Raw genomic sequence first — 104,707 nt, 5'->3', positions numbered from 1 at the left:
CCCAGAAGAAACTCGCCCCACCGGCCAAACCGCGTTCAAGGATGACGTGCTGTTCGTCGTAGCGATAAACCTCGCTTTCACCGACGGCATTGGTCACTGAAACCAGTCGTCCCAAGTCGTCATAGGCGTAGGAAACAACCGTCTGCTCCGTCACCCACACAAACGGACCGTCATCCACAACGCGATGAATCTGGTAATCCACCGCCACGATGCGGCCTGATGCATAGCGCAACCACAACGAGCGCCCGACACCGTTATCCACCCGCTCAACACGCCCCAGAAAATCCCGGGTAATGCGCAGCCGGTTGTCATACGCGTCGCTGATCGCTGTCAGCACACCGTCGCGGAAGTGGTAGAAACGTGACGCCTGGGCCAGCACCAGTTCATCAGGCAGCGAACCCAGATAGATCGCCGCTTCGGCCAGGCTGTTGGTGATTGCGGGGCGAAAAGTCGACGGCAAGGGCAGGGTGGTGGAGCGGTTTTCATGATCGGTCCACACCACCGCATCACCCACAACCACCAGCCGATGCGCCAGCGCGTGACTCCAGCCAAACCCCAGCCCCACATCCACTTCCACCGCACTGGTGCGATACAACCGCGTCCACTCAAACGGCAAGATCCCGTCCAGCGTCCCATCGGTGAGGGTCAGGAGTTCCTCGCCGGTGACCATCGACACCGGGCAGCCATTGGTCGCGGTCTTGTCCGAAGATGCCGCCGCATCCCCATTCGGGTTGCGAGCAGAAACCGGCACGTCATCCACGGTCTCCTGCCGCACCAACGCGGTTCGCTGGGACTTTCTGCGCACCACCGGCACCGCGTTGGAAACCACCTGATCCCCAGCCTTCAACGGCGCATCCGGAATCGTCTTGATCGTCGTCGCCTGGCTACTGAGCAATATCGGCTTGGCCACCTGCGTGTGATCCGCACGAAAATTCCCGAACTGCCCAGCCATGTGCTCAAGCCATTTGCGCGCACGTTGAGACTTGATGCTGCCCAGCACCTTCGTACTGATGCGTACCGCCATCCCCATACCTGCCGTGGCAAGGCACAGCAGCAAATTGATCAATACTTCAGCGCTGATTTCCCCCAGCAGCTCATTCATATAAGGCGGCGGCAACATCCGCGTCCAACTGACCATTGCCGACAGATAAATGAACAGCAACGGCTCATCACTCAGCACCAGCAGGCCCTTTGCGATGCTTTCGGTGCCGAGCTTCAACAGCTTTTCGAATTCTTCCTGGCTCAGGTAATGCAGCAGCTTTTCGGCATGCTTCAGCGGGTCCAGAAACCACTGAAGCATCTGCGTGATGTTGTCCCAGAGTGAATACAACGCCCCACTAAACCCGCGTGCATAGGCTTCGTGCAGCGAGAGGTAGCGCTTGAGAAAATTGGCTTCGGAATAATCCTTCCACAAGGCGGCGAAGGTGGTGGCCCATTCACGGCGCAGCCAGCCTTCCAGCGGTTCGATAACCGACTGATAAGAGGCGTACAGCGCCTTGAAGTGCGCCTTGGAAACGTTGGGATAGAAACTGACCCGGTACTGCTGGTTACGATCACATTCCTTGATTTCGAGAATGCCACTGGGTCCGATGGTTTTATGGATGGGCTCCCCGAGCGGGCCACCCTTCGGATCAATGCGCTGCACCATCACGGGCGTATCGCCAATCGGCACAAATCGAGAACTCTGGAACATATGCACCAGGGTCAGCGTGCCGTCTGCCTGGCAGGTTGCGGTGGTGGTGCTGGGAAACAGGGAGCGATTGATCGACGCGACCAGCGCCACTTCATCTCCAACCTTGAAGACCTGCTCGATATCCAGCGCCGAAAAGCTGAAAAAGCTCGAAGCCCAGGCGTCGTAGTGATTGAGGCAGCGCTTGAAGTCGCGGATAACGGATTCGACGTCTCGCGTCTTTGAATCCAGGGTGGCCAGTACCAAATAGCCAATGGTTTGGCTGGTCACTTCGATCATGAAACAGCCCCATCAACCGGAGCCAAAACCCATAACGCCATCTGCAATCCCTCGCACTGTGTAGTCACGCGAGGGACTTTGCGGACGTTTGCAGGGCAGGGGAGTAGAGCTTATCCGGCGGTTATGTGGGACGGTTCGACAGTGCTCGTGCGCTATCACGCGACTAGCGGCTATTGTCAGAAATTTCCCATAAGAGTACAAATGTACTCCATGACGACTCTAACCCCCCGCCGTACCGCCATCCTGACCTTTATCCGCGACCGCATCGCGCAACAAGGCCAGCCTCCCAGCCTCGCCGAGATCGCCGAGGCGTTCGGTTTTGCCTCGCGCAGCGTGGCGCGCAAGCATGTGCTGGCGCTGACCGAAGCCGGGTTTATCGAGGTCAACCCCAACCAGGCGCGTGGCATTCGTTTGCTCAACCAGCCGGCGCGCCCGGAATGGCTGGATGTGCCGGTGCTCGGTCGCGTGGCCGCAGGTTTGCCCATCGGCGCCGATGCCGAAGTGCACAGCCGCCTGCAACTGGACCCGTCGACCTTCGCGAAAACCCCGGACTACCTGTTGCGGGTGCAGGGCGATTCGATGATCGAGGACGGCATTCTCGACGGTGATCTGGTCGGCGTACGCCGCAGTGCCGAGGCCTTGAACGGGCAGATCGTGGTGGCGCGCCTGGACGGCGAAGTGACCATCAAGCGTTTCGAGCGCAGTGGCGACCACGTGCGTCTGCTGCCGCGCAATCCCGCGTATCAACCCATCGTGGTGGGGCCCGACCAGGACCTGGCCATCGAAGGGGTATTCTGCGGTTTGGTGAGGCAAGGCTGATGGGCGCCGTGGTTGCGCTGGACACGCTGTTCAATGGCGGGCGTGTCTGGAAGGGCCGGCCCGCCGCTCCGCCGTCCAGTGTGCATCCCACCGGGCTGGCGGCGCTGGACGCGGTGCTGCCCACGGGCGGCTGGCCGGAGGCGGCCTTGAGTGAAATCCTCATGGCCAAGGAAGGTGTGGGCGAATTGCAACTGGTGTTGCCGACCCTGGCGCGCTTGTCGAAGGCGGGGGAGCGCATTGTGTTGGTGGCGCCGCCGTATACGCCGTACCCCCATGCCTGGCAGAACGCCGGGGTGGACCTGCGCCTGCTCTCGGTGATCCAGGCCGAGGAACGCGATGCCCTGTGGGCGGTGGAGCAATGCCTGCGTTCCGGCAGTTGCGGGGCGGTGCTGTGCTGGCCGCGCAAGGCCGATGACCGGGCGCTGCGGCGCCTGCAAGTGGCGGCGGAAACCGGGCAGACCCTGGCGTTTGCCTGGCGCGCCTTGAGTGAGTCAGTCAACTCATCGCCCGCCGCGTTACGCCTGGCCGTGGAGGCCAAGCCCGCGCAGGTAAGGGTGCTTAAGTGCCGGGGCGGGCTGGCCCATCCGGCGCCGATTGCCCTGGCGGGGCACTGAGGTTGTCATGCGCTGGGTGTGTATTGTCTTCCCGCAATTGGCGCTGGACGGGGTGCAGCGTGTGCACCCCGAGCCGGACCAACCCTTGGCCCTGCTGGCCGGCACGCCACAGCGGCGCGTGCTGCAAACCGTCAATGACGCCGCCCGCGCCCTGGGCCTGCGCCCCGGTCAATCCCTGACGGCGGCGCATGCCCTGACCAAAACCTTTGCCAGCGTCGAATACGACCCCGCCGAGATCGAGCGCCATCAACAGTTCCTGGCTGCCTGGGCCTACCAGTTCAGTTCCCAGGTCAGCCTGTATTACCCGCGTGCCTTGTTGTTCGAGATTGAATCGAGCCTGGGCCTGTTCGGGCCGTGGCCGCGGTTCGAAGCACGCTTGCGCCAGGAATTGACCGAACTGGGTTTTCGTCACCGCATCGTCGCTGCGCCCAACCCGGCGGCGGCGCGGGTGCTGGCGAATTTCTACGATGGTTTGGCGGTGCAGGATCACGGCTTGCTACAGGCCCTGGCGCCGCTGCCCATCGATCGCGCCGGCCTCGACCCGCAGGCCGCCACGGCGTTGTCGCGCATGGGCCTGCGCCGTCTGGCCCAGGTGCAAGCGCTGCCTCGGCACACCTTGGCGCGACGCTTTGATGCCGACCTGCTCAAGCACCTGGACGCATTGACCGGGCAGCGCCCATTGGCCTTGGCGTTCTATCAGCCCCCGGACCGATTCGACGTGCGCATCGAGCTGAATTTCGACGTGCAGTCCCATCAGGCGCTGCTGTTTCCTTTGCGACGCTTGACGGTAGATCTGTCGGCCTTCCTGTGTGGCCGCGACAGTGGCGTGCAGCGCTTTGACTTGCACCTGGAACACGCCCAGGCGCCGGACACGGTGATCAAGGTCGGCCTGCTCAGCGCCGAGCGCGAACCGGCGATGCTGTTTGAATTGGCCCGGGGTCGCCTGGAGCAGGTACAGGTCACCTCACCGGTACGCGGTTTCCGCCTGGTCGCCCAGGATTTGCCGGTGTTCGTGCCGCAGCGCCAGGACCTGTTCGACGACCGCCCGCAACAGACCTTGCCATGGGAACAATTGCGCGAACGCCTGCGCGCCCGTCTCGGCGATGAGGCCGTGCAGGGCTTGCGCTTCCACGCCGACCATCGCCCCGAATGCGCCTGGCAAGCGGCGAGCGACAAAAACCTCTGCCCGACCTTGCACAAGGTGCAACGCCCCGGTTGGTTGCTGAGCGAACCTACGCTATTGGCCGAACACGGCGTGAATATCCTCATGGGGCCGGAACGCATCGAGTCGGGCTGGTGGGACGGCGCCGATGTCCGCCGCGACTACTACTTGATCCAGACCCGCGCCGGCCAGCAAGGCTGGGCCTTTCGTAACGTCGGGCAAAGCGATGGGTTGTGGCTGCAAGGCTGGTTTGCATGAATTACGCCGAGCTGCACTGCCTGTCCAACTTCAGCTTCCAGCGCGGTGCGTCGAGTGCGCTGGAGCTGTTCGAACGGGCCAAGCGCCAAGGCTACAGCGCCCTGGCGATGACTGACGAATGCACCCTGGCGGGCATCGTGCGGGCCTGGCAGGCGGCGAAGGCGGTGGAACTGCCGCTGATTATCGGCAGCGAGATGCGCATCGAAAACGGCCCGAAACTGGTGCTGCTGGTGGAAGACCTCAGCGGCTACCAGCACCTGTGCCGCTTGATCACGGTGGCCCGGCGGCGCGCGGAAAAAGGCAGCTATCGCCTGTTGCACGAGGACTTCGAGCAACCGCTGCCCGGCCTGCTGGCGCTGTGGGTCGCCGAGGACGGCGACACCCAGGCCTCGATCCAGTGGCTGCGCCGCACCTTCGCCGGGCGCCTGTGGCTGGCGGTGCACCTGCACTGCGGCCAGGACGATGCGCGCCACCTGGAGCAACGCCTGAACCTGGCCGCCAGCCTGCACATCCCGGCGGTGGCCTGTGGCGATGTGCACATGCATGCGCGTGGCCGCCGTGCCCTGCAAGACACCATGACCGCCATCCGTCATCACGTGCCGGTGGCCGAAGCCGGCACGCGCCTGCACCCCAATGGCGAGCGGCACCTGCGCAGCCTCGATGCCCTGGCCGCGCTGTACCCGCAAGCCCTGCTCGATGAAACCCAGGCGATTGCCCGGCGTTGCACCTTCGACCTCAGCCAGTTGCGCTATCACTACCCGCGTGAACTGGTGCCCAGCGGCCACGACGCCGAATCCTGGCTGCGTGCCGTGACCGAAGCGGGCATCGCCCAGCGCTGGCCGCAGGGGGTCGACGCCAAGACCTTGCAGCAGATCCATGACGAACTGACGCTCATCAGCGAGCTGGGCTACGAAAGCTATTTCCTCACGGTGCATGACATTGTGCAGTTCGCCCGCAGCCGTTCGATCCTGTGCCAGGGCCGCGGCTCGGCGGCCAACTCGGCGGTGTGTTTTGCCTTGGGCATCACCGAGATCGACCCGAGCCTGACGAGCCTGTTGTTCGAGCGCTTTCTGTCCAGGGAGCGCAACGAGCCGCCGGACATCGACGTGGACTTCGAACATGAGCGCCGCGAAGAAGTGCTGCAGTACGTGTTCCAGCGCTACGGCCGCACCCGCGCGGCGCTGACGGCGGTGGTCAGCAGTTACCACGCCGCCGGTGCGGTGCGCGATGTGGCCAAGGCCCTCGGGCTGCCGCCGGACCAGATCAACGCCCTGGCCGACTGCTGTGGGCGCTGGAGCGACGATGCCCCGCCGCTGGAGCGCCTGCGCGAAGGCGGCTTCGATCCCGACAGCCCGCTGCTGCGCCGGGTGCTCACGCTCACCCAGCAATTGATCGGCTTCCCTCGGCACCTGTCCCAGCACCCTGGCGGCTTCGTGATTTCCGAATACCCGCTGGACACCCTGGTGCCGGTGGAAAACGCCGCCATGGCCGAGCGCACCATCATCCAGTGGGACAAGGACGACCTCGACGCCGTGGGCTTGCTCAAGGTGGATATCCTGGCCTTGGGCATGCTCAGTGCGATCCGGCGTTGCTTCGACTTGCTGCGCCGTCACCGCAACCGCGACCTGGCCTTGGCGACGCTCCCCAAGGACGACCCGGCCACCTACGCGATGATCAGCAAGGCCGACACTATCGGCGTGTTCCAGATCGAGTCGCGGGCGCAGATGTCGATGTTGCCAAGGCTCAGGCCGCAGAAGTTCTATGACCTGGTGATCGAGGTGGCCATCGTGCGACCGGGGCCGATCCAGGGCGGCATGGTGCACCCGTACCTGCGGCGGCGGAACAAGGAAGAACCCGAAACCTATCCTTCGCCGGAGCTTAAAACCGTTCTGGAACGCACCCTGGGCATTCCGCTGTTCCAGGAGCAAGTGATGCAGATCGCCATGGTCGCCGCCGACTACAGCCCCGGCGAGGCCGACCAGTTGCGCCGCTCCATGGCCGCCTGGAAACGCCACGGCGGCCTGGAGCCGCACCAGCAGCGCCTACGCACCGGCATGCTGAAAAACGGTTACACCGAAGCCTTTGCCGCGCAGATCTTCGAGCAGATCAAAGGCTTTGGCAGCTATGGCTTTCCTGAATCCCACGCGGCCAGTTTCGCCTTGCTGACCTACGCCAGTTGCTGGCTCAAGTGCCATGAACCGGCGGCGTTTGCCTGTGCGCTGATCAACAGTTGGCCCATGGGCTTCTACAGCCCGGACCAGATCCTGCAGGACGCACGGCGCCATCGCTTGCAGATCCGGCCGGTGGATGTGCAGACCAGCGATTGGGATTGCAGCCTGGAGCCCATCGATGGTGCACAACCGGCGATTCGCATGGGCTTGCGCATGATCTCCGGGTTTCGCGAAGAAGATGGGCGGCGCATCGAAGCCGCGCGCCTGCGTCGAGCGTTCAGCGACATTGCCGACCTGGACGAGCGCGCCGGGCTGGATGCACGTGCCCAGGCCTTGTTGGCCGATGCCGGAGCCTTGCGCGCCCTGGCTGACAACCGGCACACGGCGCGCTGGGCGGTGGCCGGCGTGCACAAGCAACTGGGGCTGTTTGCCGGCCTGCCGAGCCCGGATGAGGCGGCGGTCGAGTTGCCGGCACCGACCGTGGGTGAAGACCTGCAGGCTGACTATGCCACTGTGGGCACGACCCTGGGGCCGCACCCTCTGGCGTTGCTGCGGGATGAATTGCGCAAACGCCGCTGCCGCAGCTCCCATGAACTGATGGCGGTGGAGCACGGCCGTAATGTCAGCGTTGCGGGGCTGGTGACCGGTCGACAGCGCCCGGGGACTGCCAGCGGTGTGACCTTTGTCACCCTGGAAGATGAATTCGGCAACCTCAATGTGGTGGTCTGGCGTGACTTGGCCGAGCGTCAACGCCAGGCGCTGGTGGGCTCGCGGCTGTTGAAGGTGGACGGGCGCTGGGAAGCGGTGGGCGAGGTGCGGCACTTGATCGCCGGGCGCCTGACCGACCTGACGCCCTTGTTGGAAGGGATCAATGTGCGCAGTCGGGATTTTCACTGAGTCCCGTGGTTTCTGCTGTAATCACTTCTGATGCAGATGAGGTGAAACCATCCGGGTTTGCAGCGCTCCAAAACTTGCCGATGTTCTCTTAGCGCACAGAGCCAACCGATGCAATTCTTATCCAACCCCCACGGCTGCGAAGGCTGGGCCGGTGAAATGGCCCAGCGGATCCGCGCATTCGATTGGTCGGGCACCGACCTGGGCCCCATTGACCGCTGGTCCACCAGCCTGGCGTGTACCGTACAGATGATGCTGGCTTCGCCCGTGCCGATGGTGATGTTGTGGGGACGCCTGGGACACATGATCTACAACGACAGCTACTCGGCCTTTGCCGGTGGCCGTCACCCCTATCTGCTGGGCACACCGGTGGAGCTCGGCTGGCCGGAAGTGGCCGACTTCAACCGGCATGTGATGGACACCTGCCTGGCCGGCGGCACCCTGTCATTCAACAACAAGGACCTGGTGCTGTTGCGCAACGGCCAGCCGGAAACCGTGTGGCTGGACCTCTACTACAGTCCGGTGGCCGGCGACGATCAACAACCGGCCGGCGTGCTGGCGATTGTGGTGGAGACCACCGAACTGGTGAAGTCCGAACAGGTACGCCGGGAACTCACGCACAACCTCGAACAACGGGTGGCCGCCGAAGTGCAGGCGCGCTCCGCGGCCGAGGACCAGTTGCGCCAGTCGCAGAAACTCGAAGCCATTGGCGGCCTCACCGGCGGCGTGGCCCACGACTTCAATAACCTGCTGCAAGTGATCGCCGGCAACCTGCACCTGCTGGCCCGCCAGGAACCGGACAACGCCCAGGTGCAGCGGCGTGTCACGGCCGCCATTGCGGCGGTGGAGCGTGGAGCCAAGCTGTCCTCGCAACTGCTGGCGTTCGCCCGGCGCCAACCGCTGTCGCCGGCGGTGTACAACCCGCAACGCATTTACGCGGGGCTTGGCGAGTTGCTGCAACGGGCGTTGGGCGAAACCATCCATATCGACGTGCAGATGCCCCAGGATGCCTGGTTTATCAATGTCGACCGCAACCAACTGGAGAACGCGCTGCTCAACCTGGCGATCAATGCCCGCGACGCCATGAAGGGCGAAGGCGTGATCCGCATCTCCGGCGAAAATATCATCCTCAATCCGGCCGATTGCGCGGGTAAAAGCATCAAGCCCGGCGAGTATGTGCGCCTGGAGGTGGCCGATACCGGCGTCGGCATGTCCGAGAGCACCCTCAAGCGTGCCTTTGAACCCTTTTTCACCACCAAGCGTGAAGGCCATGGCACTGGCCTGGGCCTGAGCATGGTGTTTGGCTTTGTGCGCCAGAGTGGCGGGCATGTGGAAATGTGGAGCGAGGAGGGCAAGGGCTCGGTGGTGCAGATGTATTTCCCCCACAGCCTGGAACCGGAAAGCCTCGATGTGCATATGGACCAGGTGCAGCACAGCGGCGGCCAGGAAACCATCCTGGTGGTCGAGGACAATGAAGGTGTGCGCCTGACCGTCGTGGAGTTGCTCGAACAGTCCGGCTACACCGTACTTACCGCCGAAGACGGTGACCAGGCCATGTCGAAACTGCAGGCAGGCTCGCCACCGGACCTGATCTTCACCGATGTGGTCATGCCCGGCCGCGTCAAAAGCACCGACCTGGCCGACTGGGCCCGCCAGCAGACGCCTGCGGTGCCGGTGCTGTTCACCTCCGGCCACACCCGTGACATTCTCTCCAGCAATCACTTGCTGAGCCCCGATATTCATCTGCTGAGCAAACCCTACAGCCCCGAAGCGCTGACGCAACGGGTGCGCAGCGTGCTCACCGCCCGACAAGGTTGTCCATGACTTCAACGCGCAATATTCCCTCTATCACTGCCCAACCCTCGGGCTTTGTCCGCGTGCGCGGCGCCCGCGAACACAACCTGCGCAACGTCGATGTGGATATCCCCCGCGATGCCCTGGTGGTGTTCACCGGGGTGTCGGGTTCCGGCAAATCGTCCCTGGCGTTTTCCACGGTGTATGCCGAGGCCCAGCGTCGCTATTTCGAGTCGGTGGCGCCCTATGCACGGCGGTTGATCGACCAGGTCGGCGTGCCGGACGTGGACAGCATCGAAGGCCTGCCGCCTGCCGTGGCCCTGCAACAGCAGCGCGGCACGCCGAGTGCGCGCTCGTCGGTGGGCAGCGTGACCACGTTGTCGAGTTTGATCCGCATGCTCTACTCCCGCGCCGGCAGTTATCCGAAGGGGCAAGCGATGCTGTACGCCGAAGACTTTTCGCCGAACCTGCCCCAGGGCGCGTGTCCGCAGTGCCATGGCCTGGGGCGTGTGTATGAAGTGACCGAGGCGCTGATGGTGCCCGATCCTTCCCTGACCATTCGCCAGCGTGCGGTGGCGTCCTGGCCGTTGGCGTGGCAGGGGCAGAACCAGCGGGACATCCTGGTGACCCTGGGCTATGACGTGGACATCCCCTGGCGCGACCTGCCGAAAAAGCAGCGCGACTGGATCCTGTTTACCGAAGAGACCCCCACCGTCCCGGTGTACGCCGGCTTCACCCCGGAACAGACCCGCGATGCGTTGAAGCGCAAACTGGAGCCGAGCTACCAGGGCACCTTCATCGGCGCACGGCGCTACATCCTGCACACGTTCACCCATACCCAGAGTGCGCTGATGAAAAAGCGCGTGTCGCAGTTCATGCAGGGCAGCGCCTGCCCGCTGTGCGATGGCAAGCGGCTGACCCAGGCGGCGCTGTCGGTGAAGTTTGCCGGGGTGGACATCGGTGAGTTGTCGCAACTGTCGTTGACGCAGTTGGCCGAGTTGCTGCGACCGGTGGCGGCGGGGCAGGACAAGATGAAGCTGTCGGTGGAGAAACGCCTGGCCGCGCAGCGCATCGCCCAGGACTTGCTGGAGCGGGTCAGTACCTTGACCGAACTGGGCCTGGGTTACCTGTCCCTGGAGCGCAGCACGCCGACCTTGTCGTCCGGCGAGTTGCAGCGACTGCGCCTGGCAACGCAATTGGGTTCGCAGTTGTTCGGCGTGATTTACGTGTTGGACGAACCTTCGGCGGGCCTGCACCCGGCGGACGGCGAGGCATTGTTCACCGCCCTTGACCGCTTGAAGGCGGCCGGCAATTCATTGTTTGTGGTGGAGCATGACCTGGAAACCATGCGCCGCGCCGACTGGCTGATCGACGTCGGCCCGGCGGCCGGTGAACAGGGCGGGCAGGTGCTGTACAGCGGCCCGCCGGCGGGGCTGGCGCAGGTGGCGGCGTCGCAGACCCGTGAGTACCTGTTCGCGGAAAAGCGCGTGTCGACTCAGGTGCGCCGTGAAGCCACCGGCTGGCTGCAACTGGAAGGTGTGACGCGCAATAATCTCAAGGGCCTTGACGTGGATTTCCCATTGGGCTGCTTCACGGCGGTCACCGGGATTTCCGGCTCGGGCAAGTCCAGCCTGGTCAGCCAGGCACTGCTGGAGCTGGTGGGCGCCGGCCTTGGGCGTGTGATGGAAAACGACGAAGAACCAAGCCTGGAAGACGACGCCCCGCAAACCAGCGGGGGCCACATCCGTGCCGGGCTGGAGCATATCCGCCGCCTGGTGCAGGTCGACCAGAAACCCATCGGCCGCACGCCACGCTCCAACCTGGCGACCTACACCGGGCTGTTCGACAACGTGCGCAAGCTGTTCGCGGCCACTCCGGCGGCGAAGAAGCGGCATTACGATGCCGGGCAGTTCTCCTTCAATGTCGCCAAGGGCCGTTGCCCGAACTGTGAAGGCGAGGGCTTTGTCAGCGTTGAACTGCTGTTCATGCCCAGCGTGTATGCGCCATGCCCGACCTGCCACGGCGCACGCTACAACCCCGAGACCCTGGCGATCAAATGGCAAGGCTTGAGCATCGCCGACGTGCTCGGGCTGACAGTGGAACAGGCGGTGGAGGTATTTGCCGAGCAGCCTGGGGTGTTGCGTTCGCTGCAGGTGCTGCGGGATATCGGCCTGGGTTACCTGCGCCTGGGGCAACCGGCGACCGAGCTGTCCGGTGGTGAAGCACAACGCATCAAACTGGCGACCGAGCTGCAACGCAATGCGCGGGGCGCCACCCTGTATGTGCTGGATGAACCCACCACCGGGTTGCATCCACGGGATGTGGACCGCCTGCTCAACCAGTTGAACCAGCTGGTGGACGCGGGGCATACAGTGGTCGTGGTGGAGCATGAAATGCGCGTGGTGGCGCAGAGTGACTGGGTGATCGATATCGGGCCGGGGGCGGGGGATATGGGCGGGAAGGTGGTGGCCAGTGGTACGCCGCAGAAGGTTGCCAAAAGCAAGGCCAGCCGGACTGCGCCATTCCTGACCAAAGAACTGAACTAAACGCGGATGAGAACTTGTGGGAGGGGGCTTGCCCCCGATGACAGTGTGTCAGTCAACTGATATGCGACTGACACACTGTCATCGGGGGCAAGCCGAACCGTCGCACCGCCCCTCCCACATTTCGATCACTGTTGAGTCAGTTGGATCTGCGCTTTCGCCTGCTTCACCACATTCTCCACGGTAAACCCGAACCTCTCCTGCAACTGTGCCAACGGCGCCGACGCACCAAAGCTGTTCATCACCACCTTGGCGCCGGTCTGCCCCACATACCGGTCCCAGCCGAGGGGGCCTGCCTGCTCCACCACGACCCGCGCTTTCACCGCCGGCGGCAACACGCTGTCGCGGTACGTCTGGTCCTGGTCCTCGAACAACTCCCAGCTGGGCATGGACACCACTTGCGCGGCAATCCCTTCGTCTTTCAACTGCTCATACGCCGCCACCGCCAGGCTGACTTCGCTGCCTGTGGCCAGCAGAATCACCTGGGGCGCATCTGCACCCGCCAGCACGTAAGCGCCCCTGGCTGCCCCGGATGCCGGCGCGTACCGCGTACGATCCAGCGTCGGCAGCGGTTGACGCGACAGCACCACGCAACTTGGCCGATGGGTCTGTGCCAGCGCCACCTTCCACAGCTCGCGGGTTTCATTCGCGTCACCGGGGCGCAAGGTCAGCAGCCCCGGCGTTGCGCGCAACTGGGTCAGATGCTCGATCGGCTGGTGCGTTGGCCCATCTTCACCCACGCCAATCGAATCATGGGTAAACACAAACACCACCGGCAGTTCCATGATTGCCGCCAGGCGGATCGGTGGCTTCATGTAGTCGCTGAACACCAGAAAGGTCGAGGTGTACGGCCGCAGGTAGGACAATGCCATGCCATTGGCGATGGCGCCCATGGCATGTTCACGAATGCCGAAGTGCAGGTTGCGCCCGCTGTAGTCCTCGGCGCTGAAACGCCCGGCGCCGTCGAAGGTGAGGTTGGTCTTGGTCGACGGTGACAGGTCGGCCGAGCCGCCCAGCAGCCAGGGGATCTGTTCGGCAAACGCATTCAGCACCTTGCCGCCGGCGGCACGACTGGCGATGCCCTTGGCGTCGGTATCGAAATCCGGTAGGTGTTTCTGCCAGTGCTCCGGCATTTCCCCGGCACGCATGCGCCTCAATTCATCGGCCAATTCCGGTTCGTACTGTTCCAGCTGGGACAGGTGCTCGCTCCACTTTTCATACAGCGGCTCGCTGCGCTCAAGCAAAACATCACGCAATTGCGTGCGCACTTCATCGGGAACCAGGAAGCTGGAATCCTCGGGCCAGCCATAGGCTGCCTTGGTCAGGCGAATTTCCTCTTCGCCCAGGGGCTCGCCATGGGCGGCGGCCGTGTTGTGTTTGTGCGGGGAGCCGTAGCCGATCACGCTGTCGACCACAATCAGGGTGGGCGCGCCGCGGTTGCAATGGAACGCCTCCAAGGCATTGCTCAGGGCTTGCAAGTCGTTGGCATCGGTCACATGCAGGGTGTGCCACCCATACGCCTGGAAGCGCTTGATCACACCTTCGCTGAACGCCAGCTCAGTGTGGCCTTCGATACTGATAGTGTTGTTGTCATAGATCCAGCACAGCTTGTCCAGTTTCAAATGCCCGGCCATGGACGCCGCTTCGCCGCTGATGCCCTCCATCATGTCGCCGTCGCCGCACAGGGTGTAGACGTTGTAGTCGAACAGGGTTTTTTCTTCGCGGTTGAAGCGCTTGGCCAGCCAACGCTCGGCCATCGCCATGCCGACGCTGTTGGCACAGCCCTGGCCGAGCGGGCCGGTAGTGGTCTCCACCCCAGTGGTCATGCGGTATTCGGGGTGGCCGGGGGTTTTGGAGCCTGCTTGGCGAAACTGCTTGATATCGTTCAGGCTGACAGCGGCCTGGCCGGTGCGCTTGCCGTCGGCATCCAGTTCCACCACACCGGCCAGGTGCAGCAGCGAATACAGCAACATCGAGGCATGGCCGACGGACAGCACAAACCGATCACGGCTGGGCCAGTCGGGATGTTGCGGGTGATAACGCAGGAAACGACTCCACAGCGTATAACCCACCGGCGCCAGGCCCATGGGCGTGCCCGGATGGCCGGAATTGGCCTTTTGCACGGCATCCATGGCCAGGGTGCGGAGGGTGTTGATGCATTGGGTATCGACAGCGGTGGCAGCGTGCGTCATGAAACCGTTCTCCCTCGGGTGGCTATCTAGAGTGGAGGGCAGGGCGCGGCAAAGGTTTGATCCAAACGCCCGCGCCGCGACGAACGGGGCTGTATTGACCCTGAACATGACAAGACCCCTCGCAATGGTCTAGCTTCTAGGGCGTAAGCCATTGATCAACATGCGGAGGTACGCCATGCCAGTGAAACACGACCTGTATCAGGACTTGGGGTTGAGCAAGGAAGTCGTTCACGAACGCAGGGCGAGCGACAAACGCCTGGACTCGCTGCTCACGCAGTACGACGACGCTGACAAAGAGGTGCTGAAGGCGGAGTCGGCAAGTGCCAGCGACGAGGATGTGGAGAAGCTGAAGAAGAAACGCTTGTTGATCAAAGATGAGATTGTGGTGAAGTTGGGCTGATCACGATCGAGCCTCCTTGTAGGAGCAAGCGTGCTCCTACAAGGTTATGGACGTATTTTATCTACCCGGCTTTAGGCCTGTCACGGCGCATCTCCAGTAAACCGGGTTGATTCAAGCTTTTTGCTCTTTTTACGACGTTGTTGCCCACCTAGCAGTAAGGTAGTAATTGCAAAAAAGAGACCCATAAAACAGACGCCTGCAACAACAATTAACGTCGACGAGAAACCATATCTATCCAGCAGCCCGCCGAAGACAGTGTAGGAGATACCGATGATGATCGAATTGACTAGATTGGCGACGGAGAGGCAGGAGGCTCGAATGCGTGACTCTATGTTTTCATTGATGTAGGTCTCGTAGGCAGTTTCATAGATAGCGGGGAGTGACATGATTAAAATAAATACTGCGACTGAAGAGAGTGTTCCGGTATTCAAAGATAGGGTGAAGAGTAGTGCGGTGACAATGAGAGTGGTGGTGACGGCTATCACCCCAAGCGTGAATCTGGAGCAAATATATCCTGCAACCATAAACATGGCAGCCGATATGATTTCAACTGCGGCATAAATGCCGGCAATAACAGGTATTTCTAGACCCTGCTGGGAGAAGAATGGCTGGCCGTAGATGAAAAGAGGAATGGTTGAGAGTTCAAATAGAGCATATCCAACAAAGAGAGGTATCAGAAAAGCACCTCTGTGGGAGCTGAAAAATTTGATGAGTGAAGTAAAGCTACCCCCTGTGGTTTTCGTATTTAATTCATTTACGTTGTTGGCGTTTAGTGAAATAGGCGGAAGCTTGATTTCGGAATTGAATACTACAATGATAGCGCCGATAAGTTTTGATGCCGCAAAAAAAATATAGACTCCATTCCAAGAGAAAGTGTCTTGTATGACGCCGCCAAGAAGCATGGATAAGCTCAGTGATATCGCACCAATAGCACGGGCGCGTGACAATATTTTTGGATACTCATCAGCGCGATGTTCAGCCAGTAAGTTGTCATACAGCAATGCTCTGTCTGAACCAGACCCCATGGCAATGCTGGCACCGAATAGGCAGAATATGATTGCGAAGGGAATAAAAGACGAAAATAGCAAAAAGCCAATCCCACTGACACACAAGCCTAAAAAGCTGAAGATAAGCGTGCACTTGCGACTATATCGATCTGCGAGTAAACCAGAGGGGATTTCCAGCGCGACTGAAGAAAAAAACAAGAATGATTGTAGGATACCTATCTCTCCCTGGGTGATACCGAGTTGCAGTAGGTAAAGTACAAATAAGCTTCTCTGGACGTCCAGGTTCATGAAGACAGACAAAACGTAATATAAGTTGTCGTTCTTGTTTTTGATAGGTTTAAGCATGCTTGTTGAGTGTCTGTTTTGGGGGCGGGAAGGAGGCTGATCATTCCTGAATGGCACTCAGTAGAAGCCATGTTGCCAGCATTGTGCAAATGTAGGACTTCCTAAATGCGTGTAGTATTTTTCTGTTGGGTTTAATGTGAGTTGTTCTTTGTGGTGTATTTTTGCATTGCACGCATGATAAGCGCAGTGGGGCTTATGTCTGGAGTTTGGGAGCACATACGCGTCACCTTGCAATTACTATTTTTTTTGAGTCGCCAGTTCATAGATTATGAGCACTATCAGCACGCCTACCGTGAATGAGTACAGCAGCAACGCATTTATCGAGATCGGTTGCTTGTACACATACACAGCGATCACAAGCTGCGTGATGGGCAATACGAATTGAAATAAGGCTGCCTGGGAAAGTGGGATTCTGCCGATGGCGTAGGCAAACATTATCAAGGGCACGACCGATATTACGCCTGCCAGGGGAATCAGCCACTGAGCCTGAGTTGACATGGGATCTGGCCAGGCAAGGCTCCATCCAAGCAGCGCAACAGCGAGCACGATGGCGAGTGTTAAAAACAGAGTCTCGACGAACAAGCCCTCTACCGCATTCAACGGCGTGGCTTTTTTGATGCAGGTGTAACTCCCCCAAGTGACGGCGATCAGCACGTAAATCCAGTGGTTGAGCTCGCTGCTGGTTAGCGCCAGCAGCAAGGCTGCGGCCATGATAGTCAGCATTGAAACAGTCTGTGCAGGCTTGAGCTTCTCGCGGTAGAAAAAGACGCCCATCGTTATCGATAAAAACGGGGCAAGCAAATAGCCGAAGCCACTTTCAAGCACATGGCCGTGCAGGGATGCCCATATGAAGGATCCCCAGTTAACGGCTACCAAAAAAGAAGCAGTGCAGTGCAGGCCTAAGGTGCGGATATTGAGCTTTACGAGGTGACGAAAGCCTTGGCCAAACCCAATGATCACAGCCAGTGCGAGCAGGGATAACAGGACCCTGTAGGCAACCAGAACCTGGGGCGTGAGTTCGTTCAGCTCTCGCCAGTACAGCGACGATACCCCAAGGAGAATATTGGCAGCTAAGCCGCTGGAGGCCGCCAATAGATAGGTAAATGAAGGCTTGGTCATATCGGCCGCACGCAGGGGAATCTGCTGCAGCATCGTTGTTTTATTGCGCAGTGAACAGGGACGTTCGCCCCGTTCACATTTTTTCAGAATTGACTGAAAGACATCATCCCACTCACTGCCTATCATGCCCATCGCCCACCCGGCTCTGGGGACTGTTGCAGCGCAAGGATTGCGCTGGTGAGCCGGGTGGGTACTTCAGTTCATGCCAGCAGCGCCTGGGTGCATTCATCGATGGAGCGCTGCTGCGTCTCGCCATACAGTTTCAATTCATCAATCGTTCGCTGGCCCAGTGCCTGTTCGAACTCGGCCTGGTTCGAGTTGGCTGCGTAGTGACTCTGCGCCGCATCCCCCAGGTTCGACTGGAAAATCCCCGCCGCGCTCACCGGCAGAAAATCTTCATACACCAACGGTTCCACGTCGATGTGGCCAGCGGCGATCAGTGCCTCCAGGGTGCGTGGTTGATCGGCGCTGCCGCGTGCCGCCAGGCCTTGCTCGGTGGGGAAGTAGCGGTAGTAGGCCAGGCCCTGCTCGCGCATCTGGGCATGGTTGTCCGGAAAGGCCTGGAAGTGTTGCTCCATCAATTCGACATAGCGCGCAGCGTTGCCTTCGTTGGGGAAGGCGCCCAGTGCGTCGCGGGCGGCGTTCAGCAGTTGGTCGTAGAGCGCGCGGCCTTTGGGCGTCAACGCCACGCCGCGTTGTTCGATTTCGCCGAAGCGTGCGCTGTGGCTGCCTTGGGCGTCGGTGAAGGCGATGGGTTCGTCCAGGGCCTTGAAGCTGGTCTGGCGCAGCAGGATCGGGCAGTGGCGGCGCGGCGGGCCTTCGATCACGGCCTTGGGCGTGATGCCTTTGCCGGGCATGGCGGCCTGGACCTGGTCGATGTCCAGGGTGCGTGGGGTCAGGTGGTTGATGTGCGGGCCCTTGAAGGCGACCACGTCGGCGATCAGGCGGTGCTGGTCGCTCAGTTGCTGGTACTGCGCGCCGGTGACGGTGGCGGTGTGATGCCAGCGGAAGGTTTCCAGGGCCTGGCGGATGAATTCGTCGGCATCCTGGGCGTTGAGTCCGCCCTGGTTTTCGGCTTGTTCAATCAGCGCCAGGGCGCCGGGGGTGAAGATCGAACGCTTGGCCAGGGCGGTTTCGGCGAAGGCGCGCAGGTCGGGGTTTTCGATCAGTTCCAGGCGCAGCAATGAGGTGAACACGCGAAACGGGCTGGTCTGCAACGCCTGTTCATGCACGGCGCGAAACGCGGTGGAGTGTACGGGCACGCCAGCCGGGGTCAGGTCGTAGTAGCCCACCGGCTGCATGCCCATCACCGCGAACAGGCGGCGGATGGTGGCCAGCTCGGTGGCGGTGCCCAGGCGGATCGCGCCGTGGCGTTCCATGTCCAGGCGCTGGATTTCGCCGGTGCGTTGCAGCTGTTGCGCCAGCAGCGGTTGGGTGTCGAGCACGTGCGCATTGGTCTCGGCCACCAGCTCCATCAGCGCGCCATACAACGGAACTTCATCTCGGTACATGTCGGACATGGCCTTGGAAAAGCCCTTGCGGATCTCGTCGGGGCTGACCTGTGCGGTGCTGGGCATAGAAAAATTCCTGATGGCGGGGGCGAGGATAGTGGCCTTTTGCTGGATTTTGTTGAGCGCAACGCCGCCTTGCAAACGAAGATTCTTCAGGACTTCATTCTGCAAATGAATGAGATGACGTGAAGATGACAAAAAACGGCCCGTGTGAAATTTCATTTTCGGGCGTTTTTCCTAACTAATTCTTCACGAAGTCCGCCCCGGCCGGCGTGAAAGAATCGTCACGTTTGCAAGGATGAAAACGCCGTTATGCACACCAGACACATAAAAAAATGTTTAGGGGCTGTCGTTAATGAAAATTTCTACACTGGCGTTGTCGATCACCGCCGCCGTTCTTGCACAACAGGCTTACGCCGATGACTTCGGGCTCGGCTCGCTGGGCACCGGCAACGGTCACAGCGGCTTCCTTGAAGACAGCCATGCGTCTGTCAGCTCACGGACCATGTACTACAGCGCGGATAACCGCTCGGGCACCAACAACGATCTGCGCGAAGCCGCCACAGCGCTGCGTTTTGACTACAAGTCCGGCTTCACCCAAGGCACCGTTGGCCTGGGTTTCGATGTCATGGCCTTCGGCGCCCTGCGCCTGGACGGTGGCGACGGCCACACCGCGGGTCCGGGCCTGGCGGGTAACGGCAACAGCTTCTTCCCGACCAGGAACAATGGCACTGAACCGGCCGACTCCTTCGGGCGCGCCGCCGGCAATGTGAAGTTCCGTATTTCCCAGACCGAGTTGCACGTCGGTGGTGGCCTGGCGCCGGTGCTGCCGATCCTGGTGTCCAACGACAGTCGCGTGGCACCGCAGACCTTTGATGGCGGTATCCTGACCTCCAACGACATTCCCAATGTCACCTTCACCGGTGGTGAGCTGAACCGCGCCGAAGGCCGTGCTTCCAGCAACTCCACAGGCCTGAGCGTGGCCGGTGGTACTCGCGACAGCGACAGCTTCAAGTTCGGTGGGGTGGACTACAAGCCGTTTGGTTCTTCCGACAACGTGATCGCGAAAAACCTGACGTTGCAGTACTACTACGCCCAACTGCAAGACTTCTACAAACAGAACTACGTTGGCCTGGTCCATACCCTGCCGCTGGGCAATGACCAGTCGTTCAAGACCGACCTGCGCTACTTCGACAGCCGCAGCGACGGCAAGAACGGCGAAAGCGGCTACCAATTCAACAACAACGGTGGCTACGCCAAACACGCCGGCGAAGTCGACAACAAAACCTACAGTGCGGCCTTCACCTACCAACTGGGCGGCAGCAGCTTGATGCTCGGCCACATTGGCGTAGGTGACGACGGCGGTTTCGTCTGGGTCAACCAGGGCAGCCTCGCCGACCCGCATGCCCAAGGCGCCGGCGGCAGCGACTTCTACCTGTTCACCGACGCCGTGGTCGGCCAGTTCTCCCGCGCGGGCGAGCAGGTCAACTTTGGCCAATACACCTATGACTTCAAGGCGTACGTACCTGGGCTGAAGGCGTCCGTGGCCTACCTGGACGGTTCGGACATCAAGGCCAAGGTCGCCGGCGGCCCTGACCAGAAGGAAAACGAAGCCGACTTCCGCCTGGACTACGTGGTGCAGGCAGGTCCCCTGAAAGGCTTCGGTACCACCTTCCGTACCGGCACCTACCACGGCAAGAACACCGGCACCGCCGACCAGGACCAGACCCGTCTGATCTTCAACTACACCTACGCCATCTTCTAAGTCTTCATGTGCACCCGGGCGTCATTGGGCTCTACACTGCCTCTCACCTGATAGGCGCTGGAGGACCCGATGACGGCCACACCCGACACTCGAATGCTTGAGACAACCGAAGGTCAGCGCCTGGCGCAGCAGGATGCCGAGCGCTGGCGCGAGTGGGGTCCCTATCTGAGCGAACGCCAATGGGGCACGGTGCGCGAAGACTACAGCGCCGACGGCGACGCCTGGGCCTACTTCCCCCATGAACATGCACGCAGCCGCGCCTACCGCTGGGGCGAGGATGGCCTGGCCGGTTTCAGTGACAAGGCGCAACGCTGGTGCCTGGGCCTGGCCCTGTGGAACGAGCGCGACGCGATCCTCAAGGAACGCCTGTTCGGTCTCGACAACGCCGAGGGCAACCACGGTGAAGACGTCAAGGAACTGTACTTTTTCGTCGACGGAGTACCGAGTCATGCCTACATGCGCATGCTCTACAAATACCCCCATGCCGCCTTTCCCTACGCCGACCTGATCAGCGAAAACGCCCGCCGTGGGCTGGCTGATGCCGAGTACGAGATCCTCGACACCGGCGTGTTCGAAGACAACTGCTACTGCGATGTCAGCGTCGAGTACGCCAAGCACCAGCCCGACGATATCTTCATGCGCGTCACCGTGCACAATCGCTCGGACCAGCCGACGCGGCTGCAGGTGCTGCCGCAACTGTGGGCGCGCAATGACTGGAGCTGGACCTTTGACGCGCCCAAGCCGCAGTTGATGTTGGACGGGGAGCAGGTGCTGGCACGTCATCCGGAACTGCCGGACCGTCATCTCGGCGCCTGGGGCCAGGACGGGCTGGAGTGGCTGTTCTGCGAGAACGAAACCAACTACCCCAGGCTGGATGGGCAGCCGGCGCCGGGGCCGTTCAAGGATGGGATCAACGATTACGTGGTCGAGGGTGTTCACTCGGCAATTCGGCGTGACAGCGGTACCAAAGTCGCGGCGCGTTTCGTTGTCGAACTGGCCGGGATGGAAAGTAAAACGCTCTACCTGCGCTTTGCCCCTGTCGACGCGCCACAGGTCAACGCGCGCAAGCTGTTCGAACAACGCCGCCAGGAAGCGGATGACTTCTACGCCGCCCTGCAACGTGGCATGGCCGACGACGATGCGCGCAATGTGCAGCGTCAGGCACTGGCCGGGTTGCTGTGGTCCAAGCAGCTGTACTATTTCGACGTCAACCAATGGCTCGACGGCGACCCCGCACAACCCGCGCCGCCGCCCGAGCGCCTGCATATCCGCAATACTCATTGGCGCCACCTGTCCAACTTCGACATCCTCTCCATGCCCGACACCTGGGAATACCCGTGGTATGCCTCGTGGGACCAGGGCTTTCAGGCAGTGGCCATGGCGCTGATCGATCCGGCGTACGCCAAGCAGCAGTTGTTGCTGCTGGTGAAGGACCGCTTCATGCACCCCAACGGCCAGTTGCCGGCCTACGAATGGCGGTTCGACGACGCCAACCCGCCGGTGCATGCCTGGGCCAGCTGGCGGGTGTACCAGCAGGACAAGGCGCTCAACGGCGTAGGCGATATGGATTTCCTTGAGCGGATCTTCCACAAGCTGCTGCTGAATTTTTCCTGGTGGGTCAACCGCAAGGACGCCGAAGGCCGCAACCTGTTCCAGGGCGGTTTCCTGGGGCTGGACAATATCGCCTTGTTCGACCGCTCCGCCGCACTGCCGCCGGGGTATCAACTGGATCAGGCCGACGGTACGGCGTGGGTCGCGGCCTATGCACTGGACCTGATGCGCATCGGCCTGGAGCTGGCCAAGCGCAATGCGGTATACGTTGACATCGCGGTGAAATTTTTCGAGCACTTCCTGTATATCGCCGGCGCCATCAACCGTGTCGACGACAGCGCCGAAGGCCTGTGGGATGAGCAGGACCTGTTCTTCTACGACGTGCTGCACCGCCCCGATGGCCAGAACGAACCGGTGCGCCTGCGTTCGATGGTTGGCCTGATGCCGCTGTTTGCCGTACTGGTGCTGGAGCAGCGTGAACATGAAGGCCTGGAGGGGTTGCGCGAGCGGCTGCTGGGGTTCATGAAACATCGGCCGGACCTGGCCAGGCTGGTTTCACGCTGGAACGAACCGGGGCAGGGTAATCGCCTGTTGCTGGCGCTGCTGCGCGGCGAGCGGACCAAAGACCTGCTGCGGCGCATGCTCGATGAACAGGAGTTCTTGTCGACGTTCGGCGTGCGCTCCTTGTCCAAGGCGTTCGCCGAGCAACCGCTGGCGTTGAAGATGAATGGCAACACCCTCAGTGCGAGCTACCAGCCGGGTGAATCCGACTCGCGGCTGTACGGTGGCAATTCCAACTGGCGCGGGCCGTTATGGATGCCGGTGAACTACATGCTGATCGAGTCGCTGCGCGAATTTCACCGTTATTACGCGGACAACTTCTCGGTGGAGTACCCGGCGGGCAGTGGTTATCTGGCGTCCCTGGAGGACGTGGCCGACAGTCTGAGCCAGCGGCTGACGCGGTTGTTCCTGAGGGATGAAAACGGCTCCCGGCCGTCGATGGTGGGATATGCGCCGTTGGAGGCGGATCCGGCAAGTCGCGATCTGGTGCTGTTCCATGAGTACTTTCATGGCGAAACCGGGCGTGGGCTGGGGGCTTCGCATCAAACCGGGTGGAGTGCGTTGGTGGCGTTGTTGCTGCAACCCAAATAAAAATCCCGCCTGTAAAGGCGGGATCGGGATTCAGGGTTGCCCGTGAATCAGGAAGGGAACAGCTCGCTCAGCTTCATGGCCAGCATCATGTCGCCTTCGGTGCGCAGCTTGCCGCCCATGAAGGCCTGCATGCCGTCGGTCTCGCCGCTGACGATGCCTTTCATGGTTTCTGCGTCCATCACCAGGGTGACCTGGGCGTCCGGGTTTTCACCTTCCAGCAATTCACAGGTGTTGTTTTTCACTACCAGCGAGAAGTTCTGGGTGTCGTCGATGCGGAAACCGAACACCAGGTCCAGGCCGTCAGCGGCGGCTGGGTTGAATTTGGCTTTCATTGCTTCTACAGCTTTGGCTACGTCAGTCATGGTTTCGATCCTTTAGGGTAGAGTCCAGTGACCTTGGGGTCACGGTTGGCCGCAGTTCATCGGAACGTGATGAGCTGCGGCGCCTTCAACAGTTGCAAGTGGGTATGGCTGTTGAAGGAAGCCAGTGCCACCTCGCGACCGCGGAATTTCAGCTGGTTGAGCGAGGTGTTAACAATTTGCCAGTTCAGTTCGAAGGCTTGCGCGGCAGGCATTCGGGTGATCAGGTGGAGCAGGGCGGTGATGGTGCCGCCGGAGGTGAACACCGCGATCTTCTGCGTGTTGTCCGCCGCCTCAAGGATGCGTTGCAGGCCACCTTGCACGCGTTCCACGAAGCCCAGCCAGCTTTCCAGTCCCGGTGGATCATAAGTGCCGGCCAGCCAGCGCTCGATGATCAGCGCGAAGATGCGCTGGAATTCGCTGCGGTTCTGCGCGGCATTGCGCAGGATCTCCAGGGCTTCGGGTTCGGTGGTGAGCAGGTCGGGAAGCAGGGCGCGGATGATTGCGTCGGCATCGAATTCGTTGAACGCGCTGTCGACTTCCAGCGCCGGCACCGGCAGGCCGAGGGCGTGGTACTGATCGAAGGCGGCGCTGGCGGTGTGCTGCTGGCGGCGCAGGTCGCCGGCCACGCAGCGGTCGAACACCAGGCCCATGTCCGCCAGGTGGCGACCGAGCACTTGCGCCTGCTCCACGCCGACGGGCGACAGGACGTCATAGTCGTCTGCACCGAAGGAGGCCTGGCCATGTCGAATCAGATAGATGCTGCCCACGTCCGTTTTCCCGGTACGTTGAAAGTCTGGCGAGGTTATGAGGATGCCTGCGAGCTGTCAATGAAAAAACATACGCTTGTTTTAAAAGCTCGTTGGAGCCTGTAGTTGCTGGCGGTTTGATCACTGGCCCGAACGCGGTGCCGCCGGTATGCTGGGGCAATCCGCGCCCGGCGCACTGCACTTGTAAGGAGCAACATGGATTTTTTGGCCGAATATGCGAGCTTTCTGGCGAAGACCGTCACCCTGGTGGTCGCTATTCTGGTGGTATTGATCAGCTTCGCGGCGCTGCGCAGTAAAGGGCGCCGCAAATCCGCCGGCCAGTTGCAGGTCAGCAAGCTCAATGATTTCTATAAAGGCCTGCGTGAGCGCCTGGAGTCGAGCCTGCTCGACAAGGACCAGCTCAAGGCCTTGCGCAAGTCCGAAGGCAAGGCCGAAAAGAAGAAGGGCAAGCAGAAGGCCGAGGCCAAGCCACGGGTGTTCGTGCTGGACTTCGACGGTGACATCAAGGCCTCGGCCACCGAAAGCCTGCGCCACGAAATCACCGCCTTGTTGAGCCTGGCCACCCCGAAAGACGAAGTGGTGCTGCGCCTGGAAAGCGGAGGCGGCATGGTCCACAGCTACGGCCTGGCCTCGTCGCAACTGGCGCGTATCCGCCAGGCGGGTGTGCCGTTGACCGTGTGCATCGACAAGGTCGCGGCCAGCGGCGGCTACATGATGGCGTGCATCGGCGAGAAGATCATCAGCGCGCCGTTTGCCATCCTCGGCTCCATTGGCGTGGTGGCGCAGTTGCCGAACGTCAACCGCCTGCTGAAGAAGCACGACATCGACTTCGAAGTACTCACCGCCGGCGAGTACAAGCGCACGCTCACCGTGTTTGGCGAAAACACCGAGAAGGGCCGCGAGAAGTTCCAGGAAGACCTGGACATCACTCACCAGTTGTTCAAGAACTTCGTGTCGCGTTATCGCCCGCAGTTGGCAATCGATGAAGTCGCCACCGGAGAAGTGTGGCTGGGTGTTGCAGCCCTCGACAAGCAACTGGTCGATGAACTGCAAACCAGTGACGAATACCTGGCCACCAAGGCCAAGAGCGCCGAGGTGTTCCACCTGCACTATGCCGAGCGCAAGAGCCTGCAGGAGCGTGTGGGCCTGGCGGCCAGCGGTTCGGTGGACCGGGTACTGTTGACCTGGTGGAACCGGTTGACCCAGCAGCGGTTCTGGTAAGGCTGATCAGCGGTGCGCAGGTTTTATTGAAGCCTGTTGCACCGCTGGGATTGGTTTGCTCATCAACATCCCCACCACCAACGCTCCGAGCAACCCCAACAACCCCGCCACCCACAACACCCCGCTGAAGCCACCCACAAAGGCCTGCCGTGCCAGCGGCTGTACCACCGCCCGTGCCGATTCCGGCAACAAGCCCATCGCCGCCGGCATATCCCCGGCCACCACGCGTGACGCAATCGCGTTTACCTGTGCCTGCCATTGCGCGCCAATGCTTGCACTCAACAGCTGTTCGCTATGACCGCTCAACAACGCCCCATACACCCCAATCGCCAACATGATCGCGCTGAAGCGCATGGTCGTGCTCATGCCCGACGCCATTCCCGCGCGGTCCCGTGGTACGCAGGCCATGATGTTTTTTTGCGTATCGCCATTGAGCAAGCCGGCACCGGCGCCCGTAACGGCAATCGCCAGGGCGAAGGGCAGGTAGCCGCCGACGTTCACTGCCCAGGCACTCAAGAGGTTGCCGCTGCCCACCAGGGTCAACCCGGCGGCCATCATCGTCGCCGGGGCAAAGCGTGCGGCCAGGCGTGCGCCGATGCGCGGACAGATCAGCATGGTCAGCGCAAACGGCAGCATGCCCAGGCCCGAGGCGATCGCGGAAAATCCCAGGCCGTTCTGCAGGTAGAACGGTAGCAGCGTCATCATCACCTGGGCACAACCGGCATAGGCGAACATCCCCAGCAGCGCACCGATAAAGCGTGGGTGGCGGAACAGTTGCAGGTCGACCATGGGCCGCCGTTGCACCCGTTCGACGAGTACAAACACGCCCAGCAAGACTGCGCCACCGATCAGGCGGGCGTAGGTCAACGGATTGTCCCAACCGATGCGGTTGGCTTCGATCAGCCCCCAGATCAGGCACAGCAGGCTGGCGCTGAACGCCAGGCTGCCCCACGGATCGAGCCGCGCGGATTGGGTGTCGCGGGATTCCGGGATGGCGCGCAGAACCAGACTCATCAACATCAGCCCCACCGGCAGGTTGAGGTAGAAGATCCAGCGCCAGCCCAGGTACTGGGTGATCAGGCCGCCCAAGGTCGGTGCGGCAGTCATCGCCACGCCCATGCACGCGCCCCAGAAGGCCCAGGCCTTGGCGCGCTCCACCTCGTCGTGGAAGGTATGGCCGATGGAGGCGAGGGCGGATGTGAGCAACAGCGCCGCGCCCACGCCTTTGACCGCGCGGGCGCTATCGAGGAGCAGCGCGGTGGGTGCTGCCCCGCAACCCAATGACGCCAGGATGAAAATACTCAGGCCCCAGACCAGGGTTTTCTTTCGCCCGAACCGGTCGGCAATGCTCCCGGCCGGAAGCAATAGCGCGGCGAACGCCAGCATGTAGGCGCTGACCACCCATTCGATGTCGGCGAAGTTCGCCCCCAGGTCGCGGGCGATACTCGGCAGGGTCACGGCGACGATATTGGTGTCGAGCACGATCAGCGAGCAGACGCCGGACGCAGTCAGCAAGGTCAGGCGTGGGCTGACCCGGCTCATGGTTGAATTACCTCAAAGGCAATAGGGGGGATACGGTTGACGGACATCGCAAGGGCTCTCTAGTGTTGTGGTTTGTCTCAGCATATCCGCGCTGCCCATTGGCTTTATTAGCCAGGCCGACTCGTTTCATTACCTTTGAGCTAATCCAGAGATGGACATCCGTCATTTTCGCTATTTCCTGGCCGTTGCCCGTCAGCGCAATTTCACCCGCGCCGCCGAGCAGCTGGGGATCGCACCCCCGACCTTGAGTCGGCAGATCCAGGATATGGAAACCAGCCTGGGCACACGTCTGTTTGTTCGTCAGCAGCGGGAAGTCAGCCTGACCGAGGCCGGTGCCGCGCTGCTGATCGAAGCGGAGGCGACGGTGCGTCAGTTCGAGTTTGCCCAGCGCAATGCCCAGCGTGCCGGGCGTGGCGAGATCGGCCATCTGGAGTTGGGCTACGTGGCTTCCGCCGTGTATTCCGGCGTGTTGCAGCGGCAGATGCAGGGGTTCTGCCAGGCGTTTCCCGATGTCAGCGTGAACGTGCGTGAATGTGCCATGGCCATACTGCCGGGTGCCGTTGCGGACGGGCGCTGCGATATCGGCTATGTCCGTTCGCCGATGACCTTGCCGGACGGTGTGGAAGCAGTGCGCCTGGACAGTGAAGGTTTTGTGCTGGCGTTGCCGCAGGATTCATGGCTGTTGGGTTTGAAAGTCATCCACTGCGAGCATCTGCAAAACGAGACCTTCATCCTGCCGGAGCAGATCAGCGGCACGCTGCACGTCGCGGCCCAAGGTGGTTTTGCGCCGCGCCTGGGGCCGCAGCCGGGTGGGTTGGTGGCGGTCGTCGCGCTGGTGTCATTGGGGCAGGGCGTGGCGGTGGTGCCGGCGTCGGTGGTGGGGCATGTGAGCTTGCCGGGAGTGGTGTATCGCCCGATTCAGGGCAGCGAGGCGGCGTCCTGGTTGTCGTTGATCCACCGGCGCTTCGAGAAAGCGCCGGCAGTGGTGCGGTACATACAGTTGGTCAAGGCTCAAGCACTACCTTGAGGGACTTGTCGCCGCGCTCCATCACTGCGAACGCTTCCTTGAAGTCCGCCAGGGCGAACTTGTGGGTGACCACGTCGCGCATGTCGATCTTGCGGTTGCCGATAAAGTCGATGGCGCGCGGGTACATGTAAGGCCCCAGGTGCGAGCCGAGCACATCCAGTTCCTTGCGGTCGCCGATGATCGACCAATCCACCGTAGCCTCGTCATTGAACACGCTGAACTCGACGAACCGCCCCAGCTTGCGCAGCATCGCCAGGCCCTGGTTCACGGCCTTGTGATGACCGGTGGCTTCGATGTAGATGTCGCAGCCGTAGCCATCGGTGATGTCGCGGATCTTCGCCAGTGCATCGACTTCGGCCGGGTTCCACACTTCGTCGGCGCCCATGCGCAGGGCGAGGGCGGCGCGTTCCGGTTTCATGTCCAGCACGATGAGTTTCTTCGGATTGCGCATGCGCACCGCACCAATGATGCCCAGGCCCAGGGTGCCGGCGCCGGCGACCACCACGACATCGTCGAAATCCACATTGGCGCGCTCGGCAGCGTGCAGTGAGCAGGCCAGGGGTTCGATCAGGATCGCTTCATCCGGGGCGATGGAGTCCGGGACCTTATGGATGATGCCTTCCTTGGTGAAGATCATGTACTGGGCCATGGCGCCCTGCACGTTGTTCTGGAAGCCATACAGGTCGTGTTTCTGGCACATCCAGTACTGGCCGTGGTTGCAGAAGCGGCAGCCCCAGCACGGCACGATCTGCTCGGAAATGACCCGGTCGCCGATCTTCACGCCGCGCTTGTCCGCGCCGGGGCCCAGGGCGACCACGCGGCACACGAATTCATGGCCGGGGATCATCGGCGGTTTCACATAGCGTGGTTGCTCGGCGTCGCCCCAGAACGACGGCGCGCCGCGATAGGTCTTGATGTCGCCCATGCAGATCCCGCACAACTCGACCTTGGTGAGGATTTCCTCGGGGCCGGGGGTGGGCACGTCGACGGTTTCCAGCCGGTAGTCTTCCGGGCCATGGCAGACCACGGCCTGCATGGTTTTCGGGATGACGGGGTGCAGGTGTTCTTGCGGGCGTTCGGTGACGGTGGACATGGCAGGCCTCACAACAAAGATGAACGGATCGCTCCCATGCGGGGAGCGATCAACCGGCTACGGCTTACTTGGCGCCGCTGACTTGCTTGTACAGCGCATCGGCGTTGGCGTTGGTTACTGGCACCCAGGGCAGGATGTAGTTCTTCGCGGTGCCGTCAGCCCATTGCACATCCTTGGCATAGCGTTCCCAGATCACCGACCGGGGCTTGTAGTCGCTGCCGGCCAGGGCGCGCAGGGCCACGTCCAGCGCACCCTGGGACTGGGCCTGGGCATCCTGCAGGAAGGTGGTGACTTCGTCTTTTTTCGCGGCCTGGATGGCATCCGGCATGCCGTCGATGGAGGTAACCGGTACATCCTTGGACGTCAGGCCGTGGGATTTCAGGGCCTGTACCGCGCCTAGGGCCATGTCGTCGTTCTGCGCGATGACGCCGTTGATGCCTTTGGGGTGGGCGTTCAGCCAGTCCTCCGTCAGCGCCATGGCCTGGGCGCGGTCCCAGTTGGCGGTTTTTTTCTCGATGATCTTGATGTCCGGGTGCTTGCCCAGCACTTCCAGCTCGCCTTTTTCCCGGTCGATCTGTGCCGACTGGCCAATGGGGCCCTGGATGATCACTACATTGCCCTTGCCGTTGAGTTTGTCGACCATGGCCTGGGCCTGCAGGCGGCCGCCCTCTACATCGTCGTTACCCACGTAGGGGACGGCGGCATCGGCAACTTTCGTATTGGAGGCGATGACCACCACGTCGTTACTCATGGCCTGCTTCACGGTGCCGACGCCAGCCTTGGTGTCGATGGGCACGAAGAGGATGGCGTCGTAGTGCTGGGTCACCATGTTTTCGATCTGGTTGTTCTGAGTCAGTGCGTCGTAGTTGCCGTCGAATACGGTCAATTGCACGGTGCCGTCTTTCACGGCGGGGTGCTCCTTGAGTTCGCGTACCCAGTTCTGCATGAATTGGCCCTTGAGGCCGTAGACCGCGGCGCCGACCTTGTAGGTCTTGCCGTCGGCGGCCAGGGCGATGCTGCTGGCGAGGAGGGAGAGGGCCGCAGCGGCGGCGAAGGTCGTAGCAAGTTTCATGATGAGCACCCCGTTTATTGTTGTAGTCAGTCGTTCATTCATTGCCTTGTGTTGATCATATGTTTATCAAATGAAAATCTGATCAGTCAAATGCTTTCGTATAAAACGCAGAAATAGGCTGATTTATTGGTTTTTAGGGCTTTGTACCAACGATTAGTAGGTATTTATGCTGATAATAATTTCATGTAATGATCAAATGATCGTACTGGCTTCGAAGGTTTTACAGATCTTGTAATAGTTTTGGGTTGTGGGGATTTTCCCTTTCGACTGTACGATTCAAGTCCTTTTGTCATTGCAGGATTTGCATGAACACCCTCTCGGAGCCTCCCAGTCGTCTTTCCCCAAGACATCCTCTGTCGTTGTTCCCGCTGAAGCACCCCGTATTCCGACTGCTAACCTTTTACCGGTCCACTGACCGCACTCTGCCGTGCCCGGCATTCTGAAAATCGATGACTGAAGAGACTCAATAAATGGAATGGTTAGCGGATCCAACGGCCTGGCTCGGCCTGTTGACCTTGATTGTGCTGGAACTGGTACTGGGCATCGACAACCTGGTGTTTATCGCGATCCTGGCGGACAAGCTGCCGCCGGAGCAGCGTGACCGTGCGCGCTTGATCGGCCTGTCCCTGGCGTTGCTGATGCGCCTGGGCCTGTTGGCGAGTATTTCCTGGTTGGTGACCCTCACCCAGCCGTTGTTCGAGATGTTCGACAAGAGCTTCTCCGGCCGCGACCTGATCATGCTGTTTGGTGGTGTGTTCCTGCTGTTCAAGGCCACCATGGAATTGCATGAACGCCTCGAGGGGCATGTGGCCCAGCGCACAGGCAATGTGGCCTACGCGATGTTCTGGCCGATCGTGGCACAGATCGTGGTGCTCGACGCGGTGTTCTCCCTGGATGCGGTGATTACCGCCGTGGGCATGGTGGACGAACTGGCGGTGATGATGATCGCGGTGATCGTGTCCATCGGCCTGATGATCGTGGCGAGCAAGCCGCTGACACGCTTCGTCAACGCGCACCCGACGGTGATCATGCTGTGCCTGGGCTTCCTGATGATGATCGGTTTCGCCCTGACCGCCGAAGGCCTGGGGTTCCATATTCCCAAGGGTTACCTGTACGCCGCCATCGGCTTCTCGATCCTGATCGAAGTGTTCAACCAGATCGCCCGTTCACGCCGCAAGAAGTCGGCGCAAGGCGTGTTGCCGGTGCGCGAGCGTACCGCCCATGCTGTGATGCGCCTGCTCGGCGGTCGCAGCCTGGCGGTGGAAGAGGTGGGTGAAGAGGTGGCCGACCTGCTCGGCGAGCCGGATGCCACCCAGGGCCCGCTGTTTGATCGACGTGAGCGCGTGATGATCAGCGGCGTGCTGCAACTGGCCGAGCGACCGATCCGCACGCTGATGACGCCGAGAGCCAAGGTCGACTGCATTGATCTGGCGGACGACCCCGACAGTATCCGCCTGAAACTGATGCACTCGTCCTATTCGCGACTGCCGTTGATCCGCAATGGCGCCGTCGATGAGCCGCTGGGCTTCGTGCACAAGAAGGAGTTGCTCAAGGAGTACCTGGCCGGCAACGAGCCGAACCTGGAGCACCTGGCGCGTCGGGCGATCAACTTGCTCGACAGCTTTTCGGTCCTCAATGCGCTGGAGCAGATGCGCCAGGAATCCACGCACATTGCGTTCGTCATCAACGAATTCGGTGACTTTATGGGCGTGTTGAGCATGACCGACATTCTCGAGTCCATTGCCGGTGAGTTGCCGGATGCCAGTGAAATCGAGGGGCCGGATATCGTCGAGGAAGGCGATGGCTTTCGCGCCAATGGTGCCTTGAACCTCAACCTGGTCCGCCAGCGTACCGGTTTCAAGGCGACGGCGACCGAGGACTACCAGACCCTGGCCGGTCTGGTCATGAGCCTGCTCGACCGCCTGCCAGTGGTGGGCGATAGCCTGGAACATGAGGGCTGGCGCATGACGGTGGCGGCGGTGGAAGAGCGGCGGGTGACGCAGGTTTGCCTGGTGCCTATACACCAGGCGTAACGGCGGGTAGTTGGCTGTATTGCTCGAAGGCGCTTCGCAGCGCTTGCTCGCCAAGGCCGGGAAGGGCTTCGAGCAGTACCTGATTGCGGTAGATCAACAGCATCGGGATACGGTCGACCCTTGGGTGTGGAGGCGTGTCCATACAATCAAGAATCAAGATTTTGACCTGCTCCTTGTAGTGCTCGCTGATGCGCATGAAACGCGGCATCGCATCAGTGCAAGCCGTGCATTCATGTGACATGAAAACCACAAATACGGGTTGTGGGGTGTTCAGTTCGCGCTCAAACGCAGCTTTGTCTGCAATCACGGCATTCACATAGCTCATCGATATTTCCCTCCAGGCCTGGCTCACGCTAAGCCGGGGGGGCGTCAGTCGTCTACTGTCAACCTTCACAGGTCCCGGTCACGCTCCAAGCGTTCGCGGGCTTTGCGCGCCTGGCTTGCGCATTTCTTGTATTCCAGATTGTCCCTTGAGGCCTTCGCCTGACGGTAGCCGTGGTGGTTCTGGCTTGTGTAATTGGTGCTCAGGGCTTCGTTGAGCTTGCGCAGTTCGGCCTTGCATTCGCGTCGGTCGTTGCTGGCCGAAGCGCTGCCGGCCACCAGAAAGGACAGCAAAACCAGGGTGAGGCGGAAGTTCATCGGGGTGGAGTCCTTGTCGGAATGAATGTGCCAAGGCTAGCCCAGCGCGGGGATTTTTCCACGCGACAGCCGCACCGCAACGGTGCGTGGTAATACTGCTGTAGCGCACGCAAGTGTGGCGTGTCACCGCCGTGTGGGGCCTTGGGTAGCAAAGAGATTTCAAGTGCTGGCTTAACGCCTGGTTACGGATCTTCATTTATCTATCTGATCTAAAACAGATTTATTCATGCCGTGTTTTTCTGTTAGCGCGTGTGGCACACTTTCTGCTGTCTGTTCCGTTGTTACATACTAAGTTCCGGTATAGCGGAATACACAACTCCTGGAGTGCTTGTCATGCATCACCGACCTTCTGTATTCAAAGCGTGTGTTTTTCTCTTCGCCGCATCGGCTTCCCTCGCAAGCCAAGCGCAAGCGGCGGACAGCAAGCTCGATGATGTGCTCAAACGTGGGCATCTGATCGTGGGTACAGGCAGTACCAATGCGCCGTGGCACTTCCAGGGAGCGGATGGCAAGTTGCAGGGTTTTGATATCGACATCGGCCGCATCGTGGCCAAGGGCTTGTTCAATGACCCGAGCAAGGTCGAGTTCGTGGTGCAATCCTCTGATGCGCGGATTCCCAACCTGCTGACCGACAAGGTCGACATGAGTTGCCAGTTCATCACCGTCACCGCCAGCCGCGCGCAGCAGGTGGCCTTCACCCTGCCGTACTACCGCGAAGGCGTGGGCCTGCTGCTGCCCAACAACAGCAAGTACAAAGAGATCGAAGACCTGCAGGCCGCCGGCGACAGCGTCACCGTGGCCGTGCTGCAAAACGTGTATGCCGAAGAGCTGGTGCACCAGGCCCTGCCCAAAGCCAAGGTCGACCAGTACGACAGCGTCGACCTGATGTACCAGGCGGTGAACTCCGGTCGCGCCGATGCCGCGGCCACCGACCAGTCCTCGGTCAAGTACCTGATGGTGCAAAACCCAGGTCGTTACCGCAGCCCGGCCTACGCCTGGAGCCCGCAAACCTATGCGTGCGCCGTCAAGCGTGGCGATCAGGACTGGCTGAACTTCGTCAACACCGCGCTGCATGAAGCCATGACCGGCGTGGAGTTCCCCACCTACAAGGCCTCGTTCAAGCAATGGTTCGGCGTGGATCTGCCGGAACCTGCGATCGGCTTCCCGGTTGAGTTCAAGTAAATCGAAAACCTGGGGCGTCGCTGACGGCGCCCCAATCAGGTACTGCTGACCATGAACTATCAGTTGAACTTTGCCGCCGTGTGGCGCGACTTCCCCAGCTTGCTGGCGGGGCTCGGCCTGGGCCTCGAGCTGGCGCTGCTGTCGATCGCGATCGGCTGCGTGATCGGCCTGATGATGGCATTTGCCATGCTGTCGAAACACAAGGCACTGCGCGTGCTGGCCTCGGTGTATGTGACGGTGATCCGCAATACGCCGATCCTCGTGCTGATCCTGCTGATCTACTTCGCCTTGCCCAGCCTGGGCATCCGCCTGGACAAGATCCCGTCGTTCATCATCACCTTGTCGTTGTACGCCGGGGCTTATCTGACCGAAGTATTTCGCGCCGGGCTGCTGAATATTCCCAAGGGCTTGCGTGAAGCCGGGCTGGCCATCGGTCTGGGCGAGTGGCGTATCCGTGCCTACATCACCGTGCCGGTGATGCTGCGCAATGTGTTGCCCGCGCTGTCGAACAACTTCATTTCGCTGTTCAAGGACACCTCGCTCGCCGCCGCCATCGCGGTGCCGGAGCTGACCTATTACGCCCGCAAGATCAACGTCGAGAGCTACCGGGTGATTGAAACCTGGCTGGTCACGACCGCGCTCTACGTGGCCGCCTGTTACCTCATTGCCATGCTGCTCCGTTACCTGGAACAGCGCCTGGCGATCCGTCGTTAAGAGAGGTTTCCATGTACGAATCCCCCAGCTGGCTGCATGAGTTGTGGATCGCCCGGGATACCCTCTGGGCGGGCTTTCAGGCCAGTGTTTATGTGTCCGCATTGGCGATTATCTTTGGCACCCTGATCGGCATAGTCGCCGGGTTGATCCTGACCTACGGCAAATTCTGGATGCGTGCGCCGTTCCGGCTGTACGTCGACCTGATCCGGGGCACGCCGGTGTTTGTGCTGGTATTGGCGTGCTTCTACATGCTGCCGGCGCTCGGTTGGCAGATCACCGCGTTCCAGGCCGGTGCGGTCGGGTTGACGCTGTTCTGCGGTTCCCACGTCTCGGAAATCGTGCGCGGTGCGCTGCAAGCCATTCCCCGTGGGCAACTGGAAGCGGGCAAGGCGATTGGCCTGACGTTCTATCAGTCCCTGGGTTATGTGTTGCTGCCCCAGGCGCTGCGCCAGATCCTGCCGACCTGGGTCAACTCCTCCACGGAAATCGTCAAGGCCTCGACCCTGCTCTCGGTGATCGGCGTGGCCGAGTTGCTGTTGAGCACTCAGCAAGTGATCGCACGCACCTTCATGACCCTGGAGTTTTACCTGTTCGCAGGCTTTATGTTCTTTGTCATCAACTACGCCATCGAGTTATTCGGGCGCTACATTGAAAAGCGGGTGGCCTTGCCATGAACCAACCTCAAACCAACCCACCACTGCTGAACATTAGCGGCCTGCGCAAGCAGTACGGCCAGGTGGAAGTGCTCAAGGGCGTCGACCTGTCGATGCAGCGCGGTAACGTGGTGACACTGATCGGCTCCAGCGGCTCGGGCAAGACCACTCTGTTGCGTTGCGTCAACCTGCTGGAAGAGTTCCAGGGCGGGCAGATCACCCTGGATGGCGAGTCCATCGGCTACAGCGAAGTTGCCGGCAAGCGGGTGCGTCACCCCGAGCGCGTGATTGCCCAGCATCGTGCCATGACCGGCATGGCATTCCAGCAGTTCAACCTGTTCCCGCATTTGACGGCGTTGCAAAACGTCACCCTGGGCTTATTGAAAGTTAAGAAAATGCCTAAGGACGAGGCGGTGGCGCTCGCGGAAAAATGGTTGGATCGTGTAGGACTTCTGGAGCGTCGTAACCACTTTCCCGGCCAGTTGTCGGGCGGCCAGCAACAACGTGTGGCGATTGCCCGCGCGATTGCCATGAACCCCAGCCTGATGCTGTTCGACGAAGTCACCTCGGCCCTCGACCCGGAGCTGGTGGGCGAAGTCCTCAGCGTGATCAAGGGCCTGGCGGAAGAGGGCATGACCATGTTGCTGGTCACCCACGAAATGCGCTTTGCCTATGAAGTCTCGGACAAGATCGTGTTTATGAACCAGGGCCGCATTGAAGAGCAGGGCACCTCGAAGGACATCTTCGAGCGCCCGCAATCGCCGCGCCTGGCGGAATTTCTCAAGAACATTCGTTTTTAATCAGGAGCCTGTTGTTATGAGCATTACTCGTTATGGTGCCGGCAGTACTGCCGGCGGCGGCCAACCCCGTCCTTTCGCCCGCGCCGTGGAAGCGGACGGTTGGTTGTACGTCTCGGGCCAGGTGCCTGCGGTGGATGGCGAAATCATCACTGGCGGCATCATTGAGCAAACCCGGCAGACCATGCGCAACGTGGTGGCGATCCTCGAAGAGGCTGGCTACGAATTGAAAGATGTGGTGCGCGTGGGGGTATGGCTGGAGGACCCGCGGGACTTCTGGAGTTTCAACAAAGTCTTCGGCGAATACTTCACCCCGGAACACGCCCCGGCGCGGGCCTGTGTGCAGGCGAACATGATGGTCGACTGCAAGGTGGAGATCGATTGCGTGGCCTACAAGAAAAAGGGCTAAATGCCCCATTCTTGAAACCACGGAAAATCCAATGTGGGAGAGGGCAAGCCCCCTCCCACAAGGATCTGCGCAGATCACAGCATTTTTACAGGAATCGAAGGCTGCCATGACCGAAGACACCATCAAACGCCGCGCCAAAGGCCTGGACCGGGCATTCGATATCCTCGATTTTCTCAAGGAAATCGGCCAGCCCCTGCGCCCGAATGATATTGCCAGCGGCATCGGCAGCCCCAAATCCACCGTCTACGAATTGGTCGCGTCACTGCTGGAGCGACGCATCCTGGAAACGGTGGGCAAGGACGGTCACGTCTACCTCGGCCGCCAGCTGTATTTCCTGGGCCAGGCACACCTGCGGCATTTCGACCTGACCCGCGAGGCCGACCACGCCTTGCAGGAGATCGTCAGCCAGACCCACGAAACCGCGCAGATGTGCCTGCTGAACGGGCGCAAGTACACGGTGGCGCTGATGCGCGAGGGCGAGCGGCATTTTCGTATTTCTTCGGACATCGGCGAAAACGCGCCGATCCCCTGGACCGCTTCCGGGCGCCTGTTGCTGGGGCACTTGAGCGACCAGCAGATCGTCGACCTGATCGATCACGATGACTTTATCCTGCCGGATGGCCAGCGCTTGCCGCTGGATACCTTCCTGGCACAAATCCGTCAGGCCACCCTCGATGGTTTCTTTTCCTTCGACAGTGTGGCCGACACCTTTACCCATTGCTTTGCCGCCCCGGTGCGGGACGCGCAAGGCATCAGCATTGCGACCCTGTGCATCGTCGCCCCGCGCGCCGATGCGATCAAAAATTACAACGACTATCGCCGGGTGTTGATTGAAAGTGCCAACAACCTGGCCCGTCGCATCAACGAATAGGAGCATTTCATGTCTGCCATCAATGCCGTTGAAAAAGGCGCCGCCGCCGTCGGTGCCCATCTGGTCCGCGACGTCAGCCTGCCGGCCCTGGTGCTGCACCGCGATGCGCTGGAACACAACATCCGCTGGATGCAGGACTTTGTCAGCAAGAGCGGCGCGCAGCTCGCGCCCCACGGCAAGACCAGCATGATGCCGGCGCTGTTCCAGCGTCAGATCGAGGCAGGCGCCTGGGGCATCACCCTGGCCAACGCCGTGCAGACCCGCGCCGCGTATGCCGGTGGCGTGCGCCGCGTGCTGATGGCCAACCAACTGGTGGGCGCGCCGAACATGGCATTGATCGCTGATCTGCTGGCCGACAAGGACTTCGACTTCCACTGCATGGTCGATCACCCGGACAACGTCGCCGACCTGGGGCTGTTCTTCGCCGCCCGTGGCCTGCGCCTGAACGTGATGATCGAGTACGGCGTGGTCGGCGGCCGTTGCGGTTGCCGCAGCGAGCAGGAAGTGCGCGAACTGGCCAAGGCAATCAAGGCCCAGCCGGCCCTGGCCCTTACCGGTATCGAAGGCTATGAGGGCGTGATCCACGGCGAGCACGCCATCAGTGGTATCCGCGATTTCGCCGCGAGCCTGGTGCGCCTGGCGGTGGATTTGCAGAACAACGGCTCTTTCGACCTGCCCAAGCCCATCATCACCGCGTCGGGCTCGGCCTGGTACGACCTGATCGCCGAGTCGTTCGAAGAACAGAACGCCGCCGGCCGCTTCCTCAGTGTGCTGCGCCCCGGCAGCTACGTGGCCCATGACCATGGCATCTACAAAGAAGCGCAATGCTGCGTGCTCGACCGCCGCAGCGACCTCGACGAAGGCCTGCACCCGGCCCTGGAAGTCTGGGCGCATGTGCAGTCGTTGCCCGAGCCGGGCTTTGCGGTGATCGCCCTGGGCAAGCGCGACGTGGCCTATGATGCCGGCCTGCCGGTGCCGCTCAAGCGTTACAAGGCCGGTATCCTGCCAGCGGAAGGCGATGATGTGAGCGCGTGCAAGGTGACGGCGGTGATGGACCAGCATGCGTTCATGACGGTGGCGCCGGGGGTTGAACTGCGTATTGGTGACATCATTTCCTTTGGCACTTCGCACCCGTGCCTGACCTTCGACAAGTGGCAGGTCGGTTGCCTGGTGGATGAGCAGTTGCAGGTGATTGAGTCTCTGCCTACCTGCTTCTAGACCGCGTCGATCCCATCGGGGGCAAGCCCCCTCCCACAGTTTGATGTGTGAACCCATTCCAATGTGGGAGGGGGCTTGCCCCCGATGAGGCCATCAGTCACTCCCGAGACAATCGCTATGAGCACCCAACCCCGCATCGCCCTGATCGGCGAATGCATGATCGAACTGCAACACCGTGCCGACGGTAGCCTGCACCAGAGCTTCGGCGGCGACACCCTGAACGCGGCGGTGTACCTGCGCCGCGAGTTGGGCGATACCGGCGGTGTCGACTACGTCACTGCCCTGGGCGATGACAGCTTCAGCGATGCCATGTGCCGGCAATGGACTGACGAAGGGTTGGGGGTGGGCATGGTCCAGCGCCTGCCCGGACGTCTGCCGGGTTTGTACTGCATCCAGACCGATGCCAACGGCGAGCGCAAATTCTTGTATTGGCGCAACGAAGCCGCCGTGCGCGACTGCTTCACCACGCCGGCAGCCGAGCCGATCCTGGCCGCGCTGCCGGGCTATGACGTGGTGTATTTCAGCGGTATCACCCTGGCCGTGCTGGGTGAAATCGGCCGCGAACGCTTGCTGCAAACCCTGATCGAAACCCGTCGGCGCGGGGGCAAGGTGGTGTTCGACAACAACTACCGGCCGCGACTGTGGACGAGTGTCGAGGCGGCGCGTGCTGCGTATGGGCGTGTCCTGGCCGAAGTGGATATTGCCTTGCTCACCGAGGATGACGAGCGTGCCCTGTTTGGCTATCCCGACAGCGAGCAGGTGTTGACGGCGTATCCGGATATTAAAGAGGTGGTGCTCAAGCGTGGCGCGGATGCGTGCCTGATACGCTGCAACGGCGAGCGCTTTTGCGTGCCGGCGATCAAGGTGGAAAAGGTGGTGGACACGACAGCGGCGGGGGATTCGTTCAGTGCGGCGTACCTGGCCGGGCGGCTCAAGGGAAGCTCGCCGGAGCAGGCTGCATTGGCTGGGCATCGGTTGGCCAGTCGGGTTATCCAGGTGCCGGGGGCGCTGATTCCCCGGGGGTGAATGGCCGCCTGCGGCGGATCGGGGGCAAGCCCCTCCCACAGTTTGATTTGTGAACCTATTCAAATGTGGGAGGGGGCTTGCCCCCAATAGCGGTCTGCAGCCAACACATCAATCCCGGTAAAACACCTGCACCAGGTGCTACCCGAACTTGCTCTTGATCGGCCCGTGAACTCGTTTCACGTTGTGATCCAGGAGTGCTCTACGCCTATTACCACACGGGCTCTTTCGAAAAAGGGGAAGTAATGGTCCGTCACCTTGGATAATTTATGAAAGTAAGCGGTGTCAACTACACCAGGGTTAATCTTGGTGCCATGGCTGCGGGAGCGCTGGACCAGTACGCCGTAATAATCCGGTCGTTCACGTGCTAGTACATCGTTGAATACTTGCGGACCGGTCAATTGAAAAAGCTCGGCTGAGTAGGTTTTTAAGGCTTCGTAGGTTGAATCGTATTTGCCAGTAAAGTGCGGTCTGGGTTTGATAAAGAAATCCTTATGCTTGTCGCACCGGCTGAGCATCTCTTCCGTTACCTTGACCAATACCGGGTTATTGGCGTGAGTGGCGAAAATACTGGAATTGTAACCATAAAAGTCTGCATGGGGCGCATTGATGAAAGTGCCTAGTAATACATCATTGCTCGCCGCCATGAACACTTGCTCGCTTATCTTCGTTGTGAAGCAGTCATCCATGTCCATGTAGATGCCTCCGTAATGATTGGCGAGCGGGTAGCGTAATATGTCAGACGCTGCCGAGTAGTTGGTTGTGGTGCCTGTGGAGATATTCAGGTAGTGCTTATAGATGGCGTGTTTTTTGAAATCTTCAAAAAACACGGTGCCGTTCAACGGAGCAATCGTCAACGTGGGTACGGCGTTTTTCAGTATCTGTGTAAGGGGAATCAATAAGTCATCACTCACATCGGTATGGACGATGACCTTATAACCCGCTGTGTGCGCGGCGTTACGGGTAAGCGCGTCAATGAGGTTCTGACTGGGAAGTAAAGTACCTATCCATATTTTATGAATTTCTCGCGGAATCGGTTGTGTATCCGTGGGCAACACGGGATAGCCAGGAAGCTCCACGTTTCTGAATTCAGTGGGCTGGGGCAACTTGTGCCTGATGGCTTGCCAGTCTTCCAACGTTCCGCGGTCCCAGTAACCCTCATGGGTGAGCCATACAGCTTGGGTGAGGAGTTCGCCGTCAATGGTATCAGGGTGTGTCATCCAGACGCCATGCTGCACGTCGTACCAGATACTCATCGGCGCGCCCTCCGCATCAAGAACAGATAGATGATGCTCAAACTTAACCACCGGAACTCTTGAGGTATGAAGGGGCGCCAAGGGTTGTAGGGCGCTGACAGGAGGGGTGCAGTGATGTTCAGGGTTCAACATTGTATCTCCCACCTGTTTCGAGTGTGATCGAACTTGACGCGAGGGCCGATGTGAGTGTCGTTGTAAAGTTGATAGTCGTCAGTGCCGTGCAGTTTTCTCACAGCGAAGATGTTACCCTGAAGATAAATATAGGTTTTCCCTTCTTTTACGTACATTGAGTTGACGGCTGTTATCTCTGATACGTCGACAGCACGAGCGTGTAATTTGAATTGTTGTTGGATATTGAGTTTGTTGTCGCCGGTGCGGGTGTCAGGTTTGAAGAACTGCGCGCGGCCTTGCGCAGTGGGTACAGCGGAGAGGGGGCGGTATTCAAGTGCTGGAAGATGCCTGTGTGCAAGCGTTTTGAACAGTGTTGGCCCCTGCGACATTTCGGCGCGTGTAAATCTAAGTAAAAACTTGATGGCCAGCATGCCTTTGTGACTGTATTGAAATAACAGTGCAATGGCGCCGAAGGGATTAGCCGCACCTAGAGACCGCAGGAGTACATTGGGTAAAGAACTTTGTAACGGTTGGATCGCCTTGGCTGCTGTTAAGGCTACCTTTGAAAAATTCGTTGACTTAGAAAGAATGATGACCCGACCAAGGCGCGTGGAAATACTAAGGGCCTTGATGCCAAGTCCGACAAACGGCAGTAACAGGCTGAACATTTCAAGGGCCGTGGTAATGATAGTACCCAGTGTTACTTTTCCGGCCTTGATGTCCTGATAAAGCGCACATCCAGGCAGTACAAAGCGCGCCATGAGTTGCGCACGTGCAAACAGTCGCTCTTTATGGGTCTCGTACGGCGTAGGACTCTTCAAATAGGGGTAGGCAAGGTCCATGATGTTGCCGAATACAGCGTTCACCATTTTTTTGCACAAGTATTGGATCTTTTGTGCTCTGGACATTCCCTGTGTCTGCCGTCGGACGGTGTAGAAGCTGACCATTAAGTACGGCGTACTTTCTTTCTGATCTGGGGCACCTCTGAGGTAAGCCCCTTCATTCAAGGGAGAGATATACAGATACGGCAACTCATGCCACAGAGCATCCTGTGTGGGGGGAGAAGACGTCACGTGGATGCGGGTAGCGCGTTTAGCAGAGAGAGGTAGCGCTCGGACAGTTCCTGAAGGGCAAAATATTTCATAGGCGTACTGGATGTCCTCGTTCTCTTTATAAAGGGCGATGAGCCCAAAGCGGCTTTCCTCCCAGTTACCCTGACTGTTTTCAAACGATACCTTTATGTATTTGTAAGCGTTAAGTATCCGCTCCCGGTCCAATTGCGGTGTGCCGTGCAGCGCGAGTGCCAGGCGGTCAACCATGGCGCTTAGAAAGTTGTCCTTGTAGATGGAAAATTGTTGGTCAAACCGCGCTTGTAACTCGCAAGCGCCGTGTGGGTAGGGTTTTACCCCAATCTCTTGTTCTGTAAACCCCACACCGGACACACAGGACATGTACTTTTCCAGAAGGGTCATACGCATTCGGCGTCCAATATGCCGGTCTGCCGCGACGGAGGGGTGAACATGGAAGTACTTCTTGAGCTCGGCTTCTGTGAACGCGATGATCTGTTCCGCATCCACACCAGGATTGGCTTTTTTGAATGCGCTGCTTGCCATGCTTTTACGTTGAGGTGGTACTTGCGCCAGATGAGTAAAGGTTTGTGCCTCGAGGGCCTCTTGTTCGCTGACATAGGCGACAGCCTTGAGGCTATCGGCATGGGTGACCCAGGCAATTTCGGTTTCGGGAATGACTCCCTGGCACATGGCAAAGTGCAGACTGGGCAGCTGCTTTAAAAGAGCAACAGCGGTTTTCTTATCATCGCTCAACCCCGCGTAATGAGCATTCGAGTAGGCGGTGACTATTTCCACGTAGCTCAGGCCTTGGCTAGAGCATGGCTGTTCAGCTTCCAGGCATGCAACCGCATGACGCCAGTGAAGACTGTCCAGGGTTTGCCCGTACAGCAGGGTGGCTGGCACTTGGGTCACTAATAATTCCGGTGCATAACGAGCGCAGAGCAGTGTGAAGACGAACCGCTGGGTTTGGCGGTCTACGTTTTTCGGGAGGCGTTGTTTGAGATGCGCTCGAAGCGTCTCGCGAACCTGGCTTACCGGAGACTCCCCTAGCTCGACGCTGTGCAAGTTCAAACCACAAATGTAGCCGGGCTTTTGTTCGGTGGGTGGGTAGAGATAATCGGTTATAACCGAGATGGCGAGCGCCCTAAATGATGTCTGCGCGTCATTGCGGCCTGGTGCAATGATTTTTCCAAGGGCTTTGCCCAGTCTGTGCAAGCCTGGAAGATCCAGCAGCAACTCATGATATAGCGAATAGTTACGTGGCTGTGCTGGTGAGATCATGTGCTCAGGGTCGTAGTCCGCCAATAACGACAGATTGAGGTAAGACGCTAATGCCGTTAGATCAATCTGGTCAGGTGTTGCTTTGATTTCACTGCACAAAATGGAAACGAGCGCGGGAGATTGGTCCTGTGCGAGGGTCAGCTCTCGTGCGGAGTAGTAGGGGTGAACGCCCTCGCTGGGTAATTGCTTCATGCCCAGTAACCTGAGGCCCACGCTTTCGAGTCGTAAGCCTAGGCGATCGCTGGGGGCGTTGCTCGCATAGAGCTGCATGAAGTAATAGAAGTTGTGCCGAAGACTGCCGGGGTGCTGCCAACTGAAAATCTGGCGTTCATCGCGGTAGGCGCAGATGCGTTGCAGGGCAAGAAAGCGAAGAGAGAGGGGAACAGGTGTCTCGGCAGAGAAATAACTGACGACATGGCTCATGACACCTTTGAGAGTGTTACCCACTTTGTCGGTGTTCAAAGTGCCTATCATCAGCGCTCTGCATTTAGTGTCATTGAACGCAAGCTTATTGAGTGCCGAGAGGTCCAGTATGGGTGAGTCCAGATCTTTGCTGTAGATATCCTGCGCGCGCGCAGTGGAAGTCAGTACTAACGCATCAGAAAGCGTTTTGCCGGGCAACTGTTCAAGCATGCTTGTCTGGCGGTGGTTTATCCAGCGCGCGTGCTGTTTGGTCAAGTGTTGGGCCAGTGATGGATTTAGTGCGTTGCAAAATGCTTCGAGCCCGGCAGGCAACGTATCATTTTTTATCGCGGTGAAGTCGTGCAGGAAATTTTCCGCCTGCTGGACGAGTAAACCCTCCACAAGTTCGTCAACGACGTAAGCTGCTGTGAGCATTTTTTTCAAACCCAGTCGAGCGGGTTGTGTTGAGCAAAAATCAACGATGTTCAGAGCGCTTTTTTTGCTCAAATGGTCCAGTAATAGCGGTCGACTGTTGCTATCAGCCATCTGGGAAAGCAGGCGCTTCTCGAATGCTTCCCAGCTTTCGTACTCCACCGCGCCTGTGTTCAGGGCGAACGCCACAAGGCGGTTTTGCTTTGAGGCTGATGCCTGCTGTTCGATCAGGAATGTGCCGCTGATGGGAAATGCCTTACCGCTGAAAAGATCTACGAACGCACAGGTGTAGGTGCTGATTGCAGGGGGCAGTGCTTGAGCGGAAGATTGGCTGAGTATCTGATTGATCTGCGTATGGCTGTCGTGCGTCAGGGTACTGTCCGCCAGCCCGATACGGGCTGTGGTTTCGATAGCGTGCTTGAGATGGTTGCGCCAGATCGTCTTGGCCCCCTTTTCAGAGGTCACGGGCGCCCAATAGTTTATGACATCCTGCTGGTACAACTTGGGGAGCCTGTCGAGGCGATCCAGAAAGTCATCCAATGTGCCGATATCAACGGAGATGAAAGGATGTAGATTGAATTGACTGTGGTTGATCGGCGACTGCTTCAATAAATCTTGGGCAGTTACCAGGGCGGGACGATCTTCTCTGGTGATGCTCGTGTCCTCATAAACCGATATCTGCAATGAGGTCCACCGGGTGTCCGTTTGCTGATGAGGCCTGACACCTGTGCGAAGGTAGTCTGCTACCAACGACGCGATGGGTTTTGTATAGATGATCAGTCGATCGGTGGCAGGTGGCTTACGGTCTTTGGATGGGACATCGACATAGCCATGGACGATCGCAGCGTAAAAAGTCGAGTGTGTCGTGGCACTGAAGGATTTGCTGATGAACGTGGTGATTTCCCGCTGCAAGTTGTGCGATAAGCGCGGTTGGCGTTTCAGAATGTCGAGCGGATCGTGACGATGGAGTGTGAGCGCATTGAGCTCCAGTTTCTGAAAGGCGCGCAGTTGATAGATATCGATAATATTCGCGATCAACGCAAGGGAATCCTGGTCCAGAGGGTAAGCTGAATTCCTTGAAGTTTCGCTGTTAGTTAATGCGCTGATGAATTCATCCTTGAAACACTGCCGTGCTGTGCGGTCAAGAATCGCGGTGGGATAGAGCAGCGCTGGAAGCTCTCCGCGCCAGAGGGCTTCTGAGAGTTTGTAGAGACATTCCAGGGTCAGCGAAAACGTTAACTTCTCGATGGGAATTGTCACTGCGGTGGAAATCAGGGTTTGAAAAGGCGGAAATCTGCACAGGCCAGGCAGCGCGTGTTCGTCGCCGAAATCAAGGGTTTTGAAGAAGACGTGGGCACGCAGGGCGATAACATGGGAACGTGTGAGCAGGCGCTGAAAAAACTGGCGTGCCTGATCGCTGGGCAGGTCCGCCACATTTGGAATATGTAACGCGTAGAGCAAACTTGGAATGCTGAGTTGTTGTATTTTGGCGGTGTCCACATCCGGCCTCCCTGGTCCTGGTATAGCGATCAAGGTAGGCTGTGTGGAAAGTCACCCGGCAGTATTTATATCTCGTCCAGGTCGACGACGAGCGATACAAATAGAGCCGGTTAATCCCGGTAAAACACCTGCACCAGGTGATACCCGAACTTGCTCTTGATCGGCCCGTGAACCACCTTCACCGGTTTCTTGAAGATCACCGCATCAATCGCCCCCACCATTTGCCCGGGCCGCACTTCGCCCAGGTCGCCGCCACGTTTGCCCGAGGGGCAAGTGGAGTACTTCTTGGCCAGCACATCAAACGCCTCGCCCTTGGCGATGCGCTGTTTGAGCTGTTCGGCTTCTTCGCTGGTTTTCACCAGGATATGACGGGCTTGGGCTTTCATTGATCTCTACCAGGTGTGCGACGGCGCGCGATTATGCCTGAACTCATTCGTCGGCGTTGATCATGCTGCGGATTTTTGTCGCCAGCAGGTCGATGGAAAACGGCTTGGCTACCATGTCCATGCCGTCTTCGAGGAAGCCCTGGCGCTCGGCGGCTTTTTCCGCGTAACCGGTCATGAACAGTACCTTCAGCCCCGGCCGGTGCTGGCGGGCGATTTCCGCAAGCTGCCGGCCATTCATGCCCGGCAGGCCGACGTCAGTCACGAGCAGATCCACACGCTGGTCCGACTCCAGCAGCGGCAGTGCAGCCCGGGCGTCGCCCGCCTGGTGCGCCGTGTAGCCCAGTTCGTCGAGCACATTGACCACCAGCATGCGCACTGCCGGGTCATCTTCGACCACGACCACGGCTTCACCGGCCAGAGCTACCGGGGCTTCACCGAGGCTGGCAGGCAGTTCGCTTTCCAGGGAGGTGCCATGCAGGCGCGGCAGATACAGGCGCACGCAGGTACCCTGGCCCGGCGCGCTCTGGATCGTCACATGCCCGCCGGACTGCTGGGCAAAGCCGTAGATCATCGACAGCCCCAGGCCCGTGCCCTGGCCGATGGGTTTGGTGGTGAAGAACGGGTCGAACGCCTTGGCCAGAATCTTCGGCGCCATGCCGGTGCCGTTGTCGCACACGCCAAGCATCACGTAGTCGCCGGCCTTGACCGGTTCCAGGGTGGTGATGTCGGTGCCGTCCAGGTAACTGTTGGCGGTTTCGATCAGCAGTTCACCGCCGTCGGGCATCGCGTCGCGGGCGTTGATCACCAGATTGAGCAGGGCGTTTTCCAGTTGGCTGGCGTCGGTGTTCACCGGCCAGATGTCATGGCCGAGCTGCACCTTGAGGCTGATGTGCGCGCCCTTGGTGCGGCGGAACAACTCTTCAAGGGACGCCACCAACTGGTTCGGGTCCAGCGGGCGACGGTCCAGGGACTGGCGCCGCGAGAACGCCAGCAAGCGGTGGGTGAGGGCGGCCGCACGGTGGGCGGAGGATACGGCGGCATCGGTAAAACGGCCGATCTCGTCACTGCGCCCGGCAGCGATGTAGCGCTGCATCAGGTCCAGGCTGCCGATGATGCCGGTGAGCATATTGTTGAAGTCGTGGGCGATACCGCCGGTGAGCTGGCCCACCGCTTCCATCTTCTGGGCGTGGCGCAGCGCATCTTCGGCGCGTTCGCGTTCGAACATTTCGTTTTGCAGGCGCTGGTTGGCCTCGGCCAGCGCCTGGGTGCGCTGGGCCACGCGTTCCTCGAGGTTTTCATTGAGGTGGCGCAGGGCTTCTTCGGTGAGCTTGCGTTCGGTTTCATCGATCACAAAGATGTAGAAACCCTTCACCGAACCGTCATTGCTGAAGCGTGGCAGGTACTTCATCAGGGCGTGGCGTGGTCGACCGTCCTGGTGTGGTGTGATGGTCATGAAGCTGCAGGCCTTGCCCTTGAGTGCGGCCTCGATCTTGTCTACACGCCCGGCATACACCTCGTCGCCGAGCACTTCGCGGATGGTCTTGCCGTACAGCTCCTGGGGCGTCATGCCGTACCATTCCAGGTAAGCGCTGTTGTTCAGGCGGAACCGCTGCTCGTGGTCGACATAACCGATCAACACCGGCATGGCGTTGATGATCAACTGCAGCTCGCTCTGGCTTTGGCGCAAGGCCTGCTCGGTGTGTTTGCGCTCGGTCAGGTCCAGCGCAGCACCCAGGAAACGCGCGGGGCGGCCTTGATGATCCTTGTAGCAGCGCCCGCGGGCGAATACCCAGCGCACTTGGCCATCGGCTTGCAGCAGGCGGTATTCCTCGGCGTACTCGGTGCCGAAGGTGATGCAGTGCTTGATGCTGCGCGCCACCATGCCACGGTCTTCCGGGTGCACGCCTTGCAGGTAGTCGCTGATCGGCAAACGGCTTGCATCGTCGGGATCGACACCATGCAGGTAGGCGAAGTGCGTGTCAGCGATAAAACGGTCTTCGCCGATATCCCAGTCCCAGGTGCCGACCGCGTCGGTGGCCGCCAATGCCAGTTGCAGGCGCTGTTCGGTGTTGTGCTGGGCCTTGCGCCGTTCATTGGTTTCGATGGCGGTGACCAGGATGCCGGCAACGCTGCCGCTTTCATCGCGGACCGGGCTGTAGGTGAGGTCCAGCCAGATTTCAGTATCGCGATTGTGGCGTTGCAGTACGAAGCGCTGCTCGCTGAAGGTGCGCACCTGGCCGCTGAGCACGGCGTCGTAGATCGGCCCGGTAAAGCCTTCCAGCTCCGGCCAGGTCTGGTGCGCCGGCTGGCCCATGGCCCCAGGGTGTTTATTGCCCGCGAGTTGGGCGAACCCGTCGTTGTAGAGCTGCGTGAGCTGGTTGCCCCACAGCAGGAGCATCGGCATCGGCGAGTGCACCACGATATCGACCGCCGTGCGCAGGCTTTGCGGCCAATCACCGGCCTCACCGAGAGGGCTTTGCGCCCAGTCCAGCCGCGCAATCAATGCGGCGGCTTCGCTGCCGGTGGATGTTCCAATCATGAAAAAGCCCTGAGCGTAACGCTTTGAAAAATGACAACACCCATTATCCCGTCAGTCGGCAATGAGTGACTACCCCCGAAAAATAGCATGCATTGGAGGTTTGTCTTCAAATGAGTGCGTCAGCGCTGAAACCTTTCATCCTTGCGCCAGTTCCGGGCGATCGCGGAACTGATCAAGCGCCTGCGGGTTGGCCAGGGCGTCGGTGTTCTTCACCGGCTCGCCGTGCACCACATTACGCACTGCCAATTCGACGATCTTGCCGCTGATGGTGCGGGGGATATCGGTGACAGCGAGGATCTTGGCCGGCACATGGCGCGGTGTGGTGTTGGCACGGATCACCTGGCGGATCTGCTGTTCCAGGGCCTCGTCCAGTTCGATACCGTCATTGAGGCGCACGAACAGCACCACGCGCACGTCGTCCTGCCAGCGTTGGCCGATGGCCAGGCTTTCCAGCACCTGGGGGATTTTTTCCACCTGGCGATAGATCTCTGCGGTACCGATCCGCACGCCGCCCGGGTTAAGTACCGCGTCGGAGCGCCCGTGGATCAGCAGGCTGCCGTTGGGGCGCTGTTCGGCGTAGTCCCCTTGGGCCCAGACGCCGGGAAACTGGCTGAAATACGAAGCGAGCAGTTTCTTGCGCTCCGGATCCTTCCATAGCCCGATGGGCATGGCCGGGAAATGCCGGGTGCACACCAGCTCGCCTTTTTCACCGACCAGCGGCCGGCCCTGGTCGTCCCATACTTCGATGGCCATCGCCAGGCTCTTGCACTGCATTTCACCGCGCCGCACCGGCAGCACCGGGTTGCCGATCACAAAGCAGGAGACGATATCGGTGCCGCCGGACATGGACGACAGGCACAGCTCGGCCTTGATTTCGCGGTACACGTAGTCATAGCTCTGCGGCGACAGCGGCGAGCCGGTCGAGATCAGCGCTTTGAGGCTGCCCAGGTCATGGCTGAGGCGCGGTTGCAGGCCGGCTTTTTCCAGGGTGGCGAGAAACTTGGGGCTGGTGCCGAACACGCTGATGTGTTCCGCATCGATCAGGTCGATCAAACGCTCGGGGCCGGGGTGAAATGGTGAGCCGTCATACAGCACCGCCGTGGCGCCGATGGCCAGCACCGACACCAGCCAGTTCCACATCATCCAGCCGCAGGTGGTGTAGTAGAACAGGCAGTCCTCGCGGGACAGGTCGGCATGCAGGCCGTGTTCCTTGAGGTGGGTGAGCAATACGCCGCCGGTGCCATGGATGATGCACTTGGGCACGCCGGTGGTGCCGCTGGAGTAGAGGATGTACAGCGGATGGTCGAACGGCACCGCGACGAAGTCAGGCTCGCCGCCGGGTTGGTAGAAGTCTTGCCACAGCGCGACGCGTGCCTGGGTCTGATAGTCCTCGATCCGCGCCTGGGGCTTTGCGTAAGGCACGATGATCAACTGCTCCAGGGACGGCAGGCGCGCGAGGATTTCATTGAGCTTGGTGGTCTGGTCGATGTCTTTGCCGGCATAGCGGTAACCGGCGCAGGTGATCAGCACGTTGGGCTCGATCTGGCCGAAGCGGTCGATCACGCCCTGGGTGCCGAAGTCCGGCGACGAGCAGGACCAGATCGCGCCCAGGCTGGTGGTGGCGAGCATGCCCACCAAGGTTTGCCAGGTGTTGGGCATACACGCCGCGACGCGGTCACTCTGGGTCACGCCGGCAGCGCGCAGGCTGCGTTGCAGGCCGGCGACGTGGGCGGCCAGTTCGGCGTAGGTCAGTTGTTCGCGTTGGCCGTCTTCTGCGACAGCCACGACGGCGGTGTGAGCGTCACGTCGGCGCAGCAGGTGTTCGGCAAAATTCAGCGTCGCACCGGGAAACCAACGGGCGCTGGGCATCTCGGCGTCTTCGATCAGCACCGCGGTGGGCGGGCTGCGAAATTGCACGTCGAAATAGTCCACGATCGCCCGCCAGAAATCCGCGCGCTGGTCGATGCTCCACTGGTGCAGCGCCGGGTAGTCGCCAAGCTGCAGGCTGTAGCGCTGGTTGATGTAGCGCCGGAACTGGTCCATGCGCGTGTTGGCGATGCGTTCCGGGGAGGGTTGCCAGAGGATGTCGGACATAGGCACGTCTCTTTTTATGTATTCATTCATCCAGACAATACAGTTCAAATGTGGGAGGGGGCTTGCCCCCGATGAGGGAGTGCCAGTTGATACATGGGGTGACTGACCCACCGCTATCGGGGGCAAGCCCCCTCCCACATTTTGAACGCCAGTGTCCGCTGTTACTGGGCCAGCCAGCCGCCGTCGATATTCCACGCCGCACCGCGCACCTGGGCACCGGCTTCGCTGCACAAAAACAGCACCAGTTCACCCAGTTGCGGCGGTGTCACAAACTCCAGCGACGGTTGCTTCTCCGCCAACAGGTCGTGCTGCGCCTGCTGCGGGTCGATACCACTGGCGGCGCGATCATCGATCTGCTTCTGCACCAGCGGCGTCAGCACCCAGCCGGGGCAGATGGCGTTGCAGGTGACATTGCTGGTGGCGGTCTCCAGGCCGACCACCTTGGTCAACCCGATCACGCCATGCTTGGCCGCCACATACGCGGCCTTGCCCACCGACCCGACCAGGCCATGCACCGAGGCAATATTGACAATACGCCCCCAGCCCTTGGCCTTCATCCCCGGCAGGCTCAAACGTGTGCTGTGGAACACCGAGGACAGGTTGATCGCGATGATCGAGTCCCAGCGTTCGGCCGGGAAGTCTTCCACCGCCGCCACATGCTGGATGCCGGCGTTGTTGATCAGGATGTCGACGCCGCCGAATTCACGCTCGGCGTAGGCGATCATGTCGGCGATCTGCGCCGGGTCGCTGACGTCGGCCGGATGATGGCCGACCTTGCCGCCGAACACCCGCACCTGGGCGATCACCGCGCTGGCGTCACCGAAGCCATTGAGGATCAGGTTGGCGCCGGCCTTGGCCAGGCTCAAGGCGATGCCCAGGCCGATGCCGCTGGTGGAGCCGGTGACCAGGGCGGTCTTGCCGTTCAATGTCGTCATGGAAACCTCACACAATGCCGGTGGCGTAGAAAGTACCGATCACCACGAACACCGCGAGGGTCTTGATGAGCGTGATGCCGAAAATGTCCTTGTAGGCTTCGCGGTGGGTCAGGCCGGTGACCGCCAGCAGCGTGATCACCGCGCCGTTGTGGGGCAGGGTGTCCATGCCGCCGCTGGCCATGGCCGCGACGCGGTGCAGCACTTCAAGGGGGATATTGGCCGCATGGGCCGCCGAAATAAAGCTCTCGGACATCGCCGCCAGGGCGATGCTCATGCCGCCCGACGCGGAACCGGTGATACCGGCCAGCAGGGTCACGGTGATCGCTTCATTGACCAGCGGGTTGGGAATGCCCTTGAGCCAGTCCGCCAGCACCAGGAAGCCCGGCAGCGACGCGATCACCGCGCCAAAGCCATATTCAGAGGCGGTGTTCATCGCCGCCAGCAGCGCACCGCTGACCGCGCTTTTGCTGCCTTCGGCCAGCTTGCTCTTGATCGCCGAGAAGCCGAACGCCAGCACCACGATGATCCCCACCAGCAACGCCGCCTGTACCGCCCAGATCGCGGTGAGCTTGGCGATTTCGGTGGTCACCGGCGCACTCATGCCGGGCAGGCTGAGGCTGTGGGTCTTGCCGTACCACTGCGGGATCCAGTGGGTGAACAACAGGTTCATCACGCCGACCAGGATCAGTGGCGACAGCGCGATCCAGGGATTGGGCAGGGTCAGGTTCTCGGCGGTTTCCGGCTCGTTGCGCAGCTCCGTGCCATAGCCTTCACCGGCACGCTGCGCCTTGTTGCGCTGGCGTGCCAGGTAGAGCATGCCGGCGCAGAACACGAAGATCGTACCGATCAAACCCAGCCACGGCGCGGCCCAGGCGGTGGTGTTGAAGAAGGTGCTGGGGATGATGTTCTGGATCTGCGGGGTGCCGGGCAGAGCGTCCATGGTGAACGAAAACGCACCGAGGGCGATGGTGGCCGGGATCAGGCGCTTGGGAATATTGCTTTGGCGGAACATCTCCGCTGCAAACGGATACACCGCAAACACCACCACGAACAGCGATACGCCGCCGTAGGTGAGCAGGGCGCAGACCAGCACGATCACCAGCATCGCCTGGCGCGTGCCGAGCAAACGAATGGCTGCCGCCACAATCGAGCGCGAGAAGCCCGACAGCTCGATCAGCTTGCCGAACACTGCACCGAGCAGGAACACCGGGAAATACAGCTTGATAAAGCCGACCATCTTCTCCATGAACACGCCGGTAAAGGCAGGGGCGACGGCGGACGGGTCGGTGAGCAGGACAGCGCCGAGGGCGGCGATGGGGGCAAACAGGATAACGCTATAGCCACGGTAGGCCGCCAGCATCAGCAGCGCCAGGGCTGCCAGGGCAATGATCACACTCATGGTGTGTCTCCATCGGATTGTTATTGTTGTGGGGTGTTGCTTTAGGAAAGGGCTATAGCGAGATGTGTGCCATGTTCTTAACTTGTTGAAATTAAACAGTAATTTTCTGTATTTGGTGTGCTTCTCTGAATATTGTCTCTAACTTGAGACAAGTGACAAACAAATGTGGGAGGGGGCTTGCCCCCGATGGCAGTGTGTCAGCCGCCTGATAGGCAACTGAAGCACCGCAATCGGGGGCAAGCCCCCTCCCACATTAGCTAGTCTCTGTATTGAAATTTGTGTCTCTTTTTGGAGATCAGTTGATACCCAACGCCACCATCTTCTTGTACAGCGTCGACCGCCCAAGCCCCAACCGCTTGGCCGCTTCCACCACATTTCCCTCGCACGCGCTCAATGCCGCCGCGATGATCTGCCGATCAAACCGCTCCCGCGCCGCACTGAAGCTTTCGCCCTCGACCGTAGCGACGGCACTGCCACGCTCCACGGGGGTAAAGGTGCCAATCGCCGCCCGAATCTCCCCGGCATTCAACACCAGGTCATCACTGAGCAATGCCGCCCGCTCCAGCACGTTGCGCAGCTCACGGATGTTCCCCGGCCACGCATGCTGCGCCAGCAGTGCCAGGGCCTCGCGGTCCAGTTCATGCTGGCTGCGCAGTTCCTCCAGAATCGCCTCGCTCAACGCCGGAATATCCTCCAGCCGCTCACGCAACGGCGGCACCTGGATCGGCAGCACATTCAGCCGGTAATACAAATCCGCGCGGAACTCGCCGCGCTTGATCGCCGCCTCCAGGTCCATGGAGGTGGCGGCGATCACCCGCACATCGCTGTGCAGCATCTCGTTGGAACCCACCGGCTCGAATTCCTTTTCCTGCAACACGCGCAGCAGTTTGCTTTGCAAGGGCAGGGGCATGTCACCGATTTCGTCGAGGAACAGCGTGCCGCCCTGGGCGATCTGGAACTTGCCGGGGCGGCCCTTGCGGTCAGCGCCGGTAAACGCTCCCGGTGCGGTGCCGAAGAACTCGGCTTCCAGCAGGTCAGCGGGAATCGCCGCGCTGTTGATGCTGACAAAGGCCTTGTGCGCACGGCTGGACGCGCCATGAATCGCCTGGGCCAGCAGCTCCTTGCCGGTACCGGTTTCACCCAGCAGCAGCACGGGCGATTCGGCGCTGGCACTGCGCCGCGCCCGGCGTTTCACTTCGAGGCTGGCGGCGCTGGTGCCGATAAAATGCGCGAAGTTGTATTTGCTCTGCCGCGAGCGCAGCAAGGAGCGCGTCGACGCCAGTTCTTGCTGCATGCTCAGGTAGCGCTCAATCAGTGGCGACAGGTTGCGCAGTTCATCAAACAAGGCAAAGCCGATCGCACCGATCACCGCACCGGCGTCGTTGTGGATCGGCAAGCGCATCACCACCAACGGGCCCTTGGGCGTGTCCTGGATGTCCAGCAATATGGGCTGGTCATTGCGTACCACCTGGCGCAGCAGGCTATTGGAGATCACCTGCTCGCACGGCTGGCCGATGGCCTCGTCGGCGCTCTTGAGGCCAAAGCGCTTGGCGTAGCGCTCGTTCATCCACACGATATTGGCGTCGCGGTCGACAATCACCGTGCCTTCGCTGGACTGCTCGATGATCTCGAACAGCGACTGGATAGCCAGGCCGCGAACCTGTTGGTAATCCGTGAGGCTGGTACTCATGACGACAGCCCGCACGCCGCCGCCAGCAGCTCTTGGGTGTAAGGATGCTGCGGTGCATCAAACACCTGGTGGCTCGCGCCGGCCTCCACCACCTTGCCATCCTTGATCACGATCATGTCATGGGCCATGGCACGCACCACGGCCAGGTCGTGGCTGATAAACAGGTAGGTCAGGCCGTATTTCTCCTGCAACTCACGCAGTAGCGCCACCACTTGTTTCTGCACGGTGCGGTCGAGGGCCGAGGTCGGTTCGTCGAGCAACATCAGCGCCGGCTTGAGCACCAGGGCGCGGGCGATGGCGATGCGTTGGCGCTGACCACCGGAGAACTCATGGGGGTAGCGATGGCGGCTGGCGGGATCGAGGCCCACGTCCTTGAGCACCTGCACCACCTGTGCATCGCGGTCGGCCAGGCTGCACGGTGCGTGAACCTCCAGGCCTTCGCTGATGATCTGCTCCACGGTCATGCGCGGGCTGAGGCTGCCGTAGGGGTCCTGGAACACCACCTGCATCTGCTTGCGCCATGGGCGCATCTGCTTATGGTTCAGCGGGTCGAGGGCTTCACCCTGGAAGCGGATACTGCCCGTGGAATCAAGAAGCCGCAAAATCGCCTGGCCCAGGGTGGACTTGCCCGAGCCGGACTCGCCGACAATCCCCAGGGTCTTGCCGCGCTGCACGCTCAGGCTGATGCCATCCACCGCCCGCAAGTAAGTCTTGCGCCGGAACAAACCACCGCCGAGGGGGAATTGCACGGTCAGGTCATCCACCTGCAATACCGTCTCGCGTTCGTCACTGCACAGGGCATTACCGGCCGGTTCAGCATCCAGCAGCAGGCGGCTGTAGGGGTGCTGCGGCGCGCTGAACAGTGTCTGGCAGTCGGCCTGCTCGACGATCTCGCCGGCACGCATCACGCACACGCGCTGGGCAATGCTGCGCACCAGGTTGAGGTCGTGGCTGATCAGCAGCAGGGACATGCCCAAGCGTTGTTGCAGGGACTTGAGCAGCAGCAGGATCTTGCGCTGCACGGTCACGTCCAGCGCCGTGGTGGGTTCGTCGGCGATCAGCAGTTCCGGCTCGCAGGCCAGGGCCATGGCGATCATCACCCGTTGGCGCTGACCTCCGGAGAGCTGGTGCGGATAGGCCTTGAGGCGTTCCTGGGGCTTCTGGATGCCCACCAGTTCGAGCAATTCGAGGATGCGCGCCTGCGCCGCCTTGCCGCCCAGGCCCTTGTGCAGCAGCAGGGTTTCGCCGATCTGCTTTTCGATGCTGTGCAAGGGGTTGAGCGAGGTCATCGGCTCCTGGAAGATCATGGCAATGCGGTTGCCACGTAGCTTCTGCAAGGTGGCGGCTGAAGCGCCGACCAGTTCCTGGCCACGGTACTTGATGGAACCGGTGGTTTGAGTACCGGCCTCGGGCAGCAGTTGCAGGATCGAGTGGGCCGTCACCGACTTGCCCGAGCCCGACTCGCCCACCAGTGCCAAACACTCGCCGGGGCGTACGTCCAGGCACAGGTTGCGCACCACGGTCTGGCCACTGAACGCGACGCTGAGGTCGCGGATTTCGATCAGGTTCATAGGCAGTCACTCATGAGCGTGGGTCGAAGGCATCACGCAATGCCTCGCCGATAAAGACCAGCAGCGACAGGATCAGCGCCAGAGTGAAAAACGCTGTCAGGCCCAGCCACGGCGCTTGCAGGTTCTGCTTGCCCTGGGCGATCAGCTCACCCAGGGACGCGCTGCCTGCCGGCATGCCGAAACCGAGGAAGTCCAGCGCGCTCAAGGTGGAGATCGCGCCGGTCAGGATAAACGGCAGGTAACTCAAGGTCGCCGTCATGGCGTTGGGCAGGATATGCCGACGGATGATTTTGCCATCGCCCAGGCCCAGCGCCCGTGCGGCCTTGACGTATTCCAGGTTGCGCCCGCGCAGGAACTCGGCGCGCACGACATCCACCAGGGCCAGCCAGGAAAACAGCGCCATGATCCCCAGCAGCCACCAGAAGTTCGGCTCCACAAAGCCCGACAGGATGATCAGCAGGTACAGCACCGGCAATCCGGACCACACCTCCAGCACGCGCTGGCCGATCAGGTCCACCCAACCGCCGTAATAGCCCTGCAATGCGCCGGCGGCAATGCCGATGGCTGCGCTGATCGCGGTGAGCGCCAGCGCAAACAGGATCGAGACCCGGGCGCCAAAGATCACCCGCGCCAGCACATCCCGCGACTGGTCATCGGTGCCCAGCCAGTTCACCGTCGAAGGCGGGCTGGGGGCAGGGCGGGTCAGCTCGTAGTTGGGCGTGTCGTCGCTGAACGGAATCGGCGGGAACAGCATCCAGCCGCCGTCCTGCTCGATCAGCTTTTGCACGTAGTCACTGCGATAGTCAGCCTGGAACGGCAACTGGCCGCCGAACTGTTGCTCGGTGTAGCGCTTGAACACCGGAAAATACAGCTCGTTCTTGAAACTCAGCACCAAGGGTTTGTCATTGGCGATCAACTCGCCGCCCAGGGTCAGGATAAACAGGCCGATAAACAGCCACAGCGACCACCAGCCGCGGCGGTTTTTCTTGAAACGCTCGAAACGCCGACGGGCCACGGGAGACAGGTTAAGCATCAAGCGTTCCTCGCGGCGAAGTCGATACGCGGGTCCACCAGGGTGTAGCAGAGGTCACCGATGAGTTTTATCAAGAGGCCGAACAAGGTGAAGATGAACAGCGAACCGAATACCACAGGGTAGTCCCGGGACACAGCCGCCTCGTAGCTCATGCGGCCCAGGCCGTCGAGGGAGAAGATCACCTCGATCAGCAGCGAACCGGCAAAGAACACGGCAATAAAGGCCTGGGGAATTCCGGAGATCACCAGCAACATCGCATTGCGGAACACATGCCCGTAGAGCACGCGTCGTTCGCTCAAACCCTTGGCGCGGGCGGTCACCACGTACTGGCGCGTGATTTCATTGAGGAACGAGTTCTTGGTGAGGATGGTCAGCGTGGCAAACCCGCCGATCACCAGCGAGGTGACCGGCAATACCAGATGCCAGAAGTAATCGGCGACCTTGCCCACGGTGCTCAGCTCTTCGAAGTTTTCCGACACCAGACCGCGCACCGGGAACCAGTTCAACGATGTGCCACCGGCAAACACTACGATCAGGAACATCGCGAACAGGAATGCCGGCATCGCATAGCCGACGACAATCGCGGTGCTGCTCCACACGTCGAAGCTACTGCCGTGGTGCACCGCCTTGCGAATCCCCAGGGGAATCGACACCAGGTAGGTGATCAACGTGGCCCACAGGCCGAGGGATATGGTCACGGGCATTTTTTCCAGGATCAGCTCGATCACCGTCTTGCCGCGAAAGAAGCTGTTGCCGAAGTCCAACTGGGCATAGCTCTTGAGCATCAGCCACAGGCGTTCCGGCGCGGGTTTGTCGAAGCCATACTGTTTCTCGATGTCAGCGATCAGCTTCGGGTCCAGGCCACGGCTGGCGCGGGAGCCGCTGCTGATGCCTTCGCCGGAGGAACCGCCGACGCCGCCGCCGCCGATCCCTTGCAGATGGGCGATGGCTTGTTCCACCGGGCCGCCGGGAGCGGCCTGCACGATCACGAAATTCACCAGCAGGATGATCACCAGCGTCGGGATGATCAGCAGCAGGCGCCGCACGATATAGGCCAACATCAGTGCGCACCTCCGCGTTTTTTCAGCTCGGCATTCATTTGCTCATTCGTCAGCGGCGTGGGGCTGATTTCCCACCAGGTTTCCAGGGCTTCGTCGTTCTTTGCCTCGATGGCCGGGCGGCCGAAACGGTTCCACCATGCAGCGGATGTGCCGGGCGGGTAGTAATTGGGGATCCACAGGTAATTCCATTGCAGCACCCGGTCCAGCGCGTGGGCGTAGGTGAGCATCTGCGCCTGGGTGTCGGCCTTGACCAGGCCCTTGATCAGGCTGTCGACGGCGGGGTCCTTGAGTACGGCGTAGTTGTTGGCGCCTGGATCGTAGGCGGCGGCCGAGCCGAAATAGTTGTACAGCTCCATGCCCGGTGACGTGGTGACGGGGAAACCAATGACGATCATGTCGTAATCCCTGGCCATGATCCGATTCACATATTGCGAGGAGTCGATACGGCGGATATTGAGGGTAATACCGATCTGCGCGAGGTTACGTTTGTACGGTAACAACAGACGTTCGAGGCCGTTCTGAGTGTTAAGGAACGTGAATTCCAGCGGCTCGCCTTCGGCGTTTACCAATTTGTCACCCTCTGGCTTCCAGCCTGCTGCTTCCAACAGGCCCAGGGCTTGCAACTGTTTGTCGCGGATCATGCCGCTACCATCGGTGACCGGTGCCTTGAACACCTGGCTGAACACCTCGTCGGGGACCTGGCCACGCAAGGGTTCAAGAATCGCCAGCTCTTCTTTTGTTGGCGGCTGGCTGGCGGCCAGCGGGCTGTTGGAGAAGTAACTCTGCTGGCGGATGTACATATTGCGCATCATCTGCCGGTTGGCCCATTCAAAATCCCACAGCATCGCCAGGGCCTGGCGCACGCGGCGGTCCTTGAATATCGGTTTTTGCACGTTGAACACATAACCCTGGGCCGGTTGCGGCATTTCCTTGGCCAGGTGCGCACGTTGCAGGCGCCCGTCATCCAGGGCCGGGCCGTTGTAGCCGATGGAATACCCGGTGGCGGAAAACTCACGGTTGAAGTCGTAGGCGCCGCCGCGCAATACCTGGCGGGCCACTTCGGTGTCGCCGAAATACTCCAGGCTCAGGTGATCGAAGTTGTACAGGCCACGGCTGACAGGCAAGTCCTTGCCCCACCAGTTCGGATCACGGGTGAAGGTGATGGTACTGCCGGAATCGATCTTGCTGATTTTGTACGGACCGCTGCCCAGTGGGGCTTCATAGCCACCGCCGTTGGCAAAGTCGCGGGTCTTCCACCAGTGCTCGGGGAAGACGGGCAGGGTAGCGATGTCCAGGGGCAGGGTACGGTTTTCATTGCTGGAGAAGTCGAAACGCACCTGGCGCTCGCCTTCGACTTCGACGTGCTTGACGTCGGCGAACAGGGTGCGAAAGCGCAGGCTGCCCTGGGTCATCAGCAGGTCGAAGCTGTAGCGCACGTCTTCGGCGGTGATCGGCTTGCCATCGGCAAAGCGCGCCTTGGGGTTGAGGAAAAAGCGTAGCGACAGGCCGTCGTCGGCGCGCTCCATTTTTTCGGCGACCAGGCCGTAGACCGTGTAGGGCTCGTCCAGGGAACGCTGGGCCAGGGGCGCGTAGAGCCAGCCGTCGACCTGGGACACGCCGATGCCTTTGTCGATATATGGCAATACATGGTCGAAGCGTCCGATCTCGATGGCCGAGCGGCGCAGGCTGCCACCCTTGGGGGCGTCAGGGTTGGCGTAGTCGAAATGGGTAAAGCCGGCGGGGTACTTGGCCGGTTCGCCATACACCGTCAGGTACGGTTGAGGCGCCGCGATCACGGCAGTGCTGGTCAGCAGCAGTGCCAGGGACGAGCTCAAGAAGTAAGAAAAAGCCAATCGCATTGTCAGCCTTGAACGCCGTATGAAGAAGGAAAGGGATTTGTACGCTAACGGCATGAGCGTCGCCAGTCATCACATGCACAACGGCCCACCAAAAGGCGGGCCGTTGTTTATTGCATCAGCACAGACGGGATCAGTCCTGGCGGCTGGTGACTTCGAGCAGATGATAGCCGAACTGGGTCTTCACCGGACCTTGCACGGTGTTGACCGGGGCGCTGAACACGACGGTGTCGAATTCCTTGACCATCTGGCCTGGACCGAACGAACCCAGGTCACCACCTTGGCGGCTGGATGGGCAGCTGGAGTTGGCTTTGGCGACTTCTGCGAAATCGGCGCCGCCTTCGATTTGGGCCTTGAGTTCGTTGCACTTGTCTTCAGTGGAAACGAGGATGTGACGGGCGGTGGCTTTGGCCATGGGAAGTAACTCCTTGAATAAAAAAGGTGAGCCTACCGGATTCAGGCGGTTATTTCCTGGCAAAGTTCCACTCGATTAACCGAGTGGCTCAGGTACAGGCCATGGCGCCGCTACGGGGAGCCATTCGATGAGTTGCGCATGCACTGTCAGGTAGGGTTCAGGTCAGGACGATGTAGTCGTTCTGCTGGATAACCGGTCGGTGCGGTCCCTGCACCAGGTGGATGTAACGACCGTCCACCAGGTCGATGGGCAGGCAGTCGTCGATGTCCAGTACCCCATCGGTGTGGGCCTGGGACCAGTGACGCAGCATCTGTTGCTTGCCCTTGTTCGTGGCCTCCTGCTTATTGCGGGCGGCCACCAGGAGGTAGTGGTGGGCCTCGCCAAAGCTGTTGGCTTCGTAACCGCCCAGGTTGATGAAGTACAGGTGATGTGCGCCGGCGGCAGGGGCCAGGGGGCTGAGTTCGACTTTCCAGCCGTCGACGCCATCCACCGCAATCCACGAGTCGATATGCATGCCCTTGGGGCTGCCGAACCAGTCGGCACGCAGTTGCGGGTAGGCTGCTTCCAGCGTGTCCGCCACGGCGAACACCACATCGTGAACTTCAATTTTCGCCCGCGGGTGCTTACCCCCGAGCATGACGACAAACAGCATTGCAGAGACTTCCTGGCGACTTGGCAGAGGCTAACCATACTTCGATTGAACCCTTTTGTCCGACCAATGCCACACTGTTAATCCGCGAACTCATCAGGAGGTTGTCATGCGTACCATTGATCTGGCGGGCGTTCCCGTCCCTGTCATCGGCCAGGGCACCTGGCGCATGGGCGAAAATCCCGACCAGCACCGCGCCGAAGTGGCGGCGTTGCAACTGGGCATCGACGAGGGCATGACCCTCATCGATACCGCCGAAATGTACGGGGAGGGCGGTGCTGAAACGGTCGTCGGCGAGGCCATTCGTGGCCGCCGCGACCAGGTGTTCCTGGTGAGCAAAGTCTACCCGCACAACGCCAGCCACAAGGGCGTGCCCCGTGCCTGTGAGGCCAGCCTCCAGCGCCTGGGCACCGACTACATTGATCTGTATCTGCTGCACTGGCGCGGCCAGTACCCGCTGCAAGAAACGGTCGAAGCCTTCGAACGCCTGCGCGAAGCGGGCAAGATCGGACGCTGGGGTGTTTCCAACTTCGACGTGGCCGACCTGCAGGAACTTGCCTTCCCGGCCTGCGCCACCAACCAAGTGTTGTACAACATTGAAGAACGCGGCATCGAATTCGACCTGCTGCCCTGGTGGCAACAGCACCACTTGCCCTTGATGGCGTACTGCCCGATCGCCCAGGGCGGCGAACTGTTATCCAGCCCCACCCTCAAGCAGATCGCCCGCCGCCACGAGGTCACACCCGCCCAGGTTTCCCTGGCCTGGGTGTTGCGCCAGGACGGTGTGATCGCCATCCCCAAGGCCGTTACACCCGAGCACGTGCGACTCAACGCAGCTGCAGCCAAGCTGGTGTTGGATGAGCACGACCTGGACGCGATCGATCGGGTATTCGGCGCGCCGAAACGCAAGCATCCTTTGGCGATGGTGTAGTTGCCGTACAGGCATGGCGCCTTCCCTGGCGCCGTGCCTGTGTCAAGCCGGTTTAACCTGCAACCGGGCTGCGCCAGTCATCCGACCCCGAAGTACCGGACACTTCGTGGGTCCACACGATCTTGCGATAGGTGAAATACACATCTTCCAGGTGAGTGAAGTGGGCGTTGTCGGGGTCCTGGCAGTTGGGCATGCGTGACTGGATATCCACGATGGTCGCCCCCTCCAGTTCGATGGTGAAGTAATGCTCCTGGGTGCCGGCCGACGAAGTGCGCAGCCACTCCAGCCGGCACTTGACCTCTTCGCCGCTGGTCAATGCACTGAAGAGCAAGGGCGAGGACTTATCGAACACTTTGCTGATCATCAGGGGTTTATGGACGCGCTGACCTGTTGGCTGGCCTGACTGTGGGTCGCGGGGAATGATCACCTGATGAGAAAAAGCCTGGACCAGGATCTGGTCTTCATGGCCTTCCTGGTAAATGTTACCTACCGAGTCCTGGGTAAACGTGCCTGCCGTGATCAAACCTTGTTTTACACCGGTAATGGAGAGATACGCGGGTGTTGGCATGACGGGGTTCCTTGTCTGATTGATGAGGTAGTTCCAGCCGATAAGTTTTTTCGGCTGGGCAAATACCTATAACAAGAAGCGTGCCTGAAAGTGCAGGCGCCAATGAAATCAGGGTGATGCTGTTGTATAAGGTCGAATATCCAGCGCGATAGGCTGCTACTGGGCTTAATTGCGCGTATTCGATTGCGCATGGGTGCGCATTTAGTTGCTCATATTGAAATGTTGATAAATGCTGAAGTTTGACGATTAGCTGAGTGGCTATGCAGTGTTAGGTGCGCAAAATCCTGCGCGCACCCTGTGGCAACTGGCTTTGTAGGAAAAGGACTAAGTGCGGTTCCATCGCTTGCTGAATGTTTTGGGCATGACTAAGGTTCGAAGACGTCGCAAGTTTTTTGCGAAATCAAGATGGCTGGTAGACACGCGATACTTGTGTGGCTAGTTGTTGTTGTTTGAATGTTTAGTTGGTGTGGTGGCAAATGCCTTATTCGGATGGTCGGTATGATTATTACCTTGAACTTGCGCGAGCACCCTGTACGCAAACAAGTTTTGCGGGCAGCGATATGCGCTTTTCGAGTGAATATGAAGTGCTGGAGTCCGAGCTGGTCAAGGCACAATCGATTCATGCCGGCAGCCAGCCCGACTGGCACAAGGTGCTGGAAACCAGCGAGAACCTGCTGCGCCATCAGTCCAAGGATCTGCGGGTGGCTGTGTGGTTGACCTGGGCATTGCACCAGCGTGAATCCTACCCGGGGCTGCTGGCGGGGCTCGGGTTGTTGCGCTACCTCTGTGAGCATCAGTGGTCGGTGCTCTACCCGGAAAAACCGCGCACCCGCGGTGCCGCATTCGGATGGCTGGTGTTGCGCCTCGAGCCGCTGTTCACGCAGGGCCTGGCGCTCCAGAACCAGCAGCCTTTGTTCCGCGCCTTGCTGGAGCACCTGGTGCATCTGGATGAGCTTTGGGCCGAGCACCTCGGGGATGATGCGCCGCTGCTGTTGCCGGTTCGCAGGCAATTGGCGCAGCGATTGGAGCGGGCAGTGCAGGACGATACCCCGGTGGCGGGATTGAGCGGAGTTATCGAGCAAGTCAAGCAGGCCGCCAGCCAATTGCGCAAGTCCGAAGCGGTGGTGGAGAGCGAAAAGGACGCCCACAAGGTGCTCCGTACCTTGCAGGAGCAGGCCCGCCCGCTCTGTGCCTGGTGGCTGCGCCAGAACGCCACCGACCTGCGCGCGTTGCGTTTGAGTCGGACACTGGCATGGCTGGCACTTGCCAGCTACCCGAATGCCGATAACGAGCAGGTGACCGCGTTGCGCGGGCCCGCTCCCGACAAGCTCAAACGTTATCAGGAGCGCTTTGCACAAGGCCATCACGCAGACCTGGTGCTTGAGCTTGAGGCCAGTCTTGCCGGGGCGATGTTCTGGTTCGATGGTCTGCGCATGCTCTGGGAATGCCTGGAGGTCCTGCAGGCCGACCTGGCCATGACCGAGCTGGAAGTGACCTTCGCGCTGTTGCTGCAACGCTTGCCGGACCTGCCGGAGTTTCGCTTTCACGACGGCGCACCCTTTGCCGACGCAGCCACTCGCGACTGGATCTCCCAGCAGGTTGTCCGTCACCTGCACCGGTCCGAATTACCCGCAGCAGTGATCGATACGAACGCCGAGCCCTGGGCGACCGCGTTGCAGGCGTTGACACCGCGGCTGCGTCAGGACGGACTCAAGTCTGCCATTCGAGAACTCAAGCAAGGCATGCAGGCCGCGCGCAGTGATCGCGCACGTTTTCATTGGCGGCTCGCCCAAGCGCGTCTGTGCATACAGGCGGGCAAGCATGAGCTGGCGAAGATCCAGCTCGAACAGCTTGACCATGAACTGCAACGCATGGGCCTGGAGCGCTGGGAGCCGGAGCTGGCCCTGGAAGTGACGCAGCTCCTGCACCGCTGTTGCGACCTGCTGCCACAAAACCATGCCGTGCGCGAACGCAAGGAAGACACCCATCGCAGGCTGTGCCTCTTCGATCTGGAAGCGGTACTTGAATAGGCTTTCGAGCCACTTGAAAAAGGAGAGACACCATGGCCAAAGAAGGTTCGGTAGCCCCCAAGGAACGTATCAACATCACGTTCAAACCCGCCATCGGCGGGGCGCAGGAAGAAGTCGAGCTGCCATTGAAACTGTTGGTACTGGGCGATTTCACCCAGCGTGAGGATGTGCGCAAGCTTGAAGATCGCAAGCCCATCGCAATCGACAAGAACACCCTGGATGACGTGTTGGCCAAGCAGGCATTGAGCTTGACGTTGAGCGTGGCCAACCGTTTGCAGGAGGAGGCGGGCGTCGACGAGTTGGCCATTCAGGTACGCATCAACGGCATGAAGGATTTCAACCCTGCGAACCTGGTGGAGCAGGTACCCGAGTTGCACAAGCTGATGGCCCTACGTGAGGCACTTGTGGCGTTGAAGGGGCCATTGGGCAACACCCCGAGCTTTCGCAAGGCTATCGAGCAAGCCCTGGCCGATGACGAGTCCCGCGCACGGGTACTGGCGGAACTAGGGCTGGACAGCCCCGACGCCTGACATTTTCCAGTAAAAGGACACTGACCCCATGACGACACAACCGCATTCGCTGCCGGCACAACTTGCTGATCAGTACAGCATCCTCGATAACATCGTTGCCCAGACATTGTTGAGCGCCGACGACGACGCCTATGACATTGCCAAGCGCGGTGTATCGGCGTTCATCGAAGAGTTGATCAAGCCCCAGAACCGTGGCGAGCCCGTCAAGAAACGCCTCGTCGACCGGATGATCGCCGAGATCGACACCAAGCTCAGCCTGCAGATGGACGAGATACTGCACCATCCCGACTTCCAGGCGCTGGAAGCGTCCTGGAAGGGGTTGCAACTGCTGGTCGATCGCACCAACTTTCGCGAGAACATCAAGATCGAACTGCTGAACGTCTCCCGGCAAGACCTGCTGGAAGATTTTGAAGACTCGCCGGAAGTGACCCAGTCCGGTTTGTACAAGCACATCTACAGTGCGGAATACGGGCAGTTTGGTGGTCAGCCGGTGGGCGCGATTATCGCCAACTACTTCCTATCCCCCAGCGCCCCTGATGTAAAACTGATGCAGTACGCCGCCAGTGTAGCCTGCATGGCCCATGCGCCATTTATCGCAGCCGCCGGGCCGGCGTTCTTCGGCTTGGAAAGTTTCACCGGTTTACCCGACCTCAAGGACCTGAAGGATCACTTCGAAGGCCCGCAATTTGCCAAGTGGCAAAGCTTTCGCCAAAGCGAAGATGCGCGCTACATCGGCTTGACCGTGCCGCGATTCCTGCTGCGCACGCCCTATGATCCGCTTGAGTGTCCAGTCAAGACCTTTGCCTACCAGGAAAACGTGGTCAACAGCCACGAGCACTACCTGTGGGGCAACACGTCCTACGCCTTCGCCACGCGCCTGACTGACAGTTTCGCGCGGTTCCGCTGGTGCCCGAACATCATTGGCCCGCAAAGCGGTGGAGCGGTGGAAGACTTGCCGTTGCATCACTTCCAGAGCATGGGGGAAATCGAAACCAAGATCCCCACCGAAGTACTGGTGTCCGACCGTCGTGAATACGAACTGGCGCAAGAAGGCTTCATCGCCTTGACGATGCGCAAGGGCAGTGACAACGCGGCGTTTTTTTCCGCCAGCTCGGTGCAAAAGCCGAAACACTTCGGGCTCAGCCCCGAGGGCAAGGAAGCCGAGCTGAATTACCGCCTGGGCACCCAGTTGCCATACATGATGGTGGTCAATCGCCTGGCCCATTACCTCAAGGTCCTTCAGCGTGAGCAATTGGGTTCATGGAAGGAGCGCACCGACCTGGAGCTGGAACTCAATAAATGGATTCGCCAGTACGTCGCCGACCAGGAAAACCCCAGCGCTGAAGTCCGTGGGCGACGTCCCTTGCGGGCGGCACGCATCGTCGTCAGTGATGTCGAGGGTGAGCCCGGCTGGTACCGCGTCAACCTGAGTGTGCGACCGCATTTCAAGTACATGGGCGCTGATTTCACGCTATCCCTCGTCGGCAAGCTCGACAAAGAATGAGCAGGGACCAAGAAGTGCGCGGTTATCGAAGCCTGTTCGAGCGCCTCGAGCGTCCGGCGGCAACCTCCGCCAGTAGCGTGACATCTGTCGCGAACCACCTGGGGAAAATGCTCAGTATCCGTGCCGGCAGCGTTCAGACATTGCCGGACTACGGTATGCCCGACCTCAATGATATGAATCAGAGCCTGCATGAATCACTGAGTCAGTCACGTCTGTTGATCGAGCGCTTTATCCGAGCGTACGAGCCGCGCTTGAAGCAGGTAAAAGTGATGATGTTGCCACGGGATCATGACCCGCTGGCGCTTGCGTTCGCTATCGAAGCCACCCTGCTGGTCAAGGGTGTCGCTCAACCGGTGGTGTTTACCGCGCGGCTCTCTGATTCCGGCCGGGTAGAGGTCATGCCTGATGACCTTTAACCGTTACTACCAGAGCGAACTCAGTGCACTGCGACAGCTCGGTCGACGCTTCTCCGAGCGCAATCCGGCGCTTGCTCCCTTTCTTGCGGAGGCGGGTCAGGACCCGGACGTAGAGCGGTTACTGGAAGGCTTTGCGTTTCTCACCGGGCGCTTGCGCCAGAAACTGGATGACGAGCTTCCAGAGCTGACGCATTCGCTGATGCAGTTGCTCTGGCCCAACTACATGCGTCCATTGCCGGCGTTCAGCATCCTGCAGTTCGATCCGCTGAAACACTCAGGCCCTGGCGTGTGGGTCGCGCGCGATACACCGGTTGAAAGTGTCGCAGTCAATGACGAACGATGCCGCTTTCGTACCTGCTACGCCACTCAGGTTCTACCGTTGCAACTGAGTGCGCTGGACTACAGCGCCCAGGCAGAGCGGGGCAGTTTGAGCCTGCGCCTGGAGATGAGTGCAGAAGGCAACTTCAGTGAGTGGAACTTCGATCAGCTACGTCTGCATCTGGCGGGAGATCGCTACATCAGCCAGGCGTTGTACCTGAGTCTGTTGCGTCATCTGGAGGGTATCGAGTTGCTGCCTTTCGGTCGGGATGGCTTGCCGGTCAGTGGGGAGGATGGGCAGGCGATATCGCTGCTTCTGGACGCCGATCAGGTTCAGCCGGTGGGGTTCAGCGAGGAGCAGGCACTGATTCCGTATCCGCCGAATACTTTTGGCGGCTATCGCCATCTGCAGGAGTACTTTGCCTTTCCCGACAAGTACCTGTTTGTCGATGTGGGAGGGTTGGGGGTACTGCACCGATTACCTGGCGAACTGCTCAAGCAGGTGTGCGGCGTAGTGTTGCGCTTCCGATTGGGCAGGCCATGGCGAGAACCCGGGCAGCCCACCCTGGATAACGTGAAGCTGTACTGCACCCCCATCGTCAACCTGTTCAAGCATGACGCGGTACCTATCCGCCTGGACGGAAAACAGGACGAATACCTGCTGATCCCTGGTGAGTACTCACGTGGTAACGCCAGTGTATTTTCCGTAGACAGCGTCACGGGTTGGCACCCCGGAGGGCTGGGGTATCAGGCCTACGTGCCCTTTGAATCCTTCGAGCATGAGGGGGATACCGCGCGTTCCCAGGGACCGGCGAGTTACAGCATTCGCCAGCGGCCATCGGCGCAGCACACCGGGCTGGATACCTGGCTCGGGTTGGGCAGCGGTCTGGAGCTGGATCAGCAGACACTGTCGATCGAGCTGACGTGCACCAATCACAACCTGCCTCGACAGTTGCAGATCGGCGACATCAACCAGCCTTGCGAGCAGACGCCGCAAGGGCTGTCGTTTCGGAATATCTGCGCACCGACAGCCAGTTTTATTCCGCCTCTGGACCGGGACTTTCTCTGGCGGCTGATCAGCAACATGTCGCTCAACTACCTGTCGCTGACCGACATCCATGCCTTGAAAGTGATCCTCGAAACCTACGATTTGCCGCGCTACCACGATCGCCAGGCGCAGAAGGTCAGCGAGCGGCGATTGGGCGCGATGCGCTCGGTCAGCCACACAGCAGTCGACCAATTGTTCCACGGCTTGCCGATTCGAGGGTTACGCATTGACTTGACCATCGATCCCCAGGGCTTCCTGGGGGAGGGCGAGGTGTTTGTGTTCGCCTCGGTGCTCAACGAATTCTTCGCGCTGTACGCCAGCCTCAACGCTTACCACGAACTTAGAGTCATCAGCACACAAGGAGACGTGTACCTATGGTCACCACGGATGGGCCAGCAGCCCCCGCTTTGACACAACTGACCCGGGTCATCCGTGAGTACTCGCTGTTTCAGGCGGTCCTGCGGGTCATCAAGCGTCTGCGCGATGCCCATCCGTTGCTGGATGACGACACGCTGTACGACTTGCTTGAGTTCCAGGCCAACCCGGGCCTGGGTTTTCCCGGTCACGATATCGACCGGGTGGCGTTTTTTATCGAGCACGGCCAGTTGCGTGCGCGTTTGCGTCTTAACGTACTGGGCCTGTGTGGTGCGGGTTCGCCATTGCCAGCGTTTTACGCTGAGCAGGCGTGCGTCGATGAATTGGGTGGCAACGCAACCCGGGATTTCCTCGACGTGTTCCATCACCGTCTGCAACGGCTGATGCTGCCGATCTGGCGCAAATATCGCTATCGGGCGTGTTTCCAGGCAGGCGCCCGTGATGCCTTCTCCGAGCAGATGTTTGCGTTGATCGGGTTAAGAGGGCCGCAGGTCCGCAGCGCCACGCAACTGAACGGCAAGCGACTGTTGCCCTACCTGGGGTTGCTCAGCCTGCGGGTGCATTCTTCGGCCTTGATCGAGACGGTGCTGCGTTACTACTTCAAACACCGCCGTTTGTTCGTCGAGCAATGGGTCCTGCGCAGCGTAGTCATCGCCGAATCACAGCGAAATCGGCTTGGCGCCGCCAACAGCACCCTTGGCCATGACCACGTGCTGGGCAGCCAGGTGGCTGATCGCAATGGCAAGTTCAGGGTGCATCTGCAGGGGGTGGGGTGGGACCGATTCCATGGTTTTTTGCCGACCGGCGCGGACTACCCGCTGCTGTGTTCGTTGGTGCGCCTGACGGCGCGGGACCCTTTGGACTATGACGTGCGTCTGGTCATGGCCAAGGAAGAGATCCGGCCGCTGCACATCGGCGAACACAACGTCTGCCGCCTCGGCTGGACCAGTTGGCTGGCGCATGAGTGCGCCGACGGTGTGGTCATTGTGCCAGGCAACGCTTATTAGGGATGAATCAGGATGATGAATGTGGACCTGCAACAACTTATCCAGGCATTGACCCCCCAGGCCCGCAGTGACCTGGAGCGTTCCGCCGAGCGCTGCGTCATGCGCGGCGGCAGGGAAGTGCTGGTGGAAGACCTGCTGTTGACCCTGCTGGAGCATCGCGATGGCCTGCTGGTGCGGGCGCTGAAGGATGCCGGTATTGAAACCGCAGAACTGCAAGCCACGCTGCAACCCAAGGGGGAGGCCAGTGCGTCACGCAATCCAGTGTTTGCCCAGGCACTGGTGCAATGGCTGCAACAGGCTTCGATGGTTGCTCATTTGGAACTGCGACACATTGAAATCGATCACGGCGCCCTGTTGCTGGCGCTCTTGCGCCATCCGCTGCAGCACGCGGGCAGCGCCTATCAGGTTTTTCTGAGCCGGCTGGATGCACAGCGTGTGCAGGCGTTCGTGTCGAGTCAGGCGCCTCGTACAGACCCTGCGCCGCAGGGCGAATCACTGCTGGAGCGCTTCACTCACGACCTGACACGCCAGGCCCATGAAGGGCGTATTGACCCGGTGTTATGTCGTGACGTTGAGATCGGTCAGTTGATCGACATACTCATGCGTCGACGCAAGAACAACCCAATCCTGGTCGGTGAAGCCGGAGTGGGCAAGACAGCCGTTGTCGAAGGCCTCGCGTTGCGTGTGGCCACTGCACAGGTGCCCGAGTCTCTCAGGGAGGTGCGGCTACTGACCTTGGACATAGGCCTGCTCCAGGCCGGTGCCAGTATCAAAGGCGAGTTCGAGCGACGCCTGAAGGGTGTGATCGATGAGGTCAGCGCCGCAGTGAAACCGGTGATCCTGTTTATCGATGAAGCACACACGCTGGTGGGGGCGGGTGGGCAGGCGGGTGCGTCCGATGCCGCCAATCTGCTCAAGCCGGCGCTGGCTCGCGGCGAGTTGCGCACCATCGCTGCAACGACCTGGACGGAATACAAGAAATACTTTGAAAAAGACCCGGCATTGGCGCGGCGTTTCCAGCCTGTTCGGGTCGGAGAACCCAGCGTCGAGCAAGCGATCTCGATCCTGCGCGGATTAGTCCCGGTGTATGAGCGCAGTCATGGTGTTTACGTGCGCGACGATGCGGTGGTCGCGGCGGCGCAGATGAGCGCCCGTTACTTGGCCGGGCGTCAGTTGCCCGACAAGGCGGTAGATGTGCTGGATACCGCTTGCGCTCGTTTGAGCACTTGCCGGGAGACCGCGCCTGAGGCGTTGCAACACCTTTATGCAGAACAGGCGGCAGGGGCGCGGCAGCGTCAGGCATTGAGCCGAGACCGGGACGAAGGCTTTCCCGTGGACGAACAGACCTTGTACGCGTTGAACCTGCGGATGGAGGCGCTGGACGGCGAGCGCCTGGACCTTGAGCAACGCTGGCTTGCACAGCAGCAAACCACGCAGCAGGTGTGCCCCCGCCTGGTGGCTCAGGTCATCAGTGCATGGACGGGGATCCCGGTTGAACAACTGGCACTTGAGCACAGTGAACAGGTACTGGGTTTTGCCGATGCGCTGCGCCTGCGCATTCTCGGCCAGGAGCAAGCGGTGCAGGCCCTGGACCGCAACCTGCGTGCCGTTGCTGCGGGGCTCAACAAGGCTGATGCGCCGGTCGGCGTATTCCTGCTGGTCGGCCCCAGTGGCGTGGGCAAGACTGAGACGGCGCTGGCCATTGGCGACCTGCTGTATGGCGGTGAGCGCTTCGTCACCACCCTCAACATGTCGGAGTTCCAGGAAAAACATTCCCTGTCTCGGTTGATTGGCGCACCGCCCGGTTATGTCGGTTTTGGCGAGGGCGGCGTGTTGACGGAAGCTGTGCGCCAACGCCCGTATTCGGTAGTGCTGCTCGATGAGGTCGAGAAGGCCGACCCAGAAGTGTTGAACCTGTTCTACCAGATTTTCGACAAGGGCCTGGCCAATGATGGAGAAGGGCGGGAAATCGACTTTCGCAACACGCTGATCCTGATGACGTCCAACCTGGGCAGTGAGCGCATCGGGCAATTGTGCGCAGGTGGCGGGCGACCTGACGTGCGAACGCTGCATGAGGCGATCCTGCCGCAATTGCGGGACCACTTCAAAGCCGCGTTATTGGCCAGGATGCGTGTCGTGCCGTATTACCCGGTCACGGGTGACGTCCTGCATGACCTGGCAAGGCTCAAGCTCGAACGCCTGGGGCAACGCTTGAGTCTGCGCAGTCTGGCATTCAGTTACACGTCGGAGCTGGTTGAACACATGGCCGAGCGGTGCGCCCACGATGACAGTGGCGCGCGTTACGTCGATCAATGGATCGAGCTGCATTTGTTGCCGCAGGTGGTCGATCGGCGGTTGCAAGCCATGGCCCGAGGTGAGCCTGTGTCACAGGTCCATGCCCGGCTGGCGGCTAACGGCGTTCCAACCTGTGAGTTCAGCCAATGAGAGAGGATCGGCTGCTCACCCTGCTGCCCCGTTCGGCGGTCTGTGCCGATGCGCTGCTTGACGGGTTCATCCGCCTGGGCAGCGCGGACGACGCAGCCACTCTCCCCGGTTTGTGTGTCGCCGCAGCGGCGCGACTGAGCGAGTGTGACCTCAGCCAATGGTACTGGCGCAACGAATCCACTGGCCGGCTTGAGTTGATCGCCCAGCATTTGCACGGCATGCCTTGCCCTGGCGATCCGGCCTGTACCAAGGATTTCCAGCATGAACAGGTGCTGCACTACGTGCTCAACCAGCAAACTGCCCTTAGCCTGGAAGAACACTCAGGCAGCATGTACGAGTACGGTTTCCTGCCGGTCATGGGGGCCCCCTGGCAAGCGTTGTCATGTGTGCCGTTGTTTGACCGAGGCAAGGGCATCAAGGGGGTACTGCTGTGTGCCAGCCAGCATCGGAAAAACCTGCAGGGCTACACCGCCGCCTTGAGCCAGTTGGGCAGCCTTGCCTTGATGCAGCGCGCTTTACTGCAGTGTCAGTGTGCCACTGGATGTGTTGCCCAGCCTCAGGCTTACATGCCGGCGCCACGTTCAGCGTACGGGTTGATCGGCAGCAGCATGGCTATGGACGAGACGTATCGTTTGATCGGCAAGGTCCTGCATACCCCCTACACCGTGTTACTGCGTGGCGAGACCGGTACGGGCAAGGAGGTCGTGGCGCGGGCGATCCATTCTGCGGGGCCGCGCAGGAGCAAAGCATTTGTGGTGCAAAACTGTGCGGCGTTTCCCGAAGGGCTGCTGGAGAGTGAGCTGTTCGGTTACCGCAAAGGTGCTTTCACGGGGGCCGAGCGTAACCACGCCGGGCTGTTTGACAGCGCGGACGGCGGCACGCTGCTCCTCGACGAAATCGGTGATATGCCGCTGTCGCTGCAGGCTAAATTGCTGCGGGTCTTGCAGGAGGGCGAAGTGCGTCCGTTGGGCGCCAGTACGGCCCACAAGGTGGATGTACGCATCATCGCCGCCACCCACCGTGACCTCGCCACCATGGTCGCCCAAGGCAGTTTTCGCGAGGACCTTTACTACCGGCTTGCGCAGTTTCCCATCGAACTGCCGCCCCTGCGTGAGCGCGACGGCGATGTGTTGCTGTTGGCGCGGGAGTTCGCGCATCAAGCCTCTGCCGACCTCGGGCGTGTGCCGGTGCAATGGTCGAGTGCAGCCCTTGATCAACTCTCGGGTCACGCCTTCCCCGGCAATGTCCGCGAACTCAAGTGCCTGGTGGAACGTGCGGTGCTGCTCTGTGACGACGGTGTGATCCTGCCGGCACACCTGTCCTTGCCGGTGCCGGCTGCCACCGGGGCAGTCGATGCGACGCTGCGCCAGCGCCTGGAGCGGGTAGAGCGGGTATTCCTGATCGATTGCCTGCACAAGAACCGTGGCAATCGCACCCGTACCGCACGTGAGTTGGGCGTTGCGCGGCGCACGCTGCTTTACCGCCTGGCACGCTTGAAAATCCCCGTGGGGGATGTCCGCGAGGAGTGTTGAGCAGGGAACGTGCGGGCCGCTTATTTTCATGGGAGATACCTGATGCCTTTTCATCCGTGGCAAGCCCTGGTGCTTGCGCTGTGTTTGTTGAGTGGCTGTAACGCCAATTATGTCTTTGATGACGCCGACTACCGTCCGTTGGGTGACCCCCACGCGACTCGTCGTGGGCACTGAACAGGGGGGCTGCTGTCATGCAATTGATGTTTGAACTCTGTAGCACCGCAAACGGGGAGCCGCCTGAGCGCAAGACATTTGACGGTGTCGGTGGCGTGATCGGACGTGGGTCGGGTTGTGACTGGGTGCTCCCGGATGCCAACCGTCTGATTTCCAGTCACCACGCCCTGGTCAGTTTTAGAGAGGGCCGCTATTTCCTGACGGATATCAGCAGCAACGGTATCGGTGTGTCGGGCAGTATGGAGCGCTTGTGCAAAGGACAGGCACGGCTCATCAGTGACGGCGATGTGTACCAACTGGGGTTGCTGGATATCCGTGCCCGCCTGGTGTTGCAGGCAGGGCAGGGTTTTGCTCGGCAAGACACGATTCCAGACGACGCGTTCCTGGGGCTGGATCCTGTCGACGCATTGGATCGCGAGGTACGGCTCGGCAATTCCTCAGCAGAGCTGGACGCGTTGGACACAACGCCACAGGCACCTTTCGAAACCTTGCGTCAGGGCACGGTGGAGCACGATCACCTGGTCGTGCCGCAATGGGCTGAGCCGGCCAGAGACGTCGTGTCACCTGGCCCTGTCACACCACCACCTGCAACCTCGGAAGCATTCTGGGCGCAGTTCGCCCACGCATTGGGCATGCAGGTGGACTCGCTTGATACGCCGGGGCGCGAAGCCCTGGCGATCAAGGTGGCGGGCCTGTTCAGACAAACCCTCGCAGGGTTGCAGCAAAGCGTGCGAACCCGCGATGAACTCAACAGCGAGGTCCACGGCTTACTGGCGGTTCCGCTGCTCAATACCCGCAATCCGTTGAAAGACTGTGCCGACAGCCATGCCGCCCTGGCTTTTTTGCTCGGCGCCGATGAATCCTGTCAGTTCTCTGCCGAGCAAGCGGTCGACCAGGCGTACCGAGACTTGCAGGTTCATCAACTGGCTCTGGTCGTGGCCTGTCGGGCTGCCATACGCGGTGCATTGGCAGCCTTTGCGCCTGGGCACTTGCTGCTGCGCTTCGAACGTGACGGCAAGTCACCCAGGTTCTTCAGCGATGGCGCCCATTGGCGGGCCTACCAACGTCATTATCGGCGACTGACTGAGGACGAGCCCCTGGATGAGCAGGTGCTGCGTCATGAATTTTGCAAAGCCTACGAGGAGCAGGTACGCCTGGTCTCCACCCTTCACGCGGGGTACGCAGGATGATTGGCCGGTCTCGGGTCGCGGTTTCATTCACGCTGCTACTGCTGGGGTTGCTGGCGGGATGCAGCACCCTTTCACCTTTTTCCACCCTGACCAAGCTGGACCTGACTTTGACGGCCAGCGACGAGGTCAACCCCGACCTTCACGGTCGCCCCTCGCCCGTGGTGGTGCAATTGCTGGAGCTGCGGCATCCGGTGGCTTTTGAAAACGCCGATTTCTTCAGCCTCTACGGCCGGGCCGAACAGGCACTGCCCAAGGATTGGGTCAGCGGCGAGGAACTGGAACTGCGTCCCGGCGAACGGCTGGCGCTCAAGCTGAGTGTCGAGCCGCGCAGTCGCTATGTCGGCGTGCTGGCGGCCTATCGTGACTTGCCCCATGTGCAATGGCGATGGGTGCTGCCTGTGGCTCCCGGACAGTTGACCCGTGCCGACATCGTGCTGGACCAGACGGGTATCCGGATGGCGGCACCTCAACCTGACAGGACGGAGGACTGAGATGCAGATCCATAACGTTATCTGGCAAGAGGGCATGCTGCTGAGGCCCCAACACTTGCAGCACAGCGACCGCTACTACCATCGGCAACTCAACCACACCCGGCTGCTGAGCAGTGATGCCTGGGGTTTCCTGAGCCTGGAAGTCGATGTGCAGTACCTGAAGCTGGGCAAGATTGTGGTGAACCAGGCCACCGGAGTGCTACCGGACGGCAGCCTGTTCGAGCTGAGCGGCACCCTGGAACCCCTGATGTTGCAGGTGCCTGCCAATGCAGGCAGACAGGCTGTGTACCTGGCGCTGCCGCTGGCGACTGACAATCAGGTCGAGGTGCGTTCGAAGGAGCAACGCGATGTCCTGGCGCGCTATGTTGCCTGTGATACAGAAATCGGTGACTCCACTGCCGGGGTCGACTCCCGTTGCCAGATCAAATGCGCGCGCCCGGACTTGCGCCTGATGCTGGGCGAGCCGCCCGGTGACGCGTTCTACGTGAAACTCCAGGTTGCCCGGGTGCTGGATTCGACCCAGGACGGCGGCGTGAGGCTGGATGCGGATTTTGTACCAACGTTTATCTACCTTCAGGGTTCGGGGTATGTGGCGTCTTGCATCAACGAAGTCACCAGCCTGCTGGCGACCCGTGGCGATGCGATTGCAGCGCGCATCCAGGGAAACGGCGCTAGCGCCAGCGCACAGGTCGGCGACTTTTTGATGCTGCAGTTGATCAATCGTGCGGAATTGAGATTGCGTCACTACCTGAGCCAGACCCAGGTGCGGCCGGAGGTGGTGTATCGGGAGTTGCTGTCGATTTTCGGTGAGCTGTGCACCTTTTCCAACGACAGCAAACGGGCGCAATTTCCGGCGCAATACCGGCATGGCGATCAGGGCGCGAGCTTTCGTGGATTGATGGAAGGCCTTCGTGCGGCGCTGTCGCTGGTGTTGGAACAGCAGGCGGTCGAGTTAACGCTGCAACCACGGCAGTACGGGGTGCTGGTATGCCCGGTGAGCGACCTCAAGTTACTCGGTACAGCCACCTTCATCCTGGCGGCCACTGCCCAGTGCGATACGGAGGAACTGCGTCATCGACTGCCGGCCCATCTCAAGATCGGACCGGTGGAGCGCATCCGCGAACTGGTCAACCTGCACCTGGCCGGGATCAAGGTCAAGCCGTTGCCGGTAGCGCCGCGGCAGATTCCGTTCCATGCCGGCAAGACCTATTACATGCTCGAACTCAGCCCCCGTGACATTGCGCAGTTGGAGCAATCAGGTGGTTTCGCCTTCCACGCCAGCGGCGAGTTTGCCGAGCTGGAACTCAACTTCTGGGCTATCAGGAACTGACGTCATGACTATGGACAGTGAATACCCGCAAGACGAAAAAACCGTGTTGCTTGACCGTGAGGGTCTCGGACCGGCGCACGCAGCCGTTACGGACTTCCCGTCGCCGCCACGCTTCGAGCAACTGGAAGACCGCATGATCTATTGCGCCCAGATGCAAGGCATACGGCACTTCAAGAGTGGCCCCAACGTGCTGTTGACCGCGGCCTGGGAACTCTTGCTGCAAGTGGTCCAACTCAAGGCCAGCCCCGGCCGGGAAAGCCTGCCGGCACTCAATGAGGAGTTTTCCTCGGGCATCACCGCGTTCGAGGCCTATGCCTTGTATCTGGGGGCCGATAATAGTCAGGTGATGTCGGCGCGTTACGTGCTGTGCAGCGTCATTGATGAAGCCGTGGTCACTACGCCGTGGGGCGGCCGTAGCGACTGGTCGAAGACCAGCCTGCTCAGCCGTTTCCACAACGAAACTTTTGGCGGTGAAAAATTTTTCCAGTTGCTTGAGCGTTTGTCCCGTGACCCCGTCAAGCATGTGGCCCTGCTGGAATTGATGTACCTGTGCCTGTCCCTGGGGTTCGAAGGCCAATACCGTGTCATGGAGCGGGGAAGGGCGCAGCTCGAAACTGTGCACGACGCGGTGTATCGCCAGATCAGGCACGTGCGCGGTGATCAGCCGCCGTTAACCCTTGTATCCGGCGCCGGCGGGACCTCTCAGGTACGGATACGCATTGTCTCGGCTACCTGGGCCGCAGCCTGCGTGCTGGCGTGTCTGCTGGTGGTGTATTCGGGGTTCGCCTGGATGCTGGGCCAGGAGCGCAGGGCGACGTTGCACGCTTTCCAATCTTCGCTGGCAGAGCCTTCTCGGACGCCCTTGTAACGCTGGGAGCAATGAATGAACGCATTCTTCAGACGCGTGGGCAAGGTGCTGCGCGAGAGTTGGGTATGGAGCCTGTTGCTGGTGCTGGCCGGTGCGCTGCTGGTGTGGTTTGTCGGGCCGTTGCTGGCGGTAGACGACTACCGTTTCTGGCAGGGTTCGACGGCCCGTTTGTTGACCATCAGCGCAATGCTGCTGTCATGGGGGTTGGCGATGGTGGTTGTGGGGGCACGTCGCTCCGCGCGTTTGGATCAGCCTGGGCAGCTGGAACATCTTCAGCAGCAGGGGTTGATCAATGACGAAGTGGTGCAGGTGCGCAGGCGCTTCAAGGAAGCGCTGCAGACGTTGAAAACCTCACACCGCTACGGCGAGCGCAGTGAGCGTTCGCGCCAGGAACTGCCCTGGTTCCTGTTGATTGGCGAGCAGGGCAGCGGCAAGACCGACTTGCTGGCCGCTGCCGGGTTGCCAACGGCGCTCGACCGGACGCACGCGATGCCGCCAGGCGCCACCTCTTCCTGTGACTGGTATTTTGCCGACGACGCGGTGGTGGTCGAGATGGCAGGTCGATACCTGAGCCAGCCCGACCACAGTGTCGATGCAGCGGGATGGTCGACAATGCTGGACATGCTCAAGTCATGGCGCAGGGCACGGCCGCTCGATGGCGTGGTGGTGACGCTGTCAGTCGATACGCTGTTGCGCAGCAACGAACACGACCTGGAGCTTCACGCGCGCCATGTGCGTAACCGCTTGCAGGACATCCAGCAGTCACTGCAGGTAGATGTGCCGGTTTATCTGGTGCTGACGCAGCTTGATCGGCTGGCCGGGTTTGCCGAGTTCTTTGATGCGCGGCAGGGCGATGCCGCGGAAGGCTGCCTGGGTGGGTGCCTGGTGTCAGGCATGGCAGGCACTGATACCGCCGAGGTGCGCGAAACATTCGACGCCTTGTTGCAACGTGTGGGTGCCGAGCTGATCCCGCGCTTGCATCAGGAACGCAACCTTGAGCGCCGAGGCCGCATGCTAGGCTTTCCTCAGCATCTCGCTCGCCTGGGCGAGTTCGTCTGCCTGTTTATCGAGAGTACGTTTGCCGCCCATCGCTACCAGCGAATCAACGGCTTGCGCGGGTTCTACCTGACCTGTGCGAAGACAGGTGATGTGCGTGCCCATTTTGCCCAGGGCCTGTTCAATCGGGTGATTTTTGCCGAGGCCGGTCTTGCCGGGCTGCGTACCCCGGAGCGACAGCGCATACGTCGACGCCACGGGTTGATGGCGCTGGCCGCCTCATTGGTTGTGGGTACGGCCGGGGCGCTGTGGGCGCACAGTTACGCATTCAACTATCAGCGGCTGGTGCAACTGCGGGAGCTGATCAACCCCAAGCCTGTAGGCCAACCCGAAGCGGACGCCAGCCTGGCGTTGCTCGCGCTGTTGGACAGTCGCCTGGCGGCCACGGGAGTGTTTCCACCGGCGGCGCAGGTACCTTGGGTTGAGCGGGGCGGCTTGTATCAGGGCGAGTTGAGTCGGCCATCATTGAACAGCGCCTACGAGCAAGCCCTGCATCAGCAATTGCTCCCCTACGTGACCCTGCGGCTCGAACAACAGGTACGTGACAGCCTGGGTGATCGCGAGCAGTTACTGGACAGCCTTCGCGCTTACTTGATGCTCAACCTGCCCGAGCGACGTGATAAGGCCTGGTTGGCCGAGCATGTGGCGGGGCTGCGGACTGTTGGGTACATCGAGGATGCATCGACACACAAACGCCTGCACGAACACGTTGCACGGCTCGTTGAACAGGGTTTTTTGGCCCCGCTGAATGATGAGTTGGTCGCCCAGGCCCGCCTGGTGCTGCGCGGTGAGCCAATGGTAGAGGTGGTCTACCGGACACTGCGCGAGCAAGCTCGGCACCTGGAGCCCTTTCGCCTCGCTGAAAGCCCGGCGTTTTCGAGGGTTGAGCCCCCCATCCCGGGTTTCTATACCCGTAAATACCTGCAGTTTTTCGAAAGCCAGGGGCCACAGTTGGTCAATGCCATCGCCCAGGATAATTGGGTGCTTGGGGAGGCCGCAGACCTCAGCGTCGTGGACTTGCGCAAGCTGATGCTGGAGCTGGAACAGCGTTACTTCAGCGAATACGCCGACATCTGGAGTGATGCGCTGGGTCGAGTCAGGCTGCTGGAAAGCGACGACCTGAGGCACGATGCGCAGCAGCTCGCGAACTTGACTTCCGCCCAGTCGGCGCTGGTGTTGCTGTTGCGGCAAGTGCGGGAACACACGCGACTGCTGCCGACCCATGAGCGGTTTGGAGCGGTGAGCCAGCAGGTCGCTGAGCTGGGCACGCCGGTGTCCGGCTTGCTCACCCGAGCCTTGCCGCGCCAAACATTGCCGGATACTGCCCGGCGCGCATTGCTGCGTCGTTTCGAGCCCTTGCACCAATTGCTGGATGAAGAGCTGAACCCGACCGCCGAGTTGACCCAGGCCTTGCGCCTGTTGGATGAGTTGCACTTGCAAGTCTCGACACTGAACCGTGACAGTTCGCCCGAGCACGCGGCATTCAAGATGGCCCGGCAACGCATGGATGGACAGCAGCCGCTGTTGGGTAACCTGCGTGACGCTGCTGCTCGCTTGCCGCAGCCGCTCAAGGGCTGGTTGGACGGGATTGCCGAGCAAACCTGGCGCCATCTCCTTGATGACGCCTATGGGTATGTGAACCAGCGTTATCAGAGTGAGGTGTATGGCTTTTATGTGAAAGCCATCCGGCACCGCTACCCCTTCAATGCCGACGCCGGCAGCGATGTTGCCCTGGGTGATTTCCAGTCGTTCTTCAAACCACGGGGGGTGATGGAGCACTTCTATGACAGCTACCTGCGGCCGTTCGTCAGTGTCGAGGGGAGCCGCTATCGTTTGCGTGGCCTTGAGGGTCGCAGCTTGCCTGTTTCACGTTCGTTGCTCGACCAGTTGACACGCGCGCAGGTCATTCGCCAGGGGTTCTTCAGCGCAGACCAGGGGAATTGGGCCGTTCTGTTCACGCTGGCGCCCTACAGCCTGGACCAGGCCGTCAACCGTGCGACGCTGCGGGTGGGCGATCAGCAATTGGAATACCGTCACGGTCCCATCGTGCCGATGGCGTTCCATTGGCCGAGCGATGCGGACAATGGGCGCAGCAGCCTGGTACTGGAGCGCGGTACCGAGCGACCGCTGGGCATTGAAAAAGACCGGGGAGCCTGGTCGTTGTTCCGGCTTTTCGAACTGATGCAAAACGAGCCGGCCAGCGGCAGGGATGCACAGATACTCAAGGCCGACCTGGCCGGCCTGCGTGCCAACTACCTGCTCACCAGCCAACGCAGCCCCAGCCCGTTCCAGATGGCCACATGGCGCGGCTTCCGCCTGCCGGAGCAGTTGTGACCCGCGCGTACCCTTGGCGAAGTGCTGGCCGCACGGCGCAAGGCAAGCGTCGTGCGCGTAACGAGGATGGGTTCCTCGATTGCCCGCAACGCGGTTGCTGGGCGGTCGCCGATGGAATGGGAGGGCACCATGCTGGGAATGTGGCCAGTCAACGGGTGGTCAGCAGCCTCGCGGCGCTGCCAGGCCAAGGCAGCTTCGACCAGCGGGTCGAGGCCGTACAACGCTGCCTGCGGGGGCTCGACAGCCAGTTGCAGGCGGCCGATGGCCTGGCACGCGTCATGGGCAGTACGGTGGTTGTCCTGTTGCTTGAGCGTGACCGCGCGGCGTGCATCTGGGCAGGGGACAGCCGATGCTACCTCTGGCGAGGGCAGCGTTTGTATCAGCTGTCCAGGGACCACTCCCTGCAACAGCAACTGATGGACAAGCAGCATGTGAGCCTGGAACTGGCCCGCGCTCATCCAGACGCCCGTGCCTTGACTCGTGCCATTGGCGCCGGAAAACCGCTGAGTCTGGAGATACTGGAACTGCGTCCCCATCCAGGCGATGTGTTCTTGCTGTGCAGTGATGGCTTGTACCAGGGGCTCAGCCACCGGCAACTGGGGCGTGCGATGAATGCCGGCACGCCCGGGCAGGTAGTGGAGCGGTTGTTCAGCGACGTGTTGCGTGGACCTGCGCTGGATGACCTCACTGCGGTGGTGGTGCAGCCATGAACGCCGCAGCCGGTCCGCCGAACCTGCTTGCGGGACGCTACCAGCTGGAGCGAATTCTCGGTTCAGGGGGCATGGGGGTGGTCTATCGTGCCCGGGATCTGCTGCATGAGGCGTTTGGCGAACCGGACGCGCGCGTGGCGCTGAAGCTGTTGGGTGAGACGCTCTGTGCGTCCACCGACGCCCACGTGTTGCTGTACAGCGAGTTCGCCCTGACCCGGAGCCTGCGACATGAACATGTGGTCCGGGCCTTTTCGTTCGAGGTCGACACGGCGCACCAGCTGGCATTCTTCACCATGGAAGTGATGCCCGGTCTGACCCTGGACCGCCTGCTCCCGGAATGCCCGCAAGGGATGGCGTGGCAGGCGCTGCAACCCATCGCCCTGCAACTGCTGGATGCGCTGGCCTACACCCACCGACAAGGAGTGCTGCATGGCGATGTGAAACCGGCGAACATCATGCTGGGGGAGCAGGGGATACGGCTGTTCGATTTTGGCCTGGGGCATGCTGAAGCGCAGGCAAGGGCCGGATTGCCCGGCCTGAGCCGCAGTCGCCTGAATGCCTGGACCCCTGCGTATGCAGCGCCGGAGCTGATGGCCGGAGGGCTTCCCTCACCCCGTGCCGATCTGTACGGGGTTGCCAGTGTGCTCTATGAGTTGGCCGAAGGACGGCGCCCCGGCGAACGTCAGCAGCATCAGCCGCTGCCGAGGCCGAGGCAGTTGCCCAGGCATTGCTGGCCTGCAGTGTCTTCGGCTCTGGCGATGGATCCTGAACAACGCACGGTGTCGGTCGCCGAGTTGCGCGAAGTGCTGGGCGGCGGGCGCCGTCTCTGGTTCCTGGGGTAGTGCGTTAGCCGGGCAGGTCGTGCAGTTGGCAGTACTCGACCCAGCTCAGGCCCGCCATCTGTGCCACCTCCTTGTGTACCTCACGACGCTGGGCTTCAAAGGCCTCACAGGAATCGGCGGTCAGTTTGAGGGTCAGCTCCCAGGCAAACAGGCCCTGGCGTTCAGCTTGCGCTTCAAAGGCTTCATGCAAGCGTTCGGCGCGGTACTGGGCCAGGGTTTCGCCCCTGGCCTGGGCAGCCAGCGGATTCAGGGTATCCAGTTCGGCGGCGACATCGGGGTGTTCATCGAGGAATCTGTCCAGCGCGCGCTGGTGGTTATCACCGGGTTGTGACAAAGGCTTACTCCAAACACAGGTCAGGGGGAGGGCGGATAGGCGTCATTGAAGCAGATTGAGCGATTGGCCTGGATCATAAAACTCAACTGTTTGGAAAAAACAGGGCCTGGCCTGTTATCCGATTCGGAAATTCACCCAGATGAATGGCAAAAGGCTTTCGCTCATTGGGCCAGGACGTGTAGCGTTAGCCGGTGCTTCCAGCCCTGCCTTGCAGGGACAGTGGGCGATGGGCAGAGGGATGGGTCATGGCGCAAACGCTGTTCAAGCTTTTCTTCACCCAACGCCTGGCTGCGTTGGCCAGCACTGAATCGCTGCGGGCGATCCGCGAAGGGCTGTTGTGGATCCTGCCTTGTCTGCTGGTCTCGGCGGGCTTTCTGATTCTGTCGGAATGTGCTCGCGTCCTTGGCTTCCACGCGCAGGTGGTGGCGTTCCTCGCCGGCCTGCACAACCAGATCAGTTCCGTGATCCCGCTGCTGGTGGCCGCGTCCATCGGTTACATGCTGGCGATCCAGCATCGCCTGCCCCAATTGCCCGTGGCATTCCTGTGCCTGGCCCATGTGGTGGTGGCGACATTCATCCTGCGGGACTACCCCAGGGCCTCGGCCACCTTTGTGCTGTTTATCGCCATTGCCTCGCCGCTGTTGAACGTTCCCGCAATTGCCTGGCTGCACCGCTACCGCTGGACCCGTCTGGTCAACGAAGACCTGGTGGGGCACAACCTGCGGGGCACGATCAATATGGTGCTGCCAGGCGCTATCACCGCCCTGGCATTGGTGGTGGTGCTGTCCTTGTTGCTGCAGATTCCGTATGTGGCGCAGTTGCAAGGCCCCCAGGTGCTGGACGCGCTGGAGTCGCCCTACGGCAGCGGCCTGTTCGTGACCCTGATGAATTCGCTGCTGTGGTTTTTCGGCATCCACGGCGTGTACGCCATGCAACCGCTGTTCGATGTACTGGACCAGGTCGTGGTGCTGAACAGCACGGCCCTGGCGGCGGGCGAGCCGGTCAAATATGTGTTGAACAGTGGCCTGTTGGGCAGCTTTGCGTTTATCGGTGGCTCGGGCGGTGCATTGTGCCTGTTGCTGGCCATCCTGCTGTTCTCCAGGAGCCAGTCCATGCGCTTGTTGGCGGTGGCGAGCCTGCCGCTGTCACTGTTCAACGTCAGCGAGGTGCTGCTGTTCGGCTTGCCGATCATCCTCAACCCGCGTTTGTTCATACCGTTTCTGATCGTCCCGGCGTTGAATGCCATGCTGGCGTTGACGGTGGTGCAGATGGGCTGGGTGTCGCCGGCGGTGGTCAGCGTGCCGTTCACCGCGCCGGTGCTGCTCAATGCCTATCTGAGTACCCACGGCGACCTGGCGGCGGTGGCGCTGCAAGTGGCGCTGCTGGGCCTGGGCACCCTGGTGTACGCGCCGTATGTGCGGGCGATCCATCGCCAGGCCAGTGAAGGGGGCACGGTGTACCTCAAGTCCCTGGACATGACCTTCCGTGGCCTTGAAGAAAAGGGCCGGCTGCGCGAGCTGGACCCGGTACTTGCCTCCCACAAGACCCTGGCGCGCCAGGCCGTGGAACTGAGCCGCATCCAGCAGATCAGCGACTATGAGTTCTACCTCGAATTCCAGCCGCAGGTCTCGACCCGCACAGGCCTGTGCACCGGGTGTGAAGCGCTGATGCGGGCCCGCGACGCCCAGGGCACGGTGCATTCGCCGTGGGAATTCCTGCAATGGCTGGCCCAGGCGCGGTTGATGCCGGATGTGGATGTGTGGGTAGCATCCCAGGCGGTTCGCCAGTACCAGAAGTGGCAGAAACTCGGTTTTGCCCTGCCGATGACCATCAATATTTCCAGCGCGACGCTGACCGACGCCGCCTTCGGCGAACGCCTGGTGGAGATTCTGGCCCAGGCCCATGGGCACGTATCGGTCGAGATCACTGAGGATGCCCTGGTCAGTGATATCCAGGTCACGCGCCAGACTATCCAGAAGCTGCAGGCCATCGGTGCCAAGGTGTATATCGACGACTTCGGCACCGGCTTTTCGGCCCTGAGTTACCTGCACCAGTTCCCGGTGGACTTCATCAAGATCGACCGCAGCTTCGTGGTGGCCCAGCATGACCCCAAGGGCGCCCAGGTGATGACCGGCATGCTGCGCTTCTGTGAGGCGCTGAACCTGGGCGTGGTGGTGGAAGGGGTGGAGACTGCCGAGCAGTTGGCCTTCCTGAATACCGGCACCGAATTGATTATCCAGGGCTGGTATTTCAGCAAGGCGCTGCCGGGCGATCAGTTGGAAGGGTTCGTACGCGAACGCGCCGCCTTGGCGCAGGCTTAATACCCGCGCTGGGTCTGCTCGATCTCCTCGACCAGGCCATCGATCCCGGCCAGGCGCGCCCGATTGTCGTGGTCCCAGGGGTGAAAGCCGGGTTTGAAGTAGTGCAGCCACGGCACCAGCATTCGTGGGAAAACACCCTTCGGCCCATACAGAAACTTCAACATGCGCCAGAAACCCTTGAGGTGCCCACCCGACTTGCGGTCGGCAATCAGCAGGCGCAGGTGAAAGTCGAACACCACCAGCCAGAAGAACACCGTGGTGGTCAGCATGGTGCCGGTGCGCAGCAGATAGCGCTTGGGGCCGGGCTTGATCACGCGGTTCCATACATCGAACGCCACGGCCTTGTGTTCGGTTTCTTCCAGGGCGTGCCAATACCACATCTGCTGATAGCCCTTGAGCGAATTGCCGAAGCGCGACGGGTCGCTCAACAGGATTTCGGCCAGCATCGCCGTGTAGTGTTCAAGGGCAATGGTCACCGCCAGGTTGAAGGACGCAGGCAGGTGTTTTTTCTGCCAGTCGAGGATGAACTTCAAGCGCCGGTCCAGCGTATGTGCCGGCAACCCGGCGGCTTGCAGCAAGTCGTTGTAGGCCACGTGTTCGCGGCTGTGCATGGCCTCCTGGCCGATGAACCCCTGGATCTCTTTTTTAAGCGCAGGGTCGTCGATGTCCTGGCGATAGTGGCGCACGCTGTCCATGAAAAACAGCTCGCCCTGGGGAAACAGCAGCGACAGGGCATTGAAGAAATGGGTGATGAACGGGCCCTGTTCATGCCAGTCCTTGATGCGCTCGGCGGGCAGGGCGAAATGGATGTCACGGCGGATCGGCAACATAGTGCGTGCTCCTGTTCAGAGGTGGGGCTCGTCGTTGGTTTCAAATACCGGCGTGCGCGGCTTGGGCGCCATGCGCTTGCTGGCGAACACCACCAGGGCTTGATAGGCCGAGGGCAGGCAACGGGCGAGCAGGTCGAGGAAATACGCGTCGCGGCCGATCAGCACGCGGCGCTTGTTTTTGCGCACGCCGTGCAGGATCACTTTGGCGGCCTGGTCGGCGTCGGTGATGAACAGCTTTTCGAAATCGGCGCGGGCCTGCTGTTCGCTGTGGATCAGGAAGCCCGTCATGTTCGCGTCGATACGGCTGCTGCGGCAGATATCGGTGCGGATGCCACCGGGGTGCACGCAGGTGGCCGACACGCCGCAGCGTTGCAGGTCCAGTTCCTGGCGCAGGGATTCGGTGAAACCGCGCACCGCAAACTTGGTGGCGTTATAGCCGCTCATGCCGGGCTGGGCGAACAGACCGAATACGCTGGACGTATTGATCACATGGCCTTCGCCCGAGGCTTTCAGGTATGGCAGAAATGCTTTGGTGCCATGCACCACGCCCCAGAAGTTGATACCGACGATCCATTCCAGGTCGGCATAGTCCACGCCTTCAACCGTGCTCGACAGAGCCACCCCGGCATTGTTGAACACCAGGTTGACCTGGCCGTGATCGGCCACGCAGCGTGCGGCCCACTCCTCCATGGCCTGGCGATCGGACACATCCAGTACCTGGGTGGTGACCGACACGGGGGCCAGGGTCGAGGTCTTGATCAGCGCCAGGGTCTGCTCCAGCCCCTGGCTGTTTTTATCTGCCAGCGCCAGGTGGCAACCTTCACGCGCCAGGGCCAATGCCAGGGCGCGGCCCATGCCGGATGCGGCGCCGGTAATTGCCGCTACGCGGCCATTGAATGACTTCATGACAGGCTGCCTTCCGGGGTGGAGTGGGGGGCCGGCACGGGGCGGCTGGGCAGGTTGACCGGCAACTGGTCGACCACGTAATCCTTGAGCGCAAACTGGCGGGTGACCTGCTTGAAGCGCCAGGTCGAGCCGGGCCACAAGGTGGTGTTCCTGCCGGTGCGAGGGTCGAGGTACCAGCTCTGGCAACCGCCGGTGTTCCAGATGGTGCGCTTGAGCTTGGCTTGCAACTGTTGGTTGTAGGCGCTTTCCACGGCCGCCTTGACGTCCACCGTGGCGATGCGGTGCCGCTGCATGTGCTGGAGGGCACCCATGATGTAAGTCACCTGGGCTTCGATCATCAGGATCATCGAGTTATGCCCCAAGCCAGTATTGGGCCCGACGATCAGGAACAGGTTGGGATAGCCAGGCACCGTGGTGCCCTTGTAGGCATGGGCGCCGTCTTGCCAGGTGTCCATCAGGTCCACACCGCCGCGCCCGATGATGCAGTCGCGGGGCAGGGGATCGCTGGCCTGGAAACCGGTGCCGAAGATCAGGCAATCGGCCGGGTGCTTGATGCCGTCGGCGGTGATCACGCCGTCGGCTTCGATGCGCAGCACGCGATCGGTGACCACCTCGACATTGCTGCGCGACAAGGCGGGGTAGTAGTCGTTGGAGATCAGCACGCGTTTGCAGCCGATGGTGTAGTCCGGGGTCAGAGTCTTGCGCAGGGATGGGCGGGCTACTTGTTTGTGCAGATGACGCAGGGCGATTTTCTGCACCATTTTCATCAGTCTTGGGTGCAGGGCAAAGCCCACCACGCGGCCTTCCAGCGCCCAGTAGAAAGCACCGCGCACCAAGCGCTGAGTGAAGGGCAGGTGCTTGAACAGCCAGCGCTCGAAAGGCGTAATCGCCCGGTCAGGCTTGGGCATGATCCACGGTGGCGTGCGCTGGAACAGGTCCAGGTGGGCCACTTGCGGCGCGATCTGCGGTACGAACTGAATGGCACTGGCGCCGGTGCCGATCACCGCGACGCGCTTGCCTTTCAAGGAGTATTCATGGTCCCACTGCTGGGAGTGGAAGCGCTTGCCCTTGAAATGATCGAGCCCCGGAATATCCGGTAACGCCGGACGCGACAGGCCGCCCATGCCCGACACCAGCACCCGCGCACTGACCTGGCGGCCACCGCTGAAGCTCAATTGCCAGCGTTGCAGGTGCTCGTCGAACACCGCTCGCTCCAGGCCCATGCCGAAGCGCAGATAGGGCGCCAATCCAAAGCGCGTGGCGCATTGCTCCAGGTACGCACGGATCTCCGCCTGCGGCGCGAACTGCCGCGTCCAGGCCGGGTTGGGTGCAAAGGAAAACGAATACACATGGGACTGCACATCACAGGCGCAGCCCGGGTAATGATTGTCCCGCCAGGTGCCGCCGAGGGTGTCGGCCTGTTCGGCGATAAAGAAGTCGGTGAACCCGGCTTCCTTGAGCTTGATCGCCATGCACAGGCCGGCAAAGCCGGAACCGATGATGGCGATGTCGATTGAATCACTCTGGGCATTCATAAGCAGTCCCTCGTGGGCATCGGATGTGCTCCTTTCTTGTTTTGTCTTTTAGATAGAACACCATTGCAAAGAAAAATTGAATTACTTATTTTAAAAAAGATTTTAAATAATCTACCTGAAAATATCGCCTACGCTAGTCCCAGGTTCCTCATGTGCCATTTGTCCGACGGACAGGCACGCCGTTCGGGTCCAGGGTGTGGACGATGGCCGAGGCCTTGATCAATTCCGGTCAGGTCGCCGGCAGCAGGGATGCAGAGGACCGAGCTATGGCTGTTGAATGGGTTATCGCTGCGGCTGTGTTGGTAGGCGCGAGCGCCGTGTTGTGGGGATTCAGTACGTGGATGACGCGGCGTATCGAAGCCGCCGTTCCGATCAACGGACGCTTTCTGGAGGTGAACGGCGAGCGCTTTCATTATTACGAGGAAGGCAAGGGGCCGCCGCTGGTGATGATTCACGGCCTGATGGGCAGCAGTCGCAACCTGACCTATGCCTTGTCCGGTCAGTTGCGCGAGCACTTTCGCGTGATCAGCCTCGACCGACCGGGGTCGGGCTATTCCACGCGCCATAAAGGCACTGCCGCAGACTTGCCGGCCCAGGCGCGTCAGGTGGCGGCTTTTATCAATACGTTGGGCCTGGATAAACCGCTGGTGCTGGGGCATTCCCTCGGTGGGGCGATTTCCCTGGCGCTGGCCCTCGACCATCCCCATGCGGTGTCGGGGCTGATACTGGTGGCGCCCCTGACGCACCCGCAACCGACCTTGCCACTGGTGTTCTGGTCACTGGCCGTGCGGCCTGCCTGGCTCAGGCGCTGGGTGTCGCGCACCCTGACGGTTCCCATGGGCCTGTTGACAAGACGCTCGGTGGTCAAGGGCGTGTTCGCACCGGACAGTGCCCCGCAGGACTTCGCTACCCGTGGCGGCGGCCTGTTGGGCATGCGTCCTGACAACTTCTATGCGGCCTCCAGCGAGATCGCCCTGGTCAACGACCACCTGCCGGACATGGTCAAGCGCTACCCGCAGCTGACGCTGCCCATCAGCCTGATCTACGGCGCACGGGACAAGGTGCTGGACTTTCGCAAACACGGCCAGGCCCTGGCCGACAAGGTGCCCGGCCTGAAGCTGCAAGTGGTGGAGGGGCGCGGGCATATGCTGCCGATCACCGCCACCGAACGGGTGGCGGAAGCGGTGCAGCAGCTGGCCAAGCGTGCGCGGCCAGCACAAACCGCCGCGATCCTGCACCCGCCGTTTGCCTTGGCGAACAAATAATCGTGGCCCTCGTTGCGGGTTGGACCGTCCGAAATGCTTGCCCTAGAGACCTGACCAAACAGCTGAAAAAGAGACTGCCCGGTCACGTAAAAAAGGCTTCGAAAAAGTAGTTGACGACCTAACGATTCCGCGCTATTTCTTTAAAAAAATATTTCAATGTTTATTTTGAAATGATTTTTGAAATGCCTAAGAGCGAATAAAAATGAAAAAAACGTCTTTTATCGCATGGTTGATTTCCTGGAGCACTCAGCGCTCCCTGAACCTGTTTCCTGCCCCCATGACACGGAGGCTGCCATGAATCAGACCCTGGCAGCCCCAAGCATCTGGACCGACGGCAAGCGTCACCTGTGGTGGCTGGGCATCCTGCCCCTGGCCACTCCGTTGCTCTCCGGCACACTGGCCATCAGCACCGGTACCCAGCAACTCTGGTGGGTCGGTGTACTGGTCATCTTCGGCCTGATCCCATTGATCGATGGCTTGCTCGGTGAAGACGTGAGCAACCCGCCCGAATCCGCTGTCGGCCACCTCGAATCACAAAGCTACTATCGCTGGATCGTCTACACCGGCGTGGTGTTTGTCATCTCCTCGGTGGTGATCACCGGCTGGCTCGCCGCGGGCGGAATCGACTGGATCATCCAGGGTGGCCTGTTGCAGGCTGCCGCGAACCTGGAGCCGTCCAGCTGGCTGTCCCACGCCGCCAGTTACATCACCGCACGTACTCAACTGCATGGCGAACCGAACTGGTTCACCTACCTGGGCATGGCCATGTCGACCGGCGCCGCCACTGGCATCGCGATCAACACGGCCCATGAATTGGGGCACAAGCCCAACCCACTGGAAGTGTTCCTGGCCAAGGTCACCCTGGCACCGACCTTCTACGGGCACTTCTACACCGAGCACAACCGTGGCCATCACGTGCGTGTCGCGACGCCGGAAGATCCGGCCAGCTCGCGGTTGGGCGAGAGCTTCTGGGCCTTCCTGCCACGCTCGGTGTGGTTCAGCGCCCGCTCGGCGTGGAACCTGGAGCGCGAACGCCTGCGCAAGCTTGGTCTGCCGGCCTGGCACTGGCAGAACGGCGTACTCAGCGCCTGGATGTACAGCGTGGTCTTATGGGGCGCGATGATCGCCTGGTTGGGCGCGGCGGTGATTCCGTTCCTGATCATCCAGGGTATCTACGGCTTCTCGCTGCTGGAAGTAGTGAATTATGTGGAGCACTACGGCCTCAAGCGCCAGAAGTTGCCCAATGGTCGTTATGAACGTTGCTCGCCACGGCATTCATGGAACAGTAACCGTATTGTCACCAATATCTTTCTGTTCCAACTTCAACGGCACTCTGATCACCATGCCAACCCGACCCGTAGTTATCAATCGTTGCGCCACTTTGATGAGTCACCTCAACTCCCTTATGGCTACGCGAGCATGATTGTCTGGGCCTATGTACCGTACTTGTGGCGGCGGCGCATGGATCATCGCGTACTCAATCATTACGCCGGGGATATCACCCTGACCAACCTTCAGCCCTCACAGCGGTTGAAGTACCTGGAGAAGTACAGTAACAGCGCCAAGCCGTTCTAAGTTCAAGTAACCGGTTGTTGGCGTACTCGGGGCCTGCGTGCCGCGCAGGCTGCTTTTGCCCAAGGTTTACAAAACGAGTTGCAATACAGTGGTTTGACCCGAACAAAAATAATTAAAGGGAAGGACGTACACCATGCAATCACCTGCCAAGTTCACCACTCACATCGTATTGGCCGCGCTGGGCCTGATTGCCTATCACCAGGCCCAGGCTGCGCGCATCGAGCCGGCGGGCAGCGCCTTTACCGCCCAAGGCCCCATCAGCTTCTCCAAGGGTGCGCTGATCAGCGCCGACTGCACCATCAAGGTGGCCGGCAAGGTCGCGGCCGATGGTTCTTCGGTGAATGTCGACAAAGTGGAATTCGACGGCGGCCTCAAGTGCAGCCGCGTGGAAGCCATCAACTTGCCGTGGGTGTTAGTCGCCAAAGACACCAAGAGTGGTTCCATGTCGAAGATCAGCGTCGACGTGCATGCATTCGGTCTGGGCGGAAAGTGCGGACCTTCGACGGCTGATGGCACTTGGGATAACGCCACCGGCAAGTTGGAAGCCGCCAATGTACCCATTGGCGAAGACTGCAAGATCAAGACGGTGTCGATCAAGATGCCGCCGAACTTCAAAGTTGTTGAATAACCGTCGGATGTTACAGCGGTAATTGAATTGAAATTTGGCTGGAAAGGGAAGTTCTGCAGATTCACCGTGACCTCTCGTTCATGGCCATTACCCCCGGCGAAATGACTTCGCCATAACATGTGAGGAAAAACAATGAAAAGCTTGAAAACCCTCGTATCGTTGTCTGCTTTGGCTGTTTGCATGGGTGCTGCTTCGATGGCGAACGCGTACAGCATCAGTCCTGTAAACACGAGCTTCACCGCGCCAGGCACCATCTCGGTGAAGTCGCCTTCGTCCTTCCAGGCCACCGTTAACTGTGGTGCCACGTTTACCGGGAATGTCGATGCGACAGGCGTGGCCAAGATCACTGGCGTTGCGGTCACCGGTGGCGGCCTGTGCGCGCTGCCGAAGATCACCGGTTTGCCTTGGACCCTGACTGCCACGGGCCCTGCCGCCGGTTCGGTGACAAACGTCGGCTATACCATCGCCAGCTCGATTCTGTACCCAGCCTCCAATTGCGGCCCTTCGACTATTACCGTGGGCTACAGCGGTGGTGTGCTGACCGCTGCCAACCAGACCCTTAGTGGCAGTTGCACCGTGGTGAGCCTGAGCGTCACCCCATCGCCGACGTTGACCATTGTTCCTTGATGGTTGTTTGAGAACAAAGGGCTGATCACCCCTTAAGAAGACAAGCGTCTCTGTTGAGGCGCTTGTTGAGGGGCGCCAGGTGTTCCCTTGAACGTGGAGCGTCCATTTATACCGAGTGAACGCTGTCATTAGTTCAGAGAGGAATACGTCAAGTGCAAAAGACGACTGTGATCGCACGTGTTTGTTTGCTTGATTTAGTTCTGCGGCAGTGCCGATGGCCGCCTATTAACGTGAGTATTGGCAATGGCCCCGATGGTCTTGATGTTTCAGCAACCCATCAAGTGCCGGCTGGCGGCGGTACGGTGGTATAGATGAGTGTCGAAGTGTCCAACGCTATTTTTATTCCTTGAATAACAGTTCACGCTCATATCAACCGTCACACAGGGAAGAAAAGGTAATGAAGAGTTTGATAGCACTCGTAAAGGCAGGCTCGATAGTGTTGTGTCTTGGCCTGGGAGCGGTTGCCAATGCGGCGTCTTTCAGTCCACCCGGCGCGATTTTAACGACCAGTTCGGGCGGGACTATAACCATTAAATCCGCGTCGACATTTGGAGCTGCGGTCAACTGCAGCTTCGCATTTACAGGCGTGGTGGAGCCAGAGGGTGCAGGGCTGAAAATCAACACCGTGTCACTTTCCGGAGGGGCGATCTGTGCCCTGTATCAGCCCACTGATTTACCCTGGCGGTTGACGCCTACCAGCATCGCCACTGGTCAAATCACCGGCATGGCCTTGACCTACGCGACGACCTCTCCCGCGTGGCCTGCGACTCATTGTGCTCCATCCACCGTCTCTGTCTCGCTGGCTAATACACCTGGCGGCTTGAGTGTGGGCGCGAGCAACCAGGCACTTACAGGTGGCTGCACCATTGTCAGCCTAGGCGCCGTGGCCCCAGGTATTACCGTGCTTCCCTGAGCGGGATGCACAGCAAGTCAGGAAAACCAAGTAGCAACACGAGTCGGCTGGGGCCGACTCAGTGAGATAACAATAAGGAGTGCCGTATGAATAATAAAAAACAACAGGTACAGGTTCTGCTGGGCTTGGCATTAATGGGAGGGGTGATGGCTGCCGCGCCTGTACACGCCGGCGGTTTCTCTACGCCTACTTATGGGGCACCTGGTTGGGGTCGGGCCTTTGCTGGCGGTTCGTTGTTCAAGAACGATCCGAGTTCTGCGTACAACAACCCGGCAGCCATGGCTTTCGTAGAACATAACGTTGCGCAGTTTACGGTCGATTACGCGCGCATCAAGATCAAATACAAGGGGAGCGCCAATGATTACAAAGGCGACCCTATTGCCAATATCCCAATTGGGGACAACGGTTTTCCCGATATATCGGCGGCTGCGGTGAACAACAACGATGGGGGACAAGGCGGGTTTACGGCGTGGTTGCCGACAGGGTTCATGGTAATGCCACTTGGCGACCGCTTCGCTTTCGGTTTGAGCCAGGTGGTGCCCCAAGGCATGCGTTCGACATGGAATGAGGACTCCAAATTCCGTGATTTTGCCGTAGATACAAAGATCGAAACCGTTGGGTTGACAGGCTCTCTTTCATTCAAGGTCAATGATCAGTTTTCCATTGGTGGCGGTTTGATTGTTCAGCACAGCAAAGGTTTTGTGAGCCAGAACATCGATTTGTTTTCCGCGGCTTCCCTTTCCAACAGCCCTGAGCTGAGTGGTGTCCAATTTCCCTCAGGCGTGGGGGGCGCGCTGATGCGGGTCAAGGTCGACAATATTTCGACAGGCTGGTTTACCGGTGTGACCTGGAAACCGACTGATCAAGACACCTTGGGCCTTAACTATCATGCCAAGATCAAGAACAAGATGACGGGCAAGTACAATATTCGGGCGGACGCGTATAACAATGCCTTGATGACCCAACCCAGCCCGATAGGTGGCAACGGAACATTGGTTGAAGTGGCTTACCCAGGCCTAAAACTGTTCCCCGATGGTGCCCATGCCAGCACCCAGCTCGATATTCCGGCCACGGCTGGCTTTGACTGGGTGCACCAATTCAACGACCGCTTCACCTTGGGCGCGAGTGTGGTGTGGACGCAATGGTCATCGTTCAAGGATCTCACGCTGAAGTCTGGCGATATCAATATCGTCTCTATTCCTTACAACTACAAAGATACGTGGATGTATTCGGTCGGTGGCGACTTCCGCGCTACCGATGAGTTGACCCTGCGTGCCGGTGTCGCTATTGACCAGACGCCAACGCGTAATTCGACCCGTGATCCACGGATTCCGGACGGCGACCGCACCTTCCTCTCACTCGGAGCCGGGTACGATGTGAAAGCGATCAAGGGCTTGAGTTTTGACGTGGCCTACTCCCACCAGTTCGTACAGGAGGTCAAGCTGAAGACCAAGAACGTCGATCGCCTGGGGGGCGCCAGCCTTGACGGTAAAGCAGAATCGTCGGGCGATGTGGTCAGTCTCTCGGCAACCTACGCGTTCTGACGTTAAGAGGATGATGGAGAAGGGCATCAAGCGCATCTTGCTGCCCTTATCTGTGAGCGTCCTCCTATTCAGGGGTGATGAGCTCTTCACTATCACTTGAGCAGGCTGACGGGTTCAGCCGCTATTTTTTCGCCAATGAATTAAATAAAAATTTCAAAATAAAATTTGAATTTGCTTTTCCGAGTTTGTAGTGTGGCTTTACGCCGCCGCTCATTTCGAGCTGCATAGTGTTTGCCACGCCCTGATCGAGTAGAGGTATCCCCATGGTTATCTGGTTATTGGTGGGTGTCGCAGCTGCGATTGCCCTGGCGTATCGACAAGCCGCTGCCATTCACTGGCTGGGCGCTGGCGTGATCTGGCTGGCAGTCGGTTATCTGTTCAACGTGGTCGCCGGTTTCGGCATGACCGTCGCGGCGCTCCTGGTGCTTCTGCCTGCAGTGCTGATGACCATCAAACCCCTGCGCCGCACCTTGCTCACCAGCAAGGCTCTGGCGCTGTTTCGTACAATCATGCCCGCCATGTCCGACACCGAGCGCGCGGCCATCGAGTCTGGCACCGTGTGGTGGGACGCCGAACTGTTCAGCGGCAAGCCTGACTGGCAGCGCCTGTTGCAAGCCGCGCCCGCCAGCCTGAGCGCCGAAGAGCAGGCCTTCCTCGACAACGAAGTGGAAACCCTGTGCGACATCGCCAACGATTGGGAAACCACCCAGGTCTGGCAGGACATGTCCCCCGAGGGCTGGCAATACACCAAGGACGCCGGGTTCCTCGGCATGATCATTCCCAAGCAGTACGGCGGCAAAGGCTTTTCCCACTATGCGCACTCGCAGGTGGTGATGAAGCTGTCGACGCGCTGCTCGGCGGCGGCGATTTCGGTGATGGTGCCCAATTCCCTCGGCCCGGCCGAACTGCTGCTGCACTACGGCACCGACGCCCAGCGCAATTACTACCTGCCGCGTCTGGCACGGGGTGAAGACATCCCGTGCTTTGCCCTGACCAGCCCGTATGCCGGCTCCGATGCCGGGGCGATTCCCGATCTGGGCATCGTCTGCAAAGGGATGCATGAAGGCGAGGAAGTGCTGGGCTTCCGGGTGACCTGGGACAAGCGCTATATCACCCTTGGTCCGATCGCCACGGTACTCGGCCTGGCGTTTCGCGCAGAAGACCCGGACGGGCTGCTGGGGGCGCCGGGTTCGCTGGGCATCACCTGCGCGTTGATTCCTACGTCTCACCCAGGCGTCAACAGCGGTCGCCGCCATTGGCCACTCAACGCCGTGTTCCAGAACGGTCCTACCACCGGCAAGGATGTGTTCATCCCGCTGGAATGGGTGATCGGCGGGCGCGAACAAGTCGGCAACGGCTGGCGCATGCTGATGGAATGCCTGGCCGCCGGGCGCGCGATTTCCCTGCCATCGGCCAACGTCGGCCTGGGCAAGGTCGCGGTACGCGGCACAACCGCGTATGCGGCGATGCGTAAACAGTTCGGCCTGCCCATCGGCAAGTTCGAGGGGGTACAGGCGCCCTTGGCGCGCATGGCCGGGCACCTGTATGCCTGTGATGCGGTGCGTAAGGTGTCGGTAGCATCCCTGGATGCCGGTGAAAAACCTTCGGTGATCTCGGCCATTGCCAAGTACCACGTTACCGAACGGGCGCGGATCATCGTCAATGACGGCATGGACATCGTCGCCGGCAAAGGCATCTGCATGGGCCCGAATAACTTCCTGGCCCGCGCCTATCAGCAAAGCCCCATCGCCATTACGGTGGAAGGCGCGAACATCATGACGCGCTGCCTGATCATCTTTGGCCAGGGCCTGATCCGTTGCCATCCCTATGTGTTCCGCGAGATGGAAGCGGCGCGCAACCCTGATCGGCGCAAGGCGCTGGAAGCATTCGACAGTGCCATGTTCGGCCATGTGAGTTTTGTGCTGGCCAACACCGTGCGTGCGGTGGTGCATTCCCTTACAGGCGGCCGGCTGATTTCTGCTCCCGCCAAGACCGACCCCGCGCTGGCGTCCTACTACCGCCAGGCCAATCGCCTGTCGGTGGTGCTGGCATTGGTCTCGGACATTTCCATGGGCGTGCTGGGCGGAGCCCTCAAGCGCAAGGAAAGTATCACCGGGCGCCTGGGGGATATTCTGTCGCAGCTGTACATCCTGTCCTGCGTGCTCAAGCGCTTCGAGGATGACGGCCGGCCCCAGGCGGATTTGCCGCTGGTGCACTGGGCGGCCCAGGACGCCTTGCTGCGCGCCCATGAAGCACTGGCCGAAGTGCTCGACAATTACCCGTCGAAAGCCGCCGCCTCCGTGCTGAAGGCCTTGACGTTTCCCTTCGGCATCCCGCTGCGCAAACCGTCGGACCGCCTGCTGGCCCAGGTGGCCGATGTGGTGCAGACGCCGGGGGAAACCCGCGATCGCCTGCTGGCCAATTCCTACATTCCGCGTCCGGAAATCGACAAGCTGGCCTATGGCGAATTGGGCTTTCGCCTGTTGCCGCAAGTGGAGCTGATCGAGGCCCGGCTCAAATCCGCCGTCAAGCAGGGCCTGATCGAGCCGATGCCGATCTCCGCCACGGCGTTCACGACCTGGCGCGTCAAGGCGCGGGCACTGGACCTGATCAGCGACGACGAAGACACCTTGCTCGGGCGTTATGTGGAATACGCCGACCACGGCATTCAGGTGGATGACTTCCCGCAGGACTTCGGCTTGCTGGAGGCGTTGCAACAGCGCAAGCAAGCGCTGGAGCCGACGACGAAACGTCGCGCCAGCCAAAGCGAAAACGCCTCGGTCAATTAGGAAAAAAACCAATCAATGTGGGAGGGGCAATCCCCTCCCACACAGACCGTGTTTACACGGCATGTATGTGTGGTGAGTGAATCTATCTATGAGTGACAGCTACCTCTCGTTCGTCAATTCCCCCTGGGGCCGTCGCCTGGCCCAGGCCATGGGTTTACCGCAACCGTTGCCGCTGCAACGCCATCGCAGCGGCCAGCACGGGCTGGTCAACCCGGTGATCGTCGCTGGGGCAGGGCGCCTGAACACTGAAGTGCAGCGTGTGTTCGCGGCCACCGACACGGTCACGGCCACCCCGGCCACGCCCAAGGCACCGTCCACGGTCAAGGTGCAGGGCGCAGTGTTTGACGCCAGCGCCGTGGCCAGTCTGCAGCAGCTGGACGAGCTGTATGAATTCTTCCACGCCAACGCCAAACGCATCGGCCACCATGGCCGTGTGGTGGTGCTCGGCACTGCGCCGGAACATTGCCAGGACTTGCCCCAGGCCATCGCCCAACGCGCCCTCGAGGGACTGGTGCGTTCGCTGGCCAAGGAGCTGCGCCGGGCGATCACCGTGCAGTTGATCTACGTGGCGCCTGGTGTCGCAGGCGCGCTGGACAGCAGCCTGCGTTTCTTCCTGTCGCGCCGCTCGGCCTATGTGTCCGGGCAAGTGGTGCGCCTGGAACAACCGGTAGATGGCCAGGTCACGGTCAACTGGGACAAACCCTTCGCCGGCCGCCGCGCCCTGGTCACCGGCGCTTCCCGTGGCATCGGCCTGGCGATTGCCCAGGTGTTAGCCCGGGAGGGCGCGCATGTGGTGTGCGTGGACGTGCCCCAGGCGCAAGACGCATTGCAGCAAGCCGCCACCAGCGTTGGCGGTTCCGCGTTGCCGCTGGACATCACTGCCCTGGACGCTGCCGGCTTGTTGCAGGCCCACACCAGCCAATACGGCGGGTTTGATGTGGTGGTGCACAACGCCGGGATCACCCGTGATAAAACCATCGCCAAAATGCCCGAGGCGGCGTGGCGCAGCGTATTGGCCGTCAACCTCGACGCACCGTTGCAACTGAGCCAGGCGTTGCTGGACAACCAGGGGCTCAATCCCGGCGGGCGCATCGTGTGCGTGTCGTCGATCTCCGGCATCGCCGGCAACCTCGGCCAGAGCAATTACGCCACCTCCAAGGCCGGTGTGATTGGCCTGGTGCAAGGCCTGGCACCCCATGCAGCGGCGCAGCAGGTCACGGTGAATGCGGTGGCGCCCGGGTTCATCGAGACCCAGATGACCGCAAAAATCCCGCTGATGATCCGTGAAGCGGGGCGGCGCATGAACTCGATGTCCCAGGGCGGTCAGCCGATTGATGTGGCCGAGACCATCGCCTGGCTGGCACACCCGGCTTCCGGCGGGGTCAATGGCCAGGTTGTACGCGTGTGCGGGCAAAGCCTGCTGGGGGCCTGAGCCATGGACTATGTGACGCAGATTATCGACCCGCCGCCATCGCGCACCCGCTTGCTGCTGGATGGCGTGCGCGCCTTGCGCAAACCCAAACTCGACGGCGCGCCGGTGCTGCCCAGGGAGCGCCTGGTGCGCGCGGCCGCAGAGTTGTCCGGCGCCGGCATTGAGGCCTATGGCCGCGCCTGCGGTTTTCGCCGCGAGCAGGGTGTGCCGTTGTCCTATCCCCATGTGCTGGCGTTCCCGCTGCACCTGATGCTGCTCACGCGCCCAAGCTTCCCGTACCCGGCCAGTGGCATGGTGCACCTGGCCAATCGCATTCGCCAGCACCAGCGCCTGCACCCGGGCCAGGCGTTGCGCCTGGAGGTGTACGCCGAGCGCTGGGTCGCCCATCCCAAAGGCCAGGCGCTGAGCATCGCCACCCGTGCCTACGGCGCCGACACCCTGGTCTGGGAGAGCGACAGCCTGTACCTGCGCCGGGACGTCAAGGACCCGGTCGGCCAGCCGTGGGACGACGTGTTGCCGTTGCAGGAGGAGGGTCTGTTGCGCACCCAACGCTGGGTGTTGCCCGCCGACCTGGGCCGGCGTTTCGCCAGGGTGTCGGGGGATTTCAACCCGATTCACACCTCGCTGATCGGCGCGAAACTCTTCGGTTTCCGCCGCGCCATCGCCCATGGCATGTGGACCCTGGGCCGGGCGCTCGCCGCCCAGCAACCGCCCGGCGGGCTGGACCAGGCCGAGGCTCATTGCGACTTCAAGCTGCCGGTCTTCCTGCCCGGCCAGGTAGCGCTGTGGAATCGCCCCGTGACCGGCCCGCGCCGTGAATTCGAAGTGCGCAACTTCGCTGGCGACAAGCCCCATATGCGTGGCCTATTCATTTGGAATGAGAGCGTTCGATGAGTGACTACAGCTTCAACCCGCCGCCGGCTCGCCGCGTGGCGATTATCGGCGGCAACCGCATCCCGTTTGCCCGCTCCAACACGGTGTACGCCCACGACAGCAACCAGGACCTGATGGTGGCCGCCTTGCAGGGCCTGGTCGACCGTTACAACCTGCACGGCCAGCGCCTCGGTGAGTTTGCCGCCGGGGCGGTGATCAAGCACTCGCGGGATTTCAACCTGGCACGTGAGTCGTTGCTCTCTACCACCTTGTCCCCGGACACGCCGGCCTACGACGTGCAGCAAGCCTGCGGCACCGGCCTGGAAGCGGCCTTGCTGGTGGCGAACAAAATCGCCCTGGGCCAGATCGAGGTGGGCGTTGCTGGCGGTTCCGATACCACCTCCGACGCACCGATCGGCATCAACGAATCCCTGCGCCACACCTTGCTCGCTGCCAACCGCGCCAAGGGCATGGGCGCCAAGTTCAAGACGTTGCTCAAGGTTCGGCCGTCGATGTTCTTCAAACCATTGCTGCCGCGCAATGGCGAGCCACGCACTGGCTTGTCCATGGGCGAGCACTGCGAAGCAATGGCCAAGCGCTGGCAGATCAAGCGACTGGCCCAGGATGAGTTGACCCTCACCAGCCATCAGCGCCTGGAAGCGGCCTACAAGCGCGGCTTCTTCGACGATCTGATCAGCCCCCATCGCGGGCTGGCAAAGGACAACAACCTGCGCGCCGACGCCAGCCTGGAGAAACTCGCCGGCCTGGCCCCGGCCTACGACCGCCAGGACGGCACGCTCACGGCGGGCAATTCCACGCCGCTGACCGATGGCGCTTCGGTGGTGTTATTGGCCAGCGAGGCGTGGGCCGCCGAACACGGCTGGCCGGTGCTGGCCTACCTGCGTACCGGCGAAACCGCCGCGGTGAACTTCGTCGACGGCACCGAAGGCCTGTTGATGGCCCCGGCCTACGCAGTGCCGCGCATGCTCCAGCGTGAAGGTTTGAGCTTCAACGACTTTGATTTCTTCGAGATCCACGAAGCCTTTGCCGCCCAGGTGCTGTGCACGCTCAAGGCCTGGGAAGACGCCGATTATTGCCGCGAGCGCCTAGGCCTGGAGGCACCGCTGGGGGCCATTGACCGCGCAAAAATGAACGTCAACGGTGGCTCACTCGGTTGCGGCCACCCGTTTGCGGCCACCGGTGGCCGCCAACTGGCGGCGCTGGCCAAGCTCATTCACGAGAACGGGGGTGGGCGCGGCCTGATTTCCATCTGCGCGGCGGGCGGGCTGGGCATTACCGCCATCGTCGAAAAGTAGCTCTATCAAAAACAACAACAAGGAGACTGCCATGAACGCTGTAAGCCTGGAACACACCGAACGGGTCTGGTTGAACGCTTACCTGCCTGGCGTCCCGGCGGATATCGATGCCGGTATCGAGGACTATCCGTCGTTGCGCGAGGTGTTCCTGGAGCACCTGGATAAGTTTCGCGAGCGGGTCGCGTACGTCAGCATCGGCACCGAAATGACCTATGCCGACTGGCAGGTGCAAGGCTACGCTTTTGCGGCCTGGCTGCAGGGGCAGGGGGTCAAACAGGGCGACCGCGTGGCGCTGATGATGCCCAACTGCTTGCAGTACCCGATCTGCCTGTTGGGCACGATCCTGGCCGGTGCGGTAGTAGTCAATGTCAACCCGTTGTACACCGCCCATGAGCTCAAGCATCTGCTCAAGGACAGCGGCGCAGAAACCGTGGTGATCTTCGAGAACTTCGCCCACACCCTGGAAAAAGTCATCACCGGCAGCAGCGTCAAGCGCGTGGTGATCGCGGCCATCGGTGACCTGCTCGGCACCTTCAAGGGCGCAGCGATGAATTTCATCCTGCGCCGTGTGCAAAAACAGGTGCCGGCGTTCAACCTGCGCGGTTCGGTGCGCTTCAACCAAGTGCTGAAACAGGGGCGGGCACTCAACCATTTTCCGGTGGGGATGCATCTGGACGACCTGGCGTTTCTGCAATACACCGGCGGCACCACCGGCGACGCCAAGGGCGTGATGCTCAGCCACCGCAATATCATCGCCAACCTGCTGCAGGCCAAGGCGTGGGTGGGGGACCAACTGGACCAGGACAAGCAGGAAACCAACGTCACCTTGCTGCCGCTGTACCACATCTTTTCCCTGACGGTGAATTGCCTGATGTTCATGTGCCTGGGCGGGCGCAACATCCTGATCGCCAACCCACGGGACGTGAAACGGGTGCAGATGATCCTGCGCAAGGAGCGTTTCAACGGCATTGCCGGGGTCAACACATTGTTCAACGGCTTGCTGGAGAACAAGGAGTTCTGTGCGCGGGACTTTTCCGACCTGCGCATGGTGATCGCCGGCGGCATGGCCACCCACACGGCGGTGGCCAAGCGCTGGAAAGAAGTCACCGGGCTGCCGATCATCGAAGGCTACGGCCTGACCGAGTGTTCGCCGGTGGTGAGCATCAGCCCGATCAACATTGCGCGCATGCGTGAGATGGAGTTCACCGGCAGCATCGGCGTGCCCTTGCCGTCGACCTGGGTGCGCTTCATGCGCGAAGACGGCGAACTGGCCGACATCGGCGAGCAGGGCGAACTGCAAGTGCGCGGGCCGCAGGTGATGCAGGGCTACTGGAAACGCCCTGAGGCGACCGCCGAGGTGCTGGACGCCGACGGCTGGCTGTCGACCGGCGATATCGGCGTAATGGACGAGCGCGGCTATATCCGCCTGGTGGACCGCAAGAAGGACATGATCCTGGTCTCGGGCTTCAACGTGTACCCCAATGAAATCGAGGATGTGGTGGCGCTGCATCCAGGCGTGGGCGAAGTGGCGGCGATTGGGGTGGAAGATGGCGTGACGGGGGAGAGGGTGAAAATCATCGTGGTGCGCAAGGACCCGAACCTCACGCAGGAGCAGATTCTGGCGCATTGCCGGGAGTACCTGACAGGGTACAAGGTGCCCAAGTTCGTGGAGTTCCGTAGCACTGAACTGCCCAAGACCACCGTCGGCAAAGTACTGCGCCGGGCCTTGCGCTGACCTCGAATTGTCTATGATCCGAATGTGGGAGGGGGCAAGCACCCTCCCACATTCGACCTGTGCTGTGTTTCAGACGGCGTTCACGGTTACCCAGCGCTCTTCTTTGGCCGCTACGCGAATCGCCGTTGCCAGTCGCTCAACCTCCCACGCCGCTTCAAAGTCCGTGCCATCCGCACCTTGGCCTGCCAGCGCCAGAATCAACTCCTGCACCTCCAGCGTCTTCAGTTCGTTGTACCCCAGTTGATGCCCCGCCGCCGGGCTGAACGCCGCATAACCCGGCAGGGCAGGGCCGGCGAGCAAACGCTGGAACCCCTCCTGACCCACGCGGCACACCTGCAATTCATTCAAGCGTTCCTGATCGAACGCCAGGGTGCCTTGCGTCCCGCTGATCTCGAAACTCAGGTGGTTCTTGTAGCCGTGCTTGAGCCAACTGCTGCTGACGGTGCCACGTGCGCCATTGGCGAAACGCAGCAGGGCATGCACCTGGTCATCCACGGCGATGGATCTCAGCTCGGCGCTGCCTTTGACGGCAGGGCGCTGGCCATGGACGGTCTGGGTGTCGGCGCACACGCTCAGCACATCCCCCACCAGATAACGGGCCATCGACAACAAATGACTGCCCAGGTCCGCCAGGGCGCCACCGGCATGTTCGACTTCGCACCGCCATGACCACGGGGAGGCCGGGTCGGCCATGAAGTCCTCGCTGAACTCGCCCTGGAAGCTGATGATTTCGCCGAGCTCGCCGCTGGCTATCATCTGCCGCGCCAGTGTGATCATCGGGTTGTGCTGGTAGTTGTAGCCGACCCGCGTCACCAC

81 protein-coding genes (1 of these 81 only partly in view) are annotated in these 104,707 nt (G+C 60.7%); 49 read left to right on the top strand and 32 right to left on the bottom strand.

The window, feature by feature from the left end; translation table 11 throughout:
• Nucleotides 1-1,969 (bottom strand): RHS repeat domain-containing protein (locus BMX59_RS10460; RefSeq protein WP_175486671.1); only part of this gene is annotated, 1,969 nt, incomplete at its 3' end.
• Between the two features lie 201 nt (nucleotides 1,970-2,170).
• Between BMX59_RS10460 and lexA the strand changes: the two genes are divergently transcribed.
• From lexA to uvrA, 6 genes are all read left to right on the top strand, one after another.
• Nucleotides 2,171-2,788 carry a transcriptional repressor LexA gene (gene lexA / locus BMX59_RS10455; RefSeq protein ID WP_071488029.1) on the top strand — a complete coding sequence of 206 codons (618 nt, stop codon included), beginning with the start codon at nucleotides 2,171-2,173 and terminating at the stop codon, nucleotides 2,786-2,788.
• Nucleotides 2,788-3,402, top strand: coding sequence for a translesion DNA synthesis-associated protein ImuA (gene imuA / locus BMX59_RS10450; protein WP_092244404.1), 615 nt, complete (start codon nucleotides 2,788-2,790; stop codon nucleotides 3,400-3,402). The genes lexA and imuA overlap by 1 nt, the downstream gene beginning before the upstream one ends.
• Before the next feature lie 7 nt (nucleotides 3,403-3,409).
• Nucleotides 3,410-4,822, top strand: coding sequence for a Y-family DNA polymerase (locus BMX59_RS10445; protein WP_092244401.1), 1,413 nt, complete (start codon nucleotides 3,410-3,412; stop codon nucleotides 4,820-4,822).
• Complete coding sequence (locus BMX59_RS10440) at nucleotides 4,798-7,890, top strand: error-prone DNA polymerase (protein ID WP_218189801.1); 3,093 nt, start codon at nucleotides 4,798-4,800, stop codon at nucleotides 7,888-7,890. Before BMX59_RS10445 ends, BMX59_RS10440 begins: the two co-directional genes overlap by 25 nt.
• A 108-nt stretch (nucleotides 7,891-7,998) precedes the next feature.
• Entirely contained in the window at nucleotides 7,999-9,711 is a 1,713-nt protein-coding gene (locus BMX59_RS10435; protein WP_092244395.1) for an ATP-binding protein, read from the top strand.
• The gene (gene uvrA / locus BMX59_RS10430; RefSeq protein WP_093121253.1) at nucleotides 9,708-12,227 is read left to right on the top strand and encodes an excinuclease ABC subunit UvrA; all 2,520 of its coding nucleotides are present in this window, start codon (nucleotides 9,708-9,710) and stop codon (nucleotides 12,225-12,227) included. Before BMX59_RS10435 ends, uvrA begins: the two co-directional genes overlap by 4 nt.
• Before the next feature lie 125 nt (nucleotides 12,228-12,352).
• On the opposite strand, the gene tkt is transcribed toward uvrA, so the two are convergent.
• Entirely contained in the window at nucleotides 12,353-14,416 is a 2,064-nt protein-coding gene (gene tkt, locus BMX59_RS10425) for a transketolase (RefSeq protein WP_093121252.1), read from the bottom strand.
• A gap of 175 nt (nucleotides 14,417-14,591) precedes the next feature.
• Between tkt and BMX59_RS10420 the strand changes: the two genes are divergently transcribed.
• Nucleotides 14,592-14,816 carry a DUF465 domain-containing protein gene (locus BMX59_RS10420; RefSeq protein WP_071488022.1) on the top strand — a complete coding sequence of 75 codons (225 nt, stop codon included), beginning with the start codon at nucleotides 14,592-14,594 and terminating at the stop codon, nucleotides 14,814-14,816.
• An 80-nt stretch (nucleotides 14,817-14,896) separates the two neighbouring features.
• Here BMX59_RS10420 and BMX59_RS10415 read toward each other — a convergent pair whose 3' ends face one another.
• The 3 genes from BMX59_RS10415 to BMX59_RS10405 all read right to left on the bottom strand — a co-directional run bounded on the left by BMX59_RS10415 (nucleotide 14,897) and on the right by BMX59_RS10405 (nucleotide 18,864).
• Entirely contained in the window at nucleotides 14,897-16,111 is a 1,215-nt protein-coding gene (locus BMX59_RS10415) for an MFS transporter (RefSeq protein WP_093121262.1), read from the bottom strand.
• Between the two features lie 294 nt (nucleotides 16,112-16,405).
• Nucleotides 16,406-17,419 carry an EamA family transporter gene (locus BMX59_RS10410; protein ID WP_139212864.1) on the bottom strand — a complete coding sequence of 338 codons (1,014 nt, stop codon included), beginning with the start codon at nucleotides 17,417-17,419 and terminating at the stop codon, nucleotides 16,406-16,408.
• 68 nt (nucleotides 17,420-17,487) lie between these two features.
• Nucleotides 17,488-18,864, bottom strand: coding sequence for a 2-oxoadipate dioxygenase/decarboxylase HglS (locus tag BMX59_RS10405; protein WP_093121251.1), 1,377 nt, complete (start codon nucleotides 18,862-18,864; stop codon nucleotides 17,488-17,490).
• Between the two features lie 289 nt (nucleotides 18,865-19,153).
• Between BMX59_RS10405 and BMX59_RS10400 the strand changes: the two genes are divergently transcribed.
• Together BMX59_RS10400 and BMX59_RS10395 are read left to right on the top strand one after the other, a co-directional pair.
• On the top strand, nucleotides 19,154-20,563 hold the full coding sequence (locus BMX59_RS10400) for an OprD family outer membrane porin (RefSeq protein ID WP_092244382.1): 1,410 nt from the start codon (nucleotides 19,154-19,156) through the stop codon (nucleotides 20,561-20,563).
• Between the two features lie 69 nt (nucleotides 20,564-20,632).
• The gene (locus BMX59_RS10395; protein WP_092244379.1) at nucleotides 20,633-23,266 is read left to right on the top strand and encodes an MGH1-like glycoside hydrolase domain-containing protein; all 2,634 of its coding nucleotides are present in this window, start codon (nucleotides 20,633-20,635) and stop codon (nucleotides 23,264-23,266) included.
• A 47-nt stretch (nucleotides 23,267-23,313) separates the two neighbouring features.
• Here BMX59_RS10395 and BMX59_RS10390 read toward each other — a convergent pair whose 3' ends face one another.
• Nucleotides 23,314-23,628: an SCP2 sterol-binding domain-containing protein gene (locus tag BMX59_RS10390; RefSeq protein WP_071493079.1), complete on the bottom strand. Its 315-nt coding sequence runs from the start codon at nucleotides 23,626-23,628 to the stop codon at nucleotides 23,314-23,316.
• Between the two features lie 56 nt (nucleotides 23,629-23,684).
• Complete coding sequence (locus BMX59_RS10385; protein WP_092244376.1) at nucleotides 23,685-24,395, bottom strand: histidine phosphatase family protein; 711 nt, start codon at nucleotides 24,393-24,395, stop codon at nucleotides 23,685-23,687.
• Nucleotides 24,396-24,590: 195 nt separating this feature from the next.
• Between BMX59_RS10385 and sohB the strand changes: the two genes are divergently transcribed.
• The gene (gene sohB, locus BMX59_RS10380; RefSeq protein WP_071488016.1) at nucleotides 24,591-25,616 is read left to right on the top strand and encodes a protease SohB; all 1,026 of its coding nucleotides are present in this window, start codon (nucleotides 24,591-24,593) and stop codon (nucleotides 25,614-25,616) included.
• A gap of 6 nt (nucleotides 25,617-25,622) precedes the next feature.
• Here sohB and BMX59_RS10375 read toward each other — a convergent pair whose 3' ends face one another.
• Nucleotides 25,623-27,158 (bottom strand): MFS transporter, encoded by a 1,536-nt coding sequence (locus BMX59_RS10375; protein ID WP_093121250.1) that lies wholly within the window; start codon nucleotides 27,156-27,158, stop codon nucleotides 25,623-25,625.
• 151 nt (nucleotides 27,159-27,309) lie between these two features.
• Between BMX59_RS10375 and BMX59_RS10370 the strand changes: the two genes are divergently transcribed.
• Entirely contained in the window at nucleotides 27,310-28,185 is an 876-nt protein-coding gene (locus BMX59_RS10370; protein WP_093121249.1) for a LysR family transcriptional regulator, read from the top strand.
• Here BMX59_RS10370 and BMX59_RS10365 read toward each other — a convergent pair.
• Together BMX59_RS10365 and BMX59_RS10360 are read right to left on the bottom strand one after the other, a co-directional pair.
• The gene (locus BMX59_RS10365; protein WP_093121248.1) at nucleotides 28,163-29,278 is read right to left on the bottom strand and encodes an MDR/zinc-dependent alcohol dehydrogenase-like family protein; all 1,116 of its coding nucleotides are present in this window, start codon (nucleotides 29,276-29,278) and stop codon (nucleotides 28,163-28,165) included. The genes BMX59_RS10370 and BMX59_RS10365 overlap by 23 nt on opposite strands.
• A gap of 64 nt (nucleotides 29,279-29,342) precedes the next feature.
• The gene (locus tag BMX59_RS10360) at nucleotides 29,343-30,350 is read right to left on the bottom strand and encodes a substrate-binding domain-containing protein (protein WP_092244364.1); all 1,008 of its coding nucleotides are present in this window, start codon (nucleotides 30,348-30,350) and stop codon (nucleotides 29,343-29,345) included.
• 470 nt (nucleotides 30,351-30,820) lie between these two features.
• Between BMX59_RS10360 and BMX59_RS10355 the strand changes: the two genes are divergently transcribed.
• Nucleotides 30,821-32,383, top strand: a complete 1,563-nt coding sequence (locus tag BMX59_RS10355) for a TerC family protein (protein ID WP_093121247.1) — start codon at nucleotides 30,821-30,823, stop codon at nucleotides 32,381-32,383.
• Here BMX59_RS10355 and BMX59_RS10350 read toward each other — a convergent pair.
• Entirely contained in the window at nucleotides 32,367-32,708 is a 342-nt protein-coding gene (locus tag BMX59_RS10350; RefSeq protein ID WP_093121246.1) for a thioredoxin domain-containing protein, read from the bottom strand. The genes BMX59_RS10355 and BMX59_RS10350 overlap by 17 nt on opposite strands.
• A 65-nt stretch (nucleotides 32,709-32,773) precedes the next feature.
• Nucleotides 32,774-33,022 (bottom strand): hypothetical protein, encoded by a 249-nt coding sequence (locus BMX59_RS10345; RefSeq protein WP_093121245.1) that lies wholly within the window; start codon nucleotides 33,020-33,022, stop codon nucleotides 32,774-32,776.
• A 333-nt stretch (nucleotides 33,023-33,355) separates the two neighbouring features.
• On the opposite strand from BMX59_RS10345, the gene BMX59_RS10340 reads away from it, so the two are divergent.
• The 8 genes from BMX59_RS10340 to BMX59_RS10305 all read left to right on the top strand — a co-directional run bounded on the left by BMX59_RS10340 (nucleotide 33,356) and on the right by BMX59_RS10305 (nucleotide 39,892).
• Nucleotides 33,356-34,204: a transporter substrate-binding domain-containing protein gene (locus tag BMX59_RS10340; protein ID WP_092244352.1), complete on the top strand. Its 849-nt coding sequence runs from the start codon at nucleotides 33,356-33,358 to the stop codon at nucleotides 34,202-34,204.
• A gap of 51 nt (nucleotides 34,205-34,255) precedes the next feature.
• Nucleotides 34,256-34,918 carry an amino acid ABC transporter permease gene (locus tag BMX59_RS10335; RefSeq protein ID WP_025857547.1) on the top strand — a complete coding sequence of 221 codons (663 nt, stop codon included), beginning with the start codon at nucleotides 34,256-34,258 and terminating at the stop codon, nucleotides 34,916-34,918.
• An 11-nt stretch (nucleotides 34,919-34,929) separates the two neighbouring features.
• Nucleotides 34,930-35,592: an amino acid ABC transporter permease gene (locus BMX59_RS10330; RefSeq protein WP_016976586.1), complete on the top strand. Its 663-nt coding sequence runs from the start codon at nucleotides 34,930-34,932 to the stop codon at nucleotides 35,590-35,592.
• Complete coding sequence (locus BMX59_RS10325) at nucleotides 35,589-36,371, top strand: amino acid ABC transporter ATP-binding protein (protein ID WP_071488005.1); 783 nt, start codon at nucleotides 35,589-35,591, stop codon at nucleotides 36,369-36,371. Before BMX59_RS10330 ends, BMX59_RS10325 begins: the two co-directional genes overlap by 4 nt.
• 16 nt (nucleotides 36,372-36,387) lie before the next feature.
• Nucleotides 36,388-36,777: a RidA family protein gene (locus tag BMX59_RS10320; RefSeq protein ID WP_010210958.1), complete on the top strand. Its 390-nt coding sequence runs from the start codon at nucleotides 36,388-36,390 to the stop codon at nucleotides 36,775-36,777.
• A 106-nt stretch (nucleotides 36,778-36,883) separates the two neighbouring features.
• Nucleotides 36,884-37,648 carry an IclR family transcriptional regulator gene (locus BMX59_RS10315; protein WP_058424172.1) on the top strand — a complete coding sequence of 255 codons (765 nt, stop codon included), beginning with the start codon at nucleotides 36,884-36,886 and terminating at the stop codon, nucleotides 37,646-37,648.
• 9 nt (nucleotides 37,649-37,657) lie between these two features.
• Nucleotides 37,658-38,866, top strand: coding sequence for an amino acid deaminase (locus tag BMX59_RS10310; RefSeq protein WP_093121244.1), 1,209 nt, complete (start codon nucleotides 37,658-37,660; stop codon nucleotides 38,864-38,866).
• 117 nt (nucleotides 38,867-38,983) lie between these two features.
• Entirely contained in the window at nucleotides 38,984-39,892 is a 909-nt protein-coding gene (locus BMX59_RS10305; RefSeq protein WP_092244346.1) for a sugar kinase, read from the top strand.
• A 176-nt stretch (nucleotides 39,893-40,068) separates the two neighbouring features.
• Here the strand turns inward: BMX59_RS10305 and BMX59_RS10300 are convergent, their stop codons facing one another.
• From BMX59_RS10300 to BMX59_RS10235, 14 genes are all read right to left on the bottom strand, one after another.
• Nucleotides 40,069-41,277, bottom strand: coding sequence for a glycosyltransferase (locus tag BMX59_RS10300; RefSeq protein WP_093121243.1), 1,209 nt, complete (start codon nucleotides 41,275-41,277; stop codon nucleotides 40,069-40,071).
• Nucleotides 41,271-45,941: a dermonecrotic toxin domain-containing protein gene (locus BMX59_RS10295; protein ID WP_093121242.1), complete on the bottom strand. Its 4,671-nt coding sequence runs from the start codon at nucleotides 45,939-45,941 to the stop codon at nucleotides 41,271-41,273. The genes BMX59_RS10300 and BMX59_RS10295 overlap by 7 nt, the downstream gene beginning before the upstream one ends.
• 110 nt (nucleotides 45,942-46,051) lie before the next feature.
• Entirely contained in the window at nucleotides 46,052-46,327 is a 276-nt protein-coding gene (locus BMX59_RS10290) for a peptidylprolyl isomerase (RefSeq protein WP_003174397.1), read from the bottom strand.
• A gap of 43 nt (nucleotides 46,328-46,370) precedes the next feature.
• On the bottom strand, nucleotides 46,371-48,866 hold the full coding sequence (locus BMX59_RS10285; protein WP_093121241.1) for a PAS domain-containing protein: 2,496 nt from the start codon (nucleotides 48,864-48,866) through the stop codon (nucleotides 46,371-46,373).
• A 135-nt stretch (nucleotides 48,867-49,001) separates the two neighbouring features.
• Complete coding sequence (locus BMX59_RS10280) at nucleotides 49,002-50,960, bottom strand: acetoacetate--CoA ligase (protein ID WP_093121240.1); 1,959 nt, start codon at nucleotides 50,958-50,960, stop codon at nucleotides 49,002-49,004.
• 161 nt (nucleotides 50,961-51,121) lie between these two features.
• On the bottom strand, nucleotides 51,122-51,895 hold the full coding sequence (locus tag BMX59_RS10275) for a 3-hydroxybutyrate dehydrogenase (protein WP_093121239.1): 774 nt from the start codon (nucleotides 51,893-51,895) through the stop codon (nucleotides 51,122-51,124).
• 7 nt (nucleotides 51,896-51,902) lie between these two features.
• On the bottom strand, nucleotides 51,903-53,294 hold the full coding sequence (locus BMX59_RS10270; protein WP_093121238.1) for a GntP family permease: 1,392 nt from the start codon (nucleotides 53,292-53,294) through the stop codon (nucleotides 51,903-51,905).
• Nucleotides 53,295-53,589: 295 nt separating this feature from the next.
• The gene (locus BMX59_RS10265) at nucleotides 53,590-54,984 is read right to left on the bottom strand and encodes a sigma-54 interaction domain-containing protein (protein WP_071487998.1); all 1,395 of its coding nucleotides are present in this window, start codon (nucleotides 54,982-54,984) and stop codon (nucleotides 53,590-53,592) included.
• The gene (locus BMX59_RS10260; RefSeq protein ID WP_092244322.1) at nucleotides 54,981-56,555 is read right to left on the bottom strand and encodes an ABC transporter ATP-binding protein; all 1,575 of its coding nucleotides are present in this window, start codon (nucleotides 56,553-56,555) and stop codon (nucleotides 54,981-54,983) included. The genes BMX59_RS10265 and BMX59_RS10260 overlap by 4 nt, the downstream gene beginning before the upstream one ends.
• A 10-nt stretch (nucleotides 56,556-56,565) precedes the next feature.
• Entirely contained in the window at nucleotides 56,566-57,588 is a 1,023-nt protein-coding gene (locus BMX59_RS10255) for an ABC transporter permease (RefSeq protein ID WP_071487996.1), read from the bottom strand.
• Complete coding sequence (locus BMX59_RS10250; protein WP_093121237.1) at nucleotides 57,588-58,649, bottom strand: microcin C ABC transporter permease YejB; 1,062 nt, start codon at nucleotides 58,647-58,649, stop codon at nucleotides 57,588-57,590. Before BMX59_RS10250 ends, BMX59_RS10255 begins: the two co-directional genes overlap by 1 nt.
• Nucleotides 58,649-60,508, bottom strand: a complete 1,860-nt coding sequence (locus BMX59_RS10245) for an extracellular solute-binding protein (RefSeq protein ID WP_093121236.1) — start codon at nucleotides 60,506-60,508, stop codon at nucleotides 58,649-58,651. The genes BMX59_RS10250 and BMX59_RS10245 overlap by 1 nt, the downstream gene beginning before the upstream one ends.
• A 130-nt stretch (nucleotides 60,509-60,638) precedes the next feature.
• The gene (locus tag BMX59_RS10240) at nucleotides 60,639-60,920 is read right to left on the bottom strand and encodes a peptidylprolyl isomerase (protein ID WP_003174386.1); all 282 of its coding nucleotides are present in this window, start codon (nucleotides 60,918-60,920) and stop codon (nucleotides 60,639-60,641) included.
• A 157-nt stretch (nucleotides 60,921-61,077) separates the two neighbouring features.
• Nucleotides 61,078-61,572 (bottom strand): DUF1543 domain-containing protein, encoded by a 495-nt coding sequence (locus BMX59_RS10235; RefSeq protein WP_093121235.1) that lies wholly within the window; start codon nucleotides 61,570-61,572, stop codon nucleotides 61,078-61,080.
• A gap of 106 nt (nucleotides 61,573-61,678) precedes the next feature.
• On the opposite strand from BMX59_RS10235, the gene BMX59_RS10230 reads away from it, so the two are divergent.
• Nucleotides 61,679-62,500 (top strand): aldo/keto reductase, encoded by an 822-nt coding sequence (locus tag BMX59_RS10230; protein WP_093121234.1) that lies wholly within the window; start codon nucleotides 61,679-61,681, stop codon nucleotides 62,498-62,500.
• Between the two features lie 52 nt (nucleotides 62,501-62,552).
• Here BMX59_RS10230 and BMX59_RS10225 read toward each other — a convergent pair whose 3' ends face one another.
• Nucleotides 62,553-63,068, bottom strand: coding sequence for an Hcp family type VI secretion system effector (locus tag BMX59_RS10225; protein WP_025858362.1), 516 nt, complete (start codon nucleotides 63,066-63,068; stop codon nucleotides 62,553-62,555).
• 476 nt (nucleotides 63,069-63,544) lie between these two features.
• Between BMX59_RS10225 and tssA the strand changes: the two genes are divergently transcribed.
• From tssA to BMX59_RS10145, 16 genes are read left to right on the top strand one after another with little or no spacing between them, the layout of a single operon-like run.
• A complete protein-coding gene (tssA, locus tag BMX59_RS10220; protein ID WP_093121261.1) occupies nucleotides 63,545-65,098 on the top strand; it encodes a type VI secretion system protein TssA in 1,554 nt (517 codons plus the stop codon).
• Nucleotides 65,099-65,130: 32 nt separating this feature from the next.
• Nucleotides 65,131-65,628 carry a type VI secretion system contractile sheath small subunit gene (gene tssB / locus BMX59_RS10215; RefSeq protein WP_093121233.1) on the top strand — a complete coding sequence of 166 codons (498 nt, stop codon included), beginning with the start codon at nucleotides 65,131-65,133 and terminating at the stop codon, nucleotides 65,626-65,628.
• 28 nt (nucleotides 65,629-65,656) lie between these two features.
• On the top strand, nucleotides 65,657-67,132 hold the full coding sequence (gene tssC, locus BMX59_RS10210; protein ID WP_092244303.1) for a type VI secretion system contractile sheath large subunit: 1,476 nt from the start codon (nucleotides 65,657-65,659) through the stop codon (nucleotides 67,130-67,132).
• Nucleotides 67,129-67,548, top strand: coding sequence for a type VI secretion system baseplate subunit TssE (gene tssE / locus BMX59_RS10205; RefSeq protein WP_371914367.1), 420 nt, complete (start codon nucleotides 67,129-67,131; stop codon nucleotides 67,546-67,548). The genes tssC and tssE overlap by 4 nt, the downstream gene beginning before the upstream one ends.
• Nucleotides 67,538-69,325, top strand: coding sequence for a type VI secretion system baseplate subunit TssF (gene tssF / locus BMX59_RS10200; protein ID WP_093121232.1), 1,788 nt, complete (start codon nucleotides 67,538-67,540; stop codon nucleotides 69,323-69,325). The genes tssE and tssF overlap by 11 nt, the downstream gene beginning before the upstream one ends.
• Nucleotides 69,289-70,296, top strand: coding sequence for a type VI secretion system baseplate subunit TssG (tssG, locus tag BMX59_RS10195; protein WP_092244297.1), 1,008 nt, complete (start codon nucleotides 69,289-69,291; stop codon nucleotides 70,294-70,296). The genes tssF and tssG overlap by 37 nt, the downstream gene beginning before the upstream one ends.
• A 12-nt stretch (nucleotides 70,297-70,308) precedes the next feature.
• Nucleotides 70,309-72,741 carry an AAA family ATPase gene (locus BMX59_RS10190; RefSeq protein WP_093121231.1) on the top strand — a complete coding sequence of 811 codons (2,433 nt, stop codon included), beginning with the start codon at nucleotides 70,309-70,311 and terminating at the stop codon, nucleotides 72,739-72,741.
• The gene (locus tag BMX59_RS10185) at nucleotides 72,738-74,273 is read left to right on the top strand and encodes a sigma-54 interaction domain-containing protein (protein WP_093121230.1); all 1,536 of its coding nucleotides are present in this window, start codon (nucleotides 72,738-72,740) and stop codon (nucleotides 74,271-74,273) included. Before BMX59_RS10190 ends, BMX59_RS10185 begins: the two co-directional genes overlap by 4 nt.
• A 42-nt stretch (nucleotides 74,274-74,315) precedes the next feature.
• Nucleotides 74,316-74,447 (top strand): type VI secretion protein, encoded by a 132-nt coding sequence (locus tag BMX59_RS10180; RefSeq protein WP_081049244.1) that lies wholly within the window; start codon nucleotides 74,316-74,318, stop codon nucleotides 74,445-74,447.
• Between the two features lie 17 nt (nucleotides 74,448-74,464).
• Nucleotides 74,465-75,637 (top strand): type VI secretion system-associated FHA domain protein TagH, encoded by a 1,173-nt coding sequence (gene tagH, locus BMX59_RS10175; RefSeq protein ID WP_092244288.1) that lies wholly within the window; start codon nucleotides 74,465-74,467, stop codon nucleotides 75,635-75,637.
• A complete protein-coding gene (gene tssJ / locus BMX59_RS10170) occupies nucleotides 75,634-76,128 on the top strand; it encodes a type VI secretion system lipoprotein TssJ (RefSeq protein WP_092244286.1) in 495 nt (164 codons plus the stop codon). Before tagH ends, tssJ begins: the two co-directional genes overlap by 4 nt.
• A gap of 1 nt (nucleotide 76,129) precedes the next feature.
• Complete coding sequence (tssK, locus tag BMX59_RS10165; RefSeq protein ID WP_093121229.1) at nucleotides 76,130-77,458, top strand: type VI secretion system baseplate subunit TssK; 1,329 nt, start codon at nucleotides 76,130-76,132, stop codon at nucleotides 77,456-77,458.
• Between the two features lie 4 nt (nucleotides 77,459-77,462).
• Nucleotides 77,463-78,326: a type IVB secretion system protein IcmH/DotU gene (icmH, locus tag BMX59_RS10160; RefSeq protein WP_093121228.1), complete on the top strand. Its 864-nt coding sequence runs from the start codon at nucleotides 77,463-77,465 to the stop codon at nucleotides 78,324-78,326.
• A 15-nt stretch (nucleotides 78,327-78,341) separates the two neighbouring features.
• Nucleotides 78,342-81,716 (top strand): type VI secretion system membrane subunit TssM, encoded by a 3,375-nt coding sequence (gene tssM, locus BMX59_RS10155; RefSeq protein ID WP_093121227.1) that lies wholly within the window; start codon nucleotides 78,342-78,344, stop codon nucleotides 81,714-81,716.
• A complete protein-coding gene (locus BMX59_RS10150; RefSeq protein WP_093121226.1) occupies nucleotides 81,713-82,426 on the top strand; it encodes a PP2C family protein-serine/threonine phosphatase in 714 nt (237 codons plus the stop codon). The genes tssM and BMX59_RS10150 overlap by 4 nt, the downstream gene beginning before the upstream one ends.
• A complete protein-coding gene (locus tag BMX59_RS10145; protein WP_093121225.1) occupies nucleotides 82,423-83,268 on the top strand; it encodes a serine/threonine-protein kinase in 846 nt (281 codons plus the stop codon). Before BMX59_RS10150 ends, BMX59_RS10145 begins: the two co-directional genes overlap by 4 nt.
• 4 nt (nucleotides 83,269-83,272) lie before the next feature.
• On the opposite strand, the gene BMX59_RS10140 is transcribed toward BMX59_RS10145, so the two are convergent.
• A complete protein-coding gene (locus BMX59_RS10140) occupies nucleotides 83,273-83,602 on the bottom strand; it encodes a DUF6388 family protein (RefSeq protein ID WP_071487977.1) in 330 nt (109 codons plus the stop codon).
• 245 nt (nucleotides 83,603-83,847) lie between these two features.
• Here BMX59_RS10140 and BMX59_RS10135 point away from each other — a divergent pair, with 245 nt between their 5' ends.
• Complete coding sequence (locus BMX59_RS10135) at nucleotides 83,848-85,923, top strand: EAL domain-containing protein (RefSeq protein WP_092244268.1); 2,076 nt, start codon at nucleotides 83,848-83,850, stop codon at nucleotides 85,921-85,923.
• Here BMX59_RS10135 and BMX59_RS10130 read toward each other — a convergent pair.
• Genes BMX59_RS10130 through BMX59_RS10120 form a run of 3 tightly spaced genes read right to left on the bottom strand, consistent with a single transcriptional unit; the run spans nucleotide 85,920 to nucleotide 89,194 of the window.
• Nucleotides 85,920-86,753, bottom strand: a complete 834-nt coding sequence (locus BMX59_RS10130) for a metal-dependent hydrolase (RefSeq protein ID WP_092244265.1) — start codon at nucleotides 86,751-86,753, stop codon at nucleotides 85,920-85,922. The two genes, BMX59_RS10135 and BMX59_RS10130, sit on opposite strands and share 4 nt — an antisense overlap.
• A 15-nt stretch (nucleotides 86,754-86,768) precedes the next feature.
• Complete coding sequence (locus BMX59_RS10125; RefSeq protein WP_071487974.1) at nucleotides 86,769-87,659, bottom strand: SDR family NAD(P)-dependent oxidoreductase; 891 nt, start codon at nucleotides 87,657-87,659, stop codon at nucleotides 86,769-86,771.
• Nucleotides 87,656-89,194, bottom strand: a complete 1,539-nt coding sequence (locus BMX59_RS10120; RefSeq protein WP_092244262.1) for a flavin-containing monooxygenase — start codon at nucleotides 89,192-89,194, stop codon at nucleotides 87,656-87,658. The genes BMX59_RS10125 and BMX59_RS10120 overlap by 4 nt, the downstream gene beginning before the upstream one ends.
• A gap of 266 nt (nucleotides 89,195-89,460) precedes the next feature.
• On the opposite strand from BMX59_RS10120, the gene BMX59_RS10115 reads away from it, so the two are divergent.
• The 11 genes from BMX59_RS10115 to BMX59_RS10065 all read left to right on the top strand — a co-directional run bounded on the left by BMX59_RS10115 (nucleotide 89,461) and on the right by BMX59_RS10065 (nucleotide 103,891).
• Nucleotides 89,461-90,459: an alpha/beta fold hydrolase gene (locus BMX59_RS10115; RefSeq protein WP_170856066.1), complete on the top strand. Its 999-nt coding sequence runs from the start codon at nucleotides 89,461-89,463 to the stop codon at nucleotides 90,457-90,459.
• Between the two features lie 294 nt (nucleotides 90,460-90,753).
• Nucleotides 90,754-92,034, top strand: a complete 1,281-nt coding sequence (locus BMX59_RS10110) for an alkane 1-monooxygenase (protein ID WP_093121224.1) — start codon at nucleotides 90,754-90,756, stop codon at nucleotides 92,032-92,034.
• A gap of 133 nt (nucleotides 92,035-92,167) precedes the next feature.
• Complete coding sequence (gene praA / locus BMX59_RS10105) at nucleotides 92,168-92,662, top strand: alkane oxidation protein activator PraA (RefSeq protein ID WP_071487971.1); 495 nt, start codon at nucleotides 92,168-92,170, stop codon at nucleotides 92,660-92,662.
• A gap of 132 nt (nucleotides 92,663-92,794) precedes the next feature.
• Nucleotides 92,795-93,289: an alkane oxidation protein activator PraB gene (gene praB, locus BMX59_RS10100; protein ID WP_071487970.1), complete on the top strand. Its 495-nt coding sequence runs from the start codon at nucleotides 92,795-92,797 to the stop codon at nucleotides 93,287-93,289.
• A gap of 397 nt (nucleotides 93,290-93,686) precedes the next feature.
• Nucleotides 93,687-94,202, top strand: a complete 516-nt coding sequence (gene praB, locus BMX59_RS30965) for an alkane oxidation protein activator PraB (protein ID WP_093121223.1) — start codon at nucleotides 93,687-93,689, stop codon at nucleotides 94,200-94,202.
• Nucleotides 94,203-94,288: 86 nt separating this feature from the next.
• Nucleotides 94,289-95,746 (top strand): outer membrane protein transport protein, encoded by a 1,458-nt coding sequence (locus BMX59_RS10090; RefSeq protein WP_092244250.1) that lies wholly within the window; start codon nucleotides 94,289-94,291, stop codon nucleotides 95,744-95,746.
• Nucleotides 95,747-96,009: 263 nt separating this feature from the next.
• Nucleotides 96,010-98,535: an acyl-CoA dehydrogenase gene (locus tag BMX59_RS10085; protein WP_093121222.1), complete on the top strand. Its 2,526-nt coding sequence runs from the start codon at nucleotides 96,010-96,012 to the stop codon at nucleotides 98,533-98,535.
• Between the two features lie 88 nt (nucleotides 98,536-98,623).
• Nucleotides 98,624-99,967 carry a 3-oxoacyl-ACP reductase gene (locus tag BMX59_RS10080; RefSeq protein WP_093121221.1) on the top strand — a complete coding sequence of 448 codons (1,344 nt, stop codon included), beginning with the start codon at nucleotides 98,624-98,626 and terminating at the stop codon, nucleotides 99,965-99,967.
• 3 nt (nucleotides 99,968-99,970) lie between these two features.
• Nucleotides 99,971-100,861 (top strand): MaoC/PaaZ C-terminal domain-containing protein, encoded by an 891-nt coding sequence (locus BMX59_RS10075; RefSeq protein WP_093121220.1) that lies wholly within the window; start codon nucleotides 99,971-99,973, stop codon nucleotides 100,859-100,861.
• A complete protein-coding gene (locus BMX59_RS10070) occupies nucleotides 100,858-102,156 on the top strand; it encodes an acetyl-CoA C-acetyltransferase (protein ID WP_092244238.1) in 1,299 nt (432 codons plus the stop codon). The genes BMX59_RS10075 and BMX59_RS10070 overlap by 4 nt, the downstream gene beginning before the upstream one ends.
• A 31-nt stretch (nucleotides 102,157-102,187) precedes the next feature.
• Complete coding sequence (locus BMX59_RS10065; protein WP_071487964.1) at nucleotides 102,188-103,891, top strand: AMP-binding protein; 1,704 nt, start codon at nucleotides 102,188-102,190, stop codon at nucleotides 103,889-103,891.
• Nucleotides 103,892-103,960: 69 nt separating this feature from the next.
• Here BMX59_RS10065 and BMX59_RS10060 read toward each other — a convergent pair whose 3' ends face one another.
• Nucleotides 103,961-104,707 carry the 3' portion of a Gfo/Idh/MocA family protein gene (locus BMX59_RS10060; RefSeq protein ID WP_093121219.1) on the bottom strand. Its footprint extends 369 nt past the window's final position, so the window shows 747 of its 1,116 coding nt (coding positions 370-1,116); its start codon lies off the right edge, out of view; the stop codon is at nucleotides 103,961-103,963.

It is taken from the genome of Pseudomonas sp. NFR09, from assembly GCF_900111535.1.
Classification (GTDB): Bacteria; Pseudomonadota; Gammaproteobacteria; order Pseudomonadales; family Pseudomonadaceae; genus Aquipseudomonas; species Aquipseudomonas extremorientalis.
The sequence above is the reverse complement of the archived record's forward strand: the minus strand, read 5'-3'. Positions and strand labels throughout refer to the sequence as shown.

Bases quoted from the DNA above. Each gene is read 5' to 3' on its own strand.
- lexA (WP_071488029.1), top strand. From the start codon at position 2,171: ATGTACTCCATGACGACTCTAACCCCCCGCCGTACCGCCATCCTGACC.
- imuA (WP_092244404.1), top strand. From the start codon at position 2,788: ATGGGCGCCGTGGTTGCGCTGGACACGCTGTTCAATGGCGGGCGTGTC.
- BMX59_RS10445 (WP_092244401.1), top strand. From the start codon at position 3,410: ATGCGCTGGGTGTGTATTGTCTTCCCGCAATTGGCGCTGGACGGGGTG.
- BMX59_RS10435 (WP_092244395.1), top strand. From the start codon at position 7,999: ATGCAATTCTTATCCAACCCCCACGGCTGCGAAGGCTGGGCCGGTGAA.
- uvrA (WP_093121253.1), top strand. From the start codon at position 9,708: ATGACTTCAACGCGCAATATTCCCTCTATCACTGCCCAACCCTCGGGC.
- tkt (WP_093121252.1), bottom strand. From the start codon at position 14,416: ATGACGCACGCTGCCACCGCTGTCGATACCCAATGCATCAACACCCTC.
- BMX59_RS10420 (WP_071488022.1), top strand. From the start codon at position 14,592: ATGCCAGTGAAACACGACCTGTATCAGGACTTGGGGTTGAGCAAGGAA.
- BMX59_RS10415 (WP_093121262.1), bottom strand. From the start codon at position 16,111: ATGAACCTGGACGTCCAGAGAAGCTTATTTGTACTTTACCTACTGCAA.
- BMX59_RS10410 (WP_139212864.1), bottom strand. From the start codon at position 17,419: ATGGGCATGATAGGCAGTGAGTGGGATGATGTCTTTCAGTCAATTCTG.
- BMX59_RS10405 (WP_093121251.1), bottom strand. From the start codon at position 18,864: ATGCCCAGCACCGCACAGGTCAGCCCCGACGAGATCCGCAAGGGCTTT.
- BMX59_RS10400 (WP_092244382.1), top strand. From the start codon at position 19,154: ATGAAAATTTCTACACTGGCGTTGTCGATCACCGCCGCCGTTCTTGCA.
- BMX59_RS10395 (WP_092244379.1), top strand. From the start codon at position 20,633: ATGACGGCCACACCCGACACTCGAATGCTTGAGACAACCGAAGGTCAG.
- BMX59_RS10390 (WP_071493079.1), bottom strand. From the start codon at position 23,628: ATGACTGACGTAGCCAAAGCTGTAGAAGCAATGAAAGCCAAATTCAAC.
- sohB (WP_071488016.1), top strand. From the start codon at position 24,591: ATGGATTTTTTGGCCGAATATGCGAGCTTTCTGGCGAAGACCGTCACC.
- BMX59_RS10375 (WP_093121250.1), bottom strand. From the start codon at position 27,158: ATGAGCCGGGTCAGCCCACGCCTGACCTTGCTGACTGCGTCCGGCGTC.
- BMX59_RS10370 (WP_093121249.1), top strand. From the start codon at position 27,310: ATGGACATCCGTCATTTTCGCTATTTCCTGGCCGTTGCCCGTCAGCGC.
- BMX59_RS10365 (WP_093121248.1), bottom strand. From the start codon at position 29,278: ATGTCCACCGTCACCGAACGCCCGCAAGAACACCTGCACCCCGTCATC.
- BMX59_RS10360 (WP_092244364.1), bottom strand. From the start codon at position 30,350: ATGAAACTTGCTACGACCTTCGCCGCCGCTGCGGCCCTCTCCCTCCTC.
- BMX59_RS10355 (WP_093121247.1), top strand. From the start codon at position 30,821: ATGGAATGGTTAGCGGATCCAACGGCCTGGCTCGGCCTGTTGACCTTG.
- BMX59_RS10350 (WP_093121246.1), bottom strand. From the start codon at position 32,708: ATGAGCTATGTGAATGCCGTGATTGCAGACAAAGCTGCGTTTGAGCGC.
- BMX59_RS10345 (WP_093121245.1), bottom strand. From the start codon at position 33,022: ATGAACTTCCGCCTCACCCTGGTTTTGCTGTCCTTTCTGGTGGCCGGC.
- BMX59_RS10340 (WP_092244352.1), top strand. From the start codon at position 33,356: ATGCATCACCGACCTTCTGTATTCAAAGCGTGTGTTTTTCTCTTCGCC.
- BMX59_RS10335 (WP_025857547.1), top strand. From the start codon at position 34,256: ATGAACTATCAGTTGAACTTTGCCGCCGTGTGGCGCGACTTCCCCAGC.
- BMX59_RS10330 (WP_016976586.1), top strand. From the start codon at position 34,930: ATGTACGAATCCCCCAGCTGGCTGCATGAGTTGTGGATCGCCCGGGAT.
- BMX59_RS10325 (WP_071488005.1), top strand. From the start codon at position 35,589: ATGAACCAACCTCAAACCAACCCACCACTGCTGAACATTAGCGGCCTG.
- BMX59_RS10320 (WP_010210958.1), top strand. From the start codon at position 36,388: ATGAGCATTACTCGTTATGGTGCCGGCAGTACTGCCGGCGGCGGCCAA.
- BMX59_RS10315 (WP_058424172.1), top strand. From the start codon at position 36,884: ATGACCGAAGACACCATCAAACGCCGCGCCAAAGGCCTGGACCGGGCA.
- BMX59_RS10310 (WP_093121244.1), top strand. From the start codon at position 37,658: ATGTCTGCCATCAATGCCGTTGAAAAAGGCGCCGCCGCCGTCGGTGCC.
- BMX59_RS10305 (WP_092244346.1), top strand. From the start codon at position 38,984: ATGAGCACCCAACCCCGCATCGCCCTGATCGGCGAATGCATGATCGAA.
- BMX59_RS10300 (WP_093121243.1), bottom strand. From the start codon at position 41,277: ATGTTGAACCCTGAACATCACTGCACCCCTCCTGTCAGCGCCCTACAA.
- BMX59_RS10290 (WP_003174397.1), bottom strand. From the start codon at position 46,327: ATGAAAGCCCAAGCCCGTCATATCCTGGTGAAAACCAGCGAAGAAGCC.
- BMX59_RS10285 (WP_093121241.1), bottom strand. From the start codon at position 48,866: ATGATTGGAACATCCACCGGCAGCGAAGCCGCCGCATTGATTGCGCGG.
- BMX59_RS10280 (WP_093121240.1), bottom strand. From the start codon at position 50,960: ATGTCCGACATCCTCTGGCAACCCTCCCCGGAACGCATCGCCAACACG.
- BMX59_RS10275 (WP_093121239.1), bottom strand. From the start codon at position 51,895: ATGACGACATTGAACGGCAAGACCGCCCTGGTCACCGGCTCCACCAGC.
- BMX59_RS10270 (WP_093121238.1), bottom strand. From the start codon at position 53,294: ATGAGTGTGATCATTGCCCTGGCAGCCCTGGCGCTGCTGATGCTGGCG.
- BMX59_RS10265 (WP_071487998.1), bottom strand. From the start codon at position 54,984: ATGAGTACCAGCCTCACGGATTACCAACAGGTTCGCGGCCTGGCTATC.
- BMX59_RS10260 (WP_092244322.1), bottom strand. From the start codon at position 56,555: ATGAACCTGATCGAAATCCGCGACCTCAGCGTCGCGTTCAGTGGCCAG.
- BMX59_RS10255 (WP_071487996.1), bottom strand. From the start codon at position 57,588: ATGCTTAACCTGTCTCCCGTGGCCCGTCGGCGTTTCGAGCGTTTCAAG.
- BMX59_RS10250 (WP_093121237.1), bottom strand. From the start codon at position 58,649: ATGTTGGCCTATATCGTGCGGCGCCTGCTGCTGATCATCCCGACGCTG.
- BMX59_RS10245 (WP_093121236.1), bottom strand. From the start codon at position 60,508: ATGCGATTGGCTTTTTCTTACTTCTTGAGCTCGTCCCTGGCACTGCTG.
- BMX59_RS10240 (WP_003174386.1), bottom strand. From the start codon at position 60,920: ATGGCCAAAGCCACCGCCCGTCACATCCTCGTTTCCACTGAAGACAAG.
- BMX59_RS10235 (WP_093121235.1), bottom strand. From the start codon at position 61,572: ATGCTGTTTGTCGTCATGCTCGGGGGTAAGCACCCGCGGGCGAAAATT.
- BMX59_RS10230 (WP_093121234.1), top strand. From the start codon at position 61,679: ATGCGTACCATTGATCTGGCGGGCGTTCCCGTCCCTGTCATCGGCCAG.
- BMX59_RS10225 (WP_025858362.1), bottom strand. From the start codon at position 63,068: ATGCCAACACCCGCGTATCTCTCCATTACCGGTGTAAAACAAGGTTTG.
- tssA (WP_093121261.1), top strand. From the start codon at position 63,545: ATGCCTTATTCGGATGGTCGGTATGATTATTACCTTGAACTTGCGCGA.
- tssB (WP_093121233.1), top strand. From the start codon at position 65,131: ATGGCCAAAGAAGGTTCGGTAGCCCCCAAGGAACGTATCAACATCACG.
- tssC (WP_092244303.1), top strand. From the start codon at position 65,657: ATGACGACACAACCGCATTCGCTGCCGGCACAACTTGCTGATCAGTAC.
- tssE (WP_371914367.1), top strand. From the start codon at position 67,129: ATGAGCAGGGACCAAGAAGTGCGCGGTTATCGAAGCCTGTTCGAGCGC.
- tssF (WP_093121232.1), top strand. From the start codon at position 67,538: ATGACCTTTAACCGTTACTACCAGAGCGAACTCAGTGCACTGCGACAG.
- tssG (WP_092244297.1), top strand. From the start codon at position 69,289: ATGGTCACCACGGATGGGCCAGCAGCCCCCGCTTTGACACAACTGACC.
- BMX59_RS10190 (WP_093121231.1), top strand. From the start codon at position 70,309: ATGATGAATGTGGACCTGCAACAACTTATCCAGGCATTGACCCCCCAG.
- BMX59_RS10185 (WP_093121230.1), top strand. From the start codon at position 72,738: ATGAGAGAGGATCGGCTGCTCACCCTGCTGCCCCGTTCGGCGGTCTGT.
- BMX59_RS10180 (WP_081049244.1), top strand. From the start codon at position 74,316: ATGCCTTTTCATCCGTGGCAAGCCCTGGTGCTTGCGCTGTGTTTGTTG.
- tagH (WP_092244288.1), top strand. From the start codon at position 74,465: ATGCAATTGATGTTTGAACTCTGTAGCACCGCAAACGGGGAGCCGCCT.
- tssJ (WP_092244286.1), top strand. From the start codon at position 75,634: ATGATTGGCCGGTCTCGGGTCGCGGTTTCATTCACGCTGCTACTGCTG.
- tssK (WP_093121229.1), top strand. From the start codon at position 76,130: ATGCAGATCCATAACGTTATCTGGCAAGAGGGCATGCTGCTGAGGCCC.
- icmH (WP_093121228.1), top strand. From the start codon at position 77,463: ATGACTATGGACAGTGAATACCCGCAAGACGAAAAAACCGTGTTGCTT.
- tssM (WP_093121227.1), top strand. From the start codon at position 78,342: ATGAACGCATTCTTCAGACGCGTGGGCAAGGTGCTGCGCGAGAGTTGG.
- BMX59_RS10145 (WP_093121225.1), top strand. From the start codon at position 82,423: ATGAACGCCGCAGCCGGTCCGCCGAACCTGCTTGCGGGACGCTACCAG.
- BMX59_RS10135 (WP_092244268.1), top strand. From the start codon at position 83,848: ATGGCGCAAACGCTGTTCAAGCTTTTCTTCACCCAACGCCTGGCTGCG.
- BMX59_RS10130 (WP_092244265.1), bottom strand. From the start codon at position 86,753: ATGTTGCCGATCCGCCGTGACATCCATTTCGCCCTGCCCGCCGAGCGC.
- BMX59_RS10125 (WP_071487974.1), bottom strand. From the start codon at position 87,659: ATGAAGTCATTCAATGGCCGCGTAGCGGCAATTACCGGCGCCGCATCC.
- BMX59_RS10120 (WP_092244262.1), bottom strand. From the start codon at position 89,194: ATGAATGCCCAGAGTGATTCAATCGACATCGCCATCATCGGTTCCGGC.
- BMX59_RS10115 (WP_170856066.1), top strand. From the start codon at position 89,461: ATGGCTGTTGAATGGGTTATCGCTGCGGCTGTGTTGGTAGGCGCGAGC.
- BMX59_RS10110 (WP_093121224.1), top strand. From the start codon at position 90,754: ATGAATCAGACCCTGGCAGCCCCAAGCATCTGGACCGACGGCAAGCGT.
- praA (WP_071487971.1), top strand. From the start codon at position 92,168: ATGCAATCACCTGCCAAGTTCACCACTCACATCGTATTGGCCGCGCTG.
- praB (WP_071487970.1), top strand. From the start codon at position 92,795: ATGAAAAGCTTGAAAACCCTCGTATCGTTGTCTGCTTTGGCTGTTTGC.
- praB (WP_093121223.1), top strand. From the start codon at position 93,687: ATGAAGAGTTTGATAGCACTCGTAAAGGCAGGCTCGATAGTGTTGTGT.
- BMX59_RS10090 (WP_092244250.1), top strand. From the start codon at position 94,289: ATGAATAATAAAAAACAACAGGTACAGGTTCTGCTGGGCTTGGCATTA.
- BMX59_RS10085 (WP_093121222.1), top strand. From the start codon at position 96,010: ATGGTTATCTGGTTATTGGTGGGTGTCGCAGCTGCGATTGCCCTGGCG.
- BMX59_RS10080 (WP_093121221.1), top strand. From the start codon at position 98,624: ATGAGTGACAGCTACCTCTCGTTCGTCAATTCCCCCTGGGGCCGTCGC.
- BMX59_RS10075 (WP_093121220.1), top strand. From the start codon at position 99,971: ATGGACTATGTGACGCAGATTATCGACCCGCCGCCATCGCGCACCCGC.
- BMX59_RS10070 (WP_092244238.1), top strand. From the start codon at position 100,858: ATGAGTGACTACAGCTTCAACCCGCCGCCGGCTCGCCGCGTGGCGATT.
- BMX59_RS10065 (WP_071487964.1), top strand. From the start codon at position 102,188: ATGAACGCTGTAAGCCTGGAACACACCGAACGGGTCTGGTTGAACGCT.